We start from the raw sequence: 115343 nt of genomic DNA, 5'->3' as shown, positions 1-115343 counted from the left end.
GACCGCAGCTCTCGGCCTGACTTTGCTGACGGTGCTGTGCTTTGCGGCATTGTCGCGGCGGCTGGCAATGTCGGTTGTGACGATGCCGATTGTATTCACGGCACTCGGTTATGGCGGCTTTCTGGCCGGAGCAGAGCTGTTTCCCAAAGATGCCGAGTTCGAGATTCTGCATCTTCTGGCTGAAATAACACTTGTGCTGGTGCTGTTTTCCGATGCCTCGCAAGTGCGGTTTCATCATTTGCGAATGAGCGGCGGTATTCCGGCGCGGATGCTGCTGATTGCGATGCCGTTGTCGATTGTGCTCGGCACGCTGGTCGCCCATTGGGTGTCTCCCGATCAGCCATGGGCGCTTGCGCTGTTGGTTGCCGCAATTCTAACGCCGACTGATGCCGCGCTGGGTCAGGCGGTCGTGAGCGACGCGAGCGTTCCGGGTGAATTGCGCGAGGGGATTGCCGTGGAAAGCGGCCTCAATGACGGTTTGGCGCTGCCGGTGGTAATCATCGCCGCTTTGGCCGCTGCAGAGGCAAGCGGCGTTATGGCTGATGGCCCGGATAATCTTATTGCATTCGGCATGGCGCAGATAACGCTCGGGCCGCTTGCTGGCGCGGCGGTCGGCGCACTCGCAGCGCTGGTGATGGACCTTGCAGTTCGCCGCAAATGGGTGACCGAATCCTACCGCGGCATCTATTTTCTGAGCACAGCGTTCCTGTGTTTCATCGCTGCCGAATTGATCGGCGGGAACGGCCTGATCGCAGCCTTTGTTGGCGGGCTGACATTCGGCAATATGCGCAAATCGGCGAGCAAATTTGTGTCCGAATTTATGGAGAGCGAAGGGCAATTGCTGACGATGGCGACTTTCCTGATTTTCGGAATGGTCCTCGCGCCTGCAGGTCTTGATCATGCAAGTTGGAAAACGGTGGTTCTGGCGATAGCATTTCTTACTGCGGTGCGCATCGTACCTGTAGTTCTATCGCTAACCGGCACCAAATTGCGCTGGCGGGACAAGCTATTCCTCGGCTGGTTCGGCCCGCGCGGTCTCGCTTCGATATTGTTTGCGCTTCTGGTTGCCGAGGGGTTCGATATTCCCGGCATGGATGAAGTAATCGCATGTATGGTCCTGACCGTACTGATCAGTATTGTTCTGCACGGTGCCAGCGCGTTCCCGATTGTGCGTGCCTTTTCCAAGGATACGAGTGATGATAGCGAGATGGCGGCGTCCCGTTAGTGAGAGAGTTCCCAATGACATTCACCGCAAAAATCCTTCTCCTCGGCTCGGGCGAGCTCGGCCGTGAATTTGTGATCTCGGCGAAGCGGCTCGGGGCGTATGTTGTCGCGTGCGATGCCTACGACAACGCGCCTGCGATGCAGGTAGCGGATGCGCGCGAGGTGTTCTCGATGCTTGATGGCGAGAAGCTGCGCGCTGCCATCGAGACGCATCAGCCCGATTATGTCGTGCCTGAGGTCGAGGCAATCCGCACGGAAGTGCTGGCCGAAATGGAGGCGAAAGGCGTCAATATCGTGCCGTCAGCCCGCGCAACCCAGCTGACCATGAACCGTGATGCGATCCGTGATGTGGCGGCGGATGAGTTGGGCCTCAGGACATCCGTTTATTCCTATGCGAAGAATTTGGAAGAAGTGCGGGCTGGCGCAATGAAAACTGGCTTTCCCTGCATCATCAAACCGGTGATGTCTTCTTCGGGGAAGGGACAGAGTACCGTTCGCTCCGATGACGAACTGGAAGGGGCTTGGGATTATGCCGTCGCCAATATGCGCGGCGACCGGCAGCGGGTGATTGTCGAGCAATTTGTTGATTTCGATTATGAGATTACCCTTCTGACGGTACGCCACAAAGCCAAAGAGGGGGATGGTGTTTCATTCTGTCCGCCCATTGGCCACCGCCAAGAACGCGGCGACTATCAGGAAAGCTGGCAGCCGGCGCTGATGTCCGATGACGCTATTGCCGCGGCGCAGGATATGGCACGCAAAGTCGTGAATGATCTTGGTGGCTACGGTCTGTTCGGGGTCGAGTTCTTCGTGAAGGGTGACGAGGTTATTTTCTCAGAACTTAGCCCGCGTCCGCATGATACCGGCATGGTCACATCCGTCTCGCAGAATTTGAGCGAGTTCGATTTGCACGCCCGTGCGATCATGGGGTTGAGCATCCCTGAAATGATCCGTGCGCGCCCGTCAGCTTCGGCGGTGATTTTGGCGGATCAGGATAGTGAGAAACTAACCTATTCAGGTCTTGCTGCGGCAATGGCAGAGGGCGCGGATATCCGCATCTTCGGCAAGCCCACTTCGCGGCCCTACCGTCGGATGGGCGTGGCGCTTGCCTGTGCAGGCTCGACAGACGAAGCCCGCCGCATCGCCAAGGATGCAGCGGGTAAAGTGCGGATCAGCTACGGCGAATAAATCGCGCACGCTGGCTCACCAGAACAGCCACACATTCATAAGACGGCCCGGGAGAGAGAAAGCAACGATGCCGGGAATGGTCAGCGCGCCGAGATAGAGGCTCATAATCTCCTTCTTGTGGCCCACCATATCGCCGCTGCGTGCGGTCTTGATGACTTTGTAGGATGCCCAGAAGGTCATCGGAATGAAAATATGGATAAAGCTGAAGCTGCCGCCGCTTTGGATGAAGATAGCAGACCCAGCGGTGGTCAGCATCAGGCCGATCCAGAGCTTGCCCAATTGCTTATGCCGCTTGCCGCCTTTCGGCGCGAGCAGCAGATAAGCACCCAGCGGAATCGCAGGTAGGACGGTTGTGACGTGCAGGGCAATCGCCAGCTCGCGGATGTTCGGGTGTGACGGCGCGAAGCCAAGCGCGCCGCGCGTCAGGGCAATCAGTGTCAGGCTGGTCAGCGTGATGCCAACCAAGGCTATCACAATACGGGTCCGGGAACCGACGTCGAACCCGGCTGGTCCTTGGGGCTGCGTGATGAAGTTGGTTAGTGAAAGCGTTGCGGTTGGCATGTGATGCTCCTGTTGTGTTGAGAACCATCATGCCGCGTGCCCATTCGCCGGCAATCGTATCTGCGCAAATTGGCGGCATCCTTCGTGAAAGTGGCGAATTTCCTAGGGATTGCCACTTTACGAAGCGCGAATGGACGCTAGGATTCAGGGCATATGAGTGAAATGGTCTCTCCAGACAACCAGAAGCGCAATAGTCTGACGCGCAAGATTGTCGTTGATCTGACGATTATGACCGTAATCGGCATCGCCTTGGCGTTTATTGGCCCGTTCGGCAGTTTTGAACAGCCACTGGCCTATCGCTTGGTCGCATGGCTCGGTTTCGCCTATCTTGGATATGCGATTTACAGCCCGATGAGTTTTGTCGTCGAGAAGCTTGGCAGCTCGCTCGATTTGCCGCGGCCCGGCTTGTGGGTAGCAGCCGTCTTGTTTGCCACCATCCCGATGGCGGTGGCCGTCTGGTCAATTGGTTTCCTGCCGGGGCCCATACGCATGCCCACGCTCGAACAGGCGCTGACAATCTATATGTATGTGTTGGTTGTCGGTGGCGGAGTGACCGCACTGTTCTATGCGCTGGAGAGTCGGCAAGTAACGCCCGAAGCGCCTGCCGTCGCGCGGGTTGATGATGATCCCCGTCAGGAACCCCCGCAACCCGATCCGCCGATCCGCTTCCTTGAACGGTTGCCGCCCAATCTCGGCACCAATCTCATCGCGCTGGAAATGGAAGACCACTATGTCCGTGCACACACGGATATGGGGTCCGATCTGATCCTGCTGCGAATGCGCGATGCGGTGGCCGAGCTGGATGGCATGGATGGTGCGCAAGTGCATCGCAGCTGGTGGGTGGCCCGCAGCGCGGTCGAGGGGGCGCGGCGCGAGGGGCGCAATGTCCGGCTGCAACTCAGCAGCGGTCTGGAAGCACCGGTTTCGCGTGGCGCTGCGCCTGATCTCAAAGAGCAGGGCTGGTTCTAGCAATCTGTTCCGGGTGGGTTACTTGTCCTTAGCCGCCCCCAAAGCCAGCCTTGAATGCATGGATCGTCCAGCGCTCCCCATTGTCGCGTTTTGAGGCGCACATGATCCATTCCCCGTCGGTGCGGACGTTGACCAGTCCGTAGACGTTCTGTTCCATGATCCGCAATCCGCGCAGGCTGCGCCGGTCATAATTGCGTCCGACAACCCCCTTCGGACGCGATCCATAAAGGCGGCTGCGCGTGAAGTTCCGCATTTCACCCTCTTCGGCGGCTTCGAGGGCTTGCTTGCGCGCCGTAACCGTCTCTTGCCTGAACTCCTTGATAGTGTCCGGATTGGCCATATCCTCCAGCCGCTTCCAGTCGCGGTCGGTGAAGAATTCGCTGTCCGAAAACTCAACGACCGGTTTGGCCAGAATCGTGAAGTCTTGCCGATCATCGCCGACATTACTCAGCTCGATCCGGTTGACTTCGGACAGCATCACGCTGCGTTCGATCTCGGTCATATAGATCAGCGGAGTGACGACCTTGTCCTGGCTCGGGGTCAGTTCGACCCGGCCCGATATTGCACTGGCGGCCACCACTTCGGGTCGCGGATGGGCATGGCCCTCATTATCGCCCGATGAAATGACCGTTGCGGCGGCATTGATCGCTTGCAGGAATTTATAGGAAATGTCGTCGCTGCCATGGTGACAGGCTTTGGCGACATCGCATTTCCAGCCTGAAAGATCGCCGCCGAATGCCTCGGTTAGCCAATGCATACTGGCGGTGTTGAGATCGCCGGTCATCAGAATGCGCGCGGCTCCATAATCCAGCCGCAGGCAGACGCTGTGTCCGTTGGTGTTGATGCTCTTCTTGTTCGCCGTCGGGGTCAGATCGGGCAGCACCGGAGTGCCGCCATCATCAAGCGTCGCGGGACCAAGCACGCGGATCGTGCAATCGCCTGCCTGCGCCAGCACCGGCGCATTGCCTTGCTCGGCCTCACTCTTGGGCAGCGCTATCAACTCAAATTCTGTCGCTGCATCATTCGTGAGTACGCGTGAGATGAAGCTCCGCCATGGGCCGCTGAGTTTGAGGCCGTCCGCGCCGGTGCCGTCGACAAGCGCTTGGGCATCGGAGCGGTCACCCAGCAATCGGGTGAACACTGATGTGCCGCCGAGCATACCTTTGGGGCCTAGCCCCTCCTTCTCGACTGCTGCTGGAAAGCGGGACAGGCCCGGATGCCCGAAAGTACCGATAGCGACTTCGAGCGTGTCGAGCTCTTCGCGCGCGGCGCGGTCTTTTTCGACCAGATCTTTCAGCCCGCCATAATGGTCCTCGTCGGAATGCGATGCGATCATCCAGTCGAGATCGATCCGCCAGTCGCCATAGTCCCGGAAGAACTTCCAATCGACGAAATCAGCGGCGTTCTTGCCGGTCTGCTGCTTGCTGCGCGGCAGTCCGCCATCGATCAGCATATGCGATCCGTCGGGATAGCGAACCAGCACGCCATCGCCCTGTCCGACATCGATAAAGTAGCATTCGAGCAAGGCTTTGTGCGTGAGCTTGTCGGCCGAGATGGTCCCGATCAAGCCGCGCGCCCGCGCTCTGGCGGTTCCACCCGCGCGGTCGAGGATCTGCACCATATCGCCCCACAGCAGATCGGCATCGTCTTTGTCGCCCGCCCGTTTGAGTGTGGCGCTCAGTGTTTTGGGATCGGTTACTTCTAGCGGGCGGTCGACATAGGCGATTTCGACCAGATGACGCGTATCGACAAAGCCGGTCGTACCGTCGAACTCGACTTCGGTGAACGGATCGCGGGTGATCGGCGCGGACATTGTGACCTTGGTTCCCCAGGGCAATTCGGCGAGCACGGGAGCACCGCCGGCTGGGCTGGCTTTTAGCGGTGTCGTAAAGTCACGCCGGAACCGGGCCTGCGCCCTTTTGGCTTCGCGGTATCCACTATTCCGCTTGGCTGCGAAATACATATTGGCATCGCCATCGAAATATCTGATCCGCCCTTCAATCATGACTGCCTCCTCGGGGCACGAATACTGCACCGCTAGTATCCGGCTGTACTCAATGACTACATGATTAGACTGGAAAGACAAAACCTCCCCGTGACATTCGTCACGAGGAGGTTCTTGCGACCCTAAGGAGGGATTGGGTCGTGTCTAGTCAGGTCTTTGGGTCGGTCTTAAAAGCGCCCGGCTTCCATAACCTTCGTCCATGCCGATACGAATGTATCGACGAACTTCTGCTCGTTTCCGTTTTCGGCGAATGTTTCCGAAATGGCACGAAGCTGCGAGTTCGAACCGAACGCCAGATCGACACGGGTGCCGCGATATTTCTCTGCGCCCGATGCGCGGTCGCTCCCGACGAACTCTTCGTCCTGGCTGCCGTCGACCGGCTTCCATTCGGTGCCCATGTCGAGCAGATTGACGAAGAAATCATTGGTCAGCTGACCAGCGCGGTCGGTGAAGATGCCGTGCTTGGTGTTGCCGCTATTGGCACCCAGCGCACGCATACCGCCAACCAGCGCTGTCATCTCCGGCATCGAAAGACCAAGGAGATGGGCCTTGTCGACCAGCATTTCTTCCGTTTTCACCGTCGCTTTGGTCTTCAGATAATTGCGGAAGCCGTCTGCGAATGGCTCGAGTGGCTCGAAGCTTTCCGCATCGGTATGCTCGTCACCCGCATCGCCGCGACCGCCGGTAACCGGAACAGTGACATCGAAACCAGCATCCGAAGCGGCCTTTTCAACTGCTGCAGCACCGGCAAAGATGATAGCATCCGCCATCGAAATATCACCGCGCAAACCGTCGAGTGTGCTCAGAACCTTGTCGAGTTCTGCCGGATCGTTGGCTTCCCAATCCTTTTGCGGAGCCAGGCGGACACGTGCACCATCGGAGCCACCGCGGTGGTCCGAATTGCGATACGTACCTGCCGACGCCCAAGCCGCTTTGACCAGTTCGCTGACAGTCAGGTCGCTGCCCAGCACTGCCGATTTGAAATCGGCGACTGCGCTGTCCGAAGGAACCGAACCTTCTGGAACCGGATCCATCCAGATCAGTGTTTCTTCGGGCACTTCGGGGCCAAGATAGCGTGCTTTTGGACCCATGTCGCGGTGGCACAGTTTAAACCATGCGCGGGCGAAGGCGTCATCCAGAGCCGCCTGGTCATTACGGAACCGCTCGGAAATCTTGCGATATTCCGGGTCACGCTTCAGCGCCATATCTGCGGTGGTCATCATCGTCGGAACCTTCTTGCTCGGATCACGAGCATCGGGCGCCATATCTTCTTCTTTCTGGTTGATCGGTTGCCATTGGTTGGCACCTGCCGGGCTTTGTACGAGCTCGTAATCGTAATCGAGCAGCAAACGGAAATAATCACCATTCCACTGGGTCGGCGTATTGGTCCATGCGCCTTCGATACCCGAAGTCGTAATATTGCCGTTGGCGATTTCTTCCTTGTCGTTCAGCCAACCGAAGCCCTGCAGCGCGAGCGCTTCGGACTCGGGTGCACCGCCGAATGTGTCGGCTGGTTTTGCGCCATGCGCTTTACCGAAAGCATGGCCGCCTGCTGTCAGCGCCACGGTCTCTTCGTCATTCATCGCCATCCGGGTGAAGGTTTCGCGCATATCGCGCGCCATGCCTTCTGCATCATGCGGGTCGCCGCCAGGGCCCTCTGGGTTGACGTAAATCAGACCCATCTGGATTGCCGCTAGCGGGTTGTCGATGGCTTTGCCTTCGTCGGGATTGATCCGCGTTGCCGCGCCCTGATCCACCCATTTTTCTTCGGTGCCCCAATACACGGTCTCGGGCTCATAGACGTCCGCACGACCGCCGCCGAAGCCGAAGACAGGTCCGCCCATACTTTCAATCGCGACGTTACCGGCGAGAATGAACAAATCGGCCCAACTGATGTTTTTGCCGTATTTCTGTTTGACCGGCCACAGCAGGCGGCGGGCCTTGTCGAGATTGCCATTGTCGGGCCAGCTGTTCAGCGGAGCAAAACGCTGCTGACCGCTGCCGCCGCCACCACGGCCATCGCCGGTACGGTATGTGCCGGCTGCGTGCCATGCCATGCGGATGAAGAACGGGCCGTAATGTCCATAATCGGCCGGCCACCAGGGCTGGCTGTCGGTCATCAGTGCGGTCAGATCGGCTTTCAGAGCATCATAGTCGAGCGTGTTGAAAGCTTCGGCATAATCGAAATCTTCGCCCATCGGGTTCGCTGATTTGCCGCCTTGTGCAAGGATGTCGAGCTGGAGCGAATCCGGCCACCAGTCCTTATTCGTGCGTCCGAGCAGGCTGCGGGCGCTGCTTTCGCCGGTAAACGGGCAACCATTGCCGCTAAGTTCGCCAGTCTTCATGTCCATGAAAATATCCTCTTGGTTCAGTGTTTCTATAATGCCTGACTACGCTGTGCCATCAATCGAGTGAAGCAATTAACTCCCATCACCCTTATCGAAAAAAGCGATTAATACGATTAATAGATGTGTGTCAGGGATTTTTCTTCTTGCAGATGACCAATGGGGCTGGGCGGTGTTTGTTCCGCGTATGCGGCGCTATATTTGCCGATTGCAGCATAGCTATGCCTCTTGCCGCCTGCATCGCTGCAATCTAAGCGCGAGCCTATGAGTGATTTTTCCAGAACATCGGCGCTAATGGAGCGTGGAACCGACTTTCTCGGCAGCAAATATGCGATCCTGTGTGGCGCGATGAGTTGGGTGAGCGAGCGCGGTCTTGTCTCGGCGATTTCCAATGCGGGCGGCTTCGGGGTTATTGCCTGCGGGGCGATGACGCCTGATCTTCTCGATACGGAGATTGCAGCGACCAAAGCGCTAACTGACAAGCCATTCGGCGTGAACCTGATCACCATGCACCCGCAGCTGTTTGATCTCATCGAAGTGTGCTCGAAGCATGAAGTAACGCATGTTGTGCTGGCTGGCGGTATTCCGCCGAAGGGCAGTGTCGAGGCGATCAAGGCATTCGGCGCAAAAGTGATCGTATTCGCGCCAACACTAGCGCTGGCCAAGAAGCTCTTGCGATCCGGAGGCGATGCTCTGGTGATCGAGGGGATGGAAGCGGGCGGCCATATCGGTCCGGTCTCCACATCGGTCCTCGCGCAGGAATTTCTGCCCGAGCTGGCGGAGGATCATCTGGTGTTCGTTGCCGGCGGTATCGGGCGCGGTCAGGCGATTGCAGGCTATCTCGAAATGGGCGCAGTAGGGGTTCAGCTCGGCACACGCTTTGCCTGCGCCCAGGAAAGCATCGCGCATGAGAATTTCAAGAAAGCGTTCTTTCGCGCCAATGCGCGCGACGCGATCACCAGCGTTCAGGTCGATCCTCGTTTGCCGGTTATTCCAGTACGCGCGCTCAAGAACAAAGGCACCGAAGAGTTCACCGCAAAACAGATCGAAGTTGCGGGACGGCTCGACAGCGGCGAGATTGAAATGGGCGAGGCGCAATTGCAGATCGAACATTTCTGGGCAGGCGCACTCCGCCGCGCGGTTATCGATGGCGATGTGGAAAGCGGCTCGATCATGGCGGGCCAGTCGGTCGGTATGCTGAAGGAAGAAGAGCCAGTTGCCGACATTATGCAGAAGCTGATGACGCAAAGCGAAGAAGCGCTCAGCCGCAGGTAAGATGAGCGAAGCCTTAGTCCTGACCCTGTCCTGCCCGGATCGTCCGGGCATCACTGCCAACGTCACCGGTTTTCTGTTCGAGCAGGGCTGTAATGTGCTGGAGGCGCAGCAGTTCAACGACCGCGAGAGCAACGCGTTTTTTATGCGTGTTGCTTTTGATCCGGCGGGTGCCTCATCCGATACATTGCGCAAGGGTTTCGCCGCGTTCGCATCGCGGCAGGGTATGGACTGGAAGATAGTCAGCCGTGACCGTCCGCGCCGTGTAATGCTGATGGTCAGCAAATTTGACCACTGCCTCGCTAGCTTGCTCTATCGTTCCCGGATCGGGGAATTACCGATGGAAGTGGTAGCCATTGTCTCGAACCATCCGGTAGAGGCGATCAGCCATACTGATCTGTCCGGTCTGCCTTTCCATCACTTGCCGATCACCAAAGATACCAAGGCGCAGCAAGAGGCGCAGGTTCGTGCGATTGCCGAAGAGAGCGGCGCAGAGCTGGTGGTTCTGGCACGCTATATGCAGATATTGTCGGATGAGCAGGCGGCATATTTCGCGGGCCGCTGTATCAATATCCACCATAGTTTCCTGCCCGGCTTTAAAGGCGCAAAGCCGTACCATCAGGCGCACGCACGCGGGGTGAAGATGATCGGCGCAACTGCGCATTACGTCACAACCGATCTCGATGAAGGTCCGATCATCCATCAGGATGTCGAGGCGATCACGCACGCCGACAGGCCCTGCGATCTGGTCCGCAAGGGCCGCGATATCGAAAGCCGGGTTCTGGCAGAGGCGTTGCGGCTGCATCTGGAAGAACGGGTATTGCTTAACGGGAAAAAGACCGTGGTATTTAGGGGCTAGACTATGGCTGACTTTCCAATGCCCAATGTTTCGCATGATCTGACCGGACGGGTTGCTCTGGTTACCGGTGCTTCATCGGGTTTGGGTGAGCGGTTTGCCCGACTGCTTGCTGCGCAAGGTGCAGCGGTGGCGCTTTGTGCAAGGCGGATTGACCGGCTGGCGGCGATCCCCGTGAATGGGTCGCGCGCAAGCGTGTGCCGGTACCTGCACAACTGGACTCCACGGTGCTCTATCTGTGTAGTCCCGCCAGCGAATGCGTGACCGGCGCGGTTATCAAAGTCGATGACGGGCAAAGCGCAAGAATGACGATGTAATCGGGCGCTAACCCTCAAGCCAACCTCTCGCGCAAACCGGCAACCTAGTGTTTGGTTGAACTGCGCGCTGGTCAAACTGATCACAGACCAAGCGCTCGGACAAAAATGGGCTAGGCCAGCCAATCGCGTAACCGCTCCAGCAAGTTGGCTTTGCGCGGCTCTGGTACAATGTCGCCGTCGGGCTCAATCTTCATACGGACAATGAAGTCCGAAAAGCTGTACCCGACTAGAGCCAGCCCTTCGCCCGGAGTGGTGGCGCTGCCATCGCGGTCAAAGAACCAGACTTTTCCGTCCGCAAGATCGAGATAAAACCAGTTCCCGAATATGTCATCGCCGATTAGGATCATCCCAGAGATTGCCCATTCCGGATCCTGATTGATAGAGGTCAGACTGACGCTTTCAGGGTTATGGCCGAAACAGACCATCAACCCTGAATCGCCTCCTTCGCGGGGGCCTTCAATAATGGGTGATGTTACCGACGCATAAGGGCCGGAATCACAAGGGAAATGCGCTAGGAATGCGTGATAATCTTCTGGCAGCTGCGAACCGATCAGCGCTTCAAAATCAGCGACAAAATTCTTGGGTGCGGAATGGCTTGGGTGAATTTGATACCACCCAAGCGCATCCAGCTTAGCTTTCAAATCGGAGAGCACAGCGCCAAATTAGACTGCCGCATCTTTCTTCACCGTAATGACCTGCGGATAGGTAAACTCCTGCAGGCCTTCCTTGCCATATTCCGCGCCGAAGCCTGACTGCTTGTGACCGCCGAACGGGGCGAAGGGGCTGAGGTGGAGAAATTCGTTGATCCACACTGTGCCGGTTTCCAATTGCTCTGCCATTGCCACGCCTTTGTCGGTGTCCTTGGTCCAGATCGCTCCGGCCAAGCCGTATTCGGAGTTGTTGGCGCGCTCGATAGCCTCTTCCTCGCTGCTGAATTTCATCAGCGGCATCACCGGGCCGAACTGTTCTTCGGCGACGATGCGGGCGTCTTCGGGCGGGTTGTCGAGGATCGTGATCGGGACGTAATAGCCGGTGCCTGACGGGTCGACATCGCCGCCGCTCAGGAATTTGTAGCCATTGTCTTTCGCGTCCTGAATCAGCTCGCACACGCGGTCGAATTGCTTCTTGTTCTGGATCGGGCCAACGCCTGTGCCTTGCTGCGAACCGTCACCCACGGTCACGCCTTCGGCGACTTTGGCGATGGCGGCGGACAGCTCGTCATAAATATCTTCGTGGATGTAGATGCGCTTTGCCGCAACGCAGATTTGCCCGGCATTGCTGAAGCTGGACCAGAAAAGCTGCTCGGCGACTTTCTCGACATCGGCATCCGGCAGCACGATGGATGCATCGTTTCCGCCCAGTTCCAGCGTGATGCGTTTGAGGTCTTTCGAGGCGCCTTCCATGATCTTCTTGCCGGTAGCGGTGGAGCCGGTGAACGTGATCTTGTCGATGTCCTCATGCTCGGTGATGAGCGGGCCGAGCGAGTCTTCGCCGGTGATGATATTGACCACGCCGGCAGGCACAATGTCCTTGATAAGCTCGGCAATGCGCAGCGTTGCGAGCGGGGTGAAAGGCGAGGGTTTGAGCACGATGGTGCAACCGCTCAGCATTGCCGGTGCGATTTTCTGCATCGCCATCATAACCGGGAAGTTCCACGGCACGATGCCGCCGACAACGCCCACTGGAACGCGGCGCGTGCGGCTGAGGCGCTGGTCGCTATCCTCGTTGATTTCATCGTCGAGAGAAAGCGTCGATTGCGCCGCCATCATGCCCGCTGCGCCGTAAATCTCGCCCTTAGCTTGATCGTGCGGCTTGCCTTGCTCGCTGGTCAGCAGGCGGAACAGCTCATCGGCGTTTTCCTTGATCGCGCCGGACATCGCCTGGATTACCGCGCGGCGATCTTCAATCGGAGTCTTGGACCACGTCTTGAAGGCCTTGCGCGCAGCAGCCACTGCACGGTCCAGCTCGTCCTTGCCGCAGGACGGGACGAGGCCGATCACTTGCTCATTGGCCGGGTTCAGAACCTCCATTGTGGTATCGGTTCCAACCAGCTCGCCGTCGATCAGATTGTGATAGCTCTTCGTCATGTGTCTCTCCAAATTTCATCTGCCCTCATCCAACGCGTGAGGGCGCGATTCGTTTCGGTGTGAAACCTACCATGCGATGACCATCAGCCCAATCAGGAATGTGGTTTTGCGAAACCGGTCGATAAGCGCATTTCCAGAATTATGAAATGAATAGAAAATTACCGTCTCACAGGAGAATTCGCTTTATTTTCGAACGAGTGACCGTTTTATACTATAGCGTTTGAAATGGCAGTGTAGAAATACATTAATCGAGATCAACTTCGGCGTCGAAAAAGCAATGAACTGCGCGAATCGTATTAGCGATCGTGCAAGCAACCTGCGGGAGTACGACATGACCGAATCGATTAGCAGAGCCGAATATCTCCAACAGAATCCGAAGGCCCGGGCGTGGGCAGCGCTGGACGATGCGACGAACGCGCAAATGGCGATCACTCCGGGAGCCATTCGGCTTGAGCCGGGCAGCTTTGAAGGAAAGCGCGCTCTCATATTGGGAGCGGGGGTTGGCGGACTGACCACGGCCTATGAACTGCTCGCGCATGAGACGGGGATGGATGTCACCGTTCTGGAGGCGCAAAACCGCACTGGCGGGCGGTGCCTCAGCCTCCGGACAGGTGACACGCTGACGGAAGATAAATGCTCGAAGCTGTTCGGTTCGGAGCCGGGCGAAACGCAGACGGTGCGGTTCAAACAGCCGGTCGGGGACAGCCCTCCCTATCTCAATGCTGGGCCCGGACGGATCCCGTCATCGCATAAACGCCTGCTCAATTATCTGCGCGATTTCGGTGTCGAAGTCGAAATCTACGTCATGAATTCGATGTCGAACCTTGTATATATGCAACAGGGGCCGCTCAAAGACACGCCGCTGGTCTACCGCCAGCTGGATCACAATGTGCGCGGCTGGATCGCGCAGATGGTCTATGAAAATGCCGAGGAGTTGTTGGGGTCGAAGAATCTGGCTGTGGCGAAAGCCGAGCAGAGCGATCTTGCCGACAAGCTGCGGAAACTGATGATCTCATTCGGTGAGCTGGACGAAAAGGGGCGCTATGCCCCAACGCCCGGCACTGAAGGCTTTGAAAACGCGATTTCGCGCGCAGGTTTCGATGTTTTGCCAGGAGTAAAAGCGGGCAAGATAGCTGAAGCGATCAAACTGGAAGACCTGCTGGGTTCCGAATTCTGGAAGCAAACGCGCTTCTATCAGCCTGCCGATTTCCTGTGGCAGCAAGCGATTTTCCAGCCGGTTGGCGGCATGGATCAGGTTCAACATGCCTTTGCCAGAAAAGTTGCCGAGCTGGGCGGTGACATTCATTTGAACAGCCCGGTCCAATCGATTGATTGGGACGACACGGCCAAGGAATTTGTGGTTCTGGTTGCGCAAGTCGGGACCGACGAGCTGATCGAACATCGCGCGGACTATTGCTTCTCCAATATGGCGATGCCGTTTCTGTCGGAGATTCTGTCGGAGAAGCTGCGCGAGGGTTCGCCAGGAAAAGGCTTCGATGAACCGTTCAAGCAGGGTCTCTCTGCCGTATTCGCCGCGCAGGATCGTTCGCGCAAAGGGCCGGACGGCAAGTATCGCGACAAATTCCTCGCCTGCACCAGCAAAGTCGGTTGGCAGGCCGACCGCGTGCTTTGGCAGGGAGAGAAGATCACTCACCAGCATTATCCCGAGAAGAAGTTCGACGCGCAGGACGTGCCCGACGAAGAAGAAGGCGTTGTGCCGATTTTTGGCGGTATCAGCTGGACATCACATCCGATCATGCAGATCTGGTACCCGTCCAACGCCTATCACGATCAGAAAGGTGTTCTGACCGGCGCGTATAATTTCACCGAAAACGCATTCAAGGCAGGCAATATGCCAGTGGCCCAGCGGCTTGATCTGGCCCGCGAAGGTGCATCCTTGTTCAACAAGAAATTCGGCGCCGGGTTGCACGATGGTGTCGCCATTGCGTGGCAGAAAATGCCGTATATCAAAGGCGGCTGGGCCTATTGGCAGGCATTGGGAGAACCCGATGTTGCTGCCGGACATTTCAACAAATTGTCTCAGGGCACCGGTGTTTACGATGCGTCGGGCACTATGTCGGACCCGGTGTTCTTCGTCGTCGGCGACCAGCTATCCTCGCTGCCCGGCTGGCAGGAAGGCGCCATAGCTGCGGCTCTCAACGCCCTGTCGCGAATGGCGAGACCGGATTTGCAGATACCGCACCTAAAGCGGCTGCCTGACACCAGACTCATTGTCGAAGGCATCTAGCGTGCGATCGGGGCCGCGTTCCTTGCGGCTCCGACCACCTGGTTTTGCATTTCCCATACCCCTTAAAACAGGAGAATTCCGATGGATATCAGCGCTTCGCAATTGAAGAAACTTTCTGGCGGCGGCCGGACGATTGAAACTGCAGAACGCGGCGACGAACTGCTCGGCGCGCTGCAATTGCTGCCCGGTGTGTGGAAGAATACGCCCAACTTGCCGGGGCGCGGTTGGAACATGATTGCGCTGCCGTTCCAGACGCGGCCCGATAGCCCGCTCGATTACCGGTTGCTGCTCAACCAGTATAATGAAACGCTGGTTTTCGATCTCGTTGCTAAAGGTGTACCCAATCGCGGCCTGGATAGACTTGGCGTGCAAGCCGACCAGACGCTGGTTGCGCTGGATTACGAACAGGTGGTTGACCAGATCGCGGTCGAGGATTTCCCTCCGAGTGACCCTGCCACACGCGGTCCCACTTCCGCGCCCGGCAATACGATCCACCATGAGCCTGGCCTGTGGCTCAACATGCTTGATCAGAAGACCGATGGTTTCGACATCGCGCGTCTTTCAACCGTTCCCCATGGCGATGTCGCGCTAGCTTTGGGGAAAAGCGAACCGGCGCGGGATGGCGCGCCGGAAATTCCCGATGTCAGCGGGTTGCCCTTAAAGGCACCGCCAGATCTCGATCACCCCTATCTGGCACCGTATAAACATTTCCATGACAACCCGTTCAAGGGAGTGTTTGATCCGGTGCATCCCACCGAACTGCTTAAGGAAGCCAATCAGGGCGTCGATATCGTGCGGACCACAACTTTGCCGGTGGACACTCAGGCGCTCACCGGCGGGATTGCAAATATTCCGTTTATCGTGAAGCAGGCCAATGCCTCATCCATGAAGTCGACCTTCTGGATTCAGGAACTGGCCGAAAAAGATGCCCAGGGTCACCCGAAATTGCGGCTGCAATATTTGCAGGTTGCGATGCTCGATTTCGATCCTCGTACGAGCGGGCTCCCGGGCCGTATCGTATGGCCGCATGTCAGTATCAACACGATGGAAAAAGTCGAAGAGCCTTCACCCGAGCGGGTCGAGACGCTGACCGAATAACGCAGTTTTGGGGCCGCTCCGGCGTATTGTCCGGCGCGGCCCAATCTCTTGGTGCTGCACGCATCTAAGCGGTTTGTACTTCACTGCTGCCTTGGATGCCGGGCACCATCAAGGTGCGCCCGCCGCCATATTCCTCGCGGATAACCACGAGACCGAGCGTTTCCAGATGGTCGAGCAAACGGCGGATTCGGCCTGGTGAACTGGTGCCGTAGGCGGCGGCCAGCTCGTTTTCGTCCGGTGATCCTTTGCCTTCGATCGCGGAGCGTAGAATCACCAGATAGGGTGCCATAATGTCGCTCTCGACTGCGGCCGCCATGTGTTTGACCCTATCTTGCTGTTCGGGTTCAAGCTGGTCGATGCCGGCAATGGCAACGGCAAATTCGCGGCGGAATTGTTCCATATCCATGCCCACAGCATGAGCGCCGGCCAAGCGGCATTTGGTCAGGAAGCTCTGAAACAGACTGGACGAGGATTGATAGGTGCTTGCCGGATCAGCGGCCAATTGCCTCAGCGTTTCGCGGGCAATGTCATACTGCGAGGGGGCAGTGTTTTCGGATTTGGTCTGAGCGGGTTCATCCGCCGTAGCAGCTGGTGCCTCATCCAGAATATCCAGATTGCGGGACAGGCTCTCCGGAACCGGCGAACCCGCTGATTTCTCCGGAGCATCCGCAGACACCTCATCATCCAGCTTGGTGTGAAGCAGTGCCTCCATTTCGTCAGGCTTTGCCGTCGGCAGAGGCATCAGCCCGCTGGCATTGGTCTTCGCGCCGGTTCGTGTCGGGCCGATATGGATCGACAAAGGCCGCCGCGTGATGGCAGGCCCAAGGCCGAGGAAGCTGCCGCGCTCAAGGTCGCGGATTTGCTCCGCCTGTTTGCGCTCCATCCCGAGAAGATCGGCAGCACGGACCATATCGATATCGAGGAATGTCCGGCCCATCAGAAAGTTGGAGGCTTCCGCTGCAACGTTCTTGGCGAGCTTCGCCAAACGCTGCGTGGCGACGATTCCGGCAAGCCCGCGCTTGCGGCCCCGGCACATCAGATTGGTCATCGCATTCATCGACAGACGGCGCGTTTCTTCGCTGATTTCGCCAGAGACCGCGGGCGCGAACATTTGCGCTTCGTCAACTACCACCAGTGCCGGATACCAATGCTCTCGCGGCGCATCGAACAGCGCGCCGATGAACTGCGCAGCGCAGCGGATTTGCTGCTCAACATCCAAGCCTTCCAACGCCAGCACAACCGATGCGCGATGTTCCCGAACGCGCCGCGCCAAAACCTCGATCTCTTGGACAGAATGCGCCGCACCATCGATCACGATATGCGCAAACAGATCTGCGAGCGAGGTGAAATCGCCTTCTGGATCAATCACCACTTGCTGCACCAGATCGGCGCTTTCTTCAAGCAATCGCCGCAGCAAATGCGATTTTCCCGAGCCGCTATTGCCCTGTACCAGCAGGCGCGTGGCGAGCAGTTCTTCCATGTCGATAGTGGTCGGCTTACCGCTGCGGTCTTCGCCGATGATGATTTCGGTTTTCACTGGAGAGGGATAGCGCGGGTGGCAGCGGTGCCCAAGATGCGCGCCGCCGCTTTCCCCATTTCACATGCGGTTGAGCGAAATTACTGCTCGCTCGCCATGACCTTGTCCTGATTGGCGCGGAAGATCACGAATTCGCGGATTGCATCCACCTCTTCCTTGCTCAGCGATTCACTGAAGCTGACCATCCCGCGGTCTTTCAGTGCGCCGTCATGGACGATGTTTTGCCACGCCGCCGGGTTTACCAACGCGCCGCTGCGGCGAAGATCGGGCAGCACCGTCGAACCCACCGCAGCCGGTGCGTGGCAGACTGCGCAATAGCGGGCATAGCTTTTGCCGCCAGCCGCAATCACATCAGCCGAAGCGCGGCTGGGTGGCGGGTCGAGCGGGGTCTGCACCATATCGGTCTCGGCGGGAAGTTGGGCTGTTCCGCCCAGTTTGAACACCAGCAGGCGGCTGACATTGCGGACGGGGGCTTTTCGCTTCAGCAGATCGCCGTCCACAGTGATCGCATAGGCGCCGCCCCAACCGGCGAGGACTGCGACATATTGCTCGCCATCGACGGTGTAAGTGATTGGAGGAGCCACGACGCCGGTTTGCGCGGCAAAGCTCCACAGCTTGTCACCGGTTGCGGCGTTATAGGCATTGAACTCGCTGCCCGCAGTGCCTTGGAACACCAGATTGCCGCCGGTGGCCAGCAAGCCGCCATTCCACGGGCCGGGATGCTCGACAGTCCAGCGCGGTTTCTTCGCGACCGGATCCCACGCGATAAGCCTGCCCTTGAGCGTGCCCGCAATTTCGGTGCGGAAACCTTCATCCGGCGGCAAATCGCCTGCAGCCAGATCAAAGCCCACATTAAATCCGCGTTTCGGATCGGGCTTCCAGTCTGCTTCAGGCGCATACATCATCGCGGCTTCGAAGGCTGGAATATAGACCAGCCCTTCGCCGGGGTGGAACGCCATCGGATGCCAGTTATGGCCGCCGAGTGCTCCCGGCGCGACGATCGCGGGCTTGCCGGTCACGTCGATCCGCGTTTCGGGGTTTTCGATGGGGCGGCCATTCGCGTCGATGCCGGTCGCCCAGTTGACCGGGACATAGGCGTCGCCGGAAATGAACGCGCCGGTTTCGCGGTCGAGGACATAGAAAAAGCCGTTCTTGGGGGCCTGCATCAATACTTTGCGCTGTTCGCCGTCGATTTCGAGGTCGGCGAGCATGATGTGCTGCGTCGCGGTGAAGTCCCAGGTCTCGCCCGGTGTGGTCTGGTAATGCCAGACATATTCGCCCGTTTCGGGACGGACCGCGATCACGCTGGAGAGGTAGAGATTGTCACCTTCGCCCGTGCCATCTTCGCCGGGTGAGCGGTATGCGCGGTTCCACGGGCTGCCATTGCCGACACCGATATAAAGCAGGTCGAGCTCCGGATCATAGGCCATCGCGTCCCACACCGTGCCGCCGCCGCCAATGCCGCTTTCGCTGCCCAGCACATTGCCCGACCATGTTTTCGCCGCGGCCTGCAGATATTCGGGAGAATTCTCGTCTTCGTCACCCGCAGGCACGGTGTAGAAGCGCCACAATTCTTCGCCGCTACCGGCATCAAACGCCGCAAAATTGCCGCGCACGCCAAATTCCGCGCCGCCGCTGCCGATAAAGACTTTGCCATCCACAATGCGCGGCGCGCCGGTGATGGTGTAACTCTTCTCCTGATCGACGACGGCTTTTTCCCACGCCACTGCGCCGGTTTCACGGTTCAGCTTGATCAGCCGCCCGTCCAGCGTGCCGAGGAACAGATGATCGCCCCATGCGGCAACGCCGCGATTCACCACATCGCAGCACGCTTTGACTGCGGTCTCGCCGGGCACTTCGGGATCATACTCCCACAATTTCTCGCCGGTCGCGGCGTTATAGGCTTTCACTTTGCTCCATGCGGTGGTGACATAGAGCGTGCCGTCCATCACCAGCGGGGTTGCCTCCTGACCGCGCGCAGTGTCCATATCGTCGAACCACGCCAGCCCCAGATCGCTGACGGTTTCGGCGTTCACCTGGGCGAGCGGGCTGTAGCGCTGCTCTTCATAATTGCGGCCATAGGAAATCCAGTTCGCATCATCGCTCTGCGCATTGAGCAAGCGTTCGGCATCGATGCCGTCCTCACTCATTTGCTCCCCAAACATCTGGCCACAGGAAGCCAAAGCCAGCGCAGCGAGTGCGGCGGTTGCGAATTTTTTCATGGATGTCCTCTCCCAAGGATATGCGTTTTTCTGTTCGGGCGATCGTTTCAGTCGCCCTTTGAAACTGTTCTGACGCAAGTCGCCCCGCGTGTCCATCGCCCTTGCTCCAAAGCTGCGCGTACCGCATGATGCGCGAAAGGCCCGGGAGCCATGAGGAGACGAGACGATGTGCGATGATTCCACTATTGAGCAAGAAGATGCCGCGTTGAAACGGATGAAACTCAGCCGACGGGAATTTGCCGCACGTGCCGGGGCTCTGGGTGGCGCCGGGGCGATTGCCGCCTGCGCACCCACCGACGCCAACCTTGCCGCCCCGCCAGAGGGGACAACCGTGGGCAGGAATGTCGAATTTACATCTCAGGATGGCACCATCGACGCTTTTTTTGTTCACCCCGCAGGCGACGAAAAGCACCCCGGCGTGATCCTGTGGCCCGATATTGCCGGCCTGCGGGAAGCTTACGAAATTACGGCCACACGGCTGGCAGAGGCGGGCTATGCCGTTCTGGCGATGAACCAATATTACCGCAATGCGAAAGCGCCGGTGCTGGGCAGCTTTATGGAATGGCGCACCGATGAAGGCCGCGCAAAGCTGCGCCCGATGATCAACAATCTCAGCTCCGACGCGGTGATGCGCGATGCCAAGGCCGCGGTGGCGTTTCTCGATGCGCAGGATGCAGTCGATACATCGCGCGGCGTCGGCAGCAACGGGTACTGCATGGGCGGGCCGTTCACCGTGTATTCGACCGCTGCTGTGCCCGGCCGCGTCAAAGCCGCCGCCAGCTTCCACGGGGGCGGATTGGTCCGCGATGACGATGCGAGCCCGCACAGACTGATGCAGACAACGCAGGCGAGCTATCTGTTCGCCATTGCCGAGGATGACGACGCCAAAGCCCCGAACGACAAAGTGGAACTGCGCACAGCCGCCGACGCTTCAGGCCGCCCCGCAGAAATCGAAGTCTATCCCGCCCCGCATGGCTGGTGCACGATAGACTCGCCGGTTTACGACAAGGAGCAGGCGGAACGGGCGTGGGCGCGGATGTTGGTGTTGTTTGCGGGGCTGTGAGAACAGCTCGTCATTCCCGCGCAGACGGGAACCCAGAGCGGTAAAGTATGGCACGTGAAATTAATCCCCACGTGTACCTCCTTGCATCAAAGCGAAACGGTACCCTCTACCTAGGCGTAACCTCGGACCTGCTGGCCCGCATCCATCAACATCGCACGGGTACAATCGAGGGATTCAGCAAAGAGCATAATGTCAAAATGCTCGTCTGGTTCGAGCAGCACGGCACCATGGAAGACGCAATCCAGCGCGAGAAACGCATCAAGAAATGGCGCAGAGCATGGAAGCTAGACTTGATCGAACAGGCCAATCCAACGTGGCGCGATCTGGCCGACGATTTCGGCTTCGATCCATTCCCCTAAAGCGCGACGCCCGCCCACCGTCATTCCCGCGAACGCGGGAACCCAGAATGAGGTTGTGTTGGGAGGAAGTTTAGCGCGAGAATAGTGATGGTGCGCGTCGCCTCCAAGTCGGTGACTTCGGATGGAGCGCGCTAAACTACCCTAGGTTCCCGCGTTCGCGGGAATGACGGTGTAAAAAACTGGACAGCCAGTTAGACAAATCCCACGACCCCAGTTTGTCATCGGTAGCAAACATCGGACAACCAGCGCCTAGGAAGAAAGTACCGCAGTCTGTAGCGACTGATGTACTGTTGAAATCATGGAGACGATGCGCTGTGTGTTACGGCCTTGATCGCGAGACGGGGATCAAATCCGGCCAAATCGCGCATATCGATAAGGATGCCTCAAACTCGGCACCAAATAACTTAGTGTTCCTCTGTCTCGTGCATCACGATTATTTCGATAGTAGTACCTCTCAAAGCAAAGGCCTTTCACCCGATGAAGTGAAAGCTTTTCGGTCCGAGCTCTATGAAGACGTGTTCAAGAGCTTCACACAGAAACTGCGTTTTGGGGAGTTGGAACTGCCAGCAAGCGACCCATATGCAGGGAAATGGATCAGAATTGATTCTGATATCGATAGCACAGAGCCAAATTTTATTTCGTTACCGGAAAATTTTGAAGGTAATAACCAGTATTTCCTCAGCGGATTGGCGTTAAGGCATGGGGCGAATATAGACTGTCCAAACCTCGGCACAATCGAAGCAGTTGCCGTACTATTTGATGACGGCGAAATGGTGATCCACGACGATTTCAAAGAGGATCATTCAACCACCCTCATATTGTCGAACGACCGCCTTCAAGTCCGCGAGGAGAACGAGTGTTATGCTTACGGGATGGGGGTCACTTTTGAGGGAGAATATGCTCGCTCTTAATCCAGTTCTTTCCTACACCGCCAGAATCTGCCTTACCCTGCCGGATGGCAGATCACCTGAACCCCCGCTCCGCACGCCGCACCCGCATCCCCGCATTCCACCTTGTCCCGACACGGGCACGCGTTGATGGGTGGACGCCGCTGAGGCAGGCGGAATTTATCGGGTGTTCTGCCGAACCACGCCCGGTTGTGGGGGCCGCGCGAAAGGTCACACCCGGGCTGCAGTGGGAGCATGCTCTGCCGGGCAAAGCGAAGCCGATTATGCGCAGCGGCACTTTCCGCACGGTCACCAAAAAACCCGACAATTCTAGGGTTTTGCAGCATCTCGCGCAGCTGGATCGGGCGTGCAGGCGGATCGATGCAGAGCATGCTGCGCGCCGAAAGTCACAAAAATGAAAACTGCCGTATGTGTTCCATGTTTGTTTGGGTCCCTCAGTCGCCGGAGTCTCTTGTTTGGCCTCAGGCGCCGGCGGCTGCATCCGCAGCCTTGGCTATCCTCGCTTTCGCTCCCTGACGGTCGCTGCGCTGCGGGCGGGCCGGTCGGCCCTATGGCTGCCGCGACCAAGGTTCTTGGTGCCAGCTGTCTATCTAAACGCCTGTTCTTGGTCGCGGCAGCCAGAGCGCGACCGCGCGCCGCCGTTAGGCGTAGCCAAGTGAGCGGATGCGAACGCCGGCGCTTGAGGCAAAACAAAAGACTCGCCCGCTCTCTGCAACCTTCCTCCCCCTCTTCCCACCTCGTCGTCCACCCGCTACTCTCTGCAGCAACATAACACTCACAGGGGTTTCACATGCTCGAGTCCATTCTTCTATTGCTGCTGATCGTGCTGATTGTCGCGGTACTGTTTTCGACCGTCCGCGTGGTCAAGCAGGGCTTTGTCTATACGATCGAACGGCTTGGTAAATTCACCAAAGCGGCAGAGCCTGGCCTGCATATCCTGATCCCGTTTATCGACCGGATCGGTCACAAGATCAACATGATGGAGCAAGTGCTCGACATTCCCGGGCAGGAAATCATCACTGCCGATAATGCGATGGTCGGGGTGGACGCCGTGGTGTTCTTCCAGGTGTTGGAAGCGGACAAGGCGGCTTACGAAGTGTCCAACCTCTATGGCGCGATCATGGCGATCACGACCACTAATTTACGGACCGTAATGGGTTCGATGGACCTCGATGAAACGCTGTCCAAGCGGGACGAGATCAATGCGCGCCTGCTGAGCGTGGTCGATCAAGCGACATCGCCTTGGGGTCTGAAAATCACCCGCGTGGAAATTAAGGACATCCGTCCGCCGCTCGATATTTCCGAAGCGATGGCGCGGCAGATGAAGGCGGAGCGTTTGAAACGTGCCGAAATCCTCGAGGCAGAGGGTGACCGGGCCTCGCGCATTCTTCGCGCAGAGGGCGAGAAGCAATCGGCTATCCTCTCCGCTGAAGGCCAGAAGGAAGCCGCATTCCGCGATGCCGAAGCGCGCGAACGTCTGGCAGAAGCCGAAGCGAAAGCGACGCAAATGGTGTCCGATGCGATTGCCGATAGCGGCAACGCGGCGATCAATTACTTTATCGCGCAGGAATACACCAAAGCGGTGGGCAAATTTGCCGACAGTCCAAACGCCAAGACGATCCTGTTCCCGGTAGAGGCGACGCAGCTGATCGGATCGCTTGGCGGGATTGGCGAATTGGTCAAGGATGCCGTGGGCGGTGACCATCCCGGCAATACGCCGCCGCGGGTCAGCAAGAGCGCCGCGCGCACCAGCGTTCCGCGCTCCACCCCGCGGAGCAGCAGCTGATGGAATGGTTTCAGGGCCTCGATGCGGCGTGGGCGTGGCTTGCCATCGGCATTGCCTTGGCGGCGCTGGAGCTGGCGCTGCCGGGGATTTATCTGATCTGGCTTGCCGTGGCCGCGCTGGTGACCGGCGCGCTCACCGCCGTGCTCGATCTGGGCACAATGGTGCAGGTGCTGAACTTCTTCTTCCTGTCGCTGATCATGGCGTTCTCGGCCAAACGGTTCCTGCGCGACCGGCCGATTGAAAGCGAGAACCCGATGCTGAACCGGCGCGGTGGTCAGATGATCGGCACGGTCGTGCGCGTGGTGAAAGCTATCGACGGCGGGGAAGGGCGCGTGACCATCGGCGATAGCGAGTGGATCGCCAAGGGTCCCGATGCGGCAGTTGGCGAGCAAGTGCGGGTGATCGCGGCGCAGGGCGCGACCGTGACGGTTGAGCCGCTGGTTGCCGGGGCGCCTCTGATCGAGAGCGAAGTGGCGGGTGACCGTTCGGCCTGACGCGCGGGTCTAGCGCGCCCCTTTGCCTTCATTGTTGAAGCGGCCATATTTGCGGAACCGCTCCATCCACCGGTCAAGGAACAGCGCGAGCGGCTTGGGCTCGATACCAAGCTCCTTGAGGCCGGGATAATCGCCCGACGGCACGTTACCGGCCTTGAGCATGATCCACTGGTCGCGGCCCATCGGGGTGAGCGGCATCGCGGCAAAAATGCTCGAGGCAAGGTCGGGCATTTCGATAAAGAGCGGGCTGCGGTTCTGCGCCCTGGCAATCCGCTGGTGCAGATCGAGCATCGTGATCGGTTCGGGACCGGCAATCTCGAATGTCTTGCCGCCATGCTTTGCAGGGTCGACCAGAGCCGCAACCACTGCATCCGCCGCGTCGTCGACCCACAGCATCTGCAGCGGGGCTTGCGGCGCGAAAACGGGCAGGGCAGGCAGAGTGCTGATCATGCCAGCAAGCATGGTGGTGAACTGGTCGTCCTCGCCGAACAACATCGACGGGCGGATGATGCTGACTTTGGGAAATGCAGCAAGCACTTCGCTCTCGGACGCCGCTTTGGCCCTTGCGTACTCAGCTTCGGAAGCCGCATCCGCACCAATCGCGCTGACATGCACCATCGCCTCAGCGCCGGCATCCTTGGCGGCCCGCGCAACATTGCCTGCGCCGCGGCCGATCAACTCCATCAGATCGCCATCGAACGACCCGACCATATTCACGGCCAGATCCGCGCCCTGCATCACCGCCGCAACACTCTCCGGCTTGCGCACATCGCAGCGCGCGAATTGCAGCTGCCCGAGATTGGCGAGCGGCTTCAGCGTGAAGGCTTTCTCCGGATACCGGCTGGCTACACGAAGCCGCGCCCCTTTCTCGAGCAGAGCTTGCGCCACGCGAGAACCGAAGAAGCCGCTGCCGCCGGTCATCACAACCAGTTTGCCGTTCAAAAAGTCTGCTTTCGCCATTGCCTCGGGCCTGTCTCGATCCTGCATTGAATTCGTAAAGCGCCATGCCGCAATGCGCACTTGGCTGCAACCGTTCGTGCACTTGCAAATATTGCGCTGCGCGGTGCGCGCAATTCCGTTGACAGACTCCCCGCCGCCCCGCTATCGGCCCGCTCCTACCGCGAGTAAGGGCAGCTGCCCGCTCGTTACCCGTGCCCAGATGGCGGAATTGGTAGACGCGCATGCTTCAGGTGCATGTACTCGCAAGGGTGTGGAGGTTCGAGTCCTCTTCTGGGCACCATTCATTGATAGAAATCTTTTATAATCAAGTACCTGACTGGTGATTGATTTTTTGCAACCCACCTTTAAGTCCGCAGAAGTGCCTTTTGGGCGTTGCCTGACCCTTGTGCGCGTTTCTCGACCAGACGGCTTTCGACATCATAGAGATAGACGCTCCCTACATCAGCGGTGAGATTGCCATTGGCATCGTGGCAGAAGCTCGCGCTGCCTGCTGCCTCATACGGTTGAGGCCTTTAGTGGTTTAGGAATGGGCGCGATCGACATGGCCATCCCATGCATAGGTCTCGTTCGTGCGGCTGATATGTGAAAGTTGGCCAGAGGGGATGTAGTCATAACTGAAGGTCATATTGCCCGCAGTCGCCTGCAGATCATGTTCAAGAGAGATTGTGCGGCCTGCATGGTCAAAAGTGGGCGTGGTAACCGTATTGAACTGGTTGAAGGGGCACTCGCGCTTCTTGACCAGACCGCGCTCGGTATAGCTCATCAAGCCGAGCTGCGTGGTATTCTCCAGCATCCGGTCAGCACGATTCAGCCCGTGATGCTCGAGTTGCCAATATTAGCCGTCAGAACGCGTGATCCGCGTGCGGTTGTCATTGTCGTCATACTGATAGGTAGCGCGCGATTGGCGCCGTCCACCGAGTCCGCCGATTGGCATTGTGTTCGCCCCCCCGTTGGGATCGTGCCTTTTGCATGACCTGTTGTAGAATAGGACCGCCACGTGGTTGCTGGTCCGGCTGCGGAGGAGGTTATGATGCCATCTGCGACAAGCTTGACGCAACCTTCCCAGCAGCCTTGGCTTTCTGGATTCCTTCGAGTCGCCGTTCCCGGCGGATGTCTGTCTCGATGCAGGCCACTGCGCCCAATATTCGGATCACCAATTTGCCAGTGCTGCTTTCCGTATCGACACCGCTTTGGATGAGGTATTTGAACCTCACATTTTACAGGCAGTTTCTCGATGATTTGGTGCAGGGTGCCGACTGATCCTCAAAGGATTGAACCCGATCATGTGTCAGCATAAGCAATGAAATTTTTAGCATAGGCACCATCAGCGCATGACGTAGCCCCGCCTTCGCAATGATGGTGCGATCGCGGGGCTTATCAAATGGTTTAGAACCGGAAGCGTACGCGCATCGCCGCTCCGTAACCTTCGACATCATCGCCGGTTATGTAGTTTGCCTCGAACGTTCCGCTTACGGGGTCGCTGGCTTTGCCGATGCCCAAGCCAAGCGCGAAATCCGCGTAATCGCCGATAGCGGGGTTGGCGAACGAGACCGTCTGACCGCCGCTGGTGAACGTCGCCAGATCCTCGCCATCGAATTGATGGACATACTGGCCGCTCGCATAGATCGTCGCGCTTGTTGCTGCCATTGCGAAGCCCGAGCCGATGCGTGCGCCTGCCTTGCCGAGCAATCCTTCGCCTTCATCGAAAGCGAACGAGCCTTGCGCTGTTCCGAAATCGTCTATCGTCGCTTTGAACCACGAGAGCGACGCGACAGGTTCGAGGTAAAAGGCAGAGCGGTCACCAAACAGGGCGCCTATTTCTGCTGTTGCACCGTAAACATCGCCATCGACGTCGGCAGAATAGCCGCCAGACACGCTGCTACTGACCGCAGAAACATTGTCATATTTTGCAAGTACGCTGCCGAAGAACGGCCCGGTATCGAAGCGCAGATATGCGCCGATATTCAGCACGTCGTAATCAACGCTATCGGCAGACCCGGCGAAGCCGAGCTCGCTGCTCAGATAGCCGCCAGTGAGGCCGTAGCCAAAGCTTGCCGAGCCAAGATCGACGCCGGCCTGTATACCGAAGAAATCCTGATCGTATCCGACATCGAACTGATTGATAATCCCGTTGAACTGCGAGTTCACGGCCCTTCCGCGCTTGATCTTGCTTCCGAAGGAGGAAACCCAGAAACCCGCTTCACTGCCTGAGGACCCGCCCAGTTGGCTTTCGGACGGTTCGGTCCGGTTACGAAGCCCAGCCATTTCGCGCGCCCATGCATCAGTAGACTGCAGCCACAGATTACGTGCACTTTCAGCGAACGAAGCAGTCCGGAAGACTGCTTCACTTGGGGCGCTCGACAGGAGGAAGTCGTTATTTGCCGCATCGAATGTAACATCGAAGCTGACCAACCCCTGGTTGAGGGAGGAACCATCGATGGTGAATGCTCCATCAATCGATCCCGTCTGTGCGTCCACTAGAAGAATATCCGAAGTCAGCACCCGGGGGCCGTCGCCAAGCGGATTGAAGGCAATCACCGTAGATCCGGTAGCAGCGCCTTCTACCGTCAGAAAATCGGACTCACCCGTACCGTTTCCGTCAAACGAAATATCTAGCGAAAGCAGCGAGTTGACGGTTCCCTCGAAATTGCCACTTAAGGCGAGATTCGTGCCGACTGTACCGTCAACGAGGTCGATTTGACCACGATTGAGGAAGCGCTCCAACCCCAGGATCGAACGGCGGATCGCGGATTTTACTTGTAAGACACCGAAATTCTCGAACGAGTCTTGACCGGCTCCGAAATTGCTATCGGCGGTAGCGTCGAAAGTACCGTTGTTGACTACGCGATCGTCTCCGGAGAGGAATTGGACACGCCCGGCGATCAATCCATCATTGACGAGATCAACGGTAACCGTCGGTGTCGCTTCGTCCGCAGGCGTCGTTACGCCGACTGCTGCTTGCCCCCCGCCCAGAGTGCCAGTGTTGCGGATAGCAACCGTGCCTTGCAGATTGCCGTCGATAGCGACCCCGTATCGCCCGCCGGTTGTTTGCCCGGCAAGATCGAGGTCAGCCGTTCCAGCAAAGGATGTAAGGCTGATACCATCCTGCCCGCCTTGCACTGTGCCGGTCGTGGTAATGCTGACTGGTCCTGCGGCACTGCTGGCCGTTATCCCGAAAGCGCCGCCGGAGGCGTTGTTTGCCGAGATTGCGGTTTGCCCGGGGCCGTAGTTCATTACGCCTATGCCAAAGGCAGCACCCGTGGCCGTCCCCCTGGAGACAACACTGACATCGCCTGCCGTGGCGTTGACAGCCAGAATGCCGCCATAACCGATGCCGTTGGTATCATTGGCATCGATCGATAGCGCTCCGCTGCCCTGATTGAGCACGCCAATGCCGAGAAAACCGCCTTCCGCCAAGCCAGCACTCGTCACCGATACGTCAGTGCCGGTGTGAAGCGCCGCGATTCCCAAATCCCCGCCGAAGCTGTCATTCGCCACAATGGTCGTCGCGCCCGAACCGGAGTTGAAAGCGCCGATACCCAGCAATACGATCTCCCTGCCACCAGGAACGCCGAAAGTAAGCAACTCTAAGAGAGTAAGCGTGCTTGGCGCACCCGTGACCCCGCCCGTGGCTGTCCCTGTAGAAATGACTGTTACATCTGTTCCGGCACCCTCGTTGCGGGCGCTGATCCCGTTCGCACCGCCGGCCGTGTTATTTGCGGTTACGCTGAGAGTACCTGTACCCTCCTGAAAGGCAGCTATGCCCAGAAGCGAACCAGTAGCGGTTCCGGTAGAAGTTACGCTTATATCGGCGCCGCGCGCTTCGTTGACGGCCGTTATCCCGGAATAGCTTCCGCCTGCGCTATCGTTGGCAACGATGACCAGATTGCCATCCCCTCCGTTGATTGCACGGATGCCGTCTATACCGCCGGTCGCCGTCCCGCTGGATATGACAGCTATGCCGCCAGCGGTGGCAGAACTGACGGCCACGATGCCGGCATCGTTTACGCCGGTACTGTCGGCGGCGGTCACCTCGGTCGCGCCGGTGCCCATATTGTCGACCGAGATGCCATCATCTTCGCCCATCGCAAGCCCGGTCGATACAACAAATAGGCCATCGGCGTTCCCGTCGGTGCGGGCGCGAATGCCGTCGTCACTGTTTCCGATCGTGTCGTTCGCCGTAATCGACAGCGCACCCGATCCGTAATTCTTGGCGCTGATTCCGTTCTCGCCGCCTTCAGCCAGGCCGGTCGAGGTTATCGAAAGGTCGGTGGCGGTCATCAGATTGTCCGCCTCGATCCCGTCGCCCGCCTCGCCGATCACAGTGCCGAGCGCCACGATGGTAAGCGATCCTCCTGCATTGTCGGCATCGATCCCGTTGACCGCGCCGCGCGTAATGGTGCCGGGAGCCTGATAGATATAGGTCGAGCCGGTTGCATCATTGGCGCTATTATACGCCGAAATTCCGTCACCGCTTTCGCCGGTGACATCGCCCGCAACCGAGATCGAGAGCCCGCCGGTGCCGAAATTAGAGGCGTAGATGCCGTCCACGCCGCCGGTCGCGGTGCCGGTGGATACGATGGCCAGGTCAGTCGCCCGGCTGGTGTTGAATGCCGCGATGCCAGAAAAGGCGGCGCCGACAGTGTTGTTGGCCGTAATGGTGAGCGCGCCGGTGCCATCGTTGAACGCCGTGATGCCGTCGGTTGCTCCACTGGCGATGCCGGTAGAGGTGATTGTTAATTCCGAGCCGGGCAGGAAAATCGGTTCGGGCCCGTAAGGACTGCCGTTTTGCGCCACAATGCCAGAACCGGTCCCACCATAAGTGTTCACCGCTGTGATGCGCAGCGCTCCGGAGGTTTCGCCGCCGTCCCGCTCCACACCGTTGCCGTAGTTGCGTGCCTGTATTCCGTTTTGTCCGCCGCGCGCCGTGCCGGTGGAGGAAATAAGCAGATCACCGCCAAGAGTAGTATTGTTGACGTAGATACCGTCCAGCTCATCCCCGATGGTATCAACCGCATCGATAATCGTACTGCCGCTTTTCTCATTATAGACGCGGATGCCATTTTGGCCGCCCTTGGCAGTGCCGGTTGACGTCACTGTGATATCGCCGAACCCGAATTGCGCGAATATCTGAATGCCGTTGCGCCCTGCCCCGGTCGTATCCTTGGCGGTCACGGTGATGGCTTCCACGCCAAAACTGCTCACGATGATGCCGCTGTTATCCCCGATCGAGGAGCTTCTGGAGGTAATGGTTATATCGCTGTTGTAGGCTTGGCTGAACGCGTAAATGCCGGCGTTGCCTTCGCCCACGGTGTTCACCGTATCGATTGTAATATTTCCAGCCGTCTCGTTTAATACAGTGATCCCGCGCTGAGCGCCTGTCACCGTTCCCGTGCTGGTTACGGAGATGTTTTCAGCGCCGAACCTTGAGCTGGCGTAAATTCCGGTTCCGCTCGTTGCGGTGACATCGACCGCATTGATGATCAGCTCACCGCGGAATGCCTGTCTTGCAATTATGCCATAATTGCCGCCCAACGCCGTGCCTGTGGATGTGATCGCAATGCCGGTGCCAGATGAACCGGCAATGATGCCCGAATAGCCACCGAAGGTATCGACAGCCTCGATCGTCACTTGCCCGCTTCCGGTCTCAGCCACCCGAATCCCGGCGCGATTTACACCGCGAGCGGTGCCGGTGGAGATCACCGTGGTATCAGTGCCGGAGAAGTTCTGGGCCAGTATGCCAAAACTATCGCCCTCGCTATCGGCGGCAGTGACAGAGACGGTACCGGAGGCGTAGCTTCGGGCGTAAATGCCAACGCCTGCGCCAGAAGCGGTACCTGTCGAAACAATCGAGAGGTCCGTCCCGTTGTTGGAATTGACAGCAAATATGCCAACCGACTGCTCACCCATCGTATCCGCCGCCGCAATCGACAGCGCGCCCGCGCCATAATTGCGCGCAACGATACCTGAAGCACCGCTTGCAGTGCCGGTGGAGGTGACACTGAGCGGTCCGTCGCTGTAATTGAGCGCGATAATGCCGGCATCGGTGCCACCGGTGCTGTCGGCAGCGGTTATGGTCAGCGCGCCTGAGCCTTGGTTGACCGCAGAAATACCGTCGTCATAACCATATGCATAGCCAGTCGATCTGATCGTCAGATCGGTGCCGCCCGCGTAATTCCGCGCGCTGATCCCGTCATCGCCGTAGCCGTAAGAATTGTTGGCCGTAATCGCCAGCGCGCCGCTGCCGTAGTTCTTGGCCGAAATGCCATTGTCTCCGCCACTCGCCGTGCCAGTGGATGTAATGGTCAGGTCGGTCGCGGTTTCGCCATTGAGCGCTTCAATGCCATTGCCGTCGACGGTGGGATTAAAGTAATCTCCCTCCTCGCTGCCATAGGAGGCATCGGGATCAACGCGGCCACCATAAGCATTACTTGCAGTAATCGTGAGCGAACCAGTGCCCCTGTTCTCCGCAGAAATGCCGTTGACACCGCCGATAATGGTGCCAGTGGACGTGATCGTCAGGTCGGTCGCGGTTTCGCCATTGAGCGCGGTGATGCCGTCGCCATTGGCGGTCGGGTTATAATAGCCGTAATAGTCGCCGTAGACGCTTGCATCCGGGTCTGCCACGCCGCCATAGGCATTGTTGGCAGAGATAGTCAGCGCGCCGGTGCCTTCATTCGTTGCATCAATACCGTTGAGGCCGCCTGCGGCGAGACCCGTGGAGTTGATCGTGAGGGCGGTGACATCACTGCCAGCTCGCGCCTCGATCCCGTTTCCGTTGAAGGTGTAGTTGGAAAAGCCGCCATAGTAATCATATTGGGTAGCGGCCGGATTGGCGGTGCCGCCATAGCTGTTGTTCGCATTGATCGTGAGGACGCCGCTGCCCCGATTGGTCGCCTCGATCCCGTTCTCGCCGCCAGCAGCGATGCCTGTCGAGGTGATTATCAGATCGGTGCCGTCAGCGCTGTTGAAGGCAGTAATGCCGTTTCCGTTAGAGGTGTCGTTGGACGTACCATAATAACCATATTCGACCGCATCGGGATCAAACGTCCCGCCGATGACATTGTTGACCTCGATCGTCAGCGCGCCGCTTCCCTGATTGTTTGCGTCAATCCCTTCGGTCCCACCCTGCACAGTGCCGGTGGAGACGATCGAAAGACTGTCGGAATTGTCGGAGTTGGCGGCACGGATGCCGTCGGCTTCTTCGCTTACGACATCGGTGGCAGTGATCGAGAGCGAGCCGGTCCCGGAATTTGTCGCGAAAATGCCGACACCACTGCCGCCGGATATCAAGGCACTTGCCGATATCGTAACGTCAGAGCCAGTCCTGGCATTGTCCGCAGAAATCCCGCCGAAACCGCCTATGACTTCACCTGCCGTATTGATCGAAATCGCGCCCGAACCATAATGTTTTGCGCTGATGCCGGTGCTGAGGCCGCTAGAGGCACCGGATGTGCGACCTGTCGTCGTAATGGTCAGACCGGTTCCATTCACATCACCATAAGCACTGATCGCATCAAAAAAGCCACCGCCGTATGTTTCGGCCGCATTGATCACCAATACCCCCGAACCCTCATTGTCGGCCGAGATGCCACCAAGACCTCCCGATACAACGCCGGTAGTCGTTAGGATCAGATCGGTGCCGTAAACTGAATTATCCGCAAATATGCCAAATCTTGCGGTGCCATTTGCATTCACTGCATCAATGGACAAAGCGCCTGTGCCAGCGTTGTTGACGAAAATACCGTCTACCGCGCTTGATGCGGTACCACGTGATGTGATGCTTAGATCCGTTCCGGATACCGAATTGTAAGCGGCAATTCCGGCGGCGGGACCGCCATTGTAGCTATCGGCTCCGCTCGTATCGACCGCATCGATCGTGAGTGCGCCAGAGCCATAATTGTCTGCATAAATACCAAATGCACCGCCACTCGCGCTTCCGCTTGAGTTTATAACCACACTGGTGCCTGAGTAATTTTTTACTACGATGCCGGAATCCGTTGCGCCATAGCTGTCCTCCGCCATGATCTGCAAAGCGCCCGAGCCATTCTGGACGGCAGAAATGCCGTCGTCGCGCCCTTCGGCAAGACCGGTCGAGGTCACTGTGAGATCGGTCGTCCCTGCATAATTGCGGGCGCGGATACCGTCATCGCCTGCGCCATAGGTATCGCTGGCGGTGATCGATAAGGCGCCGCTGCCGTAATTGTTCGCGGATATGCCGTTGTCGCTGCCTTCAGCCAAACCTTCCGAAACCACTGTCAGATCAGCCGACCCTTCGGTATTGCCAGCGTAAATCCCGTCGCCGTCATTGCCTGTGCTGGTCCCGGCAGAATTGATAGTTAATGCGCCGCCATCGGAAACAATCGAAATGCCGTCGTCGTCGCCGATGATTTGCGAGTCGGCGTTGATGACATTGAGCGTTTGATCGCCGTCGCCATCCATACGGACGCCGTTTGTGTCCGTGCCGCGTACGGTCGTCGGCGTGTCGTCATTTCCGATGACAATCGTCAGATCGTCGACTTCGGTTGAAATGCCCTCAATTTCCTCGGGAGCCGGAGCCACACAGACTATCGTGGCATCCGCTGTCGCAACATCCGGATCGCATTCGGCTGGTACAGCCTGCGCCTGCGCTGTATGCGGAAGAGCGATAGCGATCGCCAATGCCGAGGCGGCCAGCATGAAGTGGCCATGGCGTCGTGGGGCGGTCGAAATTCTATTGCCGGACGCAATTGCGATCGTGGAAGTATAGTGCAGTGCCATCTGGCAAGCCCCCTGAAATGGTTCATGGTAAAACCGCGCGGGCAGGATCATCATGTCCTGTCTCTATCTCGCGATGTCATTGACATGAACACTGGCACAGGCCGAACCGACGGTCTGTGTCCGGGGCTGGTCCAAATATCCCTCAGGCTGGTATATCCGTCTCGGTAAGTATTTGAATCGCAGGATTATCCGCTGGTTTCGCCGACCTATCCCAGATTGGCGATCCACGACGAATAAGTAGCATCTACGCCCGCGAGCCCTTGCAGGACGGAAGCTCCTCCCATGCCGGCCCTTACCTCGCCGCGAAGCTCGTTTGGCTGTACCCCGAACCGGCTACGGAACAGCTTCGAGAAATGGCTCGCATCCTTGAAACCCCAGCGATATGCAATTTGCGAAATGTGGATATGGTCATGCCGCGCAGAGATAAGATCGGTGTAACAGCGCCGCAGCCGGATTTCGCGAATATAGTCGGCAATTCCGCCGCAAGGCGCAAAGATCCGGTATAATCGTGCCCGCGAAAGTCCTAGCGCGCCGGCAATACTGTCAGGCGAAAGGTTGGGTAGATGGAGATGATCCTTGATATACACCTGCGCCCGCAGCAACAGGGCGCGATTGGCCAGCGCCGGAGGGTCGACCGTATCATAGACGACACCATTGAGAGCCAGGGCGGCAAGCTGGGTCAGCGCTTCAGCTGCAGCCGGGGCCTGCGCCCGGGTGATGTCGTGGGCGATTGCGTTGAGTGAAACAACATAGTCGGCCAGCAACCGGCCTGCCCCCACATCGGCCGCCAGTACCGTTCCATGCATACTATCCGGGGTGTGAAGAAGAGGCGCAAGCCGCCTGCGCGGGATAAAGATGTTCAGGACTTCGTAATCTGTCATCTCCGAACGGGTGGTATCGGCATGGTCCTGGATTACCCACGTTCCCGTACCAGCACACACGTGGCGACCGCCAAGTTCCATTTCGGCCGATCCAGTTCGAAAAACATGCAACTGGTAATGGTCCACGCCATCTCGCGCAACGCGCTCAGCGGACCGGTTGAATATCTGCGCTCCGAGCCGACAATGCATTATGATTATATCATCAAGCAGCATGCTATCCATATGGGCAAAATAGCGCTCTTCCGTTTTGTTGTCGTAAGGCTCGACATCGTAGATGACGCTTACGCTTTCACGCCAGGCTGCAAACCGATTCTGAGAGTTCACGTGTTCGGTGCTGAAACGCGTCCTCTCGATTTTCTCATTGGCCTGCATTGTTCCCCTTTCTCGATGACCGTCTGTGAGACCGGCAGCTTAATAGCTGTTTTTCAATGTTATAGCCAATTCTAGGATTAACTTGTAATCGGGTCCGCGAATCTCATGGGCGGATGGTCGGCGGAGCTAACAATGCGCGCTGCCCGCTTCGCCGCGCAATAGCCAATATTCAAGAGCATCAAGGGGTCACCGATGGAATTGCAGGACAGCAAGGCGACGATCGTCGAAACCGCACAGAAAGAACCGGAACCTCAGGCCGAATCGGAAAAATCCACCGAAACAAAAGCGCCAGAGAGCAAGATCGACATCAATTTTTCGGGCGGGCTTGCCCCTTTTCTTGCGGCGCAAAACATCTCTCTCGCGTTCACCTCCTATCAGAGCGGGCGCCTATATCTGGTTGGCCATCAGGCGAACGGAAAGCTGGCGCTGCACGAGGCGGTATACCCACAGGCAATGGGCGTGGCAGGCGACCATCGACGAATTTATCTGGGCACACTGACGCAGTTGGTGCGCCTCGAAAATGTTCTGGCGCCCGATCAGCTGGCAAACGAAAAACACGACAAGGTTTACGTGCCGCGTAATATGCAGACGCTCGGTGCGATTGATTTTCACGAGGTTGGTATTCGCAAGAATGGCACCGTCGTGTTCGTCAACACGCGCTATTCATGCTTGTGCGAACCCAGTCTCAAACACAGTTTCAAACCAGTCTGGAAGCCGCCTTTTATTACAAAGCTCGCACCAGAGGACAGATGCCATTTAAATGGTCTGGCGATGGTCGATGGGGTCCCCAAATATGTCACTGCAGTGTGCAAATCTGACGTGGTCGATGGTTGGCGAGACCGCCGGGACAACGGCGGGCTTATTATCGATGTAGAAACTGACGAGATTGTGATCGAGGGCCTTTCCATGCCGCACTCCCCGCGCTGGCATGATGGGAAGCTGTGGGTGCTCAATTCGGGAACCGGAGAGCTGGGATGGGTCGACACGGAGAACAGCGAATTCGTTCCGTTTGTTTTTTGTCCAGGTTTCCTGCGCGGTTTGTCCTTTCACGGAGGCTACGCGTTCGTTGGGCTTTCTAAGCCGCGCTATGGCCGCTTCGAAGGACTGGCGCTCGACGACCGGCTTCAACAAAAAGATGCCGACGCCTGGTGTGGCATTCAGGTCATTTCGCTCGCTACTGGTGACGTCGTGCAATGGCTACGGCTTGATGGAGCACTCGGTGAATTGTTCGACGTAACCGTTCTGCCGGGCGTTAAAAACCCGATCACGCTTGGTCCACAATCGAAGGAGATTCAAAGCTTCATAACCATCGAACACTCGGCCTGATGCATCTAGGCAAATCACGGCTCCACAAATTTGGATCAAATTGGGAGTAGGTTTTTTGGCCCTCCCGACCCTTCGTTCGTACAAACGCCGCCCTCAGATAAATGTGTTATGGATATAGCCGTAAGACAAACTTTTTACCTCAGCGTCATGCACGAGCTGCCGATGAGATATCCACGGCTCCTCGGCGCTGTGTGCGAGCCAAGGCCCTCGCAGTGCGCTGAATGTCTGATCTTGGTTGTTACTTGCAAGAGTATGACGGGCTTTAGGACGCAAAGTGGTCTTTGGAACTTGGAGCCTCCTGTAGTCCATGCACAAAAATATTGTTAGGTAGCATGTATTTGATGAGATCGACCTGCGGCAGGCGGGCATATCTGTTTGCCTCCAGACCGACTGGCTTGTTTCAGCTTTGGCCTTCCTGAGAACAATGGGGCGCGGAGTCGACAAAATGGCTTTCCCAGACATTGCGACCATCATTTGACCCGTTTGATCAGTCGAGCGCCTCGTGTCCGGTGTGACCGCATCCGTTTCTTGTTCTACCTTCCGCGTCGTTCAGCGCAGAAGGCCACTTCCTTCAAGCTTGCCGAAGCGGCCCAACACGCGGTGTAGACTTCTTCAGCGATCGTTCGTGTATGCGCGCTTGGTATCCGACGCATGATTCCAGTCCGCGCGGGATAATCAACAAGGAAGTTCCGCGTCTCATCCGTTCGGGCGACACACGCTACGGCTTTGGTGATCTGGAAACTTTCACGTCGCCGCAGCTTGAAGATGTTCGAGCTTGGGCGAAGCCACAATTCGAATCCGGATTTATCGAAATTACGGTCGTGGGTGACGTCAGCAAGGACACCATTATCGCGGAAGGCGCGCGCACGTTCGGGGCGCTACCTATGCGTGCCGATAGCCAGCCTGACTATACTGCGGAACGTTCGCTTACGTTCCCGAAAGCCCCAGACGCACCGGTCTACCTCGCCCATGCCGGTAACGCAGAACAAGCGGTGGTCCGTCTATACTGGCCAGCGAATAATGCAGCGGACGCTCCAACATACTATCGCTTAAGAGTGCTTCGAAGCATTCTGCGCAATCGTTTGACAGATGTTCTGCGTGAAGAGCTTGGCTCGACATACTCGCCGGGAGTAGGCGTCCAGTCCAACCCACAAACACCGGGCTATGGCTACGTATTTGCCAACGTGACTACCGACCCGGATCAGGTAGAAACAGTGCTGCAGGCAACGCTCGAAGTCGGGCAAAAGATAGCCGATGATGGCGTGACTGCGGATGAAATAGACCGGGCAGTGCAGCCATTGATCGAAGATCTGTCCAGCTCACTGGAAAGCAACGGATACTGGATGAATGTATTGAACGACGCCCAATCCGATAGCTTCGGATTGACACGTCATCGCCAGCGAGAAGCGATTTATCGCAGCATTACGGGCGGCGATCTCCAGAGTCTGGCCAGCGATTTGTTTGTCGCAGACACAGCATACCCCGTCATTGTCCTCCCTGCCGAAAACACTGGCGAGTGAACTAAATCCCGCGGTCTTCAAACCGCTGACAAAATTTTTTGAGCCATTCTTGGACTTCTTCGCGCCTCTTTACATGAGGGACCGCTTTGTGCGGCCCAATATTTGGAGGATGACGGATGCTGGATCGTGCTCAATGGATCAACCTGACGGGGACCTATCGCAATACGCTGAAACTTGGCTCGGCGGCAGCGGCGTTGGGAACCGCGCTGGTTTTCGGATCGAGCGCGGCTGAGGCGCAGCAGGTTGTGCCGGGCGTCGATCCCGAATGTCCGATCGTGACGATCGACGGCCAACAGGTCGCGGTGTGCGAGGGCGATCTGGAAGACGGCATCACTGCATCTCCAGCAACCCCCGATTTCGACCGCATCGTGGTCCGTAACCCCGACGCGCCGATTGCGCCTCCGGGCTATTTCGGCATCGGTCTGGTCAAGGACAATGGCGATCTCGATATCCTGATTGAGGACGGCGTGATCATCGATGTGTTCGACGATCCGGGCATTCCCGGCGCGGCGCAGGGCATTATCTCGGTCGCGCAGAACGGATTCAATCTTCAACTGGAGACCGGCGCCGACATCACCGCCGACGGCAATGGCTCCGTCGCATTCGGGATCGAGGCGATCGCGCAAGGCGGGGGCGAAGCCTTTGTGACTAATGCGGGCGATATCGACGCCTTCACCAGTGGAGACAGCGCGATTGCAATCCAGGCGCGGGGCTCTTTCGCATCGGTTGCGAACGGAGAGGTTTTCGGTTTCCCGGCCGGTGGCGGCAACATCTCGGTTCGTTCGGATGGGACCGGCGAACGCAGCACGGTGACGGCAGGCATACTCGCGATTTCCGACGGCTTCGGCTTCAGAATACAAAATTTTGAGGCCACCGTGACTGTCGAAACCGGCGCCGCATCGTTCGATACCGATTTCAACGGGATCGCCGGGGCGCTGGTCGGCAACGCTTTCAATTCGGTCGGCGGATCGGTCATTTTCAACTCGGGAGATCTGCTGGCGACCGGCCCTCAAACCCATGGCATCGTCGGTTTCGTGGAATCCATCGACGCGGCCAATCCTGCGCGGCTATCCATCAACAACGGCACGACAGTTGCTGACGAGACCATCATCTCCACGAACGGCGTGGGCAGTTATGGCATCCTGGCACAGGGGCGAGGACCGAGGGTCGATCTGTTTGTCCTGACCAACAGCCGTATCGACATCACTTCGGGCGCGGGCGAAGGCTACGGGATATTCGCGCTTCAGGAAGCGCAGCAAGGCGAAATGGATATACGCAACGAGGGCACGATCACGGGCCAAGGCGATTTCCTGTCGGGCATTCTGGTCTCGACCCTCGCCGGGGCATCGGATGGCGATTACACGCTCGACATCACCAATAGCGGGGACATCACGCTCGATGGCGGCGCGCTGACGGGCATCGGCGTTGCGACCGAGGCCGAGGACGACATCACCGCCACCATCACCAATAGCGGCAATATCGACCTGAGTGCCTCGACCAACCCGCTCTCGGTCGGCATCGGCGTCGCGGTGGGTACGCTCGACGCGAATATCACGGGCGATGGCGACAGTGCGGTGACGATCACCAATAGCGGCGATATTACTATGGGCGCGGGCACGGCGATATTCGCGGTAGCAGATGAGGTCGACCTGTTCGACAATGCTGGCGCGCTCCTCACATTGAGCGATCAATCCGATATCGTCCGGCTCGGCGGCGCGGGTGGCCCAACCCAAATCAGCGCGACCTTCGATCAGACGATTCTGGGTTCAGTCGGCGACGATTCCAACGGGATAGTCATCGAACCGCTGGCCGATAATTCCAACCTTTTTCTGGTATTGGACACCGTGGTCCTTACGACCGCCGGCACTGAAAGCCATGGCGTGCTGGTCGAACAGCTAGGTGAGAACTCGGCTGCGGAATTCACCATCGCCAACTCGGTTATCGCTGCGCCCGGGCCGTCTTCCGACGCAATCAACATCGCCGCCATCGGGCAAGGCAGCGCCCTCACCTTCAACATGAGCAACACAGCCGCCGCGGGATCGGATAACGGCAACGGCCATGCGCTGCTGATCGGCGGAATTGCAGGGCCGAACTCCGCAATAAATGTCAACCTGTTGAACGCAGTCCTGTCGACTCGGGGCGATACGGGCACCGTGTTCGAGATCGAAAGATTTGTGCAGGACGATTCGGCGGGCGTGCTCACAATAGGTGACAGCAACTTCACTTCGAACGGCGATGATAGCGGTGCGATCATAATTGGCTCGGCGGTCGCTGGGCCACTCGATCAAACTTCGCACTCCATCGCGATCGACAACTCGACCGTCTCGACCTCGGGCGACCGCAGCGGCGGCATCTTCGTCAATTCCAATCTGAATGGAGCGACTAATGCCGATTTTGGCATCCAGGTCGACGGTGTTGAGATTTCCACGTTAGGCGCAGATTCGCATGCCCTCGAAATTATCGGCGCGCAAAATGTCCAGGTCGGGGATCCTGCCAATCTGGTCAACGGTCGACCGACCAATGGCGATGTCTTCTCAATCGTCCTCATCGGGGCCAGCGAGGATATCACCGCCGCGGGTGCAAACTCCGACGCGATCCGCATCACCAATCAGGACCGCACAGCTATTCTGGTCAACAACGAAGCGACCGTCTCAGGTGGCACGGGCGATGCCTTTGCGATTAACCTGATGGGGCTGGATGCGGATAGCCCGCTGGCCCTCGAAATCACCGCGCAGGCGACGGTCGCCAAGGCGCGGCAGGCGGATCGGGCGATGAACCTGATCACCACCTATATCAATAGCGACGGCATGCAGACACCTTCGGCGGTGGGCGGCGGGGCATCGGGCAGCGATCCCCTGACCTTCGATCCGGTCGATCTGGCCGGTGCTGATACACTGGTGGAAGTTGATAACGCGACCGTGGAGTCCATGATGGGCGCAGGAGCGATCAGCGCCGATGGCTCGCTGGCTGTGGGTGGATCGAACGGCGCGATCATTCGGACTGGCGAGGACGATGCTGCGGTGATCTCTGCGGTTGAGGCGCTCGCGTTGCTCGCCAGCGATACCACGCTTTCGAGTATGGGTGACAACGCGCCCCTGCTCAACGTGAGCGAACGGGCGGCGGGCGAAGGTACTTTCGTGCTGGCGCAGCTAACCGATGTCACCGCGACGACCAGCGGCGGGAATAGCGATGCGCTGGCGCTGGGCGGCGGGGTTTCGGACAGCATCGGCGTGCTGTTCCTGACCGCGAGCGATCTGGCCGCGCCGAGCGTGGTTTCGACCACCGGCGACGGTTCGCGTGCGATCAGCTTCGATGCACCCGACCGCGGAACCTTCACCGCTGCGATCAGCCGCAGCGAGGTTTCGACCACAGGCGCGGATGCAGCAGCGATCCTGCTCAATATGGGCAGCACCAGCTCGGCGAGCCTAGAACTGCTCGACACGGCTGTCAGCACCTCCGGCGACGGCAGCGACGTCCTGCGGTTGAATACGGGCAGTGCATCCGATTTTACCTTCATCGTCGCCGATTCTGACTTGATCAGCGAAGGTGATGACAGCGCGCTTTTGCGCGTAACTGGCCGCGAAGTCTCGAATGTCGGCAGCATGGTGATGATCGGGGGCACGCTCAGCAGCATTGGCAGCAATTCCGGCGGTATCATCATTGAGGGAGATGAAGCTGCTGGCGGATCTGCACATACCTTCTTTTTCGGCGAAAGCAGTATTTCAACCGCTGGGGAGAATTCTGACGGATTTGTCTTCGAACGGATTGCAAACAGTCCGGACGGAGGCGGATTTAGTGTCGGGTCATTCACCCTGGACGCCGTCGATATCACAACCAGCGGCGCGGATAGCGATGCGTTCTTCGCGGGGTCCTTGCTCGCCGGAAGCGTCAGAACTGTAAACTTGCTGAATAGCAGCTTTGCAACAAGCGGCGACAACAGCCGTGCCTATTTCGCCGAAGCGCTGGGTGGCGGAAACGTAACTTCGCTGCTGATCTCTTCGAGTGATTTCAGCACCGAGGGCGCAAACAGCGCGGCGGTCACCTTTAACGAAGGCAGCGTTTTCAGCGATATCGGTCCGGCGGCATCATCGCTTTCCGCCTTAGATATCAATGGCAGCACGATCGGTACGCTGGGTGACAACAGCCTCGGGATCGATGTGGCGACGCTGGCGGGAGATCAGTCGACTACCGTTATCTCAATGAGCGACAACCAGATCACGACCGCGGGAGCGAATAGCGATGCGATCAGCATCGGTACTCAGGCTGCGATTGGCCGGGAGGCCTCGCACACGATCTCCATCGATCTCTCAACGGTTGAAACGTCGGGCGATGATAGCCGGGGCATCTATATCGGTTCGCTAGTCGATGGTCTCACCCCGGATGATTTTGGCGATCAGTTCGTAACCGATGCGACGATCTTCATCGGAGACAATGTGATTGCGACCTCTGGCGCGCGCTCGCATGGGGTGGAATATGCCACCATTACCGGCGATCTCGAGGACGGTATCGTCGATATCGTGGCCGGCAACAGCACAATCCAGACGCGGGGGGACAATGCCATCGGTATCCTGTTTGGCGGAGTTGAGGGCGCCTTCATCGACAGCGCCGGAAACGACGCTCGACCTCAGCTCAGCCTAACGATGGCTCCGCTTTCGATTGCCACCGAGGGTGACGGATCGCATGGTATGCAGATTGGCGATCTGCCCGCTTTCGATGTAGCGGACAATGCCTCTATCACTCTCACGCTCCTCACCCGGACCGTCACCACCACAGGCGATGGCGCGCATGGTGTGGTGATTGGCAGCGGCTGGGGCGATGCGGATTCAGATACCAATTTCAACGATCCGGGGTCGAACCGCTTCGCTCAGGTCACAGTTGACGGCGCGATCGACGTTTCGGGCGCTGGGTCCCACGGCATCGTTTCCGACAGTCTCATCAACGACTTCCAAATCTCCGAAACAGGCAGCATCACTTCGGCTGACGGCTTTGCGCTCAACTTCGCAAGCGTGGACGATGGGCAGACCATCCTCAATCTCGGCACGATCGACGGCGATGTGATCTTCGGCGACGGCGACGATCTGCTCGACAGCGAAGGCATTTTCACCGGCAATGTGGATATGGGCGGCGGCGCAAATGCGATCTTCATCCGCGCGGGCGGGCTGTTCAATTCGCTCGACAGCATTCTGCTTGGCGTGGGCAATGCTATCACCTTCGAGGGCGATATTTCGCCCGGAGGGGGCGGACCATTCCAAACCACGGCTATTGGCAGCGATCTGATCTTCGGTGATGGTTCGCGCTTCCTGATCGATATTGACGGGATGACAGCTGATACAGGAGCGGCAGGCTTCTTCGTGTCGGACCGCGTGACCGTTGATGGCGATATTACAATTGGCGACGCGACGCTCGCAATCTCCTCGCTCACGGCAGAGGGCGATTTCGACCGTTCGGCGCAGTTCCTGATCCTCGATGCGGCAGGTACGTTGACAGGCGAGTTCAGCACCATTGATGCCGACCTGCCCTTCCTCGACCTGTCGGTAACTTACGAGGCGAACCGCGCGATCCTCAATGCCGGGCGACAAGGCCCGGTGGTGCCATTCGCATCGCTCGGTCTGACGCCAAACCAGCGCGCGGTCGGCGCAAGTTTCGATACGCTTGAACCGAATGCGATCGGCGATCTTGATGATGTGATCGAACAGCTGATTTTTGCGAGCACACCGCAAGCACTAACCGCTTTCGACACGGCATCGGGCGAAATCTACGCCTCACTTTTGTCGCAGGCGGGTCATGACGGCCTGCGCCGTTCGCGCGAGACTTTGGCGCGCGCGCGCAGTGCTGCAAATAGCGGCTGGGGCATCTGGGGCGGGCTGGCCGTTTCGGACAGTTCGACCGATGGTGACGGCAATGGCGCCGCAGTAAACCAGAACGATTTCGGCTTCGATTTCGGGATCGATTATGTCGGCGAAGACAATGCGTGGGCGGCGGGCGTCTCGACGGGTTGGCGCGATGGCAATCTGGATGTACCGGACCGCTTGAGCACAGCAGATTACGACACTTGGTATCTCGCTGGCCATGTCCGCTACGGCAGCGGCGGGAAAGGGGTGACCGCTACTGCGGCAGCCGACTTTGCCGAAACCGATGCCAGCGTGACCCGCACCCTGTCCGTTAATGCATTCAGCCGAACGGCTGTCGGCAATGCAGATGTGGATAGCTTCTCGTTTGCCGGCGAAGCGCGGTACGGATTTGGCGCAGGCGAGAATTGGGCGATCGGACCGGTCGTGTCGCTTATCCATGTCGACAGCGATTTGTCGCTCGATAGCGAAACGGGTGCAGGCAGTGTCGCGCTGACCTCTGCCGATGCCTCGGACGGACGGTCCCGGTTCGGCGCTGGCGCGTTCGTCAACTTCCAGAGCAACAAAGCGGTATTCGATCTTTCCGCGCAATATGTCGAAGGTGCGTCGAACACCGTTGGTGCGCGGCTAGCATTTGCTGATGGTGCGAACGCGCCGTTCACCGTGCTGGCTCCGGTGTCGGACGGTTCGGGTGTGCTGACATCAGCATCTGCCGGGATCGTTCTGGGTTCAGGGCTGTCATTAGGCGCGCAAGTGGATGCCCTGTTTGGCGGTGATGTTGAAGCCGTGAACGCATCAGCGGTTCTGGGCTGGCGCTTCTGATCGCGCGCCATTCGATGGAGCACGGATATGGACGAACTCAACCCCATCGCGGAACGCGAAGTGTTGGAGATACTTGAGCAGGCACTCGAAAAACCTGAGTCCGACCGCCGACGCTGGCTTGCGCAAAAATTGAAAGAGCGCGAGCTGGTTGGCCAACGGGTCGAGGATTTGCTGGCCTTTGCCGAATGCCATTTGCTCTAAGCGCTGCAGTATTTCGTGTGACCTGTTGGAAAAAACCCAGATCCGGGGCTACTCTCGAAAAGTTTCGAATCGGGAGGCCCCTTGGATCACCGCGCGCTCATGGCTGAGTGGCAATCCGGCAATGCAGGTGCCGGAGACTCCGTTATTCGCGATATCCACCGCGAATTGGAGGCTATCGCTGTGGCAAAACTGTCTCAAGAGTCGCGCTCCTCGCTTTCGACCGGTGATTTGATCAACGAGGCGATGATCCGCCTCTCTCGCTTGAAACGGATGGAATTCGATAGCCGCGCGCATATCTTGGCGCTGGCTTCGCGCATCATGCGGCAAATTCTGGTTGATCAGGCGCGCCGCCGTAACGCCGATAAGCGCTATCACACGCAGGTCACGCTGCAGACGAATATCGCCGAATGGCAGATGCCAATCGAACTGCTGGCTTTAGATTTGCATCTGGGGGAATTACGCGAAATTGATTCGCAGCGAGCTGATATTGTCGAAATGCGCTTTTTTGGCGGAATGTCGCTGACTGATATTTCGACCGTCCTCGACATCTCGGTCGCTACCGTAAAACGCAGATGGCAAGCCTCGCGTATTTGGCTTCATGACAGGCTCCAGCACTAGCATGGAGCGCAAACACGCGGAGATCGAGCGGGAGGCGCTTGCGGCTGTTGAAGATGCTTTAGAACATCCTTCAGATGCGCGCAGCAGTTTCGTTCTCAAACACGAAAAGCTAAGCGATCCAGCGAAAGCGCGCGCAATCGCTTTGCTTGACGCCGGAATGTCTGGTGGTGGACTGATGACCGGCGGGGCAAGTGCTTGCGACGATGAAGATGAATATCCGGATCGGATAGGCGGATACCGCGTGCTGCGACTTATCGGTCGCGGCGGTATGGGCAATGTCTACCTCGCCGAGCGCGCGACTGACGATTTTGATCTGGTCGTCGCTATCAAGCTTATCAAACGGCGGCTGATTACCAAAGATTTGATCGAACGCTTCCGGCGCGAACGACAGATTCTCGCTGATCTCAACCATCCGAATATTGCGCGTTTGTTTGACGGCGGCGAGACCGAAGATGGCGTACCCTATTTCGTGATGGAATACATAGATGGGCCGCCGCTGGATCGCTGGCTTAAACATGTTAACCCGCCGCTTGAAAACCGGATTGCGATTTTCGAGCAGATTTGCAATGCGGTTGAGACGGCGCATCAGCGGTTGGTTGTTCACCGTGACCTCACTCCTCCCAATATCCTGGTCGCTGATGCCGATACTGTGAAGCTGATCGATTTCGGGATTGCGCGTCCCAATGATCGGCCGGAGACATTGTCGACTGGATCGGCTTGGACCCCCGGTTTTGCTCCGCCTGAGCAGAAAGATAGCGGAGAGGCGACAACGCTGTCCGACGTGTACGGTTTGGGTAAGCTTTTGGGTTTGCTGATCGGCGGTGGTGCCCCAGCCGAACTGACAGCGATTGCGAGCAAAGCAGCGTCGCAGGATGTGGAAAACCGCTACCCGTCAGTCTCGGCTCTATACGAGGATATCCAGAACTATCGCGGCTTCAAACCCGTAACCGCGATGCGAGCCGGGCCGACATATCTGTTCAAGAAATTTGCTCAACGACAGAGGCTTGCAGCAGCAGCAGGGACAATTGTGGCCGCTGCGATCTTAATGACACTCATTATTGTGACTCAGGCCTACCGCGAGACCGAGCGCGCCCGCGCCGAGGCGGAAGCAAGTCTGGCGGATACACGAGCGCTCGCAGGCACCATGATGTTTGATGTTTTTGACGAGGTCAGCAACCGGCCCGGCAACTCTCGGGCCCGGCTTATGCTGGCGCAGAACGCCCAAAGCCATCTCGAGGCACTCGCCGCTGATCCCGACGCCTCGTATGAGTCTCGGCTTGCTGCAGGGCGAGGCTTCTTCCGCCTCGCCGCTGCGACTGGCACCGTGGGGACTGGCAATCTTGGCGAGATGACCGAAGGACTGGCGCTGTACGAACGATCAGCGGACATTTTGGAAAAACTATACGCAGAGTATCCAAATGATGAAGTTCGCTTGGCTCTCGCGCGGACACATGTCAGCCTTACCCGAGATAAGTCGCTAGCCTATGTAAATTTTGAGCAGTCCCGTGAGCATGGAGAGTATGCGCGTGATCTCTTGCTCAGGATCGAAAATCCGTCTCCGGCAGTGATTGCCGAGCTGGGAATGGTCAGTCGTGAATTGGGTGGCGTCCTAGGCTGCTGTTTGGGCAAACTTAAAGAGGGCCATGAGGCAATTGAGGAAGGTTTGTTGCTAATCAAGTCTGCCCCAAGTGAATACCGAGAGGATCCTGCCGTACGCAGGGCATTCAATGATCTACTCAATCTTCGCGCCGGATATCAAATTGTGTTCGATGGTGATGGGGCGAGTATCGAGTTATTCTCACAAGCTCTGCGGAACCAGCGCCAACTGGCCAATGAGACAAACTTGCCAGCGGATCACCGGCTTGAAGCAACAATAGCGACAAATTTGGCCCGAACACTTTTACGGATGGGCCGACCAACAGAAGCGGATCAAGTTATCGCTCCTATATATTTAGAGGCGCTTTCGGCTTATCGCACCGATCCGGCGGACAACGATCTTCAGCGTCGTCTGGCGGTTATCAGCATTGCCAGAGCCTATGCCGCCGCGCAAAAAAGCCAGCGGAACCAGGCGGAGGACTATGTAGAAGAAGGCTTGCGCCTCGCGCGATCAAGCGAAAAACCGAGCGGTGCCCAGGCCAAGCCGTCACTGAATTTCGCCCACCGGCTGCAAGAGGCTTCAGAAGCGTATTGGGCCAACAACCAGATTGGGAAGTCATGCGAACTGATGCGTCAGTCCACTGCGCTTTACCGCCAATATGCAGAGCAATACCAGCTTCCCTTCACATCGCTGCGGTACCGTGTGAAACCAATGGAAGAAAAGATGAAGAACTGTTCCTGACGTGGTCTTACAAATCCTGCGGCTGCAGAATTATTGCCGGACCAAAATTGGTATAATCAGTTTCAAACGGTGAACGGAAATGGTTGAGCCCCGCCACCGCTAACAGCGATGACGCGGCCTTGTTTCGAGCTAATTTGCGCGAGAAGCAGTGCACTCGCGCTATGGGCGGTGCCGATCAGAACCCGATGGCAATCCGCGCCGCTACGAATCGTCTTGCGACGCATCGCCGAATATCTTGTCAAAGGATACGCTGATCGAACTGTTATCGGCTATCTTCAATAAACACTCCACCTGAACGAACCCGGCATCTCTCGATTGCTTTGCACCAGCTATAGTGGAGGCCGATCAATCGTAGTTTGCAGAGAGCGTGTCGATGAACGCGTTGAACGCGGCTGAGTGGATCGCGGCCGCTTCGCCAAATTCCGACCAACCGCCAACGCCAAGGGTCACTTCGCCGAGGTCCGCTCAAAGATGCGCCACACATTGAAAGTCTCGAACATTCCGGAACCGAGATTGCTGGTAGTGGAGCCAGCACGCTGATCCAGATCAATACCGTTTCCACGTAGCGGCCAGCAAGGCCGATGGTACTGCCGTCAACGATACATCCGCGCCGACCCACAGACCGAAGTCGTCACTTGGCAGAGCTGCTGGATTTGCCTCGCCATCACTGCGCACACCCAACGCATCGCCCATATGCTACCAACGTGTTTTAAGTCATGAAATCCAGCACCGCTTTGCAAATGAGACGATTGCATTCGGTCATGACCGTGCGCACTGTCGGGCGAATTTCGCCCGACAGTTGATCAAATGCACCGCGTGCGGCGGGGACTAAACCCACCTGGCTGTTCTTTTAATCGCTTGCGAGAGCGATGTGGCGTTTCATGTGATGATCGACATTGCCAAATTCGGCATCGAAGATTGTCAGGCGTTTGAAATAATGACCAATCGCCAGTTCGTCGGTCATGCCCATGCCGCCATGGATCTGGATGGCTTCCTGGCCGATATGATGTGCAGCCTGACCGATACGGACCTTGGCTGCTGACACAGCACTCTTCCGCTCTTTATCTGACTCGCCAAGCTTCAGCGTCGCGAGATAGGCCATCGATACCGATTGCTCATATTCGACGAACATGTCGACCATGCGGTGTTGCAGCACTTGGAATTTGCCAATGGGCGTTCCAAATTGCTTGCGCTGACGCGAATATTCGACAGTCATTTCCTGCGCGCTTTTCATGGCTCCGCAAGCTTCGGCGCATTGGGCCGCAATCGCTTCATCGACGACCAATTCGATCAAGGGCAGCGCCTTGCCATCTTCGCCGATCAAAGCATCCGCGCCAACCGATACGTTCTCGAAATAAATATCAGACGCGCGGCGGCCATCGACCGTTGGATAGTCGCGAGTCACGACACCGTCCGCATTCTTGTCGACGACAAATACCGAGATGCCGTCATGGTCGCGCCGCTCGCCTGATGTCCGCGCAGTGACGATCAGATGCGAAGCCCAGGGCGCTGCAATTACCACGGCTTTGTGGCCATTCAGCACATATCCGTCGCCATCCTTCTTCGCGGTTGTCTCGAGATCGGCGAGGTCATAGCGACCGCGGGGTTCGGCATAGGCAAAGGCGTAGACGCGGCTGCCATCAACGATGCCGCCAATATGCTCTTCTTTCTGCTCTGCAGAACCCGCATGTTTGAAGAAACCGCCTGCGCAAACCACCGTCGGCACGTAAGGCTCGACAACCAAGCCGCGACCGAATACTTCCATAACAACGAGCGAATCGATCGCACCGCCGCCAAAGCCGCCGTCCTCCTCGGAGAAGGGCATGCCCAGCAGGCCCATCTCCGCGATCTGTGCCCATAATTCAGGGCGCCAACCACTATCGCTTTCGATCACGCTGCGGCGGGTGTCAAAGTCGTAACTTTCACGCACCAGCCGTGTCAGGCCATCGCGCACCATCGTTTGTTCTTCGGTGAAGTTAAAATCCATTATTGTCTCTCCGGTGCGGTGCTTACAGGCCCAAAATCATCTTGCTGATGATATTGCGTTGGATCTCGTTGGAGCCGCCATAAATCGATGTTTTGCGCATATTGAAATAGGATGCTGCTGCGTGCTGCGCATAGTCTGGCCCAATCGGATATTCGTTTGATCCGGTATCGGACAGGTCGCGATAATATGGGGTGCCGTAATGGCCAACAGCTTCCAGTGTTAGCTCGGTCAAGCGTTGTTGAATCTCGGTTCCCTTGATCTTCAGGATTGAGCTTTCGGGTCCGGGGCCGCGCCCGGCCTCTTCACCAGCCAGCGTGCGCAGCTCTGTGATTTCCAGCGCTGCCAGATCGATATCAAGCTGGCTGACTTTGCGAGCGAAGTCGAAATCCTGCATCAACGGCTTGCCATCAAGCAATTCCTTGTCCGCAATTTCGCGGAGCTGCTCGACCGCGCGCTTAGACCGCGCAACACCTGCAATACCGGAGCGTTCGTGAGCAAGCAGGAACTTGGCATAGGTCCAGCCCTTGTTCTCCTCGCCCACCAGATTTTCAACCGGCACTCGGACATCGGTCAGCCAAGTCTCGTTGACCTCGTAACCGCCATCAATCAGCTTGATCGGGCGGACTTCGATGCCCGGTGACTTCATGTCGACCAGGATGAAGCTGATGCCCTCTTGCGGCTTGGCAGCATCGGGATCGGTACGGCACAGGAAGAAACCCCAATCGGCATGCTGTGCCAAAGTGGTCCAGGTCTTCTGGCCGTTGATCACATAGTGATCGCCGTCGCGCACTGCGGTTGTTTTCAGTGAGGCGAGGTCGGAACCAGCACCAGGTTCGCTATAGCCCTGACACCACCACACATCGCCGCTGCGAATGCCGGGCAAGTGTTGTTGTTTCTGCGCCTCGTTACCGAATGTATAGATCACCGGGCCGACCATCGACACGCCAAACGGGAGCGGCATAATCGCATTCACTCGGGCGTTTTCCTCAGACCAGATATAGCGCTGCGTCGGTGTCCAGCCAGTGCCGCCATATTCGGGAGGCCATGCCGGTACTGACCAACCCTTTTCGCCCAACACTTTATGCCATGCGACCATATCTTCTGGCGACAAATCATCTCGCAAGCCTTCCGCAGAGACATTCTTGGGATAGTTGTCTTCGATGAAAGTGCGCACTTCGTTGCGAAATGCAGTCTCTTCGGGGCTGAAATCCAGATTCATAACGGGGCTCTCCTAAGGCGTTTGAAACGCTACTTACACGTCTGTCAGGAAGAAAAAAGAGGGCTGATCCGATATGCAGCGTGGTCCATTTGCACTAGCTTGATGGACGAGACTGTGCAGTGAATGAGCAAGTCCGCCGAGGGAGAGTTTCGCATGAAAATGCCATCAACTGGCAAAAGCTGGGAAGACGTAAGGGAAATCCTGATCGAGCGCGGGTTGGGCGATGCCAAGTGGCGCGATGGGAAGACTGCGGTTTATGTGTTCAACGCTGGACCCGAAGTCGCCGAAGTCCAGCACCACGCATATTCGCTTTACATGTCTGAAAACGGTTTAGGGCCGATTGCATTTCCTTCACTCGCGCAGATGGAGCGGGAGGTGATCGAGATGGCTTTATCGATTCTCCACGGTCCGGAAGGTGCGACAGGGGCAATGACTTCGGGCGGTACCGACAGCATTACCATGGCGATCAAGACGGCGCGTGATTATGCGCGGGCTACAAAATCGCTCTCGGGCACTGCGAATATTGTGCTTCCACAATCTGCGCATCCGGCGTTCGATAAGGCAGCGCATTTGATGGATATTGAAGTGCGCCGGATCGCGCTAAAGGAGGATGGTAGCTACGAGGCTGATCCAGCGGCGATGGGCGATGCCTGCGATACGCAAACGATCATGATGGTCGGCTCTGCACCCAATTTCCCGCATGGAGTTATTGATCCGATCGAAGATCTGGGGGAAGTCGCTGCTTCCAAGGATGTGTGGCTCCATACCGATGCGTGTGTCGGCGGTTACTTTGCACCGTTCGCGCGAATGAATGGTGTATCGGTGCCGCCATTTGATTTCGAAGTAACTGCGGTGCACTCGATCAGCGCAGATCTGCACAAATACGGCTACGCTGCGAAAGGGGCATCGACTGTGCTGTTTCGCTCAGAGGAACTATACAGGCATATGCCATTCAACATGCGCGAATGGAGCGGTGCACCGATGCTGACCCCGACATTGGCGGGCACACGGCCCGGCGGAGCGATTTCAGCAGCATGGGCGGTAATGAATGTGCTGGGCGTTGAGGGCTATCGCGAAAAGCAAGGGTTGGTTTGCACAGCGCGTGAGCGTGCTGAAGCAGGCATTAAGGCGCTGGGTTTTGAAGTGCTCGGTAATCCGGTGCTGGGTCTGATCGCGTTCCGCCATCCCGGGCATGACAATTTCGCGATCTACAGCGAGATGTACCGCAAAGGTTGGTTCACTTCGATCACGACACAGCCGCCGAGTCTTCATCTGATGCTTTCACCCAAACATGCCGAAGTGATTGACGATTATATTGCTGACCTCGGCGAATGTGCGGAGATCGTCGCTGCCGGCGAGCAGGGTGCGAAAGTAGAAGCGCGTTACAGTTAATCGCTACGGAAGCCAGCTCCGGCGTTGGCCTTGCGGAGTTGCTCGGGCGTATCGATATCTGCGAGAAGGTCAGGATTGATCAAGACTCTTGTCGCGGATGACAGCATATTTCTCGCTCCCGTGTTCCCATCGAACTCAGCGAGCTTTGCAAAGAGCGTTTTATCAAACAGCGCAGGCGGCGAAACAGTTGTACCTCCGTAAGATGCAATGATCGCAGCACCATCATTTGATTGGAAGGTATCGATCAGGCGCTCGAAGTGATCTACCGGAACGAATGGCATATCGGCGAGGCAGACCAGTAACGCATCGGCTGAAAAGTCCATTGCGACGTGTGCCGCCATTGCAACGGATGTCCCGAGACCTTGAGAGGCATTCTTATTCACAGCCACGCCATAGCCAAAAGACGACCACTCATCAGCGCAAGGATGATCGCCTGCGGATGTGATTACCATCCGGCTTGTTACGTTCAAGGAAGCAAGCGTGGCAGCTACATGTACACCCAGCATCCGGCCATTGAGCAGTTGGACCAGCTTGTCTGCTTCCCCGAACCGCCGTGATTGACCAGCGGCCAATATGGCGAGGCAGATATTCGGATTGCTAGCCCTCGGCATTTTTGAAGTCTTGCCGGTGATACGCTTCAATCACTTGGCCCAGCGTCGATAGTGCTAGCGTATCTGGATCGCGGGATGAGTGGAAGAGACCTATGGGCGCGTGAATTGCATCAATCGCCTGATCACTACGCCCCAGCTCTCGAAGTGCTTTGATCCGGAATGCATGCGCCTTGCGCCCTCCCATCGCGCCAAGATAGAAATGCGGCTGCTGCATTGCATGTGCCATCAAAGCGATTTCCCAATCGTGATCATGGAACAGGAAAATGAATGCAGTCCATGGGTCGGCTGTTATCGGCATAGTATCGGCTGGTGTGGCCAATCGCATTGTCGTCGCTTCGTTATCATCGAGGCTTTCGAGCAATTCTTCATCTGGTGAGAATACTTCAACGGTCAGGTCCATCTGTCGCGCAAGTTTGGCGAGCGATAAGACCGTTGCGCCATGCCCGATGATCGTCAGCTTGGGCTCGGGTTGGTGGCCGATGTAAGAGACGCGTTCCTCTGCGCGATGTTCTGTTGCGCGCCATTTGGTCGAGAAACTCGCTTCATTTGAGTCGAGATCAAACCTTAGTGAGAACGGTTTTCGAGCATCAATTGCCGTCAAGCACCTAGCTACCAGATTGGTGTCTTCGAGAGGTAGGAAATGGATATCCAGCCCGCCTCCGCATGGCAGTTTGATGTCAATATAACGCGATCCTGCACCGAAGCGGACCGTCCGGGCTCTTGCCTCGCCAAGAGCCTCAAGCGCTTCGGCGACGACAGCATTTTCGATACAACCGCCAGAGAGCGAGCCGATAAAGGTGCCATCTTCGGACACGCCCATATGCGTGCCGGGGCCGCGCATCGACGAACCCTCGACGGCGATCACGGTAACCAGAACTGCCGCTTGACCAGACGCCAGTCGATTGCTCAGAAACGCAAATACGCGCCGGTTATCCAACGCGCTGCATCCTTATTCGGTGAGCGAGACGAGATAAGCGGCAATCGCGCTGCGTCTCTCGGGATCGGTTACCGCGCCCGTAACCATCGTGGTTCCGGGGACTTTCTCAGCGGGATTGGCCAAAAAGGCTTCGAGCTGTTCTGCGTTCCAAGTGAAGTCCGCACCGGTCATTGCATCTGAGTAGGCAAAGTCAGCGAGTGTCCCGGCTTGGCGGCCAACGATACCAAACAAGTTCGGTCCGGCTCCTGAAGGTTCGCCTTGCTCGACTGCGTGGCACGCCACACACGCGGCGAATGCTTTGCGGCCTGTTGTTACGAGGTCATCACCATCTGAGGTTTCAACCGCAGGAACAGTTTCACCTGGTGTGCGAACTATGATTTGTTCGACAGGTTCCGGGGATTCAGAACTGCAAGCAGAGAGCCCGAGCGTAGCGATTATCGTGATTAGAGCTAAACGTTTCATCGTCGGTATCCCACTCGATCAAGCAAAGTGTTTGGCGATAGGCAACTCGCGGATGCGTTGCCCGTTTGCTGCAAAAATTGCGTTGGTCACCGCTGCCGCTGCTGGTGGAAGTCCGGGTTCGCCGGCGCCGCCGAGATTGTCGGGCGCTCCGTTGATGATTTGCACTGCGATCTCGGGCGCATCATCCATCCGCATCATGTGATAATCGTGGAAGTTGCTTTGCTCGACTGCGCCGTTCTTGATGGTGATTTCGTCATAGAGTGCAGCGGTCAGGCCATATACAATGCCGCTTTCCATCTGCGCGGTAAGTCCATCAGGGTTCATCGCGAAGCCTGCATCGACGCAGCAATACATTTTTACGACGCGCGGCTTGTCGTCGGTCATGTCGACTTCAGCCACTTCGGCAACGATTGAGCCGAATGAGCGCGCGATTGCAATCCCGCGACCGTGTCCTTCGGGCAATTCGCTGCCCCAGTCGGCCATTTCTGCAGCTCCATTGAGCACTGCCAAATGGCGTGGTGAATTCGCCAGCAGTTCGCGGCGGAATTCGACGGGGTCTTTGCCGGCTTCATGCGCCAGTTCATCGACGAAGCTTTCTACGAAGAAGCCATGCTGGCTGTGTGCGACTGAACGCCAAGCGCCAAGACGCAGTGGAGGCTCAACCTCTGCGCCGCGAATGGCGACATTCGGAATGTCGTAGAATTCCACCAGCGGTGCCTCGGCTGGTTCGTCATCGGTACAGTGGATGTTGTTCCAACTGACCAGCTTGCCATTCTCCTCAAGACCGCCGGAGAAGCGGCTAATATCGGCGGGCCGGTAGAAGTCCTGAGCGGTGTCTTCTTCGCGCGACCAGATCATCTTGATTGGATAGCCTGTGGCTTTTGCCAAGCGCGCTGCCTGATTGGCATATTCCGGAGTCAGACGGCGTCCGAAACCGCCGCCAAGGAAAACGGTGTGCATGGTGACATCATCGGCACTAACGCCCGCACCCTCTGCCGCACCGTCGCGCGACATCAGCGGGACTTGCGTACCCGTCCAGATATCGCATTTGCCATCGCGCACCCAAGCAGTGCAGTTCATCGGTTCCATCGTGGCGTGGGCGAGGAACGGTACCCGGTATTCGGCTTCCACCGTCTTCGCAGCGTTTATTAAAGCATCTGCTGCATCGCCGTAATTTGCCTTGCTTTTGCCTCCACTGTCACCGGCTTCGTCAAGCGCGGCAGTGTAGTTCGCGAACATTTGCTCGCTGTCGAGATGGTCGATCTCGGTTTTGGTGTAGGTGGTTTCGATAGTGTTGAGCGCCTGCTGCGCCTGCCAGTAACTGTCCGCCACAACCGCAACGAAATCCCCCATATTGAGGATTTGCAGAACGCCGCCCATGCGTTTCGCATTCGATGCGTCCATTGACGCAACGCTTGAACCGACAACGGGAGGAGCCTTGACCGCCGCATAGCGGAGGTCCTCACCGTCGGGACCGCCATCAACCCCGAAGATGGCGGTGCCATCCACTTTCGAAGGGATATCTTTGCGCGGCGCGGCTGTGCCCATCAGTTTGTATTCGTCTGCCGTCTTGATGCGCGGCGCGCGTGGCAAATCTTGCTCTGCGGCTGCCGCCGCGAGGCTCGCATAGGTCGCCGTCTTGCCGGAACTCGCATGCGTCAACATCCCATCAGAAGTCGCGATTTCACCTGTAGGTACGCCCCATTCACTCGCCGCTGCGGCGATAAGCATTTCACGCGCGGCAGCACCTGCGATTCTCATCCCGTTCTGGCCGGTTGACCGGACGGATGAACTGCCGCCCGTGATATAGGCGCTTGCCAGTTTTGCGACTTGCGTGAACAGGCCGTCATAAGTTGGCTCCATGAAACCGACTTGATTGGGTTTATCGGGCAGCGTGCCGGGGCCGACAAACATCCGCGCAGCGTGCTGTGACACGTAATTGCCATCCGCTGGGGCATCCATCACCCTGACATTGTCCCAGCTTACATCCATTTCGTCAGCGAGCATTTGCGCGATGGTCGAGTTAGCACCTTGTCCCATTTCGCAATGCGGCACGATTGCGGTCACAATATTGTCAGCATTGATCTTGACCCAGCTATTGACCAAGGCTTCATCTTGGCCCGGCGCGACTATCGGCTTGAGTTTACCAACCGGATTTCCCGTTCGGACCGCGACGCCGATAACCAATGCGCCGCCAGCCAATACACCAGCGCCAATAACGCCGCGCCGCGTCCATTTGGCGGCTCTGCTGCGCTGAGGCTTGGTTTCTGTGGTTTCGTTCATGCCGAGACCTCCTCGGCACTGTCCATGCGAGTAGTGGTTTCTATGCCAGCAGCGACTTTGATGGCCTTGCGTATACGGCCATACATTCCGCAGCGGCAGATGTTGCCGCTCATATAGGCTTTGATCTGTTCATCGGTCGGGCGCGGTGTTTCGCGTAGCAGGGCGGTGGCAGACATGATCTGGCCGGACTGGCAATATCCGCATTGCGGCACTTGCTCGCTGATCCAGGCTTGCTGGACTTTGGACAGCGTCCCATCGGGATCGGCGATGCCTTCGATGGTCGTCACCTCTTTACCCTCAGCGGCAGATATCGGGGTTGAACAGCTACGGATCGGCTCACCATCCAGATGCATAGTGCAAGCACCGCATTGCGCGATGCCGCAGCCGAATTTGGTGCCAGTCATGCCGAGCCGCTCGCGCACCGCCCACAGGAGCGGCATTGCGGGATCAACGTCGATCTCCTCAGCGTTGCCGTTGATGCTGATTGTGACCATTGTTGCACACCTTTCCCACCGCGACCAATCGTCACAACGTTTCTTGTTGCAACCTAACGCAGTTTTGCGGAGAGGCAAAGGTTGGTGTTCTGGCAGGTCGCAGCTAGCGTGTTTGTTCTCCCGCCCAGTGGATGTAGCTATCGTGCAACAGTCGGAGCCGAAGCCGCACTCACTAATCGGTGATCTGGATAAGTTTGACGCAAAAAAACGCCGCCCACAGTTCGGCTTTGCAGTTTTGAATTTGCTGCGATTGGACGGCGTTTACGTTATTTAAGAGCGTGTTGCTCGAAAGCCGATGTCCGTATCTCGATCAGAAAGATCCTTCTGATAAACACTTGAGAGCGTCAAATTGTGAACGTTCATTTTCTAGCTTGTGAACGCTCACAATTTGACGTAACTAAACTGTCAAATTCGATTTAAGTCGATTCTAACGACATCCTTGGGAGGGTAATTTGTCACACCAAAACTCTGATAAAAACCGTAAGATCGCCATGCGTAAGATCGCGTTTGGTACTGCTTCTTCAATTGCCATGGTCATGGTTATGGGCGCGCCAGCATACGCGCAGAGCACGGATGAGCCAGAAGCTGAGGAATCTCCCGCTGCGACAGAAGATGTCATTGTCGTTACCGCAGAACGCCGCGAACAGTCGCTGCAGGATTATGCCGGTACAGCAGCGGTTTTCAAAGGTGATGATCTGCGCGCGCGGGGAATTCAGGACATCACCGATTTCAACGACGAACTGCCGGGCCTGACTGTCGCCAATAACGGCGGCAACGTAGAAATCTGGATCCGCGGCGTTGGCTCTTCGAACAACACCGAACTGGGCGATCCAGCGGCTGCGTTCCACTATGACGGTGTATATGTACCGCGCCCATCGGGCATCGGTTCGGCATTCTTCGATATCGAGCGCGTCGAGGTAAATGTCGGCCCGCAAGGTACGCTGCGCGGTCGGAACGCTCTGGCAGGTTCGGTCAACGCGATTTCATGGAAGCCGGGCCTCGGCGTTTGGGACGCCAATCTCGAAGTCGGCTATGGCAATTACGATCACAAAGAATTCCGGGGCATGATCAACGTGCCGGTGGGTGACAACGCCGCGTTCCGCGTCTCCGGCATGTATCTCGGTCACGACAGCTACTACAACAATGTCGGCCCGATCCAGAATGTCGATGTTGCTGAGCAGGAAGACAACAAGGCCATCCGCGCGCAGTTTCTTTGGGAACCGACCGAGCGCCTTTCGATCCTGCTTGCAGGTGACTACATTCATGAAGAAGGCACCGGGTACACAGGCACCAACTATGCCGGCCCGCTCGGCAATGGAATTCTGCCAGAAGAAATCGAAGATCCGCGCGATGTGATTGGCAATGCCTTCACACCTATTCTGGACACCAAGCATTACGGCCTGCGTGCAACGATCACCTATGAGGCCGACCCGTTCACGGTCGAGTTCACCAGCAGCTATCGTGATCTTGTTTACAACTACGACGCAAACGCGCCTCTGACCCCCTTCTACCCAGGCGTTATCGGAGACCTTTCTTCGCGCGGTGAGGAACCGAACACAATAATCGACGATATCATCCTGCAGGAAAACCTCGATAATTTCTCGCGTTTCCAGTTCATCACAGACTCCGAGAGCTACTATAACGAGCTGCGCATCTTTAATAACGAAGGACCATTCATCTGGTCGCTGGGGGGTATGTATTTCAAAGAGAACCAGTACGCATTTCTCGCTTCGACCGGCGACCGTGGACTGTTTTTCCAAGGAATCGAATTCAACAATCCCGATGTGAACGCGGAAAGCTGGTCGATCTACGGTGACGCGACGTTCGAGATCAATGATCGTTTTCGTATCACCGGCGGTCTTCGCTGGACCGACGATCAGAAGAGCCGTCGGGGTGTCGCGGCTCGCTATGGACTTGCGCTAGGTGATGGCAACTTCAATTGCTGTATGGGTGTTCGTTACGGAACGGAAGGTTTCGAGTTTGCGGGCAGGGATCGCACTATCTTTGATCCGGATACTAACGGCGATGGTAATGTCAGCAATGAAGAAATCTTCGCTTTCCAGTTGAATGGCGTCCGTCAATTTGGTCTTCGAGACAATCTAGACGACATCCTGAACTTTGGCCCACTAGAGGGCCATTTCGACGATGTTCCAGGGGCAGTCGAATGTCTAGATACTGTCAGCTTTGATGGCTTGGTCTGCGACGGGTTCGCCAACACGTCGCAGTTTACCTATGCCGTTCCGTTCCGTGATCAGATATTCCTTCAGGATGGTGAGATCAAAGATGATTTTATCGATTGGCGCCTGCGTCTCGAATACGACATCACGCCTGACAACCTCGTCTACGCGCTGGTTGCAAGCGGTCACAAATCGGGCACGTTTAACGACAATCTCGGATCCAACGGTTTCTTCCCGACGACCGAAACCGAGAACGTCATTCTTTACGAATTCGGCACAAAGAACGAGTTTTGGATTGGCGACGTGAAGGCAAAGCTGAATGGCTCGGCTTTCTACAATGACTATCAGGACCAAGCCTTCAGCGCCCTCCTTTCCGTCGAGACGATTGCAGATTTCGAGCTTGAGCAGGGCGAAGTTGTCGACATTGGCGACGATGTGTCGCTGGCGCTGATCGTTGGGTACACTTTCAATGCCGCAGACTCGGAAATCTATGGCCTGAATGTCGAAGGCGGTCTTGAGCTGCCGGCGAACCTCAATTGGGACTTCAACCTTCTGTGGCTCGAAGCGAAGATCAAAGACAGTCAGGAAATTCCGGACGGTCGTTTCCAGCCCGATGTCGAGGCAGTGCCGTTCCGCAATATTGCGGGCAAACGTCTGCCTCGCACGCCGCGCTGGCAACTGAACACCTCGCTTTCGCAGAACATCGACGTTTCGTCCGGTTCGATCGACTGGGTGATTTCCGCCGGCTATCGTTCGGACACTTTCCAGACGATCTTCAACTCCGAAGATTATGAGCAGCCCAACAATCCGCGTCTGCGCCTTAACGACGTGGTCAAGGGGTACTGGACCTTCGATCTAGGCGCTGGCTACAGCCACGGCGATGACGGCAAGTTCCGCTTTGAAGTCTATGCCAACAACGTCACCAACAAGCAGAAAGAATCTGCTATCATCATCACGCAGTTCGACAATACGCGCTTCTTCACGCGGCCCCGTACATACGGTGCTCGGATGCGCGTTAACTTCTAGCGGAGGGGCGAGGGCGGCGGAGCAATCTGCCGCCCTTTTACTTTCTGGATATTGAACCATAAGGTTCTGACATGACTTTGTTCTCTTTCATTGCCGCGGCGGCAGCGGCAACTCAGTTGGTTCACGCTGAAGCGAGCCAAACCGCACAGACCACGGCGGTCGGATCGCCACAACACAATACACCAGCACGCGAACCGCATCGCCCGCCCCAAGGCTACGAACTGGTGTTTGCTGATGAGTTCGATTCCGGGTCGATGCCTGATCCCGAAAAGTGGGGTTATGATACTCATCGCAACACGGTCGGCTGGTACAATAACGAATTGCAGTATTACGCCAGTGCCCGACCCGAGAATGTGCGGCTTGAAAACGGAAATCTGGTTCTGGAAGCGCGCAAGGAAGTGCTTGATCGGGGCGCATTTCCCGATTGGGGCGAGCAGGAATACACCTCCACCCGGCTGTTCACCCAAGGCAAAGCTGCCTGGACGTATGGCTTCTACGAAATTCGCGCGAAACTGCCCTGCGGTCGCGGAACGTGGCCGGCGATCTGGATGCTCCCCGAAGATCCCGATGTCGTATGGCCCAATGGCGGCGAGATCGATATCATGGAGCATGTCGGTTTCGAACCTGGAGTGATACACAATTCAGTGCATACCAAAGCGTTCAATTGGGGGCGGGGTACCCAGCGCACAGCTAGTTTCAGGGCTGACAGCGTGTGCGGCCAGTTCCATCGTTATCAATTGCTATGGACGCCCAAGATTTTGCTGTTCGGTTTCGACGACCAGCCGAAGTTTCTGTTCGAGAAAAAAAGCAGCGGTAATGCGCGCTGGCCATTTGACAAAAACATGCATTTGCTTCTGAACATAGCAATTGGTGGCGACTGGGGTGGCCGCAAAGGCATCGACAATGACGCCTTGCCAGCCCGCATGGAAATTGATCACGTTCGGGTGTATCAGTTGAAGTCTAAGGACGAGTAAAATGGTACGTCGGCGACAAGCCGTCACAATCAAACATGTAGCTGCTGATGCAGGGGTTTCCTTGCAAACGGTTAGTCGTGTTATCAACAAGGAGCCTAATGTCCGCCCGCAAATGCAAGAGCGGGTGCAGGCTTCGATCGACAAGCTCGGTTATGTTCCATCGCGGGCCGCGCAGCGGATGAGCGGGTCGCGCTCTTACCTGATCCTTGCGCTAAACGATCGTGAGCGGACGATTGCCGATTGGCGTGCGCGGCAGGGTAGCGACTGGGTTGACCAGATGTTGCTCGGCGGAATGCTCAAATGCGCCGAGTATGGCTACCGGATGATGTTCGAACTGGTCGATACGCATAATGATCATGTCGAGCGCGAACTTAGCGCGGCGATCACTGCGCTGCAGCCCGATGGGGTTATCCTGACTCCGCCGCACTCGGACAATCCGCTGATCGTCAATCTGCTCGATAAGCATAATATTCCTTTCGCCCGCATCGGATCAGCCGGATGGGCGGTGGGTATTCCGCTGACGATGGGCGATGAGCAGGCCGGCAAGGATGCCACGCAGCATCTGATCGATTTAGGACATGAGAAAGTCGCCTTCATATCCGGACCCGACGAATATATTTTGAGCAGTTGGCGTAGGGCTGGCTGGCAGTGTGCGATGGGGAATGCTGGCCTGGCTATTGATGGTCTTATTGCGAACGGGGATTTCAGTTTTGAGTCAGGGCGGATTGCGGCAGAACAATTGCTGGGCAAGACTGATCGCCCAACTGCTATTCTGGCAAGCAATGACCAAATGGCCATGGCCTGCCTGGAGGTTGCTCGCGAAAAAGGGCTGGTTGTTCCTGACGACCTTTCCGTTGTCAGTTTCGACAATACACCGATCGTCGCATTAACCGATCCACCTCTGACCGCAGTGGATCAGCCGATTGCCGAGACCACGTCGCGAGCTGTTGAACTGATCATTGCCGCGAAGAACGGTAATCGGACACCGGATGGTCCAATCATTGTACCTGCTGGTTTCGTTGAGCGCGGATCGACTGCCGCACCTCCGCGCGGCTAGGCATCTGTGACAGACGAGCACCGCCAGTCCGGGCAAACCGCGCGGTTTCTGTTGCTTTATGCTCTGGCGGCAGCGGGCGGTTCTATTGCCTATGTTCCATTCCTGACCATTGTCATGCCATCGCGGATCAGTGAACTCGCCGGTCCGACTGACGTTATTTGGGTGGCTTATGCTTCATTCGCTGGAGCAATTTTGGCAAGCGGCGCCAATATCCTGTTCGGTTGGCTGAGCGATTTGGTCCGGAATCGGCGTATCTGGGTATGGTGCGGACTGGTGTCATCAAGTGCGATTTTGATCAGTTTTCCGTTGGTCGAAACACTTACCGCGCTCATTGGCTTTGTGATTCTTTGGCAGATCGCACTTAATATGATGCTCAGCCCGCTCGCGGCCTGGGCTGGAGATGCAGTACCTGACAACCAGAAGGGGGTTCTGGGCGGGTTGCTCGCTTTTGCACCAGCATTGGGTGCAGTGTCGGGCGCAATAATCACCATACCCGGCTGGGCCGACTTCTCAGATCGGCTCTGGTTAATCGCGATCATGGTCGCGGCCTGCATTCTGCCTGTCTTGCTGTTCGGTAAACCGGCACGTTTCCATGAGTTGGAGCAACCGTCAGATCAGGCAGAAGCGGCGCCAGCCGACCCGCGCAAATCACGCAAAGTTGTGGTCCGGATGTGGCTCTCGCGCCTGTTGATCCAGATATGTGAGGCGGCTTTATTCGCTTATATTCTGTTCTGGTTCCGCTCGGTCGACCAGGGTTTGGGTGATGATGACACAGCGCAGATTCTGTCGGTAGTTATCATTACAGCCATTCCTATTGCGCTGCTCGCGGGCAAATGGGCAGATCGCCGCAACCGGCCGATCACGCCCTTATCGGTCTGCGCCGCGGTTTCCAGCCTCGGGTTAATTTTGATGGCGACCGCATCATCTCCGATTGCGGCGATCGCAAGCTATGCCGTGTTCGGCATCGCATCGTCGGTATTCCTGTCGCTGCATACCAGCCAGACGTTGCGCGTTTTGCCCAAGCCAGAAAATCGTGGGCGGGATCTGGGTTTCTTCAATCTGACCAACACCGCGCCCTCGCTGATTATGCCGTGGCTGGTGCTCAGCCTCGTTCCTCTATTTGGTTTCCCTGCGCTGCTTGCGGCACTGGCATGCTTTGCTGTGGTGGCCTCACTCCTGCTGTGGCGCGTTGGTCAAGCACGCTAACACGCTAGCGACATTTTTCGTATTTTCTACGCTTGCATTTGAGCCCTCAGGCTGTATCAATTGAGAACGTTCACATTTAGGGGTGGGGTTGATCGATCATGCGGCGTATTCTCGGAGCAGTTGCCAGCGCAGCGCTATTGGCTGGTTGTAGCCAATATCAAGGCGGGGTGCAGAGCGCTGTCGCCACACCGGCTGCAGCAGAACCTGCAACTGAAGCCAGCGAAGTGCAGCTCAAGGCAATCCTTGCTGCGATGAGTCTCGAGCGCAAGGTCGCTCAGTTGATTCAGCCGCAAATCAATTCCTTCACTGCCGACGATATGCGCAAATATCGGTTTGGCAGCTATCTCAATGGTGGTAATGGCGGCCCCTATGGTGACGAGTTTGCGCCAGCATCCGAATGGCTGAAACTGGCCGATGAAATGTGGGCTGCATCAACCGCGCCGCTTCCGGGGGGAGAGCCTGCCATCCCGACGATGTGGGGCACCGATGCTGTACACGGTCACACCAATGTTAAGCAGGCGACGATCTTCCCGCACAATATTGGTCTTGGTGCAGCTGGTGATGCCGATCTGGTACGCCGGATTGGTGCCGCGACTGCGATTGAAATTGAAGTAACCGGGATCGACTGGAACTTCTCACCCACAGTTGCGGTGGCACGTGATGATCGTTGGGGCCGGACTTATGAAAGCTATTCCGAAAATCCAGAACTGGTCGCCGAATTGGGTGCCGCTCTGGTCGAAGGGTTGCAAGGTACTAAGGGTGCAGGAGACTATCTTGGAAAAGGCCGTGTTGTTGCGACCGCCAAGCACTTTTTCGGCGATGGCGGAACTGACCAGGGCGTCGACCAAGGTGATGTGAATGGCGATATCGATCAACTGAAGTCGATCCACGTTGTGCCTTATCCGGCGACAATCTCTGCCGGTGTCGAGACGATCATGGCAAGTTTCAACTCGATCAACGGCACAAAAATGCACGGCAACAAAGCCCTGCTGACGGGCGTGCTGCGCGACGAGCTAGGTTTCGAGGGACTCGTGGTCGGTGACTGGAATGCGCACGGTCAGATCAAGGGTTGCACCACTGCCGATTGCCCGCAGGCGCTGCTCGCAGGTCTGGACATCTACATGGTTCCCGACGACTGGAAAGGTTTGCACACCAATCTGATCAAGCAGGTTCAGGATGGCACGATCCCGATGGCGCGTCTGGATGAAGCGGTGATGCGGGTGCTGAAAGTGAAGCAGCATGCTGGCCTGATCGGCCCAAATGCAGCGAAGCCTTCGGAGCGTCCGAATGCCGGCGATTACTCTCTGCTCGGCGCGAAAGCCCATCGCGACATTTCGCGTGAAGCTGTAGCCAAGTCGCAAGTGATCCTGAAAAACAACGGCGTTCTCCCGATAAAAGATGGCGCTTTGATCCTGGTGGCTGGCAAAGGCGCGGACAGCATCGCGCAGGCTGCTGGTGGTTGGACGCTGACATGGCAAGGCGGCGATGAGCTGACCAATGACTATTTTCCGGATGCGACATCGATCTGGGCGGGTTTGGAAGCTGCGGCACTAGAAACTGGCGGCAATGCCACGCTCTCTTCTGATGGATCCTATTCGGTGAAACCCGATGTTGCGATAGTGGTATTTGGTGAAGAACCCTACGCAGAGTTTGTCGGCGACCAAAAGACTCTGGTCTTCTCGGACGAAGAAGGTCTTGAACTCCTGCGCAAGTTTGAGGCCGACGGTGTTCCCGCCGTTGCACTGTTCTTGTCGGGACGTCCGATGTGGATGAACCGAGAGATCAACGCCGCTGATGCGTTTGTCGCTTCATGGCTTCCGGGCAGTGAAGGAGCAGGTATCGCCGATGTGCTTTATGGCAAGCGCGAGGCTACTGGGCGTCTGTCCTTTAGTTGGCCATCCGATTGCGGCGGCGCGCCGCTCAACGGCGAAGGCGGGCTGTTTAATGTTGGTTACGGCCGCACACTCGGCGACACTGCGCCAATGGCAAAAATTGACGAAACATGCGGCTATCTGAACGAAGCGAAATCAGCGACATGGTATGATCTGGGGCGCTTGGCGTCCGGCATCACGGCCAGCGCTGGAGGCATCGAACTTGCAAATCTGCGCGGTGAAGCGGGCGGCATTGTTGCAGCCGGCTTCGATTATCAGCGTCAGGAAGATGCGCGCGACATCACATTCGGTCCGAAGGCAAAGCTGACCTTTGCCCAACAGGGCGATGGCAGCGGCGATTACCGCATTCTCTATAATCTCGAGGCTCAACCTGCAGGCACGGTGGCCTTGACGGTGGGCAATACAGCGATTGATGTGACCGCCCAGTTGCGTCTCAGCGCTGGCAAGGGCTGGAGGGAAATGATCATCACCGAAGATTGCGCAAAGCAGCTTGGTAACTCGTTCTCAATCTATAGCGAAGCACCGATGTCGATCAAGATTGCCAGAATTGCACGGCAGGATATGCCTGAGGGCGCGCAGTGCTCTTTCTGAGCACGAATACGTATAAGCGATGGACTGGCGGACGAACCCCACCATCGCATAGATTAATGAGATCGGGCGCGACTGAAAAGTGGTATCGTCCGGCAAGTAGAGGGATAATCTGATGGCATTGGCACCTGATGTAGGGACGAGCACCGATCCAAATCCGATTGAGGGTGACGGACAAAGCATTGATGCTCCAGGCCTCAACTACTTTGTCTTCGGGCTGTTCTTTATCTTTGGCGGTATCACATCGCTGAATGATGTAATTATTCCTAAGCTGAAAGAACTCTTCACACTCAGCTGGACTGAAGCGATGCTGGTGCAATTCTGCTTCTTCGCTGCTTATGCGATAATCGGAATTCCGGGTGCGAAGCTGGTAAAGAAACTGGGCTATATGCGCGGCGCCGTCGCTGGTCTTGTGACTATGATGGTTGGCTGTCTGCTGTTTATCCCGGCGAGCCAGACCGCGACATATGGAGTGTTTCTCTTTGCGCTGTTTGTCCTCGCAAGTGGCGTGGTGATCGTACAGGTAGTCGCAAATCCACTTATCAGTCTGCTCGGTCCGGTGAAAACCACGCATAGCCGCCTGACTTTTGCGCAGGCGTTTAACTCTCTGGGGACAACAATCTTCCCGATTGTTGGTGCTGCGATCATCCTCGGTAGCCTTGCTACCGTCACCGCCGACCAGCTCTCTGGCATAGAACTGCAGCAATATCGTCAGGCCGGAAGCGAAGCGATCTGGCAGGGCTATCTTGGCCTTGCCGTAATGATCGGTATCGTCGCCTTGGTCGTGTGGATGTTCCGCAACCGTTTGAAAGGCGAAAAACACGAGGCCTCGGAAGGACTCGCGGGTTTTGATCTGCTCAAGCGCAGCCGCTTCGGTTTCGGCGCACTTTGCATCTTTCTGTATGTCGGCGGCGAAGTCGCAATCGGTTCTGTCATCATCAACTATCTTTCGGAAGCGCGCGTGCTGGGTCAGCCGGAAAGCGTCATTGGTTGGATGATTGGCCTGTATTGGGGCGGCGCTATGCTCGGGCGTTTCATCGGCTCGTATTTCTTGCGCATTTTCAGCCCGGGCAAGATTCTTGCATTCAATGCTGCAGGAGCAATCTTGTTGATCATCCTCTCGATATCAACGTCCGGTAACCTGGCGGCTTATTCGCTGCTCGCGGTTGGCTTAATGAACTCGATCATGTTCCCAACGATCTTCTCGCTCGCATGCGAGAAGCTTGGGCCGCGTGCGGCAGACGGCTCGGGCATTATCAACGTTGCGATTTGTGGCGGTGCGATTGTTCCGCTGTTCTATGGTGTGGTCGCAGATGCGACCGGAGGTAACCTCGCGGCAGCAATGATTATCCCGATTATCTGCTATGCAGTGATCGCATGCTTCGGGTTGTTCGCGCGTAAGCCAGCGTGATCGCAAATGGCCAAATAGCATTGGCCACTCGTCGGTTCTGTTTGAGTGCCGTTGCGCCATAAGAATCGAATGCCGGCACTTCTCACGGCCACTTGGAGAAGTGCTGGCATTCTGTCTGCTAGTAAAATCCAAGTTCCCTGCTAGTCTTTGATTTGGGCAAAGGCAGGGGGACGCTTTGGCTGACAGCGATGCGACGGATCACACTTTAGAAAGCCGGTTCAAGGCGTTCGTGAGCTACAGCCATGCCGACAAGGCGGCTGCACGAAAGCTGCACCGGAAGTTAGAGACGTACCGCCTACCAAAATATTTGCGCGAGCTTGAAGGCTCCACCATTAACGAAAGGCCGACTGGGGAACGCATCGGGCCGATCTTTCGCGACCGGGAGGATCTGCCGGCTGCAGAAGATCTGTCCGAAAGCGTCAAGAAGGCACTGTCAGTTTCAGAGGCTTTGATTGTCCTCTGTTCCCCCGATGCCCAGAAATCGCCGTGGGTCGCGCGCGAGATTGAGCTGTTTCGCGAGCTGCATCCGGGTCGCCCCGTACTGGCAGCGATCCTGCGCGGCGAACCGGAAGAAGCTTTTCCCGAGCCGCTAAAGCAGGGCCGAGAGCCGCTCGCCGCGGATTTACGCAGAGAAGGTGACGGTCCGCGTCTTGGCTTCCTCAAGATAGTCGCTGGCATCGCCGGCGTCCCGCTGGACGCCCTGATCAACCGCGACGCCCAACGCCGCGTCCGCCGCGTGACCGCGATCACGGCCGCCGCTGTCGCTGCAATGGTAGTGATGGCTCTAATGACAACATTCGCACTTCAGGCCCGCAATGAGGCACAGACGCAGCGTGAGGGCGCGGAGGACGTTATCGAATTTATGATGACCGATTTGCGTACGGATTTGCGCGGCGTCGGCCGGTTGGACGTTATGGAGTCGGTCAATAAGCGCGCGATCAGGTTTTACGAAGATCAAGGCGACACTTCGGATCTTCCGGTCGACAGCGCGTTGCGGTGGGCGCGCATTCTCCATGCGCTTGGTGAAGACAAGACGATTACTGCGGTAGGCGAAGGCGTCGATTTCGAGGCTGCTGGCGCGCTATTCGAACAAGCTAATGGCGTTACCCAGCAACTCCTTGAAGATAGTCCAGACGACCCGGCTCGCGTGTACACCCATGCACAAAGCCAATTTTGGCTCGGATATGATGCCTATCTGCAGAAGAATTATGAGGCGACCGCCAAATACTGGATCGAATATGATCGACTGGCGACGAAGTTACGAGACTTAGGTTCTAACGATTATAATGGCTTACGCGAGATGGGGTTTGCACAGGGCAACCTTTGCACACTCGCGCTTGAGGACGCTGATGCCCTCAGCGGAAGGGCGGTGGATTTCTGCGCTCGGTCTTTGGACTACATGCAAGGTGTTTGGCAAACTAACCGAGATAAGCCAAGTAAGCTGGATTTGGTCAATCGGCTAAGCTGGTACAGTCGGGCGCTTGAGTTGGACGAAGACGCCGATGACTCTCCAGAAATGTATTATCGGGCGCTACAGATTACCGATGAGTTATTGGAGGCTGATCCCGATAATCGCGACTATCAAGAAGTGTGGCTGACGCTGCAAACTGCCGCTGCAAAAACCGATCTATCTGCTGGGAAACTGGTCGCTGCCAGCCAGCGCCTCAATCTTGCACGTGATAAAATTGTCGAACTCGTTGAAGCAGACCAAAGCAACAGCCGGTGGCGAGCCAGGATGCTTGAGATCGAGCAAATTTCGAAAGCAATGGAAGGGAAAACTAATGACTGATGAGATCAAGATATATGAGTCAGACGATCTGAAGTTTGATGAAAAGTCCACGATAGAAATTAAGGCTATTGAAAACGCTGGGCTGGATCAGCCTGATCATGACATAATTTGCGTATTTGATCTAGACATCAGCTTTTCGGGTAAGAAGCTTCGAATTGCATTAGGCGAAGAAGGTGTGGGCGGTAAAAACCACAAGATTGGTATCTACCGGCGAACATATGAAGGATCACAGAATACTTTGCCGAAAGCCATCCAAGATATTCAATCAGGACAGCCTGATAAGGACCGTTTCTCCACCATGGAAACAAAAAAACTGAATCCGAGGAATCCAACTAGGGCGTCAACCGACATGTCGTTCAACCCTAATGAAGACTGCTTTATTATGTATAGGCTTGACCCTAAGTCTAACCTCCGATTCTCCATTGATCACAACGCTCTGTCTGAGGGAGCGCATGGCTACGATAAACTCTTTACTCATGTCCAGAGGATCAGCGAGGATGGTAAGGTCTGGCAAAATGAACCAGAGTTCAGAGTGACGTCTGGGCTAATGTCCAATGCCAATGCGGTAATTGTAGCGTGCAATAAATCTCGTGTGACAATGCCTCAACAAGGAGAGCCAGATATTCTCGCGCGGCTGAATCTGCATATTGACGTAATCGGCTCCGGTCACAGCAAAAGCGATTCCTACATTCCCATCATAATTGACCCCGACGTTCGTTTTCCGGGCGGGAATGGCGGAGGCTAAATGACTTCACTTAGCCTACGAATCCTACGCCTTGCCCGTTCCGGTTCTCTGGAGCGGGCATGGTCGTTGATGGAGCAGCATAGCTTGCTTGACTCCGACACCGACCAGCGTGCGCTGACGTTGCAGGCGCGGTTGGTGAAGGATCGGGCGAAGCGGGCTGATGGCGCAGAGCGGGCGCGGTTGTTTGCTGAGTCCGCTGCGATTTATGCCAAAGCGGGGGCGCTCGACAATGGCAGTTATCCGCTGATCAATGCGGCTTCATTGTCGCTGCTTGCCGGGCAGAAAGCGCAGTCGGAGAAGTTGGCGCGCGATGTGCTCACGGCACTTGATGCCAATCCTGATGAGGCGGAGACACCCTATTGGCTCGGCGCGACGCGGGCAGAAGCGCTGTTGTTGCTGGGGCAGGAGCCCGAGGCTCGTGCAGCGCTGCGTAAGGCCGTGACCAAGCAGCCTGCGGCATGGGAGGATCACGCTGCGACGATTGGTCAGTTCGAACTGTTGTGCCGCGAACTCGATTGCGATGCCGAATGGCTCGATCAATTGCGGCCACCATCGGCCGTACGCTTTTCGGGCATCATGAATGTCGAGCAATCGGATGCCGCGGTTGAAAAGCAGATCGACGATTGGCTGGAGCGCGAGAATGTCGGCTTCGGCTACGGAGCGCTCGCCGCAGGATCGGATATCTGGATTGCCGAGGCATTGCTAAGGCGCGGAGCTGAGCTGCATGTTGTTCTCCCATGCGACCGCGCGACCTTCCGGCAGATTTCGGTGAGTGCGATCGATCCGGCTTGGGAAGCGCGCTTCGAGGTCATGATGGAGCAGGCGGAAACCGCCGAATGTTTGGACTACGCACCGGCACCGGATGCTGCGGCGGTAGAGCGGGGTGACCAGGTGGCACTCGGCCTCGCTATCCATCGAGCAACCCAATTGCGCACGACGGCGAAGCGATTGCGGATCGTCGGCCAGACTGACACTCTGACCGAAGCAGAAGTTTCCGGCGTCGCGTTACTCAAGGCCAGGCGCCGGAGGCAACCTGTTTCCCGGCAAGCCACAACCGGTACTCAGTCGTGCGCTATTTTCGTCACGAAGGACGGTTTGCAGAGTTTCGACAGTCTTACTGACGCATGGGATAATACTCGCAAGCAGGGCGGGACTTGCGTGGTTGATTGGATAGTGACTGATAGAACGGATGAACTCCCGCCTAAAGTCATTGACCGCTTATCAGCGATGCTCGATTGCGCCGAAGCGGATCAATGCCTTGCAACCCACGCCGCCAGTTTTGGCTTGCTCGGAGATGGCACGGATATGCGCGTCGAGAGTGCGGGAGAGATGCGTTGGACGGGCGGGCGAACGCCAATTTTCGCACTGATCTGATTTTTCAAATAGTCATATCTTCCAGCATTCGTGGCGATATGATCTTCCAATGATCTTTGGCGCGTTCCAATACCCCTCGCTTTTCGAGCTTTGTTATGGCTTTTGACGCGGTCTCTCGTGCCGTTTGTGCACGGATCGCTAGCGCAGAGACGACCGGTATCGGGGCAATGATACCGTCATCATCTACCAGATCGAATAGCTCGCTATAGACGCGTCCATCGGCTGTCAGCGTGACTCTGGCGACCAGCCGTCCTAGTACGTTGGACAATTGCCCTGCATACAGCGCTGCCAATCCTGTTGCGATCGACGCATGGTTGCGCGCCAGTTCGCGCAGCTGCGCGGTTCCGATTATCAGAAGCTCTACCGCTTCTTGGGCCACGGCCTCTACGGCATGGGTGCCGGCATCCGGAAATGCGCCGAATATCTCGCCCATCTCTACAGTTGCGACTTGGGTATATTGACCCTCGCTGCCTAGAGCGTGCAGGCCAACCGCCCCGGCTACAACAAGTTGGCAATCGCGGCTTTCATCGCCTTGGAATGCGATTGTGGTGGCGGGTTCGGCAGTGGCGAAACGCAAATTGTCGGTAAGCCGCGCAGCCTCGATTGGCTCACAGCCAAATATGGCTTGTACTATGGCAACACGTTCGTCGCGGTCCATCATTGCCCCTCACTCAGACTAGGGCAGCAATTGAGAGCCTTTGCTGGCAGGCGTCAAGGTAGCTTTTCGCCCATGGCTGCCTGCAATACCTCATACCAGCCTTGCCGTGTCCAGCCCACCTTGGCGATGTCGGCCGCCTCGGCGATGCGCGCTGGGGTCTGGCTGCCAATGATAGGAATGGGCCGCGCGGGGTGCGCGGCAATCCAAGAGAATGCCGCAACCGCGCGCGACACGCCAAATTCCTTGGCCGCGCTGTCGAGTCTCAAAGCCACTGAACGTTCGCGCGTGCTTTCGGCATTGGCAATCCGCCCGCCGCCCAGCGGTGACCAGGCAAGTATCGCCATATTATTCTGCATCGCCTGATCGAATTCGCCATTCTGCAGCGGACTAAGGTTCAGTGGCGAGAATTCGGGCTGGGTCGTTGCCAGCGGAATATCGAGATAATGCTGCAAGGCGCTAATTTGCGCTTGGGTGAAGTTTGAGACGCCAACTGCACCGACCTTTCCGCTCTCGACCATGTTCTGCAACGTGTCGGCGAGCTCTTCGGGATGGGTCAGCACATCGGGCCGGTGGACCTGAAACAGCTCGACATGATCAACACCCAAGCGCTGCATCGAAGCAGTCAACGACGTGTTCAAATAGTCGGTCGAGGAATCATATGGCACGCCAGGCTCGATCCCGCCTTTGGTCGCCAGCACGATTTTGTCGCGTAGATTCGGTGCCTCGCCGAATACTGTGCCAAGCAACGTTTCCGCACCGCCGAAACCGTCGGACCCGTCGAAGCCATAAATTGCCGCCGTATCGAACAAGGTGATGCCTGCATCCAGCGCAGCTTCGATCCGCTCTTGCGGGCTGCTGCCATTGTCGTCGGTAAATCGCCACATGCCCCATGCGACGGGCGATAAGTCAGGCCCGCCCTTATAAAGCGCACGCGATTTCGGGGCTGCGAGAGTGGCTGGGTCAGTCATGCGCTTTCTTTCCATTGGTCATGCTTGACCATGATCTGTTTGAACAGGGGGCTTTCGAGGTGTTCGGCGAGCCAACGCTGTAGATTCGGCAGAGGCTGCGCATCGAACCATTCGCGATCAGTATTTGCGAATTGGCGGATGAATGGGAAGGTCGCGATATCGGCCATGCTACGCGCATCGCCGCACAGATGTTTTTGGCCGCCTAGGCGCGCCTCCAATTGCTCCAAAATGGCATAGGCGCCGTGCCGATGCTCTTCGGGATCGGTGTCATGCCGGGTCGAATATTTGTAGCGGTCGAGATGGTGCTTGAACGGCCCGTCGATCATCGCGATCAAATCGCGGTCATCGCCAGACAGCCAATCCTCCGGATCGTTTTTACCCAACGACCAGCGCATCACATCCACGCTTTCTTCAATCACCGTACCGTCCTCCAACACCACTACCGGCACGGTGCCTTTGGGCGAGGCTTCCAACATTGCCTCAGGCTTCTCGCGCAGGACAACCTCGCGATGTTCGACTTCGGTTTCGCTGATCGCGAGCGCCATCCGCGCGCGCATTGCATAGGGGCAGCGGCGGAAGCTGTAGAGGATCGGAGCGTCTGCCACTTCAGGCACTTGCGTTCTCCTGCGCATCATCGCCAATATGCGCCTCGCCGCGTTGCTTTGCGAGTTCTGCCTGCTTCTGTCGCTCGGCATAGCGGGCGCGCTGCTCTTCTGTCTTGGTGTGGTAGCAATTGGGGCAGCTGATGCCGTCTTCGAACAGTTCCGATTTCAAATCGTCCGGTCCCATCGGATTGCGGCACGCGCGGCATAATGTGTGCGTTCCAACTTCGAGCCCGTGCTTTACGCTTACCCGTTCATCGAAGACAAAGCATTCGCCTTCCCACAGGCTTTCCTCTTCTGGAACGGTTTCGAGATATTTCAGGATGCCGCCTTTTAGGTGATAGACATCCGCCATCCCCTCGCTTTTGAGGAAGGCGGTCGATTTCTCGCATCGGATGCCGCCGGTGCAGAACATGGCGATCTTGGGTTGCTTGCCCTCCGCTTTGAACTCGGCGCGCTTGGCACGGAACCATTCGGGAAATTCGCGGAAGCTGGTGGTTTCGGGATCGATCGCGCCTCTGAAAGTGCCGATGCCAACTTCATAATCATTGCGCGTATCGATCACGATAGTGGCGGGATCATTGATCAGATCGTTCCAGTCCTGTGGTGCGACATAGGTCCCGACATTGCCGACCGGATCGAGATCGGGTTGCCCCATGGTGACGATCTCTTTCTTGATCCGCACTTTCATCCGCAGAAATGGCATCTTGGGTGCGCCCGAGAATTTGACTTCGATATTGGCGCAGCCGGGAATCGAGCGGATATGGTCGAGCACGGCACCGATGGCTTCTTCCGAACCGGCGATGGTGCCGTTCAGCCCCTCATGTGCTACCAGAATAGTGCCGCGCACACCCTGCTCCTCGCACAATGTGGCGAGCGGAATGCGGATAGCCTCGCGGTCCTCGAACGGCGTAAACTGATACAATGCCGCAACGCAGATCGGTCCGTCTGCAGGATCAGAAATTGCGTCGGTTTGTGTCATGCCAGCCATATAGGCCGATTGGTGAAAAATGGTAGGAATCTATGTCCGCTTATTGGGCCCCATAAAGCCGAACAGATGGCCTGCAACCTTGCGCATTTGTATTTCTTCCGAGCCTTCGGTGATCCGGTAGCGGCGGTGGTGACGGTAAATATGCTCGAAGGGCTTGTGCCGTGAATAGCCGATCCCGCCATGAACCTGCATCGCGGTGTCCGCTGCGTCGCATACCAGGCGGTTGGCTTTGTAATTGCACATAGAGACTTTGTCAGAGAGATACTTCGCGACATCGGGCTTGGGCATTGAATCCATTTCTGCCGCCGTTTTCCAGATCAACAGCCGCAGCATTTCTGCATCGGTTTGCAACTCGACCAGCGGGAACTGGATCGCCTGATTGACTGAGAGCGGTTTGCCAAAGGGTTTGCGCTTGCCTGCATATTTCACGGCTTCATCAATGCAATATTGGGCCGCGCCGAGTGAAGAGGCCGCCTGCCGGATACGGTTTTCATGGACGAAACCCTGCGCGCAAGCGAGGCCATAATCGAGATCGCCGAGAATCGAGTCAGCCGGAATCCACACGTCCTTGAAGCTGATCTTCGGATGATCGGTGGGCATGTTGAAAGTCCACAGATACTCGCCAATCTCGAAGCCTTTGGCGCCATAGGGCACGATGAAACAGCCGATGCCTTTGGGACTGCCATCCGCACCCGAATGGCGGGCGAAGACCATACAATGTGTCGCGACATGGCTGCCGGTGGTCCACATTTTCTCGCCATTGATCAGCCAGCCATCCACGCCATCGCGGGTTTCAGCAACGGCGCGCGTTTCCATCCATGTTGCGTCGCTGCCATGCGCTTCCTCGGTCAGGCCAAAGCTCCATCGTATTGTGCCATCGAGCATCGCAGGAATGAAATCGCGCTTCTGTACTTCGGTGCCAAAATCGCGCACGAGTAATGGCTGGACCAGATTACCGACGATGCTGTTTTCATTCTGCAGATCATTATGCAGACCAAGGCCTTTGTGTGCGAGATGATGCCGGATCGCGGCCATGGCAAGATTGCTACCATCCTGACCACCAAATTCTTTGGGGAGGGCGAACCGGTAATGCCCCGCAGCATCGGCCACGCGCCGCATTTCGCTGAGAAGCTCCTCCCACTCCTCGGTCGGTAGGCCGTCATTGTCCCAATCGGTACGGCTATTTTCACGCCTGTGATCGAAGAAGCGGATATTGTCGTCGCGCTGCTCGATCGGCTTGATCTCGGCCTCGATAAAGGCATCGAGTTCAGCGAGATAGTCGGTGATCTCAGCGGGCAGTTCGAACATCATGGGTTAGTCCTCTCCGGTCCATTTCTTTCGCGCAACGGCGAGGGCGGGATATTTGGGGGAGTCGATACCGAGCTTATCGAGAATATCTTCACGCAGTCTCGCGAGCAGACCATCCGTTGCCAATGTCTGTTTTCCCGAAAGAATTCCCTCGGAAAGCGTGTTGGTGAAAAACGAAGCGTTTAAGCATCGCCGGTCACGCTCGACGATGCCAAGTGCGTTAAGTGCGACGGCTAGTTGGAATCGATCGTGTCCAGCGAATTGTTCCTTCATAGTCGTAAGCCACTCGGAAACCGCAACGGCCAATTCGGCAATGTCCGCCTCGCCCTTTTCGGGGCCATAATCGGGATGGTATTCCAGCGACCTCTGGCGTTCCTCCTCCGGCGCATCCTCCTCCAGCAGCATCAGCAGATCGAGTTCCTGCTCGCTGGTGCGCCGCGAGATAACGACACGTTCTAGCATCCGGTCTTCGCCGCTACGCCAGATTTTCGCCATGCGTAGACAGCCGAGTGCCCACCACACGGTCCGGTAGATCATCCAGAAGCGAAAGCGCTGCGGGTCGACAGTTCGACCGCTTTTGGCTTCATATTCGGTGAAATAGTCTTCCAGACTTCCCAGCCCCAAAGCAGGCCGATCATACCGGCTGAAGCGCCATACGGGCATGCAGCCAAAAGCGAGATCCTCGTGGAAATCGCTGTAATGCGCTAGCTCCCAATCAAGCACGCCAGTGATGTGCGAGTCTTCAGCTAGCAAATTACCGAGCCGGAAATCGCCATGGTTGAGTACGGACTTAGCCGGTTCCGGCAGGTTGTCGCGTAGCCATTTCAAACCAAGCGCGATGATCGGTCGATCACCGCCAGCTTCCTCAAACTGTGCGACCAGTTCTTCGATCATTTCGGAATAGCTGCGTTCGGGAATTTGCTGGGGCAGAGCGTCTTTCGAAAGCCCATGAATGATCGCAAGATCGCGCGCGGCTTCTTGGAGCAGCTGGCGCGGCTCTTCCATCGCCAATATCGCGCGCGGGTCAGGCGTTCCAGGGAGGGCTCGCATGATAAAGCCGCTACCGAGGCCGTCTTTTGGTTCCAGCTCAGCGATCACTTCAGGCGCAGTTACACCTGCGGCATTCGCGGCGCGGATTATCGCGGCCTCAGTGTCGTGACCGAACGGGCGATCTCGCATGAACTCAATGCTAGGTGCTCGTCGTAAGATAAAGTCACCACCGCCGCACCAGAAGTGCCAGCTTTCCATGGTCGCGCCCCCGGTGAGGCGGGTGCAGTCAGTTACCTCGCCGGCCACACCGGCACGCTGCATCGCGGCTTGCAGCAAACGGTCGATGCTCTCGATCATGTCAGGCCGACCGCCAATAGAGCAGTCCGTCGTCGCCGCGCTCGCCAGTGCCCTCGGTGCCAACGGGCTCGCTCGACCCATCGGTTAGAAACGCGATCATGGCATGGTTGTTGCCCGCAACCTTGGCGAGGAAGCGCGCTCCAGCGGGATTTCGCGCGACCACCACACCATCGCGCGGCGAACCATCGCGATTATAGAACACGGTGTAGCTTTCGATTGTGCCGGCACCTTCGTACTGTTCATCCAGCATAGGCGTGGGGTCACGCTTAGCATCGGCTGCATCTTGATAGTCGAACATTTGGGGGAAGCTCGCGGCCTCCAGTGGCCTGCTCGAAACCACGATGCTGTGATTATGCGTGGCATAGCCGCCATTCGCAAACAGCAACCCGTTGGCGCCACCGGACTCGTGGTCGCCGCGTAGCTTCTGGACCATGGCAACGACAGCATGGCTCATATAATTGCCGATGGGGCCGCCGCCGAAGGTAAGCCCGCCGAAGACCGTGGCCTCGCGATCCTCTGGCCAGCCAATTACTCGCCGTGCCATTTTGGGGACGCAGGGGAAACAGGAATAAAGCTCTGCGTGATGGATATCGTCGAGCGTCATCTGGTTGAGCCGCAACGTTTCGGTCAGCGAGACTTCCATTCCGGCGGAGTAATCATAGCGGTCGCGTTGCAAGATATCGTCGTGCTCATGCGCTGCTGCACCGTGACCGACATAGATGATCTGATCCTCCGGCACGCCGCGCTCGCGCGCCATGGCGAGACTGGTCACGATAAATCCAGCGCCCTGATTGACCGAGGAATTGGCGACCATAAACTTGGTGTAGGGAAAGGCTATCGGCCGGTTCGTGGCTGAGGGTGTGCAAACCTCCTCAGCCGATTTCTCCTCGCGTATCCACGCGCCATCATGCTCCGCCGCGACTTTGGAGAAAAGCGACCAGATGACGCCGCTTTCAGCTTGCCCCTCGCCGAGCGACTGCTCCCAAGCAGCGCGCGTTGCGTTTTCATAAAGTGGATAGATATCGACCGGTGCTACAAGCCCGTATTGTGCCGGATAGCTTGCTGCGGTCTTCTTCTTACGGGCGCGCATTTTGTTGTGGTCGGAGGGACTGCCGCCTTTTGCCAGCGCGGCGAGTTTCGCTGCTGTGCGCAATGCTTCCGCACCAACAACCGCTGCCACTTTCACCGCACCAGCTCCAATCCGGTTCGCGGCTTCATTGAGCAGCATTATCGGGCTGTCACCCATCGGCAGCGGGGTTTGGTAGGTATGCCCTGGCGAAATCTTCAACGCCTCCGCGACCGCGCCAACCACGGGATTGAGATGCCGGAACGCGATCTGATCAACCACGGCGAGTGATTCCACCTGCGACAGCCAATCGCCGCCCGCGTCCTGATCGGCGCGGCGCAGGGCCTCCGCCATCAGTTCGACCGGATCGAGTCCTTCGCGCGGATCATCGGCCCGGTCATTGATCTGGCCAACGCCAATGATAACCGGAATTCGGGACGGGTCTTTTGCGCTCAACGAAACCTCTTATCTGCGTTTCGCGCCGTGTTGCGGGGCAGGGTGCTCGCCGTCAATCCCGCAATCGTTGTTTCGGTCAGTGCGGCAGCAATCGCGTCAGACCGTCATGCCACATTTAGACCTTCTCGGGTTTATGCTCGCGCTTCCCATGGCAGCCTTTGGCGCAGCACATGGCGGGCACGGTAGCCGGCAGGTCTGGCGGGCCAAGTCGGATCACAGCGCTCTCGCCCGAACCGCAAATTTGCGCGATAAGGGCCTTTTCTTCAACTACCAGCGATGGGTTGAGCGCTGCCGGGACCATCGCCGCCAGGGCGATCATGCTGCCACTTAGGCTCATGCCTCATCCTCCTCGTCGATCAGTATCCGGTTGGCTGCGCCTTCGGGGTCGTCAAACTGTCCGCTGCGAAGCGCCCAAAAAAAGGCGATCAAGCCGGCCAGACCAAGGCCCAGAGCGACGGGGATCAGGAGTGCGAGGCCGGTCATTTGGCCGCTCTTGTCAGGCGAAGCGAGTTGGCGACCACAATCAGCGAGCTTGCTGACATGGCCACCGCTGCGATTAACGGAGTAACCAGGCCGGCAATGGCGAGCGGTACAGCCAGCACATTGTATCCGATTGCCAATGCGAAATTCTGTTTGACAACACGCATGGTCGCGCGGCTGGCGCGCACCGCTTTGGGTATAGCGAGCAGGGTGTCCTGCATGAAAACAAAGTCCGCCGCATGCAGCCCGACATCGCTTGCCGAACCAGGTGCCATCGAAGCATCGGCGGCAGCGAGAGCGGGGCCATCATTGAGCCCGTCGCCGACCATAAGCACTCGGTGACCGGCGGCGCGCTGTCGTGCAATTGCATCTTGCTTGTCAGCGGGTGAGGCGTTCGCTTGCGCCATCAAACCGGTCTCGCGGGCAACCGCGCAGACGGCCTCGGCATTGTCGCCTGATAGAATGCTGGTTTCCACACCCATCTGCCTTAGCTGATTGAGCGCGGCACTGGCATCTGGCCTAATCCGGTCGGCAAACCGGATCATCCGTGTCGGATGCGGAGTGATATCCAGAATGACGGCCATGCCGCCAGCGGCTGTGCCCGAATTGTCAGGACGGCGCAGAGAGACCTCGGATTCTCCAAGTTTGCCGAACACGCCTTCTCCTGGTCTCTCGTCAACACCGTCTAATTGCGCCGCTTGAACTCCGCGCGCAGCCAGAGCCGCGACCAATGCGCGCGACAATGGGTGGCGGCTGTTGGAGGCCAGAGCCAAGGCAATCGCGGCCTCTGCCGTATCAAGCGCGTCGATTAATTGGGGGTCGGGGACGGGGCGTCCCACCGTCAATGTGCCGGTTTTGTCGAGCAGTGCGCGATCAGTCGAAGCCAGCCGCTCCATCGCCGAACCGTCCTTCACCATCACGCCCGCACGCATCAACGCGCCGCTTGCAACCACCTGAGCGACGGGAACCGCCAATCCCAAGGCGCAGGGACAGGTTATGATCAATACCGCCACGCCGATCACGAGCGCTTCGTACAATGTTGCTCCGGCGATCAACCAGCCGATCACAGTGAGAGCGGACAGCAAATGGACTGCCGGTGCGTAAAGCCGCGCTGCCCGGTCTGCGATCCGAACATAGCGGGAGCGGTTTTGAGTGGACGCTTCCATCAATCGTGCGATTTCGGCGAGAGTGGTCCCTCCACCGGTTTCGGTAACCGTGACATCGACCGGACTACCGAGATTGAGCGTACCTGCCAGCACTGCGTCACCCTTGCCTGCCGCAACAGGTGTTGTTTCTCCGGTCAGGAGCGAGCGATCAAACGTGCTGCAGCCCGAAAGAACGACGCCATCGGCAGCAAGGCGCTCACCGCTTGCGACGCGCATGACCATTCCCACTTCGATATCGCGTGCCGACGTCCATTCGACCATATCATCCTTGCTGACCACCAAAGCTCCGGATGCTGCTTGGCTGAGCAAAGCATCTACGCCTGATCGTGCCTTGTCTCGCATCATCGCATCAAGAACGCGGCCAGCTAGCAGGAATGTTAGCAGCATCAGCGCACCGTCAAACCAAGCATGCTCGCCGGCGTTGATCGTCTCGTAAAGGCTCAGGCAAGTGGCCACGATTACACCGATCGAAATCGGCACATCCATATTGGTCCGGCCATGGCGCAGCACTTTCCAAGCCGAGCGGAAGAAGGGCTGCCCCGCATAGGCGATCGCGGGAATTGCAATCAGTGCGGATAACCAGTGGAACAAGCTGCGTGTGCTGCCATCGGCACCGGACCAGACGCTGACTGATAGCAGCATCACATTCATGGCAGCGAAACCCGCCACGGCGAGCGGTGCCAGCAGCGGCCTGACGGCAGAGACCGGTCGTGCAATATCGGAACTGCGCGGCTGGGCCTCGAAACCCAGCTGGGCAAGCGCCTCAACCAGCTCATGCTCGCCTAAACTTTCAACATGCGACACGCGAACCAGCCGCGATGACAGATTGACGCGCGCTGTTTCTATACCAGTGACATCCGCGAGGCCGCGTTCGATTTTACTCATGCACCCGGCGCAGTGCATGGCAGGTACGGCCAGTATGGTTTCACCGCTCCGCTCAGCGTCATTGTCATCAATAGGGGTGGAGCGGGCTCTCATCGAATATGCTCCTCGCCGCGCCACAGATTTCCACCGGCATCTACCTGTGTCCGAATAATCCAGCGGCCAGTGGGCAAAGGAGTATCGGAAACAAAGCGGGTGATGTCCCCTTCGGCGCGGCTAAAGCGCAGAGCGATATCCGCCTCCCGGCCCAATGGATGTCTTGCGATAGCACTTACCACTGCCTCAGCCGGGACATTGGATAGTAACACCTCCACATGTCCATCTTCACGCCAGTCTTGCGTGACTGTCCAACCCAACGCTTTTTGCTCCTCGGCTTTGTCCAGCCACTCATTGAATTCTTGACTGGCAACGTATGAATTCTCCACCACGACGCCGCCGAATGTCGATGTGGCATAGCTGGCCATGGTGAAGTTCACTGCCGCTACCGTTCCGAAGAAAAGCACCAATATCAGCGTAGCATGGCGGCCGGTGAAAGGCTTGGTCCGTCCTGTTGCGGGTGAGTTCTGGGTCATGATTGCTCTCCGGGTGCTTCAAAGCGAACTTCGCTGCTGTCTTGCTCTTGTTGTTCGTCTTGCGAAGTGACGGTCAGGGTGAAGGATTGCGAGGGTGTTTGCTGCGGCGCGACAACGTATAGGCGCACGATCCGCGTAGCATCGGGGGCAACTTCACGGACCAGCGAACGCGCGGCTTCCGATTGCGGGATGTCGTCACTCCACATTGTGCCGCCTTCCAGACCCTTGATTGCAATTTCCATATCGCGCGGTCGGCTTTCCATGTTGCGTAGCCGCACAGTGTACGCATTGCGGACGCTGCCATTGCTCATCAACATGAAGGGCGGGTTCCGGTCCTGCTCGACCGTCAACTCGGTATGCGAACGCACGCCCAGTGCAAACAGCATCGCCGCGCCGATAGCGCCCCAGATGGCGAAATAGATTAGTGTGCGCGGCCGGAAGAGGGTTTTTGCGATTGGTCGCGGTTCGCCGCCTGCAGCCTCATGCTCGCAATCTTCCATAGTCGCATAATCGATCAGACCACGCGGCTTGCCGATCTCGTCCATTACACGGTCGCAGGCATCGATGCACAATGCGCAGGTGATACAGCCAATCTGCGCGCCTTCGCGGATATCTACACCGGTAGGGCACACTGCGACACATTGATTGCAATCGATACAATCACCGAATTCTTCCGGGCTTTTCAGCGCTTTTTTTAAGCTTCCACGTTTCTCGCCGCGCCAGTCCTTGTATGTGACTATTAGCGATTTCTCGTCGAGCATCGCCGTCTGAATGCGCGGCCATGGACACATATAGATGCAGACCTGCTCGCGCAGAAATCCGCCAAGGATGAATGTCGTAGCGGTCAGGATCGCAACTGTTGCGTAGGCTACGCCCGCTGCTTGGCCGGTCCAGAAATCAACGGTCAAGGTAGGTGCGTCGGCGAAATACATGATCCATGCGCCGCCAGTCCAGAAACTGATGATCAGATAGATCATCCACTTGAAGCTGCGCCGCGCAATTTTTTTGGGGCCCCATGGCGCCTTATCGAGACGCATCCGCGCATTCCGGTCGCCATCGACGAAGCGATCGATATGCTGGAACACGTCGGTCCATACGGTTTGCGGGCAGCTATATCCGCACCACGCTCTACCGACCGCACTGGTCACCAGAAACAGGCCGATGCCCGCCATGATAAGCATCCCGGCCACGAAGTAAAATTCGTGGGGCCAAATTTCGATATTGAACATGTAGAATCGGCGGTTCGCCAGATCGATCAGGACCGCCTGATCGGGTGCGTAGGGGCCGCGATCCCAGCGGATCCACGGAGTAATGTAATAAACCCCCAAAGTAACCAACATCACCAGCCACTTGAATCGCCGAAAGGTCCCGTCGATCCGCTGCGGATGGACAGCCTTCCGCTTTTCGTAGAGCGGTCCTGGTTCCGGCGGTTTGAGCTGTTGCGGCTTTGTCCAGTCGACTGCGTTAGGGTTGCTCATCGACTTGAACCTCGGGATCAGCCGCGACTTCGACAAAGTCTTCGCCGCCGCCGCGCGAGTGGATGTAGGCTGCCAGCATCTTGATCGTCACCGGGTTCAACCGGTCTTTCCAGCCTGGCATCGCACCATGTGCCGGGTTGTAGATCTGTTGCTCGACCTCTGCTCGGCTTCCGCCATAGAGCCAGATTGCGTCTGCCAGATTGGGCGCTCCCAGATCGCGGTTGCCGGTTGCAGATGGCTGATGACAGAATGCACATTGCGTATCGTAAATCGCTGCGCCGTTGGCATTTGGTTCGCTGTTTCCGGACAATGACAACACATGTGACGTGACATCGGATATCTGATCGCGGGTCAGCATTCCATCACGTCCGAATGCAGGCATGTAACTGAGCCGGGTCTCATCCGATCCGGACCAGCGGATGCCATGAGTCAAAGTGTATTCGATGGCTTTCAGATCGCCGCCCCAAATCCAGTCATCATCGTTGAGGTTGGGATAGCCTTTGCTCCCCGCAGCACCTGCGCCATGGCATTGGACACAGTTCACTTTGAAAGCGGCCGCACCACCTGCAATCGCAGCGCGCATTTGCTCACTATTTTCGGGCAGTCGCTCGATCGGAATACGGGCCAGTGCGGCCATTAACGGCGCGCGGCGCGCTTCTTCTGCCTGCATTTCTTCTGCAAATTGTCCGCGGCTGCTCCAGCCGAGCACGCCCTCAGTACCTTTTTCGATCATCGGCCATGCCGGATAGAGGATTACATAGACGATGCCCCAGACGATAGTGGCGTAGAAGCTCCACACCCACCAGCGCGGCATGGGCGTATCGAGCTCTTCAATGCCGTCCCACTCGTGGCCGACAAATTCGGTTCCGGTCGCCTCGTCAACACGCGCCTGCTCATTCGCGGCGTTATCTTGCTTATTCGCCATGATCGTGATCCTCGAAGATTGCCGTTGCCGCTTCGTGATTGCGTTGCTTGGCACCTGGGCGGAATGGCCATAAGATCAGCACAAGGAACGAGAGGAGCATGGCCAACAGGCCCCAACTGTCCGCCAACTGACGGAGGAATTCGTAGGTCGAATGCTGGGTCATCGGCCTGCCTCCGACGCGAGTTCCTCTTGGGCTGCGGCGCTATTCACATCGACCAGTGTGCCGAGCATTTGCAGATAGGCGACCAATGCATCCATCTCGGTGATTTGCTGCGGATTGCCGTCGAAGTCGCGAATTTGCGTTTTTGGATAGCGCTCGTGGAAATCGCCGGCAGAGAGATCCGGATTGGCCTGTATTTGCAGATCCTGCTCCGCGTTCTCGATATCGGCATCGGTGTAAGGCACGCCAACGCGCCGCAGCGCAGTCAATCGGGCAGCCGGATCTTCGAACTTGATCGGTGTCTCCGATAGGAACGAATAGGATGGCATGATGCTCTCGGGCACGACCGATTGCGGGTTCTTCAAATGTTGGACATGCCATTCATCCGAATAGCGGTCACCCACACGGGCAAGGTCCGGGCCGGTCCGTTTTGATCCCCATTGGAAAGGGTGATCATACATGCTTTCCGCGGCTAGGCTGTAATGGCCATAGCGCTCCACCTCGTCGCGGAACGGCCGGATCATCTGGCTGTGACAGGTGTAGCACCCCTCACGCACATAGATATCCCGCCCGGCCTGTTCCAGCGGAGTATAGGGCCGCATACCATCCACTTTCTCGATGGTATTGTCGATCCAGAATAGTGGTGCGATTTCCACGATGCCGCCAATTGCGACGGTCAGGAAAGCCCCCACCGCCAGCAATGTGACATTGCGTTCGATGCGCTTGTGACCCTTTGCCGGTAGTTCTTGAACGGCAGCTTCTTGGGAGACTGTATCTGTCATGGTTTCGCCTCTCAATTCGCAGTTGCAGGAAGGGCGGGACGGTCAGCTTCCGCGTTGTAGACAGGATAACTCATCGGAGCTTCCTCCCGCCTCTTGCCGGCTATCGTAGCCCAGATGTTGTAACTCATTATCAGCGTTCCGATCAGGTAGAGACCGCCGCCAAAGGCACGCATTACATACATTGGATGGATCGCCGAGACGGTGTCGACGAAGCTGTTCACCAGATATCCGTCGAGCCCGTATTCGCGCCACATCAGGCCCTGCGTGATGCCGGCAACCCACAAGCTGGCCGCGTAGAAAACAATCCCCAGCGTGGCGAGCCAGAAGTGCCAGTTGACCATGCGTAGGCTATAAAGCCGTTCTTTACCCCACAAACGCGGCACAAGATAATAGACGCAGGCGAACGTGATCATGCCGTTCCATCCGAGTGCGCCGGAGTGAACGTGGCCGATGGTCCAGTCGGTATAATGCGACAGGCTGTTCACGGCTTTGATTGACAGCATTGGCCCTTCAAATGTGCTCATGCCGTAGAACGCTAGCGCGAGCACCATCATCCGGATGATGGGGTCAGTGCGAACTTTATCCCATGCGCCGTTTAGCGTCATCAGACCGTTGATCATGCCGCCCCAGCTGGGCATCCACAGGATGATGGAGAACACCATGCCCAAGGTCTGCGCCCAATCGGGCAGCGCAGTGTAGTGAAGGTGGTGCGGACCCGCCCAGATATAGAGGAAGATCAGCGACCAGAAGTGAATGATCGACAGGCGATAGGAATAGACCGGACGCTCTGCCTGTTTCGGCACGAAGTAATACATCATCGCGAGGAAGCCGGCGGTGAGGAAGAAGCCCACCGCATTGTGACCATACCACCACTGGACAAGCGCGCCTTGGACACCGGCGAACAGCGGATAGCTGGTCGATCCGGTAAGGCTGTATGGCATGTCCAGATTGTTCACGACATGCAGCATCGCAACGGTGATTATGAAGGCCAGGTAGAACCAGTTTGCCACATAGATATGCGGCTCTTTGCGTTTCACAATCGTGGCCACGAAGACGATCAGGTAACAGACCCAGACTATGGTCAGCCACCAATCGACATACCATTCAGGCTCGGCATATTCCTTCCCCTGTGAGATGCCGAGGAGATAGCCTGACGCGGCCAGCACGATGAACAGCTGGTAGCCCCAGAAAACAAAGCGGGCGAGGCCCGGGAAGGCAAGCCTCGCCCTACAAGTGCGCTGCACGACGTAAAAGGACGTCGCGATCAGGGCATTGCCACCGAAAGCAAAAATTACAGCGGATGTATGGAGCGGCCGGACACGGCCGAAATTGAGATAGGGTTCGATGTTGAACGCCGGATACGCCAGCTGCAACGCAATAAACAAACCTGCCAGTAGCCCGGCGAGACCCCAGAACATCGTTGCAATGACGCCCCATCGCACCGGATCATCATCATAACGGGATGGATCGGCAGACCCGGCAAGTGCGCGGTTTGCGCCAGCCTCGTCATTGGCACTGCGCGCGGTGAACCATATCGCCACGCAAAGCGCGATCGCGACAATGGTCATCTGGATTGCAAAGGCTTGATCTGCGGCGGCTGCGATTGCGAGCACGCTGAGGATGAGCAGTAGATACCACACACCCGTCCGCATGAGGACGTTTTCCATTAGCTTCCCTTCCCGTTGAAGCAGACTGTGGAAGGGGCCTTGGCCGGATTCGAGCGGCCAAACATTGATCTATGTCAAAAAGCCAATTCTGTCAGGATTGACACGATGTCATGGGAAATTTGCGCTGGATCAATGTTGGCTTCCGGTGCTGCGGGTACCGCCCCTGTGCATCATAAGGATCCTGGGCGGCGCTGTGCCGCCACTATGATGCGGAGTTTATTACAATGCGTATCGCAACTTCCGCTTTAGCTGTGGCCCTGGCTGCCGGAATGAGTATTCCCGCTGCCGCACAGGAAGAAAAAGGTCCGCTACAGGTTAAACTGCTCGGTACGGCGGTGTTGGTCGATGGCAAAATCACTGACGTCCGTACCGACACGGTCGGCCTGCCGGCAAACACGCAGACATCGGCGAACAACAATGTCGTACCGACGGTCGCCATTGAATATTTTTTTAATGACAACCTCTCGCTCGAGACGATCTGCTGTGTGACACAGCACGATGTCGATGGCGTAACCGGCCTGCCCGGAGCAGAGCTGGTTTCCGACGCACGGCTGATCCCGGCGACCTTCACGCTGAAGTACCACATCAACACCGATGGCGGGATAAAGCCTTATGTCGGCGCGGGTCCGGCGTATTTCATTTTCTTTGATGAGGATCCTGGCGCAGCGACTGTTGCATTGGGCGTGACGGATTTCGATTTGTCGGACGAGCTAGGTTTCGCTTTGCAAGCCGGCGTAGACATTCCGGTTGGCAAGAACGGTGCGTCAGTCAGTCTCGATGCCAAGCGTTACTTCATCGACACCGATGCAACCTGGTCGATCGGCGGCGCGCCGGTGATCGAAACAACGCACAAGCTGGACCCGTGGGTGCTCAGCGCCGGTATCGCCTATCGGTTCTAGTATACGGGCCGATCTAAAACACGGGTTTTTGGGGGCCTAGCCCGCGCGGTCCTGGAGAGCTGCGCGGTCTAGGATTGCCACTTCGCGCCGCGATGGAAGGTCAAGAATGCCGTCCTTCTTGAGCCGCGTGAAGTGGCGGCTAACTGTTTCAATGGTTAGACCCAGCACATCGGCGATCTGCTGTCTTCCGATTGGCAAGGCAAAGGCGGGAACAGTATTGCCGCCGGTCAATTCAGGATTGAGCCCGGGTGCGCCGCTAAGGCGCTCCACCATGTCCAGCAGGAATGTAGCCAGCTTTTGCTCCGCATCCATCCGTCCAAGCAGCAGCATCCAGCGCCGGGTCCGGTCCAATTCGGTCAATGTGCGTTCGAGTAATTTATGCTCAAGCCGCGGGTGTTCGCGCGCAAAAGCATCGAAGTCTTGGCGCCGGAAGACACACATCCGCGTTTCGGCAAGTGCTTCGACACCGTAAGGATCGGTTCCGCCGAATGGTCGGCCGACGAAGTCGCCAGGATAGGCCAATCCAACTATTTGTTCGCGGCCTTCTGATGTGCCGGTTGAGAGCTTCAACAGGCCCTCCACCACATTGCCGACCAGCACGGCGTCTTCACCTTCCCACAACAACTGCTCGCCTGCGGTCAATGTGCGGTGACGGCCAATGGAGTTGAGCAGCACGATTTCATCCGCATGCAAATCGGCGCAAATGGCCCTGTTGCGGATCGTGCATGATTGGCAAATCTCGGTTTGCGATAGAACTTGGGTAACGTTCATATCCCCATGATAGTCTGGTCGCACGGACTTGCCAATTGCATCGTAAGGGATGTCACGTGCTTGCTCTGCAACCGGTTTGCAATTCCTCGGGCAGGCTCTATGCCATGGGCCACATCCTACGATCGGAACCAATACTGCCAATTGCACGCTGTGATTGCCGTGGCCGGTACAAAACGAGAAACGGACACATCTTAGCCGCATGAGTGAAAACACCGCGACTTCCGTCAATCCGCCACTGGTGGACCTTCCTATCAAGACTGCCAAATCGGGTTTTTATAATGGTTTCAGTACGCGTGTGACTGTGCCGGCGAAAGTCATTATCACGTTGCTGATCCTGTGGGTGATTGTGTTTCAGGAGCAGGCAAGCGCCGTATTGGAAGTTGCGAATACCACTCTCATTCGCGAATTTGCGGGCTGGTACGTGTATTTGGTGGCGTTCCTGATGCTGGTTGCATTCATTCTTGCGGTGATACCCAAGACGGGCGAGCTACGCTTGGGAAATCCGGGCGAGAAACCCGAATTTTCGCGCTTCTCTTGGTTTGCGATGCTGTTTGGTGCCGGGATCGGTGTGGGAATGCTGACCTACTCCACCGGGGAGCCGCTGGCGCATTTCCAGAATAATCCCGATATCATTCGCGGTATGGTTGATCCGATCTCTGCCGAGGCTGTCCGACCCGCCTATATCTATACATTTCTGCATTGGGGCCCAGCTGCGTGGGCGACTTACGCGTTGGTTGGTTTGGCTGTCGGCTACGTCGCCTATCGTCGCAATCTACCGCTGACGATCCGTTCTTCGCTCGCGCCTTTGTTTGGCAAAGCGATGTCGGGGGTAGCCGGGCATGTGGTCGATATTGTCGCGGTTGTTGCGACCATATTAGGCGTCGCCGTGACGATGGGTTTGGGGGTCGAACAATTTGTCGCCGGTCTCAGCAGGCTTGGCTTTGGTGATTGGTTGATGGTGATCAAGGAGCCGGGTGCTTCACCGACAGCTTCCGCGCCCGCGATTATCGTGGCTTTGGTTCTGTTGGTCGGCGCTTCGACAATATCGGCATTGTCGGGCGTCGGGCGCGGGATCAAATGGCTCTCTAATCTCAATATGGGGCTGTCATTCCTGCTCTTAGCGGTATTCGTTGTGGCTGGGTCGGGCCTGCTTGGCTTCGGCCTGCTGGCCACTGGAATCTACGACTATATTGTCGCGCTACCGAGCCTCGCAACCACCCTTTGGACCAGCGACGGGACCGCCACAGGCGATGCGCTTGCACAGTGGCAACTTGATTGGTCGGTATTCTATTGGGCGTGGTGGATCGCATTTGCGCCTTTTGTAGGCATGTTCATTGCCCGCGTATCGCGGGGTAGAACTGTGCGCGAATATGTCCTCGGCGTTGTTCTGGTGCCCGCACTCATGTGCTTTATCTGGATGGCGATTGTGGGCGGGACCGCAATTGATCTGGAATTGAGCGGTGTAGCGGAGGGTTCGATCTTAGCGGCGGGCATTTCCGATCAGCTATTTGCGACTTTGGCGGTTTTGTTCAGCCCCGCTGTCACAACGATCCTCTCCGCGCTCGTTGTCCTGTTGTTGATGACCTATTTGATTACTTCGGTCGATAGCGCGATCCTGATCGTAAACACGATTAATGGCGCGGGCGACGAGGAAGATGATGTCGAGCGCCGCCATCATATCCTGTTCTGGGGGGCGGCCATCGCATTCGTCGTCGGTGGAATGCTGATCCTTGGCGGAACTGATGCAATCGGCGTAACGATGATTATCGGCGCTTTGCCGTTTTCCTTTGTCGTCGCGCTGATGGCGATATCGATCATGAAGGCAATCATCTTCGATCTTATCCGTAAAAAGCACGATGTTCCCTGTACTGCGGAGACTATCGAAGCGGCTGCCATTACAGCCGCGCAACGATAAAATACGGTCCAAAGCTCTCTCCAATCACAGTTGTGTTGTCATAATGGCACGGTTTTTCCTCCATTCCGGGATTGACCGGTGGAGCGGTGGTTTGCTGTTACAGGCTTTGTTAGGTGAACGCTCACAAGCGCGGAGGGTTCTTTTTCGCGCAAGCCAACCGATCAACCCCGGTAATTTGCGCGCTTGCGTGCCACGGGACGGTCTGACCTAAAAAATAGGCAGGAAAATACATGATCAAATTTACCAATGGCGCATCCGCTCTTGCGATTGCCGCCCTTACTGTTTCGCCCGCTATGGCGCAGGATACTAATGCCCCGGCTGAAGAAGAACGCACCGGCGGTGTTGGCGATATTATCGTCACCGCGACCAAGCAAAGTGAAAATCTGCAGGACGTTCCGATTGCCGTTAGTGCGATTGGCGAAGAAGCTCTTGATGAGCTGGCGATTGATACCTTCGGCGACTACCTTGAGCAGCTCCCCAGCGTTACAGCTGGCGGTAGCGGTCCTGGTCAAAGCACGATCTATATTCGCGGCCTCGCCTCAACCACACCAAACCTGACGACAGCCGGTGTTGCTGGTCTCGCGCCGAACGTTGCGCTCTATCTTGACGAGCAACCGCTTGGTCAGCCTGGCCGTAACCTTGATGTTTACGCAGCCGACCTCGAGCGGATTGAGGTTCTCTCCGGTCCGCAGGGCACCCTGTTTGGTGCCAGCTCGCAAGCGGGTGTTGTCCGATTGATCACCAACAAGCCTGACCTGGTTGGCTTCGATGCTTCGTTCAAAGCGGGTGTCTCGTTCACCAAGAATGGCGAGTCCAGCTACAATGCAGAAGCCATGATCAACGTGCCAGTGACTGACAGCTTTGCGCTTCGCGGCGTGTTCTATCTCGATGATCAGGGCGGCTACATCGACAACGTCGCGGGTACGATTACTGCCCGCGAAAGTGCTCGGTTCCGTCCGTCAGGAACAGTCAGGTCAAATGGTGTCCCAGTCCGCGGCGAATTTGCCTCGGGTGGTCGGGGCGGCGCCCAATCTGATGCCGCTACCCTTGCGGCGATTGACGCCGACGTCAACTTCATTGCAGCAGACAATTCAGCGTTAGTTGAAGAGGATTTCAACGATACCCAGTATTCTGGCTTTCGCGTGTCAGCATTGTATGAGTTCAGCCCAGATTGGCGTTTACTGGTTTCGCACGCCCGCCAGAGCGTTGAATCGGACGGTGTTTTCTTCGCCGACCCGAACCTCGACCTCGATGATCTTGAAATTCAGCGCTATGAAGCGGACCGTCTTGAAGACGATTTTTCGAACACCAGCTGGACGGTCGAAGGCCGCCTTGCGATGCTCGACATCGTGTATACCGGTGCTTACACCAAACGCGAAACGCAGCAGCGGGTAGATTACACCGATTACCTGTTTGTTGGTCAGTATCTGCCTTACTATATCTGCGATACGTCGGTCAGCTACCCGACATATGTGGCCAGCACCCCGGCTACTCCAACCGGCACTTGCCAGGCTCCCAATCTAGCTGTCACTTCGGATAGTGAAACAACTGTTTTCACTCAAGAATTGCGCTTTAGCACGCCGAGCGAAAACCGTTTTCGCGTAACTGCTGGCGGCTTTTATTCCGACCTTGAAATTCAGGAGCGAAATGATTTCGTTTACCCGACTGCACAGTTCACGACGGGCGCCGATGCTACTTCGCTCGGCTTCGTGCCGAACTTCCCACTTACCAACCTCGGCGCGGCTCCGGGAGCTGTCGGCAATGCTAGTGACGGATTTTTCACCCTGCCCGGACCATTCCCCGCGAGCACGATATTCCGCAACGACATTTTGCGTACTGACAAGCAGTTTGGCCTCTTTGGCGAAGCTAGTTTTGACATCGTGCCAGACTTACTGACGCTTACATTCGGTGCACGGTACTACAATATCGAAGTTGATCTGGAGGGCAGTGCCAATTCTTCTTTCTTCAACCGAACGTCGCCGATCTTCGGTCCGAATACGGGTGTGCCAGCTGCAGACCGCCAAGATGCACAGCTTGGCGGAACGAACATAAGTGCCCAGTATGGGCCTAACAATGCAGCCGGCAATCCCGATGTTGCCAAAGCCGAAGGCACCATCTTCAAGGGCACAATTACCGTCACGCCGACCAATGATCTGCTGTTCTATGCAACATATTCCGAAGGCTTCCGTCCCGGATTGTTAAACCGCCCCGGAGGCGCATCAAACGGCGCAGGCTTTACCGTTCCCTTCGAGCTCGAAACCGACGAAGTTAAAAACTACGAACTTGGTTGGAAAATGGATCTGGCCGACGGTCAGCTTCGCCTCAACGGAAGTGCGTTCTACGTCGATATCAGCCGTCTCCAAACGACGATTTTCGATCCCGGCATTACCAATCTGTTCTTCTCGGACAATGCGGCGGATGCAGAGATTTATGGCCTTGAAGGTGAAGTTACCTTCGCGCCCTATAATGTCGATGGTCTGACGGTGACGGGCGCGTTCTCGTTCCTAGATACCGAGATTACCAACGTACTTACACCGACCAATGACGTGGTTGCAGGTGAACCGCTTGCTTACGCTCCGTCATTCCAGGGCAATATGCGCGTGCGGTATGAATGGGCAATCGGTGATCTGACGGCGCATGTCATGCCCCAGGTCGTGCATTCCTCGTCGAAATTCACCGACATTATCGAGATCAACAAATTCCGTTTGGACGGCTACACCACTTTCGCTTTGAGCGCCGGTGTGAAGTCGGACAATTGGTCGCTCGAAATCTTCGGTGAGAACCTGACTGACGAGCGCGCAGAAGTGGCCGGTAACTTCATCAACGATGTTGAACGGATCACCACCAACCGTCCGCTGACTGTTGGTCTGCGGATCGGTTACGACTACTAAGTCTGGCAGAATAAGCATTCAAGGCGGGTGAGGGAAACCTTGCCCGCCGCTGTTGTTTTCTGCAGGGAAAGCTGTGATGTCAGAACATACCGACGCCGCGAATGACCAACGCGCAGAGCAATTGACTCGAGCACAAAAACTGCTGCAGGCGGGCAAATTTGCTGATGGACTTGCGGCTGCTGAGGCAATGCTGGTGGCGGCACCGGATGACACGGATGTGTTGTATTTGGCAGCAGTTGCGGCACGCTATCAAGGACAATTCGATGCGGCGACCGAGTACCTCGAACGCTTGCATGCTGCGTCGCCTGAGTATGGTAGAGCGTGGCAAGAGGTTGGCCATTTGGAACGGGCAAAAGGCGATACCGCACAGTCACTTGCTGCATTCCAGCGCGCAACACAATTCAATCCAGCGCTGGAGGTAAGCTGGCGGGCGCAGTCTGATTTGTTCAAAGCCAATGACCGTCCTCAAGAGGCAGCCAATGCGCAAGCGCAGGCAGATCGTCTCAAGGCTATGCCGCGCGAATTGCTCGCGGCGACCAATCATTTGCACGAAGGACGTCTACTGCGCGCCGAAGAATTCTGCCGCCACTTCCTGCGGCAGAATCCGAAGCATAGCGAGGGAATGCGGTTACTTGCCCAAATCGGGATTAAGTTGGGAATACTTGATGACGCCGAGTTCCTGCTCGAAAGTGCGCGGACATTCGATCCTGACAATATCCAGATCAGGCTGGACTATATTGACGCCTTGCGCCGCCGCCAGAAATTTGCCGCTTCCAAGCAAGAGGCGGAATCGCTTTACGCGCTCGACCCCACAAACCCCTTGTTCCAATCGCATCTCGCCATTGAGAGCATGCAGACCGGCGAATATGATCGGGCGTTCGAATTATTCGATGAAGTACTAGCACAGATGCCGAACGATCCGGCGACGCTTACCTCATGCGGGCACGCTTTGAAGACTGTTGGTGCGCAGCAAAAGGCCATCGCTTCGTATCAAAGAGCCTTCGCCGCTAAGCCCGATCACGGAGATGCTTATTACGCGCTTGCCAACTTGAAAACATACTCGTTCTCCGACGATGAGATAGCAGCAATGCGAGCGCAGGCGGAGCGCGGCGATCTGGCCTTCATGGATCGCGTCCACCTGTCCTTTGCGCTTGGTAAAGCCTACGAAGATCGCGGCGATTATGAGCAGTCGTTTCAGTTCTATCATCAGGGCAACGAGCTAAAGCGCCGTCAAACGCGTTACGATGCGGATGACATGCAGGCTGAACTGCGCAAGCAGGCGGAATTTTGCACAGCGGATCTTTTCGCCAAGCATAAAGGCTCTGGCCACCCGGCAACTGATCCGATTTTCATTCTTGGTTTGCCACGTGCGGGGTCGACCTTGCTCGAACAGATTCTCGCTTCACATAGCCAGGTGGATGGTACGCTGGAACTGCCCAACATCCTCGCTCTCGCGCACCGGCTTCGCGGGCGAAAAGCGGGCGAGTCACTCTATCCGCACGTGCTGCATGATCTGACGGCAGAACAGCTTGCGAAAATGGGTGGAGACTTCATTGAGAATACGCGTATCCATCGCCAAGGCGCGCCGTTCTTCATTGATAAGATGCCCAATAATTTTCGGCATATCGGGCTGATCAAGCTGATCCTGCCCAATGCGAAGATCATCGATGCGCGGCGCGATCCGATGGATTGCTGTTTCTCCGGTTTCAAACAGCTTTTTGCCGAAGGGCAGGAATTTACTTACGGCTTGGAGGAAGTCGGGCGGTACTATGCGGACTATGTCGATCTGATGGACCATTGGGACAAAGTCCTGCCCGGCGCGGTTTTACGCGTGCAGCATGAAAATGTGCTTGATGATCTTGAAGGCCAAGTCGAGCGGATGCTGGACTATCTGGGCTTGCCGTTAGAACAAGCTTGCCTTGAATTCCACAAGAGTAAGCGTGCTGTGCGCACGGCCAGCTCCGAGCAAGTTCGCCAGCCGATCAACCGCTCTGGGCAGCACGCATGGTTGCCGTTCGAGCCTTGGCTTGATCCCCTCAAGGCGGCTTTGAAATAAATAGAAATCGGCGCAATAAATGCGGTCATGTCCCTTTTATACAATATGTGAATCTCGATTAGTCATATCTGGTGATACATCGTCAATTGGATTGATGAATAGAGGTTTGAGATATTTTAATTCTGTAATCAGCACAGAATAATTCGGAATAATAATAACACCCGGGTCGCATAGCAGTGGAATTCAAACTCCGGTCAGGAGAGGGGTTTCGATTGTCCAAAACCGTGCGCATCATGCGGCGGACGAGAGGGTGTAGCTAATGAACAAACATGATCCCATCACGCGTTTCACACCGGCAGAACAGCATCTGATCGATCAGTTGAACAGTAGCCTCGACCGGGAAACGGCGCTCGCGGAATTGAAGAAGCTGCTTCAAGTCGCGGTCCAGATCGAACTCGCGACGATCCCAATTTATCTCTACACCTATTATTCGATCAACCGCACCGTACACAGCGGCGAAAATATGCGCCCGAGCGATGTGTTCGCGAACAAAACCGGCGGTATGATCATGAGCGTGGCGGTTGAAGAGATGCTGCATATGTCGCTCTCGGCCAACATTCTCTACTCACTCGGCGAAATGCCGAAAATGTACCAGCTTGCGCCCGATAGCTATCCCACAGTCCTGCCTGCGCATCACCAGACCGACAAGTGGCAACCCGAAGGCGCCGATGGATCGCATGATGTTGCCATCCCGCTTGGTAAGTTGGACTACAGTCAGCTGTGGCACTTCCTGCAGATTGAATATCCCGAAACGATGGATGCGGTACCGGAGAACCATGATTGGAAAACCATCGGTCAGGTCTATTCCTATGTTCGCTGTATTATTGCGACCAATTGGATCGAGGACGAGGATTTCCGCAAAGGCCCTGCCGAGCATCAAATTCAGAGCTTCAACTACTCGCCCAACAATACCGATACAGTGCACACCAAAGGCAAGTTTGATCCGTGGGAACCCGCGCCAGACCATGCCAATCCCGACGCGAAACCGGTCGAAGGTGGGAGCGCTGCAGCTGGCGCAATTTACTCCAATGAGGACGACAGCCACGCTGGTGCGACTGAGCTGGTCACGATTCATGCAAAGGAAGACGCCTATATCGCGATCGATACGATCTGCGACCAGGGTGAAGGCTATGCCCAGCCGCATATGCATGATTTGCCAACGGATGATCCATCAAAGCATGAGCTGTCGCACTATTACAAGTTTCTGACCATTCAGGCCCAGTTGGAAGAATATAAGGCGCATATGGAATCGGGCGGGCTGCATGAGCAATTGCCCAAATATCCTGCACCTCCTGCGCCGGTAGCGCCGACAATTGGTGCTGGTGAATTGGCCGAAGTCGTGATCGACTATCCGGATAATCCGGTCACGCTTGACTATCCCGAAGAGCTGCAGCCGATTTCCGACTTCTGCAACGGCGTGTTCCAATATATGCTGGTGCTGACCGAGACGCTCTATCTGGTGCCGCCGCAAAGCCAGCGCCTGTTTTTCAATGAAGGCATGCACCGCTCAATGATCTGGGTGCTCGACAAGCTGATCAAGACGATGCGCGACATCCCGATCAATAACGGCAAGCACAAAGGCAAATTCTTCGCGCCCACGTTCGAGAATATCCATCTTGGCCCGCGCGAAGGGTCCTTCGCCACATTGAATGTATTGGGAAAGAAAGCCATCGCCGCTGCGGAGGCCCTGATCGTCTCCGATCCGTCAGTCGATCAACCCGCGCAAAGCGTCATCTACTACGTAGAGCAAGCCCTGTCGGCCACCGATGCCCAAGGCGCACCGCAGCATCTTCCCGATGTGAAGGCGTTCTGGGATGACGACAAACCCGCACCGCATTGCTGAACCAAAGATCTGAATTGAGAAGAGGGAATATTTCACATGACTCAAGCTCGTAGAGGCCGCGAACATCTGAAACAGAAGCCCGAAAGCGGACCGGGGGAACCGGTGCCAACGCCGTATCCCTACGCAAAAGCGCCTGCATTTGTGACAACTGTCGGCACACAACCCGAGGGCCTGCCGCTGCATAGTTGCATGGGATTGAACAGCTGCAAAGGCTCTGACAGATTTGGGCTGGAGGGACATTTTGATCCGGTGACAGGCGCGCATGTCCAAAATGATTGTGCGGGGCAGGGCTATTGCGCGACTACGCCCGCGCATACCTGCCATGTGCAGAACAGTTGCAAAAATCAGGGTGGCTGCGGTCTCTATGGCACTTCGAAAGAGTTGGAGAACCCGGCGCATAATGATTGCCGCTCGCTCGGTTCCTGTGCGGTGCCGATCAATGCGGAGCGCTTCAGTACCGACGGTGCCAATCGCGGCAAAAGCGTGTGGCAACGCGCGCGTAAGGTCTTCGAAGAAACCGTATGGCCGCAGACGCGGGCGGAACTGCTCAACAAGCAGTCGATGGGCAAAGTCGATGCCGGTTGCGAACTTCCCAGAGAACTGGGTGATGCACCGGCGGAGTTCCAAAGCAAAGGTCCAGCATACCAGTGGATCTCAAACAACAACGTCAACCGCAGCAATATGACCGCTTGCGGATCGAGTGGCACAAGCGGTGCTGGTGGTTGCTCCTAAGGCTGGCGTAAAGCCCCTCTGATGGACCAGAATACCGCGAGACAGATGCTGCAGTTCCTGCCCATGCCCGGCTTGGGTTTGGGGCTGCGCAATGTGCATTTCGACCACATCTTGGCGACATGGCCGGAGGTCGATTGGTTTGAGGCGATTTCCGAGAATTTCATGGATTCAGGCGGGCGTCCGCGGCACGTGTTGGACCAGATTGCAGAACGCTATCCGATTGCACTGCACGGTGTGTCGCTGTCTATCGGCAGCAGCGACCCTCTGAATTTTGATTACCTCGCCAAACTGAAGGCGCTTGCTGATGAAACCAACGCGATGTGGGTCAGTGACCATCTGTGCTGGACCGGTATCAATGGCGCGAACTCGCATGATCTTTTGCCATTGCCGCTCACCGAAGAAGCGTTGGCTCACGTTATCAAGCGGGTTAGGATCGTGCAGGACCATCTTGAACGCCCGCTCATATTGGAAAATCCTAGCAGCTATCTGACATTCAAGCAGTCGACTCTGGCTGAGCCGGAGTTCTTCCGTCATTTGGGCGATGAAACCGGATGCGGGTTCTTGCTGGATGTGAACAATGTGTTTGTCAGTTGCTTCAACGCGAGCGAAGATCCGGCAGCCTATATCGACGCATTTCCGTGCGACCGCGTGGTCCAGATGCATTTGGCCGGGCATGAGGATTGCGGAAGCCATATCATTGATACGCACGATCAGCCAGTCCGCGCGGACGTCTGGAAATTGTTCCAGCAGGCTTGGGCCAAAACCAAAGGCGCTGCGACTTTGCTGGAGTGGGACGGCAATATTCCAGATTTTGCTGAATGCCATGCCGAATTGCTGAAGGCGCGCGAATATATGAACGATAGTGGAGCGGCATCGCGAACCAGCAAGCCATCAGCCCCATCCATGGGCGGTCACTCCACGCCTATCGATTTCCTCATTCCAGATGCAATGGAACGGACCGTGCTGGTGGAGCCATGACTGCCTCAACGAATCAGCTCGAAGCGATGCAAAATTGGATGCAACATGCGTTGATTGCGCCTGCATCCACCGATCCAGCGGCAACCGATCAGTTCGTAAATCAGCCTGAAATTGGCAGCGCTGCGGAGCGGCTCGGGATTTACCAGCGCAGCTATTACGACCGCCTATTGACCTGCATGCGCGAGCAGTACCCGGCATTGTGCCATGCGCTCGGCCCTGACTTGTTCAACGATTTCACGCTGGATTACCTTCGGGTAAAACCGCCCGATAGCTACACGCTCTATGACCTAGGGAGACGTTTTGCCGACCATCTGGCCGCATGCCGTCCGGACCGCGATGCTGAGGATAGAGATAAGGAAAACTGGATTGATTTCATGATCGATCTGGCGCAATTTGAACGCCAGATATTCGTCATGTTTGATGCGCCGGGGCATGAAGGCAAGCCGTTTGCAAGTACCGAAACGCCGGATGACCGATTGAAGCTTCAGCGTTGTTTTGCAATCTGTGATTACGGTTTCCCCGTCGCGCGCTATTATCACGACGTAAAGGCAGAGGGTGATCCGGCATTTCCACCGGCTGAGATTGGTCATTACGCTTTGGTGCGAAAAGACTTCCTAACGCGGACATTGGTTCTAACCGAGCCGCAATATCGTTTTCTCGAGCTGATGCTCGCTGGGGAGAGCGCACCCGACGCGCTATGCCAAAGCGCCAGCGACTATGCACTAGATTTGGACGCCGCTCAGGCCAGTTGGGACGGCCTCAAGCAGAGCTGGCTCAACCTTGGCTTCTTTGTCGATAAAAACGCCTAGCAGCCGCTTATTTATAGACCGCCGGACGTTTCTGCATCATCGCGGCAACGCTCTCTGCGAAGTCGGGTGAGGCGAGTTGCTGTGCGAAGAGCTTGCTCTCAGCCATCATATGCTCGGCCACAGCTTCGCGCTGATTGCGGATCAGCGACTTGCTGAGCTTCATCGCGGTTGGTGCAGAGTTCGCAACATGCAGCGCGATCTGTGCGACTTCATCCGCCAAAGCGTCGGCCGCGAAAACCCGTGCAACCAAACCAAAATCGAGCGCTTCCATCGCAGTTAGGGCACGACCGGTCATAAAAACGTCGTTGGCCACTGCCATACCGACAGCAGCCGGAAGCAACATCGAAGAAGACGCCTCGGGCACTAGACCCAGCTTCACGAAGGGCGCACTCATCGTTGCGCCTTCAGCGGCGTAAACCAGATCGCAATGCAACAGCATGGTCAGACCCACTCCAATTGCCGGCCCGTTTACGGCCGCAATGATCGGTTTAGGGCAGGTCGAAATTGCGGCGAGAAAATCTGCCACCGGGGGCGGTCCATCATCAGCGGAACCCATCGCGAAATCTTGCAGATCGTTGCCTGATGTGAAGTAATCTCCTTCGCCAGTGATTACGAATGCGCGGGCACCACCGCTTTCACCATATTCGGTGATCGCTGCTGCCATCGCGGCATACATCGTCTGCGTAATCGCGTTCTTTTTCTCCGGACGAGCGAATGTCAGGGTGGTTACGCGGTCTTGCGTCGCGATACGAATATGGTCGGTCATGTCTTGGCGTGCCTTCGAGAACGTCTTCGGCGGCCGCCCCTAGCAGACTTATTTGCCAGGCGGCAGCATAATCAGCTTGGGTGTATTTTTACGATATTCCTGATATTCTGGATCATCGCCCCACTTTTTCTTGGCTGCCTTATCCAGCATGGGAATACCGCTAATTTTGGTCAGAAGCAGCGTAACGAAGAACGGTGAGATGAGCACCAGAAACCCGCTGCCGGAGAGCACTGGTATCGCCATAATCGCTATACCGGCCCACAGCACGATTTCGCCGAAATAGTTGGGGTGCTGGGACCATGCCCACAGGCCCGACTGGATGAACTTTCCATCATTTTCAGAATCCTTGCGGAATGCGCTTTTTTGACGGTCGGCAATCACTTCTACCGCAAAACCGGCCAGCCATACCGCTGCGCCAATCCAGAAAAACAGGTCGAGCGGAACTCGGGTCGACGCGGTGATAATCGCGAGCGCAGCGGCCGCGGTGAAAATCACCCACAATGCTTGCAGCGTCCAAGCAACGAGGAATCGTGGCGGGTTCACTTTGATCTGATCGAAGCGCGAATCGTGCCCGCTATCGTTGATCCGCTTAAACAGGAATGTGCCCAGGCGAATGCACCAGATCGCCACCATCGAAGCCGCAACAATTGCGCGCGTATCGAGCGATCCCGAAAGTAGGCAGGCTGTGGCGATGACGGAGAGATAAGTCACCGAGCCTACCAGATCATAGTATTTCTCAGTTTGGAAAATGGCGGACGGGACAAACACTGCCCAGTTTACGCCAAACGCAATCAAAGCGCAGATGAACATCACTGAATAGCCGCCGGACGTCACGCCGCCTGTGCCCGCGTACCACGCAAAGGCCAAACCAATGATTGTGGCGATGCCCACTATGATCAAACTGATGAAAGAACGTTTGCCGCTGGCCATGATTTTTATCCCCTTGTGAGCCCGGCCATAAAACGTCGCGCGGTCGCACCGGTTCCCTGAGTTCGCGTGTTAGGGCTAGTCCAGTGCTGCAATGCTTGGCAAAGGGGCAGCGATGACCGATGAAACTGCGCCGATCGCTTCCTTAGATGCCAGCCTGCGACTGGTTGACCAGCTAGATCACATTTTTTCTGATTTGGGCAAGGCGCTCGCCGCAGCTTGCGCAAGCGATGGCAGGCTCGATGAGGAGCGCTTCGACGCACAGCAAGTCCTGTCCTACGAATTCGCGCTGGCTGCCGCCGAACTGCAATCTGCGCGCGACTTTCTGAAACAAGTGTCGGTCGGAGCACAGGCCGAGAATGCGGCTCTGGCGCAAGTCTTTGCAGGGAAAACGCTTCCGGGCACTGTGGGCCGCATGGAAGCCATTGCTGCTGAATTGGGTCACAGCGAGAAAATCAACGGCATCCGTCAATCACCTGACTATCTCGCAACTCTTGAAAGCGCCTCACCAGCCAAGCTTGCCGTAGCGGGCGCGCGCGTCTGTGCGGGCGGCGACGCGTTCAAAGCAATTGCGACGAATGATGATGTCGACATGGCCCGCGAAATGTTCGTGCGGTTTGCAAGAGACGCCGTCGCGCCTTTGGCAGAGGAGATTCATCGCCGCGATCTCGATATTCCTGACAGCTTGCTTCGGCAGATGGCGGATATGGGTGTGTTCGGACTCTCCATTCCGGAAAAATTCGGCGGCTCTGCACCCGATAGCGGTGAGAATACGCAAACGATGATCGCGGTAACGGAGGCGCTCTCTGAAGCCTCTCTTGGTGCCGGAGGTAGTCTTATTACTCGGCCTGAAATTCTAGCTCGTGCGATATTGGCAGGCGGCACCGAGGATCAGAAAGCAGATTGGTTACCACGCATTGCATCGGGCGAGACACTCGCGGCAATCTCGATCACCGAACCCGATCATGGCTCTGATGCGGCCAGCCTCAAGCTCAAGGCGAGCAAAGTCGAGGGCGGCTGGGTGCTCAATGGTGCGAAGACATGGTGTACCTTCGCGGGCAAAGCCGATGTGCTGATGGTTGTCGCACGCACGGGCAGCGAGCCGGGCTTCAAAGGGCTTAGCATTTTGCTCGTGGAGAAGCCGCGCTATGACGGACACGAGTTCGACCTGGAGCAAGGCGGCGGCGGGCGCGTGCGGGGCAGGGCAATCGCGACGATCGGCTATCGCGGAATGCATAGTTTCGAGATGTCCTATGAGGATTTCTTCGTACCGGATTCGCATGTGCTTGGCGAAGAGGCAGGCCTTGGTCGTGGTTTTTACTTTACCATGAACGGCATGACTGGCGGTCGTATCCAGACGGCTGCCCGGGCAAGCGGTGTGATGATGGCGGCGTTATCGGAGTCGATCCGATACGCCAACGACCGTGTGATTTTCGGTAAGCCTCTCAGCCAGCATCAACTGACTCAAAGCAAGATTGCGACGATGGCGGCACGGTTCATGGCCAGCCGTGCGCTTGCCTATAACGTCGCCAAGCGAATGGATGCTGGCGGCGGACAGATGGAGGCGAGTTTGGCCAAGCTGTTTGCTTGTCGCTCTGCCGAATATGTCACACGCGAAGCGGTGCAAATCCATGGAGGCATGGGCTATGCTGAGGAATATGCGGTATCGCGTTATTTCGTAGATGCGCGTGTTCTATCCATATTCGAAGGCGCAGAAGAGACACTGGCTTTGCGAGTCATTGCGCGGGGTATTCTCGGCGATCATCTGAAGGCTGCTGCTGGATAGCGCAGAAAAGCGAACTAGCACTATATTCTATATCGGCGTTGACAGTATATCCCAATCAGGCCAATGGGTAATGCGAGTGCTTCGCAATAGCGATAGAAGTGTACCGAGTCGGTCTTTGACGAGTATCCTTGCGCTTTCCGCCAATGCGCGCGAGCGTGATGATATAGTTGAATTGAGAACATCTGGAAGGATTCGAAATGAAGCTGAGCGCATTATTGGTCACTGCGCCATTACTGGTCGGTCTGGCCGCCTGCAGTGAAACTGGCGGAGATGGTGCTTCCGCAGAAGACGCGGGTACGCTCGTGGTATTTTCCTCGCGCCACTACGATTCCGACTACGCGCTTTACGAAGCCTTTGAAAAGCAAACCGGCGTCGATGTCAGAACGATTGAAGCCGATGGCGACCTCTTGGTAGAACGGCTGAAGACCGATGGAGCGCGCAGCCCGGCGGACGTTATCATCACCGTCGATGCCGGTCGGCTTTGGCGCGCGGAGCAAGAAGGGCTATTCGCTCCACTCAGCTCAAGCGCTTTGGATGAGGCCGTTCCCGCAGGACTACGGCATCCCGAAGGCCTTTGGTATGGTTTGGCCAGCCGCGCGCGTGTTCTGGTCCACGCGACTGACCGTGCACCAGCCAGTCAGCTCACCGGCTACGAAACGCTTGCTGATCCGGCATATAAAGGGCGGGTGTGCGCCCGTGCTTCCGGCAATATATATAATATCTCGCTTCTTGGCGCGCTGATCGACCGCTGGGGCGAGCAGAAGGCGCAGGCTTGGGCGACCGGTGTCGCAAGCAACTTCGCGCGTGACCCATTGGGCGGTGATACTGACCAGATCAAAGCGGTGAAGGCGGGTGAGTGCGATGTGGCCTTGGTCAATCATTACTACTTTGCACGCCTGATGAAGGAAGACCCGAGCGCGGTCCAAGGATTGGCTGTGTTCTGGCCAGAGGAGGGCCCAGGCATACACCTGAACGTATCTGGTGCAGGTGTGGCCAAGCATGCTCCCAATCCGGAACTGGCGCGGCGCTTCATAGAGTTTGCGATGACTGAGCAACCGCAGCGGTTCTTTGCCGAACTGACTAGCGAATATCCGGTCACCAACGTGACCTATGATAATTCGGCGCTTGAAAGCTTGGATAATCGTAAAATCGATCCTATTGCGCTGAGCAAACTCGGTGAGAACCAAGCCAAAGCACAGGAAATATTTAACAAAGCCGGATGGCCATAACGCAACGCCTTTCCTCATCCGCTAATTGGCCCAGCCGTGGCGGATGGAGCTTTGATCCAAAGGTAGCGGGCATCGCCGGAGCACTAATTTGTGCTCTTCCGGTGATGGCGCTTGTGCCGATGGCCATAGCTGGCGGAGGCGGTCATTTCGGCCATCTGTTCGAGACAGTGCTGGGCACGTACTCGCTCAACTCCGTCTTGCTGGTTGCGGCTGCTATGATTGGCACCACATTCTTGGCGGTTCCAACGGCATGGCTGACTGCGCGATATGAGTTTGCAGGCAGGCGATTGGCGATGGTCCTGTTGCCGCTACCACTTGCGATGCCAAGCTATGTCGCGGCCTATGCGTGGATGTCGATGAGCGCTGCGGGTGGTCCGCTCAATGTAGCTACTGGCGGGATGTTCCCGTCAATCAGCGGCGTGACCGGCGCAAGCTTTGTATTCTCTCTGTGCTTCTACCCCTATGTATTCCTCCTCGCTCGGCAGGCATTTGCAAGCGAAGGAAGCCATAGTTTTGAAGCTGCGCGAATATTGGGTGCTGGTCCGTTGCGCGCGTTCTGGAAAGTGGCACTACCGATTGCGCGCCCTGCAATTATGGCGGGCTTGGCGTTGGTCGCGATGGAGACGCTGGCTGATTACGGTACGGTCGATTTCCTCGGCTCGCCGACATTCACCGTTGGCATCATCCGCGCATGGATATCGTTCGGCGATCCGGAAGCTGCCGCACGGATGGCACTGATACTGGTGATTCTTACATTGGCGTTCTTCGGGTTTGAACGCTGGATCCGGCGGAGGCGAAGCATCGCGCAAGCGGGCGGGCGACACAGACCAAACCCGCGCGTCATATTGCAAGGTCAGCGCGGCCTGCTGGCGCTTCTGCTCTGCCTTATTCCGGTAACGTTGGGGCTATTCGCACCGGTCGCGCACTTGCTGCAATTGACGCTGGAAACATCGCGCCAAGCATCGCCATGGTCAGCGGTGAGTGGCACGCTAACGGTCGCCGCGCTATCAGCACTGCTCGCCATCTTGATCGGTGTCGGCGCAGCCTATGCAGCGCGCAGTGGAGGGACGCTTGCACGCATCTCCGTGCGGATAGCCCATGCTGGCTACGCTGTGCCGGGTGCAGTGGCTGCGCTTGGCGTCATTGCGATCTTGGGTGCGGCACAAAGCCTAATTAGCGGCATATCGTGGGCGGCGTCCGTGACGATTTCTGGCGGCGGTCTGCTGGCTCTTTTGTTTGCGTATCAAGCCCGCTTTGCTGCGGCCGCGATTGGGCCCTGTGAAAGCGCTTTCCAGCGCATCACCCCCAGTATGGACCAAGCAGCGCGATCCCTTGGTGCGAGCCGGTTCGAAGTGATCCGCCGCATTCACTTGCCGCTGGCTTCAAGCGGAATGATCACCGCTGCGGCGTTGGTGTTCATTGAGGTTATGAAGGAGCTGCCCGCCACGATGATCCTGCGCCCGCTTGATTTCGAAACGCTCGCGATCAGCGCGCACCATTTCGCCTCTGACGAGCGTCTGGCGCAGGCGGCATTACCCTCGCTGATTTTGGTAGGCTTGGGTGTGCCGGTGATGTTGCTCATCGGCTGGCTTTCTGAGAGAGGCCAACCATGACCACTCCCACACTTCGCGCGACCGGCCTAACGAAGCTGCGCGGCGGAAAGAAGGTTCTCGATAATGTCGATCTGACATTGCGGCAGGGCAGTGTGACGGCAATCCTCGGTCCCTCAGGTGCGGGTAAATCGACCTTGCTACGCGCGATTGCGGGATTAGAGGACCTCAATAGCGGGACCATCGAGTCAGACACGCGTGTTCTCACCGATGGCGCTGCGCTAGTGCTGCCCGAAAACCGCAATATCGGCATGGTGTTTCAGGACTTCTCGCTGTTCCCGCATCTTAGCGTGATCGATAATGTGCTATTCGGATTGCGCAGCGGATCCGTGGCAGAACGGCGCGACCGCGCGTTGGCAATGCTCGAGCAGGTCCATCTGTCGGCGCGTGCAGAAGACTACCCGCACATGTTATCAGGGGGCGAGCAGCAGCGGATCGCGTTGGCTCGCGCTTTGGCACCGGCACCTGACACGATCCTGCTGGATGAGGCGTTCTCCGGCCTTGATGGAAAGCTCCGCGCGGAACTGCGCGACACCGCGCTGGCGGCAATCGCGGCGCAAGGTGCAGCTGCACTGATGGTTACGCATGATGCAGAAGAAGCTATGTATATGGCCGATACGCTTGCGTTGATGATCGATGGCCGGATCGTGCAAACCGGCGCACCGGCTGAGCTGTATCTCAACCCCGTATCGGCCAGCGCCGCGCGGCTGTTGGGCGAGATCAATGAATGGGACGGGCCAGTCGAGAACGGCAAACTGCAAACGCCGTTCGGTGCTATTGAGGCGGCGAGCAGCGTACCGGGTCGGGGAAAGGCATTGGTCCGGCCCGAAGGGATGGGGATTTCACTTAACCCGAATGGCAACTGCAAAGCGCAAGAAATTCATCCACTCGGCGCAAACCTTGCGATCCGCGTAGAGGGCCCCGGTCAGGAAGTGTGGCTGGCGAAAGCCACTATCGAGAGCCCTATCAAGGCTGGCGATCGGGTCGAGATCAAACTCAACCCGCATTTCTGCACAATTGTATGTAATGCATGATCCAAGACCTTTGGGAATCTGTGCCCATTCAAGACTGTTTGGTGCGCAAACAGCCGATTAGAACTCAGAGCTTCTTTTGAGCACTAGTTTGGTGCGGTCGTGCAGCTTTACTTCGCGCGTAACAGCGGGCCCATCATATTCAAGTAATTGCTACAACCGTCTTTAGGCCATCCCCTGCACAGGCGCGTTTCATTCCGTCTGAATTAAAAGGCATAACAAAGCGCCCCTCTCGGTCGAGGGCGATCAAGCCGCCGTCGCCTTCATTTTCGGCGACAGCTTGCAGCATATTGTCAGCGGCGCTTTCCAGCGTCTCTTTGCCATACGTCATCCGGGCGATAATATCGCGAGCGCCGCCTGCAGAGATGAACGCTTCTCCTATGCCAGTGCAACTGATTGCGACATTTTCGTCCGCCCAGGTTCCAATACCTATCAGAGGCGTATCGCCTACGCGGCCAGCCAGCTTACCAAATAATCCACCGGTTGACGTTGCTGATGCCAGCCGGCCTTCGCGATCAAGAGCGACTGCGCCGACCGTGCCGTGCGATAAGGTGAGTTCCGGGTGCAGCAGTTCATCGGCAAGTACGCCGACGGGCAAACGGTAATAGGTGTCAGGGTCTGCTACACGGTCGCACCCGTTTTCTATGGCAAACGCACGCGCGCCTTCACCTGCAAGAAGGCTGTAAGGCGTTTGTTCCAATACCAGGCGAGCAGCCGATATAGGATTGACCAGATCGCGTACCGCGCAAACACCGCCAGCCCGGTTCTGCGCACCGTCCATTATTGAGGCATCGCATTCGACCATGCCTGAACTGTTCGGGGCTGATCCGCGCCCGGCTACATACAATCCGCTGGTCTCTAACGCAGCAACCGCAAATTCGACCGTTGCCAAGGCAGTTTCACCATTTTCAAGCTTGTCTGAACACTGCTGGATGACGACCGCGAGGTGGCTTTCAACTTCTCCATAATCGCGGCCTAGCGAAACACCGGCACCGCCGTGGATGACAATGCGGTACAGAACACTCATTGCGTGATTTCCTTCTTCACGGTGACGCGTACAGGGACAATGTCAAAAGCCACATTCGTCACGGTGTATCGAGCTGTGCCTGAAGCATCTCGGCCCCACCATCCTTGACTTTTGTCAGTCTGGCCGAATTGATAATTGAGGCCATATTCGCTTATGAAAGACAGTTTTTCAGTGCTGTCGGCTGCTTTGTTATCGACCAGGCCCTCGCCGATGACTTCTGCCAACGATGTTCCGGAAACGGCCATCCCGCCACCTACAACCTGTGGGCGATCAAAATATTCCCGGCCAATTACAGACCGTTTGTAATCCGCCGACGATATGGAGCTAAGCGACAGATTGACCGAGTCTCCGCTGCTCGCAATTCCGACGGTCAATCCGGATATACCAATGCGCTTGCCGATGTCGAAGCGGGCGGATCGTGCATCAAGGATTGTGACGTAGCCGCTGCCGGCGACTGTGCCGCGCATAGTCGCGTGATCGATGATGAACGCAGTGTCTTCATCAATGCCGAAGCCAATGCGCTTCACAGCCGGTATCATGCCAAGTGCTAATGCCAAACGGCCCAGGCGCGCCCGTTCGCCAAAATGCTGATCCACCAGCCCATGGCGAAAGAATCCTAATCCGCGACCAAGCGCGAGCTTCTCCCCGCTGCCATCGGGCAATAGAGCCCCTGGTGTATCGCCCTGCAGCAGCATCATTGTGCTCATCATCGCTGCACCGGCCGAAGTTCCGCCGATCGCCGTTCCTGTGGCATGATGGTGGTGGATTGCGGCCAGCATCGGCGTTTCGCTACCGTCACTGTTAAGAAGCGATTGCACGATCCGGGCTTGATCACCACCCGTGAACCATATCGCCCCGGCTTCCTCCAATTTGGCGATCTCACTTTTCCGGCCGGCATTTCCCGCCCAGCGGCTTTCATCCACACCGCGCGTGTTGGGGTCATCTTTAACTGCCAGCCGGATGGTTACGATGTTGTCTTCATCCAGCCCATGCCGTTGCAAGTTTTCGGCAAAACGCTTGGCTGACCCTGCGGGACTACCAGAGGCTGCGGGGATGATTGCTACCGTCTTTTTACCCGCTGGCCGTGCATCCAGAAGAGCCTTGAAGATTGCTGCATTTGTGGGATCAAGCCCACCACCGACAATTATCAATTGGCCTGCTTTGGCCTGTGCGTTGGCCCTTGTGTCGTTCTGTGCCATTTCATGAGCATCGGCTGGTGCTGCTGTTGCAGAAGTCAATGCCAGCGCCAATCCGATAGTGACGGCCAGCAAGCGTCCTGCCTTGGTGAAAGACTGACCCATCAGGAATATCCCCCTATTTGCGCTGCGAGCATGATTGCGGATGCCATGGCCATCAGCACCAGCATCGGCTTCCATGCGAAACGCAACCAATCGACATAATCAACGCGTGCGGCAGCCAAGCAGCCCATCAGCGCTGCAGATGTGGGAACAACCAGATTCATCAGGCCATCCCCGAGTTGAAATGCGAGAACCGCCACCTGACGCTCCACCCCGGACAAATCCGCGAGCGGTGCCATAAGCGGCATGGTCACACTGGCTTGGCCGGAGCCCGATACGATGAACAGATTGGTGACCCCTTGTGCAATAAACATAGTCCAGGCGGTCAGCCATTGCGGCGCTGCCGCTGTGATCGCGGCAGCGCTATCCAGCAAGGTATTGAGTAATGAATAGCCAGCCGGATCATCTCCTCCCAGCAGCAGAACGATGCCCTTCGCAGCAGCGACAACCAATGCAGCGGGCAGCAATTGCGCGGCCCCGTCTTGAAACGCTTTGGCCAACGCGTTGAGGTTGCAGCCAGGCAATTTGGCCAACCAAGCCATAAAGGCGACGATTAGGCCGACTGCAAAAAACTGTGCGGCGATCTCTGCCAAATAATATCCTTGTGTCGCCACTCCCCAGGCGACCCAGCCAATTCCAGCAGACACAACCGCTAGGATTGCTGCATGCGCCGCCGAGAAACTGACGACGGTTTCCGACGAATTCGTAACAATGTGAGAGGCTGCGCTGTTCCTAACGTTCCCCAGCCGTGTAGTTCGCGCGTATCTCCATAAGAATACCGCGCCTGCCAACGTGAAAAGCGCCCAGATTGCTATCCGCAATCCCATTCCTGACATAGGCGGCAAACCGGCAATACTTTGCGCCACAATCACGCTGAACGGATTCATCCAGCTGGTTGCAAAGCCAATTTGCGTCGCACCGTAGCAGACCACGAGAGACGTAATCGCATCATATCCTGCACGAGAAAGCGCGGGCGCAAGTACCAATGTAAGCGCGATAGCTTCTTCGCTCATGCCGAACACAGCCCCGCCGAGAGAGAAGGCGATAAATAGCGATACGACCAGCCATTCATTGCTGGCCTTACCATCAGGTAGCGATGCGATCAGAGCTGCGTCGATAGCGCGGGTTTTCATGATCATTCCGAAGACGCCGCCCAGGATCAGAATGAACGCCAGCAACCCAATCGTCGCTGAATATCGGTCACCTGTTACCAGTCCTGCGAACAGGAAATCGAGCAAGCCGGTGCGCTCTGCGTCCCCGAACACGGGTGCAGGCATTGGTCCTGGCGCTGATGCAAAACTGCCGCCGACAATGCGTGCCGGATCGCCCGCCAGTTCAAACTTGCCTGGAATAAAAACAAAAGTTGCCAGCCATGCGAGCAGCGCCAGCGATAGTAGAATCAACAAAGTGTCGGGTACTCGCCAAGGCTGCTTGCCGGTCCAGTCGGGATTTTCGCTATCCGGCATTTGTACCTCTCCTGCAAAACGGCCGTGGTCAGACTTTGCACCCTACCACGGCCTAGCTCTGCGCTTATTTATTCAAAACCTCTTTGTGACTCTGATCGTTGCATAGCGTCCGATCAGATCGTGGTTGAATAAATCGACGTTTGATCCTGACCCCAAGACGCGAGGCGGGTCTTGATCCAACAAGTTCCGAACGGTCAGCTGGATGAAGCTGTCTTCTGCAAAATCGTAGCTGAGGCTGAGATCGAAAGTGACATAGCTGTCTACGCGATATTCTTCGTCCACTGGCAACCCAAGGGCTGTGAGCGTGCGATTGGACGGATCATCACGGTATCCACTGGTATAGCGACCGCTTAACGAGGCGCGCCAATCATCCTTCCGCCAGCGTATTCTGCTGGAGGCGATGAATTCTGGATAGAGATAGTCGCCCGCCAGCTGTTCCAACGGGCTTGCCGGAGAGGCCTGCCGGTCAAAGTTGAAATACTTCGTTGCATCGAACAGCAATGTGAACCGGCCCAAATTCCCTTCAGGAAAATAATGGGTGTAGGACATGTCGATCCCATCGGTTTTCTGGAATCCCAGATTGGTAATCTGGAAATGTGCATCGGTGACAAAACCATTGGTTACCTCAAGCCCGGGAGTGCCGGTCGGCAGCCCCCCTGAATCCGCAACCAGAAACTCTCCCGCCAAAGCGCGCCGGATAAAGTCGTCTTCATCGATTCCGACCAGATCTTCATGGCGAATATTCCAGTAATCAACTCGAAACTCGATATCCGAAGTCGGCGTCAACAAAATTCCGCCCCCAAAACTCCGTGCATTTTCAGCCCCCAAAGCCGGATTTCCGACATCTTCGGAAAGGAGCGATTCGCCGTCCTCTGTAGGATCTCCGCCGCAGGCCCCTGGTGTCGCCTCACAATCCACTCGGTAGGATGACAGCAGAACACCGGCGCCGCTTTGCGCCAGCGACGGTGCACGGAAAGACGTGGCATAATTGCCGCGCAGTGCGAGCCAGTCAGCGGCCTGCCAGCGTGCTGCGATCTTTGGATTAAAATCACCACCGAAGCCTTGGAAATGGTCGAAACGGCCAGCCAATTGTACATCCAGCGTATCCGCCAGCGGGATATACATCTCACCGTAAAGTGCCCAGCTGTTACGCTTGGCGTTTGCACTTGTAGAAGAAAAGCCCAGAATTGGCTCGGGATTGTTTGCCGTGGCAACAGCAGTGCCCGATGGCGTATCGTTGAGCGTCTCGCGCCGGAATTCCCCTCCGAAGGCTGCTTTTACGGGACCCGAGGGGATATCGAACAGAGTACCGTTCACACTCGCATCGAAAGCATAAAGGCGCGATTGCCCGCTCCGTTCAGCGGTGGTGTTCAGTAATTCGTTGATACCTTCGGATTGCTGTGTTTGGCCGCCGAAGGGATTGTACCATAGAGTGGTCAGGCCAACATCTTCGCATGTATCTCCCACGAATGATGCGCTCGGGCGTTCCAGATCAACGTCCCAGCGGTTTACGCGGGTGCCATCGGTGCAGACGTTACCAAGATTGGCGTCGTAAAAGTTTTCCGAGACGACCAAACCGGACAGGCCTCTCTGGGTTCGATCATTTCCGCCAAACAGAACGGCAGCATCGAAGTTCCAGTCGCCTGCCAAATCACCGCGCAGCCCCGAAGTTATGCGGTAGCTGTCGGACTCAACCTCCACGGCCCTTGGTTCGGGGATTTTACCCCATGCAAAAATCGGGAAGCCGAAATAGTCCGCGAAATCGAAGGCTTGGCCTTCAATCACGATGTCTTCCTGCAACGCTGCAGGCCAAAACGGATTTTCCGGATCGACCGGAGCGCGGGAGAAGTTCGCTGGCGAGCTTACCCCGCGAGAGGTCACACGCTGGTACAGAACGTCATTATACCATGTCAGGCTGTCATTGATCTCAAATTGATGGGTGAACAGGCCGCCAATCGTTTCAAGGCGATCTTTGGCTGATACAAAAGCGTTGGTGTTAACTTCGCAGAATTCGCCCAGATTGCCGGTGCCAAAATCCTCAGCCGCGCAACCACCATCGGCAGGCTCTTCTGTCTGATCCTCGATCTGCAAAAACAAATCATTGAAGCTGGGGAAGAACCCCTGCTGGCTCGGGCGGAAACTGTTTGCGCTGATTTCGCGATCGCGCAGGAAAAACGGGTTTCTTTTGAAATAGTCGACCACCAACATCACGCTGTTGCGATCACCGATTTTCGCGCCTGCAACGGCTGTCAGGCCATACCGTCCTTCATCTGTCCCAGCGGTCGAGTTGCCGTAATTTGCTGACAGCTCCAAGCCTTCAAAGTCTTTGCGCAACACATAGTTTACGACGCCTGCAACTGCGTCAGCACCATAAATTGCCGACGCGCCCGAGGGCAAGATTTCTACTCTTTCAATGGCGGCAAGCGGGATGGAGCTGGCATCAATGAAGCTCTCTTGCCCGCGTGCAAACGCGCTGATTTGCGCCCGCCGACCATTAATGAGCGTTAGAGTCGATGAAGCACCGAGACCGCGGAGCGATACGGCAGAAGCGCCCACCGGTGTGTCCGATGATAATGCCCCTGCGGTAGCGGTCGAGAACGTCGCTCCGCCGCCCGCAGTCACAGGGAGACCCTGCAGAACATCAATGATTGTCCCCGCGCCCGACTCGATAATGTCTTCGCGGGTTATTTCGATTGCCTGAACTGCCCCATCGCTATCGACTCCTTCGATGCGCGTGCCGGTCACAATGATTGGAGAGCCTTCAGCCTCTGACTCTGGCCCTTCCTGCCCGTTGATCGAACTGTCCTGAGTCTGGGCTTGCGCAAGCGCAGGGTAGGAAGTGAAGCTTAGCAAAAGGCCTGCGATGGCGGCGGTTGTAAATGTATTGTTCGTGGTCATCAGCATTTCCCGATCACCCTGAGCGACCGTATATGCAGCTCGGGCTGTCATGAGTTCATGTCGACTGAAGACTAATCGAAGCGCAGTTTGCGCCTCAAGCAACGGTCGGTTCTAAGTCAGGAAAACGTGTTTATTCGTCAAACCAATCAGCAAGGTGATGTTCGACCGATCGACGCACTGCGACTAATTCGCAAACGAGATGGAGTTTTTTGCCCATGACCAAAGGATGTCAGAACTTGCGTTCTTTTGCAATACGCCAAAAATATGTTGGGAATGGTAATAAAAATACGCTGATAAATCGTTGAACAATTGAAAGTTTCGACGCTGCTTGCTGCCCTTAACGGGACTGAGAATCGAGGCCATACTGCGAATCGCTGTCTTGCTGCGCACTAAGTGCCGCGTCGGTGACGGATTGCGTGGTAGCGGTGCTGGCTTGAGAAACACACTGACGCTGCACGTGCACTCGCGTTGCGATTTGCTCAGTTCTAATGAGAGGTAATTCCGGCGGGCTGGTGCAGCTCTCGTGAGCAAACCAGACTTGGGCGCAACATCAGTCAAATGAGTGTCGTGCCGACCCGAGGCATCGCACTTTGCGGTACCGTAACAAGACGATTATCAAAACTAATCATGTTTGCCTGTTTGGTGCGGTCGAGATGCACAGAAAAATAGCATAACATATTAAATTAACGATATAAATTGGGCATAATCTTCAACAAGCCACCTTTTAAGACACCCGTCATTCCATAAAGCCTCCTACAAAAGGAAATCCGGCGGCACTTAACTCTGGCTGGCTAGTGTGAATATCGATGCGCTAACTCGCTGGTCATTTGGGCCCCATTGACTTTGGGCTGCCTATCCATTGATTGAGCAGAATTCTTCACTTTCAAGCAAGGTACGAGCACTCTGCAAACCAGGCACAACCGGACCGCTATTGATAGGAATAACGCGTCCAGACGTTCCATTCCCGACAGGAGGGGAATAAACCTAAATCGTACCACCCGATGATTGCGACGCAGTGTTCCCCGTCAGCGCCTATGGCACAGATTAGCGGTTGAAGTTTAGGAGTGTTTTGGTTCTCGTCGCAGTGACGAAG

Annotated in this window: 85 protein-coding genes and 1 tRNA gene (1 of these 86 running past the window's edge); 43 read left to right on the top strand and 43 right to left on the bottom strand. The window is 56.9% G+C overall.

Features of this window, described 5'->3' with window-relative positions:
* Both GRI35_RS00430 and purT read left to right on the top strand, forming a co-directional pair.
* Positions 1-1225, top strand: the 3' portion of a protein-coding gene (locus tag GRI35_RS00430; RefSeq protein WP_202390466.1) for a cation:proton antiporter. It extends 11 nt beyond the left edge of the window; only the last 1225 of its 1236 coding nucleotides appear in the window; the start codon falls outside the window, past its left edge; its stop codon occupies positions 1223-1225.
* Between the two features lie 14 nt (positions 1226-1239).
* Positions 1240-2412, top strand: coding sequence for a formate-dependent phosphoribosylglycinamide formyltransferase (gene purT, locus GRI35_RS00425; RefSeq protein ID WP_160612197.1), 1173 nt, complete (start codon positions 1240-1242; stop codon positions 2410-2412).
* A gap of 15 nt (positions 2413-2427) precedes the next feature.
* On the opposite strand, the gene GRI35_RS00420 is transcribed toward purT, so the two are convergent.
* On the bottom strand, positions 2428-2973 hold the full coding sequence (locus GRI35_RS00420; RefSeq protein WP_160612196.1) for a DUF2306 domain-containing protein: 546 nt from the start codon (positions 2971-2973) through the stop codon (positions 2428-2430).
* A gap of 153 nt (positions 2974-3126) precedes the next feature.
* On the opposite strand from GRI35_RS00420, the gene GRI35_RS00415 reads away from it, so the two are divergent.
* Positions 3127-3942, top strand: a complete 816-nt coding sequence (locus GRI35_RS00415) for a LytTR family DNA-binding domain-containing protein (protein ID WP_235900080.1) — start codon at positions 3127-3129, stop codon at positions 3940-3942.
* Between the two features lie 28 nt (positions 3943-3970).
* Here the strand turns inward: GRI35_RS00415 and GRI35_RS00410 are convergent, their stop codons facing one another.
* Together GRI35_RS00410 and katG are read right to left on the bottom strand one after the other, a co-directional pair.
* Complete coding sequence (locus GRI35_RS00410; protein ID WP_160612195.1) at positions 3971-5947, bottom strand: MBL fold metallo-hydrolase; 1977 nt, start codon at positions 5945-5947, stop codon at positions 3971-3973.
* A gap of 167 nt (positions 5948-6114) precedes the next feature.
* Entirely contained in the window at positions 6115-8298 is a 2184-nt protein-coding gene (katG, locus tag GRI35_RS00405) for a catalase/peroxidase HPI (RefSeq protein ID WP_160612194.1), read from the bottom strand.
* A gap of 258 nt (positions 8299-8556) precedes the next feature.
* Between katG and GRI35_RS00400 the strand changes: the two genes are divergently transcribed.
* From GRI35_RS00400 to GRI35_RS13885, 3 genes are read left to right on the top strand one after another with little or no spacing between them, the layout of a single operon-like run.
* Positions 8557-9567: an NAD(P)H-dependent flavin oxidoreductase gene (locus GRI35_RS00400; RefSeq protein ID WP_160612193.1), complete on the top strand. Its 1011-nt coding sequence runs from the start codon at positions 8557-8559 to the stop codon at positions 9565-9567.
* A 1-nt stretch (position 9568) separates the two neighbouring features.
* Positions 9569-10423 (top strand): formyltetrahydrofolate deformylase, encoded by an 855-nt coding sequence (gene purU, locus GRI35_RS00395; protein WP_160612192.1) that lies wholly within the window; start codon positions 9569-9571, stop codon positions 10421-10423.
* Positions 10424-10426: 3 nt separating this feature from the next.
* Positions 10427-10684: an SDR family NAD(P)-dependent oxidoreductase gene (locus GRI35_RS13885; protein ID WP_160612191.1), complete on the top strand. Its 258-nt coding sequence runs from the start codon at positions 10427-10429 to the stop codon at positions 10682-10684.
* Between the two features lie 163 nt (positions 10685-10847).
* On the opposite strand, the gene GRI35_RS00385 is transcribed toward GRI35_RS13885, so the two are convergent.
* Both GRI35_RS00385 and GRI35_RS00380 read right to left on the bottom strand, forming a co-directional pair.
* Positions 10848-11378: an SMI1/KNR4 family protein gene (locus GRI35_RS00385; protein ID WP_160612190.1), complete on the bottom strand. Its 531-nt coding sequence runs from the start codon at positions 11376-11378 to the stop codon at positions 10848-10850.
* Positions 11379-11399: 21 nt separating this feature from the next.
* Positions 11400-12824 carry an aldehyde dehydrogenase family protein gene (locus GRI35_RS00380; protein ID WP_160612189.1) on the bottom strand — a complete coding sequence of 475 codons (1425 nt, stop codon included), beginning with the start codon at positions 12822-12824 and terminating at the stop codon, positions 11400-11402.
* Between the two features lie 331 nt (positions 12825-13155).
* On the opposite strand from GRI35_RS00380, the gene GRI35_RS00375 reads away from it, so the two are divergent.
* Together GRI35_RS00375 and GRI35_RS00370 are read left to right on the top strand one after the other, a co-directional pair.
* On the top strand, positions 13156-15072 hold the full coding sequence (locus tag GRI35_RS00375) for a flavin monoamine oxidase family protein (protein WP_160612188.1): 1917 nt from the start codon (positions 13156-13158) through the stop codon (positions 15070-15072).
* An 81-nt stretch (positions 15073-15153) separates the two neighbouring features.
* Positions 15154-16170, top strand: a complete 1017-nt coding sequence (locus tag GRI35_RS00370; RefSeq protein WP_160612187.1) for a heme-binding protein — start codon at positions 15154-15156, stop codon at positions 16168-16170.
* A 64-nt stretch (positions 16171-16234) separates the two neighbouring features.
* Here the strand turns inward: GRI35_RS00370 and GRI35_RS00365 are convergent, their stop codons facing one another.
* Both GRI35_RS00365 and GRI35_RS00360 read right to left on the bottom strand, forming a co-directional pair.
* A complete protein-coding gene (locus GRI35_RS00365) occupies positions 16235-17707 on the bottom strand; it encodes an ATP-binding protein (RefSeq protein ID WP_160612186.1) in 1473 nt (490 codons plus the stop codon).
* Positions 17708-17787: 80 nt separating this feature from the next.
* Positions 17788-19929, bottom strand: coding sequence for a PQQ-dependent dehydrogenase, methanol/ethanol family (locus tag GRI35_RS00360; RefSeq protein WP_235900079.1), 2142 nt, complete (start codon positions 19927-19929; stop codon positions 17788-17790).
* A 166-nt stretch (positions 19930-20095) separates the two neighbouring features.
* Here GRI35_RS00360 and GRI35_RS00355 point away from each other — a divergent pair, with 166 nt between their 5' ends.
* From GRI35_RS00355 to GRI35_RS00330, 6 genes are all read left to right on the top strand, one after another.
* Positions 20096-20992: a dienelactone hydrolase family protein gene (locus GRI35_RS00355; protein WP_160612185.1), complete on the top strand. Its 897-nt coding sequence runs from the start codon at positions 20096-20098 to the stop codon at positions 20990-20992.
* A 47-nt stretch (positions 20993-21039) separates the two neighbouring features.
* Positions 21040-21351 (top strand): GIY-YIG nuclease family protein, encoded by a 312-nt coding sequence (locus GRI35_RS00350; protein ID WP_160612184.1) that lies wholly within the window; start codon positions 21040-21042, stop codon positions 21349-21351.
* A 314-nt stretch (positions 21352-21665) separates the two neighbouring features.
* Positions 21666-22262: a hypothetical protein gene (locus tag GRI35_RS00345; RefSeq protein ID WP_160612183.1), complete on the top strand. Its 597-nt coding sequence runs from the start codon at positions 21666-21668 to the stop codon at positions 22260-22262.
* Positions 22263-22306: 44 nt separating this feature from the next.
* Complete coding sequence (locus GRI35_RS00340) at positions 22307-22657, top strand: hypothetical protein (protein ID WP_160612182.1); 351 nt, start codon at positions 22307-22309, stop codon at positions 22655-22657.
* 392 nt (positions 22658-23049) lie between these two features.
* Positions 23050-24045: an SPFH domain-containing protein gene (locus tag GRI35_RS00335; RefSeq protein WP_160612181.1), complete on the top strand. Its 996-nt coding sequence runs from the start codon at positions 23050-23052 to the stop codon at positions 24043-24045.
* Complete coding sequence (locus tag GRI35_RS00330; RefSeq protein ID WP_160612180.1) at positions 24045-24539, top strand: NfeD family protein; 495 nt, start codon at positions 24045-24047, stop codon at positions 24537-24539. The genes GRI35_RS00335 and GRI35_RS00330 overlap by 1 nt, the downstream gene beginning before the upstream one ends.
* 9 nt (positions 24540-24548) lie before the next feature.
* Here GRI35_RS00330 and GRI35_RS00325 read toward each other — a convergent pair whose 3' ends face one another.
* Entirely contained in the window at positions 24549-25499 is a 951-nt protein-coding gene (locus tag GRI35_RS00325; protein ID WP_160612179.1) for an SDR family NAD(P)-dependent oxidoreductase, read from the bottom strand.
* A gap of 193 nt (positions 25500-25692) precedes the next feature.
* Between GRI35_RS00325 and GRI35_RS00320 the strand changes: the two genes are divergently transcribed.
* Positions 25693-25779 (top strand) — tRNA-Leu (locus tag GRI35_RS00320).
* Between the two features lie 240 nt (positions 25780-26019).
* Here GRI35_RS00320 and GRI35_RS00315 read toward each other — a convergent pair.
* The 4 genes from GRI35_RS00315 to GRI35_RS13760 form a co-directional block, all read right to left on the bottom strand.
* The gene (locus GRI35_RS00315; protein WP_160612178.1) at positions 26020-26292 is read right to left on the bottom strand and encodes a hypothetical protein; all 273 of its coding nucleotides are present in this window, start codon (positions 26290-26292) and stop codon (positions 26020-26022) included.
* 232 nt (positions 26293-26524) lie between these two features.
* Positions 26525-26653 carry a recombinase family protein gene (locus GRI35_RS13965; protein WP_328598448.1) on the bottom strand — a complete coding sequence of 43 codons (129 nt, stop codon included), beginning with the start codon at positions 26651-26653 and terminating at the stop codon, positions 26525-26527.
* A 232-nt stretch (positions 26654-26885) separates the two neighbouring features.
* Positions 26886-34313, bottom strand: a complete 7428-nt coding sequence (locus tag GRI35_RS00305) for a hypothetical protein (protein WP_160612176.1) — start codon at positions 34311-34313, stop codon at positions 26886-26888.
* A gap of 152 nt (positions 34314-34465) precedes the next feature.
* Entirely contained in the window at positions 34466-35464 is a 999-nt protein-coding gene (locus GRI35_RS13760) for an AraC-like ligand-binding domain-containing protein (protein ID WP_290258991.1), read from the bottom strand.
* 240 nt (positions 35465-35704) lie between these two features.
* Between GRI35_RS13760 and GRI35_RS00295 the strand changes: the two genes are divergently transcribed.
* From GRI35_RS00295 to GRI35_RS00270, 6 genes are all read left to right on the top strand, one after another.
* Positions 35705-36838, top strand: coding sequence for a TIGR03032 family protein (locus tag GRI35_RS00295; protein ID WP_160612175.1), 1134 nt, complete (start codon positions 35705-35707; stop codon positions 36836-36838).
* A gap of 629 nt (positions 36839-37467) precedes the next feature.
* A complete protein-coding gene (locus GRI35_RS00290) occupies positions 37468-38358 on the top strand; it encodes a M16 family metallopeptidase (protein ID WP_160612174.1) in 891 nt (296 codons plus the stop codon).
* A 116-nt stretch (positions 38359-38474) separates the two neighbouring features.
* Positions 38475-45029, top strand: coding sequence for an autotransporter domain-containing protein (locus GRI35_RS00285; RefSeq protein ID WP_160612173.1), 6555 nt, complete (start codon positions 38475-38477; stop codon positions 45027-45029).
* Between the two features lie 27 nt (positions 45030-45056).
* Positions 45057-45230 (top strand): hypothetical protein, encoded by a 174-nt coding sequence (locus tag GRI35_RS00280; protein WP_160612172.1) that lies wholly within the window; start codon positions 45057-45059, stop codon positions 45228-45230.
* A gap of 99 nt (positions 45231-45329) precedes the next feature.
* Complete coding sequence (locus tag GRI35_RS00275) at positions 45330-45848, top strand: ECF-type sigma factor (protein WP_160612171.1); 519 nt, start codon at positions 45330-45332, stop codon at positions 45846-45848.
* Between the two features lies 1 nt (position 45849).
* A complete protein-coding gene (locus GRI35_RS00270) occupies positions 45850-48186 on the top strand; it encodes a serine/threonine-protein kinase (RefSeq protein WP_160612170.1) in 2337 nt (778 codons plus the stop codon).
* Between the two features lie 546 nt (positions 48187-48732).
* Here the strand turns inward: GRI35_RS00270 and GRI35_RS00265 are convergent.
* The 3 genes from GRI35_RS00265 to GRI35_RS00255 form a co-directional block, all read right to left on the bottom strand.
* Positions 48733-48879 carry a hypothetical protein gene (locus tag GRI35_RS00265; RefSeq protein WP_160612169.1) on the bottom strand — a complete coding sequence of 49 codons (147 nt, stop codon included), beginning with the start codon at positions 48877-48879 and terminating at the stop codon, positions 48733-48735.
* A gap of 157 nt (positions 48880-49036) precedes the next feature.
* A complete protein-coding gene (locus tag GRI35_RS00260) occupies positions 49037-50173 on the bottom strand; it encodes an acyl-CoA dehydrogenase family protein (RefSeq protein WP_160612168.1) in 1137 nt (378 codons plus the stop codon).
* Positions 50174-50195: 22 nt separating this feature from the next.
* Positions 50196-51392 carry an acyl-CoA dehydrogenase family protein gene (locus GRI35_RS00255; RefSeq protein WP_160612167.1) on the bottom strand — a complete coding sequence of 399 codons (1197 nt, stop codon included), beginning with the start codon at positions 51390-51392 and terminating at the stop codon, positions 50196-50198.
* 123 nt (positions 51393-51515) lie between these two features.
* On the opposite strand from GRI35_RS00255, the gene GRI35_RS00250 reads away from it, so the two are divergent.
* Positions 51516-52784, top strand: coding sequence for a pyridoxal phosphate-dependent decarboxylase family protein (locus tag GRI35_RS00250; RefSeq protein ID WP_235900078.1), 1269 nt, complete (start codon positions 51516-51518; stop codon positions 52782-52784).
* On the opposite strand, the gene GRI35_RS00245 is transcribed toward GRI35_RS00250, so the two are convergent.
* Genes GRI35_RS00245 through GRI35_RS00225 form a run of 5 tightly spaced genes read right to left on the bottom strand, consistent with a single transcriptional unit; the run spans position 52781 to position 57571 of the window.
* Positions 52781-53395, bottom strand: coding sequence for a nucleotidyltransferase family protein (locus GRI35_RS00245; protein ID WP_160612166.1), 615 nt, complete (start codon positions 53393-53395; stop codon positions 52781-52783). The two genes, GRI35_RS00250 and GRI35_RS00245, sit on opposite strands and share 4 nt — an antisense overlap.
* Positions 53382-54332, bottom strand: coding sequence for an XdhC family protein (locus tag GRI35_RS00240; protein WP_160612165.1), 951 nt, complete (start codon positions 54330-54332; stop codon positions 53382-53384). The genes GRI35_RS00245 and GRI35_RS00240 overlap by 14 nt, the downstream gene beginning before the upstream one ends.
* A 12-nt stretch (positions 54333-54344) precedes the next feature.
* Positions 54345-54794 carry a c-type cytochrome gene (locus GRI35_RS00235; protein ID WP_160612164.1) on the bottom strand — a complete coding sequence of 150 codons (450 nt, stop codon included), beginning with the start codon at positions 54792-54794 and terminating at the stop codon, positions 54345-54347.
* Positions 54795-54812: 18 nt separating this feature from the next.
* Positions 54813-57077, bottom strand: a complete 2265-nt coding sequence (locus GRI35_RS00230) for a xanthine dehydrogenase family protein molybdopterin-binding subunit (RefSeq protein WP_160612163.1) — start codon at positions 57075-57077, stop codon at positions 54813-54815.
* On the bottom strand, positions 57074-57571 hold the full coding sequence (locus tag GRI35_RS00225; protein WP_160612162.1) for a (2Fe-2S)-binding protein: 498 nt from the start codon (positions 57569-57571) through the stop codon (positions 57074-57076). Before GRI35_RS00225 ends, GRI35_RS00230 begins: the two co-directional genes overlap by 4 nt.
* Before the next feature lie 491 nt (positions 57572-58062).
* Between GRI35_RS00225 and GRI35_RS00220 the strand changes: the two genes are divergently transcribed.
* The 9 genes from GRI35_RS00220 to GRI35_RS00180 all read left to right on the top strand — a co-directional run bounded on the left by GRI35_RS00220 (position 58063) and on the right by GRI35_RS00180 (position 71810).
* A complete protein-coding gene (locus tag GRI35_RS00220) occupies positions 58063-60774 on the top strand; it encodes a TonB-dependent receptor (RefSeq protein ID WP_160612161.1) in 2712 nt (903 codons plus the stop codon).
* A gap of 71 nt (positions 60775-60845) precedes the next feature.
* Positions 60846-61748 (top strand): glycoside hydrolase family 16 protein, encoded by a 903-nt coding sequence (locus GRI35_RS00215; protein ID WP_160612160.1) that lies wholly within the window; start codon positions 60846-60848, stop codon positions 61746-61748.
* Position 61749: 1 nt separating this feature from the next.
* Complete coding sequence (locus GRI35_RS00210; RefSeq protein ID WP_160612159.1) at positions 61750-62805, top strand: LacI family DNA-binding transcriptional regulator; 1056 nt, start codon at positions 61750-61752, stop codon at positions 62803-62805.
* 6 nt (positions 62806-62811) lie between these two features.
* Positions 62812-64011, top strand: a complete 1200-nt coding sequence (locus tag GRI35_RS00205) for an MFS transporter (RefSeq protein WP_160612158.1) — start codon at positions 62812-62814, stop codon at positions 64009-64011.
* A 98-nt stretch (positions 64012-64109) separates the two neighbouring features.
* The gene (locus GRI35_RS00200) at positions 64110-66494 is read left to right on the top strand and encodes a glycoside hydrolase family 3 protein (protein WP_160612157.1); all 2385 of its coding nucleotides are present in this window, start codon (positions 64110-64112) and stop codon (positions 66492-66494) included.
* Positions 66495-66606: 112 nt separating this feature from the next.
* Entirely contained in the window at positions 66607-67902 is a 1296-nt protein-coding gene (locus GRI35_RS00195) for a sugar MFS transporter (RefSeq protein ID WP_160612156.1), read from the top strand.
* Positions 67903-68077: 175 nt separating this feature from the next.
* Entirely contained in the window at positions 68078-69691 is a 1614-nt protein-coding gene (locus tag GRI35_RS00190) for a toll/interleukin-1 receptor domain-containing protein (RefSeq protein ID WP_160612155.1), read from the top strand.
* Positions 69684-70436 carry a hypothetical protein gene (locus tag GRI35_RS00185; protein WP_160612154.1) on the top strand — a complete coding sequence of 251 codons (753 nt, stop codon included), beginning with the start codon at positions 69684-69686 and terminating at the stop codon, positions 70434-70436. The genes GRI35_RS00190 and GRI35_RS00185 overlap by 8 nt, the downstream gene beginning before the upstream one ends.
* Positions 70437-71810, top strand: coding sequence for a tetratricopeptide repeat-containing protein (locus tag GRI35_RS00180; protein WP_160612153.1), 1374 nt, complete (start codon positions 70437-70439; stop codon positions 71808-71810).
* 4 nt (positions 71811-71814) lie between these two features.
* On the opposite strand, the gene GRI35_RS00175 is transcribed toward GRI35_RS00180, so the two are convergent.
* From GRI35_RS00175 to ccoN, 16 genes are all read right to left on the bottom strand, one after another.
* On the bottom strand, positions 71815-72471 hold the full coding sequence (locus GRI35_RS00175; protein ID WP_160612152.1) for a Crp/Fnr family transcriptional regulator: 657 nt from the start codon (positions 72469-72471) through the stop codon (positions 71815-71817).
* A gap of 50 nt (positions 72472-72521) precedes the next feature.
* Positions 72522-73436 (bottom strand): aldo/keto reductase, encoded by a 915-nt coding sequence (locus GRI35_RS00170; protein ID WP_407985034.1) that lies wholly within the window; start codon positions 73434-73436, stop codon positions 72522-72524.
* On the bottom strand, positions 73433-74041 hold the full coding sequence (locus GRI35_RS00165) for a glutathione S-transferase (RefSeq protein ID WP_160614656.1): 609 nt from the start codon (positions 74039-74041) through the stop codon (positions 73433-73435). The genes GRI35_RS00170 and GRI35_RS00165 overlap by 4 nt, the downstream gene beginning before the upstream one ends.
* 1 nt (position 74042) lies before the next feature.
* Complete coding sequence (trhO, locus tag GRI35_RS00160) at positions 74043-75029, bottom strand: oxygen-dependent tRNA uridine(34) hydroxylase TrhO (RefSeq protein WP_235900077.1); 987 nt, start codon at positions 75027-75029, stop codon at positions 74043-74045.
* 30 nt (positions 75030-75059) lie between these two features.
* Entirely contained in the window at positions 75060-76340 is a 1281-nt protein-coding gene (locus tag GRI35_RS00155; protein WP_160612151.1) for an acyl-CoA dehydrogenase family protein, read from the bottom strand.
* Between the two features lie 3 nt (positions 76341-76343).
* The gene (locus GRI35_RS00150; protein WP_160612150.1) at positions 76344-77684 is read right to left on the bottom strand and encodes a phosphotransferase; all 1341 of its coding nucleotides are present in this window, start codon (positions 77682-77684) and stop codon (positions 76344-76346) included.
* Position 77685: 1 nt separating this feature from the next.
* Complete coding sequence (locus GRI35_RS00145) at positions 77686-79206, bottom strand: acetyl-CoA acetyltransferase (protein ID WP_160612149.1); 1521 nt, start codon at positions 79204-79206, stop codon at positions 77686-77688.
* A 115-nt stretch (positions 79207-79321) separates the two neighbouring features.
* On the bottom strand, positions 79322-79543 hold the full coding sequence (locus tag GRI35_RS00140; RefSeq protein ID WP_160612148.1) for a hypothetical protein: 222 nt from the start codon (positions 79541-79543) through the stop codon (positions 79322-79324).
* Positions 79540-79689 (bottom strand): cbb3-type cytochrome oxidase assembly protein CcoS, encoded by a 150-nt coding sequence (gene ccoS, locus GRI35_RS00135; protein ID WP_160612147.1) that lies wholly within the window; start codon positions 79687-79689, stop codon positions 79540-79542. The genes GRI35_RS00140 and ccoS overlap by 4 nt, the downstream gene beginning before the upstream one ends.
* Entirely contained in the window at positions 79686-81830 is a 2145-nt protein-coding gene (locus GRI35_RS00130; RefSeq protein WP_160612146.1) for a heavy metal translocating P-type ATPase, read from the bottom strand. The genes ccoS and GRI35_RS00130 overlap by 4 nt, the downstream gene beginning before the upstream one ends.
* Positions 81827-82306 carry a FixH family protein gene (locus tag GRI35_RS00125; RefSeq protein ID WP_160612145.1) on the bottom strand — a complete coding sequence of 160 codons (480 nt, stop codon included), beginning with the start codon at positions 82304-82306 and terminating at the stop codon, positions 81827-81829. Before GRI35_RS00125 ends, GRI35_RS00130 begins: the two co-directional genes overlap by 4 nt.
* A complete protein-coding gene (ccoG, locus tag GRI35_RS00120) occupies positions 82303-83784 on the bottom strand; it encodes a cytochrome c oxidase accessory protein CcoG (RefSeq protein WP_160612144.1) in 1482 nt (493 codons plus the stop codon). Before ccoG ends, GRI35_RS00125 begins: the two co-directional genes overlap by 4 nt.
* Positions 83771-84709 carry a cytochrome-c oxidase, cbb3-type subunit III gene (gene ccoP, locus GRI35_RS00115; protein ID WP_160612143.1) on the bottom strand — a complete coding sequence of 313 codons (939 nt, stop codon included), beginning with the start codon at positions 84707-84709 and terminating at the stop codon, positions 83771-83773. The genes ccoG and ccoP overlap by 14 nt, the downstream gene beginning before the upstream one ends.
* Complete coding sequence (locus tag GRI35_RS00110; RefSeq protein WP_160612142.1) at positions 84699-84872, bottom strand: cbb3-type cytochrome c oxidase subunit 3; 174 nt, start codon at positions 84870-84872, stop codon at positions 84699-84701. The genes ccoP and GRI35_RS00110 overlap by 11 nt, the downstream gene beginning before the upstream one ends.
* Complete coding sequence (ccoO, locus tag GRI35_RS00105; protein WP_160612141.1) at positions 84869-85651, bottom strand: cytochrome-c oxidase, cbb3-type subunit II; 783 nt, start codon at positions 85649-85651, stop codon at positions 84869-84871. Before ccoO ends, GRI35_RS00110 begins: the two co-directional genes overlap by 4 nt.
* Positions 85652-85662: 11 nt before the next feature.
* Positions 85663-87318, bottom strand: coding sequence for a cytochrome-c oxidase, cbb3-type subunit I (gene ccoN, locus GRI35_RS00100; protein ID WP_160612140.1), 1656 nt, complete (start codon positions 87316-87318; stop codon positions 85663-85665).
* A 224-nt stretch (positions 87319-87542) separates the two neighbouring features.
* On the opposite strand from ccoN, the gene GRI35_RS00095 reads away from it, so the two are divergent.
* Entirely contained in the window at positions 87543-88217 is a 675-nt protein-coding gene (locus tag GRI35_RS00095) for an OmpW/AlkL family protein (RefSeq protein ID WP_160612139.1), read from the top strand.
* A 36-nt stretch (positions 88218-88253) separates the two neighbouring features.
* Here the strand turns inward: GRI35_RS00095 and GRI35_RS00090 are convergent, their stop codons facing one another.
* Entirely contained in the window at positions 88254-88988 is a 735-nt protein-coding gene (locus GRI35_RS00090) for a Crp/Fnr family transcriptional regulator (RefSeq protein WP_160612138.1), read from the bottom strand.
* A gap of 199 nt (positions 88989-89187) precedes the next feature.
* Between GRI35_RS00090 and GRI35_RS00085 the strand changes: the two genes are divergently transcribed.
* The 7 genes from GRI35_RS00085 (at position 89188) to GRI35_RS00055 (ending at position 100212) form a co-directional block, all read left to right on the top strand.
* Entirely contained in the window at positions 89188-90903 is a 1716-nt protein-coding gene (locus GRI35_RS00085) for a BCCT family transporter (protein ID WP_160612137.1), read from the top strand.
* Positions 90904-91133: 230 nt separating this feature from the next.
* On the top strand, positions 91134-93794 hold the full coding sequence (locus GRI35_RS00080; RefSeq protein ID WP_160612136.1) for a TonB-dependent receptor: 2661 nt from the start codon (positions 91134-91136) through the stop codon (positions 93792-93794).
* A gap of 76 nt (positions 93795-93870) precedes the next feature.
* Positions 93871-95850 carry a tetratricopeptide repeat-containing sulfotransferase family protein gene (locus GRI35_RS00075; RefSeq protein WP_160612135.1) on the top strand — a complete coding sequence of 660 codons (1980 nt, stop codon included), beginning with the start codon at positions 93871-93873 and terminating at the stop codon, positions 95848-95850.
* Between the two features lie 259 nt (positions 95851-96109).
* A complete protein-coding gene (locus GRI35_RS00070; RefSeq protein ID WP_160612134.1) occupies positions 96110-97693 on the top strand; it encodes a ferritin-like domain-containing protein in 1584 nt (527 codons plus the stop codon).
* A 36-nt stretch (positions 97694-97729) separates the two neighbouring features.
* On the top strand, positions 97730-98425 hold the full coding sequence (locus tag GRI35_RS00065) for a hypothetical protein (RefSeq protein ID WP_202390465.1): 696 nt from the start codon (positions 97730-97732) through the stop codon (positions 98423-98425).
* A gap of 21 nt (positions 98426-98446) precedes the next feature.
* A complete protein-coding gene (bufB, locus tag GRI35_RS00060) occupies positions 98447-99403 on the top strand; it encodes an MNIO family bufferin maturase (protein ID WP_235900075.1) in 957 nt (318 codons plus the stop codon).
* Complete coding sequence (locus GRI35_RS00055) at positions 99400-100212, top strand: HvfC/BufC N-terminal domain-containing protein (RefSeq protein WP_235900074.1); 813 nt, start codon at positions 99400-99402, stop codon at positions 100210-100212. The genes bufB and GRI35_RS00055 overlap by 4 nt, the downstream gene beginning before the upstream one ends.
* 7 nt (positions 100213-100219) lie before the next feature.
* On the opposite strand, the gene GRI35_RS00050 is transcribed toward GRI35_RS00055, so the two are convergent.
* Entirely contained in the window at positions 100220-100978 is a 759-nt protein-coding gene (locus GRI35_RS00050; protein WP_160612133.1) for an enoyl-CoA hydratase/isomerase family protein, read from the bottom strand.
* Positions 100979-101026: 48 nt separating this feature from the next.
* Positions 101027-101908 carry a DUF1295 domain-containing protein gene (locus GRI35_RS00045; RefSeq protein ID WP_160612132.1) on the bottom strand — a complete coding sequence of 294 codons (882 nt, stop codon included), beginning with the start codon at positions 101906-101908 and terminating at the stop codon, positions 101027-101029.
* A 112-nt stretch (positions 101909-102020) separates the two neighbouring features.
* Between GRI35_RS00045 and GRI35_RS00040 the strand changes: the two genes are divergently transcribed.
* The 4 genes from GRI35_RS00040 to GRI35_RS00025 all read left to right on the top strand — a co-directional run bounded on the left by GRI35_RS00040 (position 102021) and on the right by GRI35_RS00025 (position 107564).
* Entirely contained in the window at positions 102021-103691 is a 1671-nt protein-coding gene (locus tag GRI35_RS00040) for an acyl-CoA dehydrogenase family protein (protein WP_160612131.1), read from the top strand.
* Positions 103692-103888: 197 nt separating this feature from the next.
* Positions 103889-104920, top strand: coding sequence for an extracellular solute-binding protein (locus tag GRI35_RS00035; protein ID WP_160612130.1), 1032 nt, complete (start codon positions 103889-103891; stop codon positions 104918-104920).
* Positions 104911-106533 (top strand): ABC transporter permease, encoded by a 1623-nt coding sequence (locus tag GRI35_RS00030; protein ID WP_160612129.1) that lies wholly within the window; start codon positions 104911-104913, stop codon positions 106531-106533. The genes GRI35_RS00035 and GRI35_RS00030 overlap by 10 nt, the downstream gene beginning before the upstream one ends.
* On the top strand, positions 106530-107564 hold the full coding sequence (locus GRI35_RS00025; protein ID WP_160612128.1) for an ABC transporter ATP-binding protein: 1035 nt from the start codon (positions 106530-106532) through the stop codon (positions 107562-107564). The genes GRI35_RS00030 and GRI35_RS00025 overlap by 4 nt, the downstream gene beginning before the upstream one ends.
* A gap of 139 nt (positions 107565-107703) precedes the next feature.
* On the opposite strand, the gene GRI35_RS00020 is transcribed toward GRI35_RS00025, so the two are convergent.
* The 4 genes from GRI35_RS00020 to GRI35_RS00005 all read right to left on the bottom strand — a co-directional run bounded on the left by GRI35_RS00020 (position 107704) and on the right by GRI35_RS00005 (position 114250).
* Positions 107704-108588, bottom strand: a complete 885-nt coding sequence (locus GRI35_RS00020) for an isoaspartyl peptidase/L-asparaginase family protein (protein WP_160612127.1) — start codon at positions 108586-108588, stop codon at positions 107704-107706.
* On the bottom strand, positions 108585-109889 hold the full coding sequence (locus tag GRI35_RS00015; RefSeq protein ID WP_160612126.1) for a cyanophycinase: 1305 nt from the start codon (positions 109887-109889) through the stop codon (positions 108585-108587). Before GRI35_RS00015 ends, GRI35_RS00020 begins: the two co-directional genes overlap by 4 nt.
* Positions 109889-111352 carry a putative basic amino acid antiporter YfcC gene (gene yfcC, locus GRI35_RS00010; RefSeq protein WP_160612125.1) on the bottom strand — a complete coding sequence of 488 codons (1464 nt, stop codon included), beginning with the start codon at positions 111350-111352 and terminating at the stop codon, positions 109889-109891. The genes GRI35_RS00015 and yfcC overlap by 1 nt, the downstream gene beginning before the upstream one ends.
* 72 nt (positions 111353-111424) lie before the next feature.
* Complete coding sequence (locus GRI35_RS00005) at positions 111425-114250, bottom strand: TonB-dependent receptor plug domain-containing protein (RefSeq protein WP_235900073.1); 2826 nt, start codon at positions 114248-114250, stop codon at positions 111425-111427.
* Positions 114251-115343 lie beyond the last annotated feature (1093 nt).

This window comes from Pontixanthobacter aestiaquae (assembly GCF_009827455.1).
GTDB lineage: Bacteria > Pseudomonadota > Alphaproteobacteria > Sphingomonadales > Sphingomonadaceae > Pontixanthobacter > Pontixanthobacter aestiaquae.
This window is presented reverse-complemented; position numbering and strand designations above follow the sequence as displayed.

Excerpts from the sequence above, each read along its gene's own strand:
- purT (WP_160612197.1), top strand. The coding sequence starts at position 1,240 with ATGACATTCACCGCAAAAATCCTTCTCCTCGGCTCGGGCGAGCTCGGC.
- GRI35_RS00035 (WP_160612130.1), top strand. The coding sequence starts at position 103,889 with ATGAAGCTGAGCGCATTATTGGTCACTGCGCCATTACTGGTCGGTCTG.
- GRI35_RS00415 (WP_235900080.1), top strand. The coding sequence starts at position 3,127 with ATGAGTGAAATGGTCTCTCCAGACAACCAGAAGCGCAATAGTCTGACG.
- GRI35_RS00220 (WP_160612161.1), top strand. The coding sequence starts at position 58,063 with ATGCGTAAGATCGCGTTTGGTACTGCTTCTTCAATTGCCATGGTCATG.
- GRI35_RS00370 (WP_160612187.1), top strand. The coding sequence starts at position 15,154 with ATGGATATCAGCGCTTCGCAATTGAAGAAACTTTCTGGCGGCGGCCGG.
- GRI35_RS00295 (WP_160612175.1), top strand. The coding sequence starts at position 35,705 with ATGGAATTGCAGGACAGCAAGGCGACGATCGTCGAAACCGCACAGAAA.
- ccoO (WP_160612141.1), bottom strand. The coding sequence starts at position 85,651 with ATGACAGATACAGTCTCCCAAGAAGCTGCCGTTCAAGAACTACCGGCA.
- GRI35_RS00290 (WP_160612174.1), top strand. The coding sequence starts at position 37,468 with ATGCGCGCTTGGTATCCGACGCATGATTCCAGTCCGCGCGGGATAATC.
- GRI35_RS00080 (WP_160612136.1), top strand. The coding sequence starts at position 91,134 with ATGATCAAATTTACCAATGGCGCATCCGCTCTTGCGATTGCCGCCCTT.
- GRI35_RS00175 (WP_160612152.1), bottom strand. The coding sequence starts at position 72,471 with ATGATGGACCGCGACGAACGTGTTGCCATAGTACAAGCCATATTTGGC.
- GRI35_RS00170 (WP_407985034.1), bottom strand. The coding sequence starts at position 73,436 with ATGACTGACCCAGCCACTCTCGCAGCCCCGAAATCGCGTGCGCTTTAT.
- GRI35_RS00050 (WP_160612133.1), bottom strand. The coding sequence starts at position 100,978 with ATGACCGACCATATTCGTATCGCGACGCAAGACCGCGTAACCACCCTG.
- GRI35_RS00250 (WP_235900078.1), top strand. The coding sequence starts at position 51,516 with ATGAGCAAGTCCGCCGAGGGAGAGTTTCGCATGAAAATGCCATCAACT.
- GRI35_RS00330 (WP_160612180.1), top strand. The coding sequence starts at position 24,045 with ATGGAATGGTTTCAGGGCCTCGATGCGGCGTGGGCGTGGCTTGCCATC.
- GRI35_RS00195 (WP_160612156.1), top strand. The coding sequence starts at position 66,607 with ATGGCATTGGCACCTGATGTAGGGACGAGCACCGATCCAAATCCGATT.
- yfcC (WP_160612125.1), bottom strand. The coding sequence starts at position 111,352 with ATGCCGGATAGCGAAAATCCCGACTGGACCGGCAAGCAGCCTTGGCGA.
- GRI35_RS00185 (WP_160612154.1), top strand. The coding sequence starts at position 69,684 with ATGACTGATGAGATCAAGATATATGAGTCAGACGATCTGAAGTTTGAT.
- GRI35_RS00065 (WP_202390465.1), top strand. The coding sequence starts at position 97,730 with ATGACTCAAGCTCGTAGAGGCCGCGAACATCTGAAACAGAAGCCCGAA.
- GRI35_RS00090 (WP_160612138.1), bottom strand. The coding sequence starts at position 88,988 with ATGAACGTTACCCAAGTTCTATCGCAAACCGAGATTTGCCAATCATGC.
- katG (WP_160612194.1), bottom strand. The coding sequence starts at position 8,298 with ATGGACATGAAGACTGGCGAACTTAGCGGCAATGGTTGCCCGTTTACC.
- GRI35_RS00180 (WP_160612153.1), top strand. The coding sequence starts at position 70,437 with ATGACTTCACTTAGCCTACGAATCCTACGCCTTGCCCGTTCCGGTTCT.
- GRI35_RS00130 (WP_160612146.1), bottom strand. The coding sequence starts at position 81,830 with ATGAGAGCCCGCTCCACCCCTATTGATGACAATGACGCTGAGCGGAGC.
- GRI35_RS00215 (WP_160612160.1), top strand. The coding sequence starts at position 60,846 with ATGACTTTGTTCTCTTTCATTGCCGCGGCGGCAGCGGCAACTCAGTTG.
- GRI35_RS00245 (WP_160612166.1), bottom strand. The coding sequence starts at position 53,395 with ATGCCGAGGGCTAGCAATCCGAATATCTGCCTCGCCATATTGGCCGCT.
- GRI35_RS00275 (WP_160612171.1), top strand. The coding sequence starts at position 45,330 with ATGGCTGAGTGGCAATCCGGCAATGCAGGTGCCGGAGACTCCGTTATT.
- GRI35_RS00045 (WP_160612132.1), bottom strand. The coding sequence starts at position 101,908 with ATGGCCAGCGGCAAACGTTCTTTCATCAGTTTGATCATAGTGGGCATC.
- ccoN (WP_160612140.1), bottom strand. The coding sequence starts at position 87,318 with ATGGAAAACGTCCTCATGCGGACGGGTGTGTGGTATCTACTGCTCATC.
- GRI35_RS00410 (WP_160612195.1), bottom strand. The coding sequence starts at position 5,947 with ATGATTGAAGGGCGGATCAGATATTTCGATGGCGATGCCAATATGTAT.
- GRI35_RS00350 (WP_160612184.1), top strand. The coding sequence starts at position 21,040 with ATGGCACGTGAAATTAATCCCCACGTGTACCTCCTTGCATCAAAGCGA.
- GRI35_RS00025 (WP_160612128.1), top strand. The coding sequence starts at position 106,530 with ATGACCACTCCCACACTTCGCGCGACCGGCCTAACGAAGCTGCGCGGC.
- GRI35_RS00075 (WP_160612135.1), top strand. The coding sequence starts at position 93,871 with ATGTCAGAACATACCGACGCCGCGAATGACCAACGCGCAGAGCAATTG.
- GRI35_RS00260 (WP_160612168.1), bottom strand. The coding sequence starts at position 50,173 with ATGGATTTTAACTTCACCGAAGAACAAACGATGGTGCGCGATGGCCTG.
- GRI35_RS00355 (WP_160612185.1), top strand. The coding sequence starts at position 20,096 with ATGTGCGATGATTCCACTATTGAGCAAGAAGATGCCGCGTTGAAACGG.
- GRI35_RS00150 (WP_160612150.1), bottom strand. The coding sequence starts at position 77,684 with ATGATCGAGAGCATCGACCGTTTGCTGCAAGCCGCGATGCAGCGTGCC.
- GRI35_RS00420 (WP_160612196.1), bottom strand. The coding sequence starts at position 2,973 with ATGCCAACCGCAACGCTTTCACTAACCAACTTCATCACGCAGCCCCAA.
- GRI35_RS13885 (WP_160612191.1), top strand. The coding sequence starts at position 10,427 with ATGGCTGACTTTCCAATGCCCAATGTTTCGCATGATCTGACCGGACGG.
- GRI35_RS00110 (WP_160612142.1), bottom strand. The coding sequence starts at position 84,872 with ATGACCCAGCATTCGACCTACGAATTCCTCCGTCAGTTGGCGGACAGT.
- trhO (WP_235900077.1), bottom strand. The coding sequence starts at position 75,029 with ATGGCTGGCATGACACAAACCGACGCAATTTCTGATCCTGCAGACGGA.
- GRI35_RS00375 (WP_160612188.1), top strand. The coding sequence starts at position 13,156 with ATGACCGAATCGATTAGCAGAGCCGAATATCTCCAACAGAATCCGAAG.
- GRI35_RS00380 (WP_160612189.1), bottom strand. The coding sequence starts at position 12,824 with ATGACGAAGAGCTATCACAATCTGATCGACGGCGAGCTGGTTGGAACC.
- GRI35_RS00210 (WP_160612159.1), top strand. The coding sequence starts at position 61,750 with ATGGTACGTCGGCGACAAGCCGTCACAATCAAACATGTAGCTGCTGAT.
- GRI35_RS00230 (WP_160612163.1), bottom strand. The coding sequence starts at position 57,077 with ATGAACGAAACCACAGAAACCAAGCCTCAGCGCAGCAGAGCCGCCAAA.
- GRI35_RS00225 (WP_160612162.1), bottom strand. The coding sequence starts at position 57,571 with ATGGTCACAATCAGCATCAACGGCAACGCTGAGGAGATCGACGTTGAT.
- GRI35_RS00015 (WP_160612126.1), bottom strand. The coding sequence starts at position 109,889 with ATGGGTCAGTCTTTCACCAAGGCAGGACGCTTGCTGGCCGTCACTATC.
- GRI35_RS00325 (WP_160612179.1), bottom strand. The coding sequence starts at position 25,499 with ATGGCGAAAGCAGACTTTTTGAACGGCAAACTGGTTGTGATGACCGGC.
- GRI35_RS00040 (WP_160612131.1), top strand. The coding sequence starts at position 102,021 with ATGACCGATGAAACTGCGCCGATCGCTTCCTTAGATGCCAGCCTGCGA.
- GRI35_RS00140 (WP_160612148.1), bottom strand. The coding sequence starts at position 79,543 with ATGAGCCTAAGTGGCAGCATGATCGCCCTGGCGGCGATGGTCCCGGCA.
- GRI35_RS00305 (WP_160612176.1), bottom strand. The coding sequence starts at position 34,313 with ATGATGATCCTGCCCGCGCGGTTTTACCATGAACCATTTCAGGGGGCT.
- GRI35_RS00400 (WP_160612193.1), top strand. The coding sequence starts at position 8,557 with ATGAGTGATTTTTCCAGAACATCGGCGCTAATGGAGCGTGGAACCGAC.
- GRI35_RS00095 (WP_160612139.1), top strand. The coding sequence starts at position 87,543 with ATGCGTATCGCAACTTCCGCTTTAGCTGTGGCCCTGGCTGCCGGAATG.
- GRI35_RS00265 (WP_160612169.1), bottom strand. The coding sequence starts at position 48,879 with ATGGGCGATGCGTTGGGTGTGCGCAGTGATGGCGAGGCAAATCCAGCA.
- GRI35_RS00200 (WP_160612157.1), top strand. The coding sequence starts at position 64,110 with ATGCGGCGTATTCTCGGAGCAGTTGCCAGCGCAGCGCTATTGGCTGGT.
- GRI35_RS00005 (WP_235900073.1), bottom strand. The coding sequence starts at position 114,250 with ATGACCACGAACAATACATTTACAACCGCCGCCATCGCAGGCCTTTTG.
- GRI35_RS00255 (WP_160612167.1), bottom strand. The coding sequence starts at position 51,392 with ATGAATCTGGATTTCAGCCCCGAAGAGACTGCATTTCGCAACGAAGTG.
- GRI35_RS00125 (WP_160612145.1), bottom strand. The coding sequence starts at position 82,306 with ATGACCCAGAACTCACCCGCAACAGGACGGACCAAGCCTTTCACCGGC.
- GRI35_RS00085 (WP_160612137.1), top strand. The coding sequence starts at position 89,188 with ATGAGTGAAAACACCGCGACTTCCGTCAATCCGCCACTGGTGGACCTT.
- GRI35_RS00055 (WP_235900074.1), top strand. The coding sequence starts at position 99,400 with ATGACTGCCTCAACGAATCAGCTCGAAGCGATGCAAAATTGGATGCAA.
- ccoS (WP_160612147.1), bottom strand. The coding sequence starts at position 79,689 with ATGACCGGCCTCGCACTCCTGATCCCCGTCGCTCTGGGCCTTGGTCTG.
- GRI35_RS00285 (WP_160612173.1), top strand. The coding sequence starts at position 38,475 with ATGCTGGATCGTGCTCAATGGATCAACCTGACGGGGACCTATCGCAAT.
- GRI35_RS00360 (WP_235900079.1), bottom strand. The coding sequence starts at position 19,929 with ATGAAAAAATTCGCAACCGCCGCACTCGCTGCGCTGGCTTTGGCTTCC.
- GRI35_RS00315 (WP_160612178.1), bottom strand. The coding sequence starts at position 26,292 with ATGCTGGAGAATACCACGCAGCTCGGCTTGATGAGCTATACCGAGCGC.
- ccoG (WP_160612144.1), bottom strand. The coding sequence starts at position 83,784 with ATGAGCAACCCTAACGCAGTCGACTGGACAAAGCCGCAACAGCTCAAA.
- ccoP (WP_160612143.1), bottom strand. The coding sequence starts at position 84,709 with ATGGCGAATAAGCAAGATAACGCCGCGAATGAGCAGGCGCGTGTTGAC.
- GRI35_RS00340 (WP_160612182.1), top strand. The coding sequence starts at position 22,307 with ATGGCAGATCACCTGAACCCCCGCTCCGCACGCCGCACCCGCATCCCC.
- GRI35_RS00070 (WP_160612134.1), top strand. The coding sequence starts at position 96,110 with ATGAACAAACATGATCCCATCACGCGTTTCACACCGGCAGAACAGCAT.
- purU (WP_160612192.1), top strand. The coding sequence starts at position 9,569 with ATGAGCGAAGCCTTAGTCCTGACCCTGTCCTGCCCGGATCGTCCGGGC.
- GRI35_RS00335 (WP_160612181.1), top strand. The coding sequence starts at position 23,050 with ATGCTCGAGTCCATTCTTCTATTGCTGCTGATCGTGCTGATTGTCGCG.
- GRI35_RS00020 (WP_160612127.1), bottom strand. The coding sequence starts at position 108,588 with ATGAGTGTTCTGTACCGCATTGTCATCCACGGCGGTGCCGGTGTTTCG.
- bufB (WP_235900075.1), top strand. The coding sequence starts at position 98,447 with ATGGACCAGAATACCGCGAGACAGATGCTGCAGTTCCTGCCCATGCCC.
- GRI35_RS00155 (WP_160612151.1), bottom strand. The coding sequence starts at position 76,340 with ATGATGTTCGAACTGCCCGCTGAGATCACCGACTATCTCGCTGAACTC.
- GRI35_RS00030 (WP_160612129.1), top strand. The coding sequence starts at position 104,911 with ATGGCCATAACGCAACGCCTTTCCTCATCCGCTAATTGGCCCAGCCGT.
- GRI35_RS00235 (WP_160612164.1), bottom strand. The coding sequence starts at position 54,794 with ATGAAACGTTTAGCTCTAATCACGATAATCGCTACGCTCGGGCTCTCT.
- GRI35_RS00270 (WP_160612170.1), top strand. The coding sequence starts at position 45,850 with ATGGAGCGCAAACACGCGGAGATCGAGCGGGAGGCGCTTGCGGCTGTT.
- GRI35_RS00280 (WP_160612172.1), top strand. The coding sequence starts at position 45,057 with ATGGACGAACTCAACCCCATCGCGGAACGCGAAGTGTTGGAGATACTT.